Origin of the sequence: Escherichia sp. AM3, assembly GCF_032029835.1 — a bacterium.
GTDB lineage: Bacteria > Pseudomonadota > Gammaproteobacteria > Enterobacterales > Enterobacteriaceae > Escherichia > Escherichia coli.
In genome coordinates, this window is record NZ_JAVUPQ010000002.1 from 1 (window position 1) to 115,343 (window position 115,343).

Annotated in this window: 91 protein-coding genes and 5 pseudogenes (1 of these 96 running past the window's edge); 37 read left to right on the forward strand and 59 right to left on the reverse strand. The window is 51.6% G+C overall.

Annotation, left to right across the window (positions count from 1 at the left end; translation table 11 throughout):
• Positions 1–212 precede the first annotated feature (212 nt).
• The 6 genes from mqo to ompC all read right to left on the reverse strand — a co-directional run bounded on the left by mqo (position 213) and on the right by ompC (position 7,857).
• The gene (gene mqo / locus RTW80_RS01195) at positions 213–1,859 is read right to left on the reverse strand and encodes a malate dehydrogenase (quinone) (protein WP_000758070.1); all 1,647 of its coding nucleotides are present in this window, start codon (positions 1,857–1,859) and stop codon (positions 213–215) included.
• Between the two features lie 217 nt (positions 1,860–2,076).
• The gene (gene yojI, locus RTW80_RS01200; protein WP_063119384.1) at positions 2,077–3,720 is read right to left on the reverse strand and encodes a microcin J25 efflux ABC transporter YojI; all 1,644 of its coding nucleotides are present in this window, start codon (positions 3,718–3,720) and stop codon (positions 2,077–2,079) included.
• A 75-nt stretch (positions 3,721–3,795) separates the two neighbouring features.
• Entirely contained in the window at positions 3,796–4,446 is a 651-nt protein-coding gene (gene alkB, locus RTW80_RS01205) for a DNA oxidative demethylase AlkB (protein WP_000884918.1), read from the reverse strand.
• A complete protein-coding gene (ada, locus tag RTW80_RS01210; protein ID WP_000786377.1) occupies positions 4,446–5,510 on the reverse strand; it encodes a bifunctional DNA-binding transcriptional regulator/O6-methylguanine-DNA methyltransferase Ada in 1,065 nt (354 codons plus the stop codon). The genes alkB and ada overlap by 1 nt, the downstream gene beginning before the upstream one ends.
• A 73-nt stretch (positions 5,511–5,583) precedes the next feature.
• Positions 5,584–6,639, reverse strand: a complete 1,056-nt coding sequence (gene apbE / locus RTW80_RS01215) for an FAD:protein FMN transferase ApbE (RefSeq protein ID WP_000406070.1) — start codon at positions 6,637–6,639, stop codon at positions 5,584–5,586.
• Between the two features lie 111 nt (positions 6,640–6,750).
• Complete coding sequence (gene ompC, locus RTW80_RS01220) at positions 6,751–7,857, reverse strand: porin OmpC (RefSeq protein ID WP_000865597.1); 1,107 nt, start codon at positions 7,855–7,857, stop codon at positions 6,751–6,753.
• Between the two features lie 736 nt (positions 7,858–8,593).
• On the opposite strand from ompC, the gene rcsD reads away from it, so the two are divergent.
• Positions 8,594–11,266 carry a phosphotransferase RcsD gene (gene rcsD, locus RTW80_RS01225; RefSeq protein WP_032247335.1) on the forward strand — a complete coding sequence of 891 codons (2,673 nt, stop codon included), beginning with the start codon at positions 8,594–8,596 and terminating at the stop codon, positions 11,264–11,266.
• Between the two features lie 16 nt (positions 11,267–11,282).
• On the forward strand, positions 11,283–11,933 hold the full coding sequence (gene rcsB, locus RTW80_RS01230; protein ID WP_001061917.1) for a response regulator transcription factor RcsB: 651 nt from the start codon (positions 11,283–11,285) through the stop codon (positions 11,931–11,933).
• 199 nt (positions 11,934–12,132) lie between these two features.
• Here the strand turns inward: rcsB and rcsC are convergent, their stop codons facing one another.
• Positions 12,133–14,982: a two-component system sensor histidine kinase RcsC gene (rcsC, locus tag RTW80_RS01235; RefSeq protein ID WP_085448414.1), complete on the reverse strand. Its 2,850-nt coding sequence runs from the start codon at positions 14,980–14,982 to the stop codon at positions 12,133–12,135.
• 166 nt (positions 14,983–15,148) lie between these two features.
• On the opposite strand from rcsC, the gene atoS reads away from it, so the two are divergent.
• The 6 genes from atoS to atoB all read left to right on the forward strand — a co-directional run bounded on the left by atoS (position 15,149) and on the right by atoB (position 22,399).
• Positions 15,149–16,975: a two-component system sensor histidine kinase AtoS gene (atoS, locus tag RTW80_RS01240; RefSeq protein WP_000559125.1), complete on the forward strand. Its 1,827-nt coding sequence runs from the start codon at positions 15,149–15,151 to the stop codon at positions 16,973–16,975.
• Positions 16,972–18,357, forward strand: a complete 1,386-nt coding sequence (atoC, locus tag RTW80_RS01245) for an acetoacetate metabolism transcriptional regulator AtoC (RefSeq protein ID WP_000125282.1) — start codon at positions 16,972–16,974, stop codon at positions 18,355–18,357. The genes atoS and atoC overlap by 4 nt, the downstream gene beginning before the upstream one ends.
• Positions 18,358–18,552: 195 nt before the next feature.
• The gene (gene atoD / locus RTW80_RS01250) at positions 18,553–19,215 is read left to right on the forward strand and encodes an acetate CoA-transferase subunit alpha (protein WP_000850540.1); all 663 of its coding nucleotides are present in this window, start codon (positions 18,553–18,555) and stop codon (positions 19,213–19,215) included.
• Positions 19,215–19,865 (forward strand): acetate CoA-transferase subunit beta, encoded by a 651-nt coding sequence (gene atoA, locus RTW80_RS01255; RefSeq protein WP_000339065.1) that lies wholly within the window; start codon positions 19,215–19,217, stop codon positions 19,863–19,865. The genes atoD and atoA overlap by 1 nt, the downstream gene beginning before the upstream one ends.
• Positions 19,862–21,184, forward strand: coding sequence for a TIGR00366 family protein (locus tag RTW80_RS01260; protein WP_000580275.1), 1,323 nt, complete (start codon positions 19,862–19,864; stop codon positions 21,182–21,184). Before atoA ends, RTW80_RS01260 begins: the two co-directional genes overlap by 4 nt.
• A gap of 30 nt (positions 21,185–21,214) precedes the next feature.
• Complete coding sequence (gene atoB, locus RTW80_RS01265) at positions 21,215–22,399, forward strand: acetyl-CoA acetyltransferase (protein ID WP_000786549.1); 1,185 nt, start codon at positions 21,215–21,217, stop codon at positions 22,397–22,399.
• A gap of 73 nt (positions 22,400–22,472) precedes the next feature.
• On the opposite strand, the gene RTW80_RS01270 is transcribed toward atoB, so the two are convergent.
• The 6 genes from RTW80_RS01270 to gyrA all read right to left on the reverse strand — a co-directional run bounded on the left by RTW80_RS01270 (position 22,473) and on the right by gyrA (position 34,526).
• Positions 22,473–23,249 carry a YfaP family protein gene (locus RTW80_RS01270; protein WP_001225852.1) on the reverse strand — a complete coding sequence of 259 codons (777 nt, stop codon included), beginning with the start codon at positions 23,247–23,249 and terminating at the stop codon, positions 22,473–22,475.
• A 4-nt stretch (positions 23,250–23,253) separates the two neighbouring features.
• The gene (locus RTW80_RS01275) at positions 23,254–24,903 is read right to left on the reverse strand and encodes a YfaQ family protein (RefSeq protein WP_001104498.1); all 1,650 of its coding nucleotides are present in this window, start codon (positions 24,901–24,903) and stop codon (positions 23,254–23,256) included.
• Positions 24,904–29,418, reverse strand: a complete 4,515-nt coding sequence (locus tag RTW80_RS01280) for an alpha-2-macroglobulin family protein (RefSeq protein ID WP_000536523.1) — start codon at positions 29,416–29,418, stop codon at positions 24,904–24,906. It lies immediately after the preceding gene.
• A gap of 26 nt (positions 29,419–29,444) precedes the next feature.
• On the reverse strand, positions 29,445–30,065 hold the full coding sequence (locus tag RTW80_RS01285; protein WP_032247332.1) for a DUF1175 domain-containing protein: 621 nt from the start codon (positions 30,063–30,065) through the stop codon (positions 29,445–29,447).
• The gene (locus tag RTW80_RS01290; protein WP_000012280.1) at positions 30,062–31,750 is read right to left on the reverse strand and encodes a DUF2138 domain-containing protein; all 1,689 of its coding nucleotides are present in this window, start codon (positions 31,748–31,750) and stop codon (positions 30,062–30,064) included. The genes RTW80_RS01285 and RTW80_RS01290 overlap by 4 nt, the downstream gene beginning before the upstream one ends.
• A 148-nt stretch (positions 31,751–31,898) precedes the next feature.
• Positions 31,899–34,526: a DNA topoisomerase (ATP-hydrolyzing) subunit A gene (gene gyrA / locus RTW80_RS01295; protein WP_001281237.1), complete on the reverse strand. Its 2,628-nt coding sequence runs from the start codon at positions 34,524–34,526 to the stop codon at positions 31,899–31,901.
• 146 nt (positions 34,527–34,672) lie between these two features.
• Between gyrA and ubiG the strand changes: the two genes are divergently transcribed.
• Positions 34,673–35,395, forward strand: coding sequence for a bifunctional 2-polyprenyl-6-hydroxyphenol methylase/3-demethylubiquinol 3-O-methyltransferase UbiG (gene ubiG / locus RTW80_RS01300; protein WP_000990763.1), 723 nt, complete (start codon positions 34,673–34,675; stop codon positions 35,393–35,395).
• Positions 35,396–35,522: 127 nt separating this feature from the next.
• On the opposite strand, the gene yfaL is transcribed toward ubiG, so the two are convergent.
• Both yfaL and ypaB read right to left on the reverse strand, forming a co-directional pair.
• A complete protein-coding gene (gene yfaL, locus RTW80_RS01305) occupies positions 35,523–39,275 on the reverse strand; it encodes an AIDA-I family autotransporter adhesin YfaL/EhaC (protein WP_001220073.1) in 3,753 nt (1,250 codons plus the stop codon).
• Between the two features lie 424 nt (positions 39,276–39,699).
• Positions 39,700–39,843, reverse strand: coding sequence for a protein YpaB (gene ypaB, locus RTW80_RS01310; protein ID WP_001753443.1), 144 nt, complete (start codon positions 39,841–39,843; stop codon positions 39,700–39,702).
• Positions 39,844–39,970: 127 nt separating this feature from the next.
• Between ypaB and nrdA the strand changes: the two genes are divergently transcribed.
• The 3 genes from nrdA to yfaE all read left to right on the forward strand — a co-directional run bounded on the left by nrdA (position 39,971) and on the right by yfaE (position 43,874).
• Entirely contained in the window at positions 39,971–42,256 is a 2,286-nt protein-coding gene (nrdA, locus tag RTW80_RS01315; protein WP_032247328.1) for a class 1a ribonucleoside-diphosphate reductase subunit alpha, read from the forward strand.
• A 233-nt stretch (positions 42,257–42,489) separates the two neighbouring features.
• The gene (gene nrdB, locus RTW80_RS01325) at positions 42,490–43,620 is read left to right on the forward strand and encodes a class Ia ribonucleoside-diphosphate reductase subunit beta (protein WP_000332037.1); all 1,131 of its coding nucleotides are present in this window, start codon (positions 42,490–42,492) and stop codon (positions 43,618–43,620) included.
• Positions 43,620–43,874, forward strand: coding sequence for a ferredoxin-like diferric-tyrosyl radical cofactor maintenance protein YfaE (gene yfaE, locus RTW80_RS01330; protein WP_000135040.1), 255 nt, complete (start codon positions 43,620–43,622; stop codon positions 43,872–43,874). Before nrdB ends, yfaE begins: the two co-directional genes overlap by 1 nt.
• 53 nt (positions 43,875–43,927) lie before the next feature.
• Here the strand turns inward: yfaE and inaA are convergent, their stop codons facing one another.
• Entirely contained in the window at positions 43,928–44,578 is a 651-nt protein-coding gene (inaA, locus tag RTW80_RS01335; protein WP_000301050.1) for a lipopolysaccharide kinase InaA, read from the reverse strand.
• A 79-nt stretch (positions 44,579–44,657) separates the two neighbouring features.
• Positions 44,658–44,762 (reverse strand): annotated as a pseudogene (locus tag RTW80_RS01340) (hypothetical protein); the annotation flags it as partial.
• Here RTW80_RS01340 and RTW80_RS01345 point away from each other — a divergent pair.
• Positions 44,757–44,999: pseudogene (locus RTW80_RS01345) on the forward strand (LysR family transcriptional regulator); the annotation flags it as partial. The pseudogenes RTW80_RS01340 and RTW80_RS01345 sit on opposite strands and share 6 nt — an antisense overlap.
• A gap of 41 nt (positions 45,000–45,040) precedes the next feature.
• Here RTW80_RS01345 and glpQ read toward each other — a convergent pair.
• Positions 45,041–46,117: a glycerophosphodiester phosphodiesterase gene (gene glpQ / locus RTW80_RS01350; protein WP_000779105.1), complete on the reverse strand. Its 1,077-nt coding sequence runs from the start codon at positions 46,115–46,117 to the stop codon at positions 45,041–45,043.
• A gap of 4 nt (positions 46,118–46,121) precedes the next feature.
• Entirely contained in the window at positions 46,122–47,480 is a 1,359-nt protein-coding gene (glpT, locus tag RTW80_RS01355) for a glycerol-3-phosphate transporter (protein WP_000948732.1), read from the reverse strand.
• Between the two features lie 272 nt (positions 47,481–47,752).
• Here glpT and glpA point away from each other — a divergent pair, with 272 nt between their 5' ends.
• The 4 genes from glpA to RTW80_RS01375 all read left to right on the forward strand — a co-directional run bounded on the left by glpA (position 47,753) and on the right by RTW80_RS01375 (position 52,912).
• A complete protein-coding gene (gene glpA / locus RTW80_RS01360; protein ID WP_000857257.1) occupies positions 47,753–49,381 on the forward strand; it encodes an anaerobic glycerol-3-phosphate dehydrogenase subunit A in 1,629 nt (542 codons plus the stop codon).
• Positions 49,371–50,630, forward strand: coding sequence for a glycerol-3-phosphate dehydrogenase subunit GlpB (gene glpB, locus RTW80_RS01365; RefSeq protein ID WP_001209902.1), 1,260 nt, complete (start codon positions 49,371–49,373; stop codon positions 50,628–50,630). Before glpA ends, glpB begins: the two co-directional genes overlap by 11 nt.
• Positions 50,627–51,817, forward strand: coding sequence for an anaerobic glycerol-3-phosphate dehydrogenase subunit GlpC (gene glpC, locus RTW80_RS01370; protein WP_001000359.1), 1,191 nt, complete (start codon positions 50,627–50,629; stop codon positions 51,815–51,817). Before glpB ends, glpC begins: the two co-directional genes overlap by 4 nt.
• A 192-nt stretch (positions 51,818–52,009) precedes the next feature.
• Positions 52,010–52,912 (forward strand): ISNCY family transposase, encoded by a 903-nt coding sequence (locus RTW80_RS01375; protein WP_000140568.1) that lies wholly within the window; start codon positions 52,010–52,012, stop codon positions 52,910–52,912.
• 40 nt (positions 52,913–52,952) lie between these two features.
• Here RTW80_RS01375 and yfaU read toward each other — a convergent pair whose 3' ends face one another.
• From yfaU to RTW80_RS01405, 6 genes and pseudogenes are all read right to left on the reverse strand, one after another.
• Positions 52,953–53,756: a 2-keto-3-deoxy-L-rhamnonate aldolase gene (gene yfaU, locus RTW80_RS01380; RefSeq protein ID WP_000992954.1), complete on the reverse strand. Its 804-nt coding sequence runs from the start codon at positions 53,754–53,756 to the stop codon at positions 52,953–52,955.
• Between the two features lie 17 nt (positions 53,757–53,773).
• Positions 53,774–55,063, reverse strand: coding sequence for an MFS transporter (locus tag RTW80_RS01385; RefSeq protein WP_001295288.1), 1,290 nt, complete (start codon positions 55,061–55,063; stop codon positions 53,774–53,776).
• A 56-nt stretch (positions 55,064–55,119) separates the two neighbouring features.
• A pseudogene (gene rhmD, locus RTW80_RS01390) lies at positions 55,120–56,325 on the reverse strand (L-rhamnonate dehydratase).
• Between the two features lie 14 nt (positions 56,326–56,339).
• Positions 56,340–57,122: an IclR family transcriptional regulator gene (locus RTW80_RS01395; protein ID WP_000894185.1), complete on the reverse strand. Its 783-nt coding sequence runs from the start codon at positions 57,120–57,122 to the stop codon at positions 56,340–56,342.
• Positions 57,123–57,341: 219 nt separating this feature from the next.
• A complete protein-coding gene (locus tag RTW80_RS01400; RefSeq protein ID WP_000921621.1) occupies positions 57,342–58,544 on the reverse strand; it encodes a nicotinamide mononucleotide deamidase-related protein YfaY in 1,203 nt (400 codons plus the stop codon).
• Positions 58,545–58,643: 99 nt separating this feature from the next.
• Positions 58,644–59,186, reverse strand: a pseudogene (locus RTW80_RS01405) (YfaZ family outer membrane protein).
• A 278-nt stretch (positions 59,187–59,464) separates the two neighbouring features.
• On the opposite strand from RTW80_RS01405, the gene nudI reads away from it, so the two are divergent.
• Positions 59,465–59,890, forward strand: a complete 426-nt coding sequence (nudI, locus tag RTW80_RS01410) for a nucleoside triphosphatase NudI (RefSeq protein ID WP_001249884.1) — start codon at positions 59,465–59,467, stop codon at positions 59,888–59,890.
• A gap of 38 nt (positions 59,891–59,928) precedes the next feature.
• On the opposite strand, the gene ais is transcribed toward nudI, so the two are convergent.
• Positions 59,929–60,531 carry a lipopolysaccharide core heptose(II)-phosphate phosphatase Ais gene (gene ais, locus RTW80_RS01415; protein WP_312718202.1) on the reverse strand — a complete coding sequence of 201 codons (603 nt, stop codon included), beginning with the start codon at positions 60,529–60,531 and terminating at the stop codon, positions 59,929–59,931.
• A gap of 307 nt (positions 60,532–60,838) precedes the next feature.
• On the opposite strand from ais, the gene arnB reads away from it, so the two are divergent.
• The 7 genes from arnB to arnF are packed head-to-tail and all read left to right on the forward strand — an operon-like array spanning position 60,839 to position 68,189.
• Complete coding sequence (arnB, locus tag RTW80_RS01420; RefSeq protein WP_001342601.1) at positions 60,839–61,978, forward strand: UDP-4-amino-4-deoxy-L-arabinose aminotransferase; 1,140 nt, start codon at positions 60,839–60,841, stop codon at positions 61,976–61,978.
• A 3-nt stretch (positions 61,979–61,981) separates the two neighbouring features.
• Positions 61,982–62,950, forward strand: coding sequence for an undecaprenyl-phosphate 4-deoxy-4-formamido-L-arabinose transferase (gene arnC / locus RTW80_RS01425; RefSeq protein WP_000461661.1), 969 nt, complete (start codon positions 61,982–61,984; stop codon positions 62,948–62,950).
• Positions 62,950–64,932: a bifunctional UDP-4-amino-4-deoxy-L-arabinose formyltransferase/UDP-glucuronic acid oxidase ArnA gene (gene arnA / locus RTW80_RS01430; RefSeq protein WP_000860259.1), complete on the forward strand. Its 1,983-nt coding sequence runs from the start codon at positions 62,950–62,952 to the stop codon at positions 64,930–64,932. The genes arnC and arnA overlap by 1 nt, the downstream gene beginning before the upstream one ends.
• Positions 64,929–65,819, forward strand: a complete 891-nt coding sequence (arnD, locus tag RTW80_RS01435) for a 4-deoxy-4-formamido-L-arabinose-phosphoundecaprenol deformylase (RefSeq protein ID WP_000169738.1) — start codon at positions 64,929–64,931, stop codon at positions 65,817–65,819. Before arnA ends, arnD begins: the two co-directional genes overlap by 4 nt.
• Positions 65,819–67,471 (forward strand): lipid IV(A) 4-amino-4-deoxy-L-arabinosyltransferase, encoded by a 1,653-nt coding sequence (gene arnT / locus RTW80_RS01440; RefSeq protein ID WP_000844046.1) that lies wholly within the window; start codon positions 65,819–65,821, stop codon positions 67,469–67,471. Before arnD ends, arnT begins: the two co-directional genes overlap by 1 nt.
• Entirely contained in the window at positions 67,468–67,803 is a 336-nt protein-coding gene (gene arnE, locus RTW80_RS01445) for a 4-amino-4-deoxy-L-arabinose-phosphoundecaprenol flippase subunit ArnE (protein WP_000638031.1), read from the forward strand. Before arnT ends, arnE begins: the two co-directional genes overlap by 4 nt.
• Complete coding sequence (gene arnF, locus RTW80_RS01450; RefSeq protein WP_000523005.1) at positions 67,803–68,189, forward strand: 4-amino-4-deoxy-L-arabinose-phosphoundecaprenol flippase subunit ArnF; 387 nt, start codon at positions 67,803–67,805, stop codon at positions 68,187–68,189. The genes arnE and arnF overlap by 1 nt, the downstream gene beginning before the upstream one ends.
• Here arnF and pmrD read toward each other — a convergent pair.
• The 9 genes from pmrD to RTW80_RS01495 all read right to left on the reverse strand — a co-directional run bounded on the left by pmrD (position 68,183) and on the right by RTW80_RS01495 (position 76,454).
• Positions 68,183–68,449, reverse strand: coding sequence for a signal transduction protein PmrD (gene pmrD / locus RTW80_RS01455; RefSeq protein ID WP_001297080.1), 267 nt, complete (start codon positions 68,447–68,449; stop codon positions 68,183–68,185). The two genes, arnF and pmrD, sit on opposite strands and share 7 nt — an antisense overlap.
• A gap of 109 nt (positions 68,450–68,558) precedes the next feature.
• Positions 68,559–69,914 carry an o-succinylbenzoate--CoA ligase gene (gene menE, locus RTW80_RS01460; RefSeq protein WP_000577556.1) on the reverse strand — a complete coding sequence of 452 codons (1,356 nt, stop codon included), beginning with the start codon at positions 69,912–69,914 and terminating at the stop codon, positions 68,559–68,561.
• On the reverse strand, positions 69,911–70,873 hold the full coding sequence (gene menC / locus RTW80_RS01465) for an o-succinylbenzoate synthase (protein WP_001255609.1): 963 nt from the start codon (positions 70,871–70,873) through the stop codon (positions 69,911–69,913). Before menC ends, menE begins: the two co-directional genes overlap by 4 nt.
• A complete protein-coding gene (gene menB, locus RTW80_RS01470) occupies positions 70,873–71,730 on the reverse strand; it encodes a 1,4-dihydroxy-2-naphthoyl-CoA synthase (RefSeq protein ID WP_000639996.1) in 858 nt (285 codons plus the stop codon). The genes menC and menB overlap by 1 nt, the downstream gene beginning before the upstream one ends.
• A gap of 14 nt (positions 71,731–71,744) precedes the next feature.
• On the reverse strand, positions 71,745–72,503 hold the full coding sequence (gene menH, locus RTW80_RS01475; RefSeq protein WP_000600496.1) for a 2-succinyl-6-hydroxy-2,4-cyclohexadiene-1-carboxylate synthase: 759 nt from the start codon (positions 72,501–72,503) through the stop codon (positions 71,745–71,747).
• Entirely contained in the window at positions 72,500–74,170 is a 1,671-nt protein-coding gene (gene menD / locus RTW80_RS01480) for a 2-succinyl-5-enolpyruvyl-6-hydroxy-3-cyclohexene-1-carboxylic-acid synthase (RefSeq protein WP_001297082.1), read from the reverse strand. Before menD ends, menH begins: the two co-directional genes overlap by 4 nt.
• An 88-nt stretch (positions 74,171–74,258) precedes the next feature.
• Positions 74,259–75,554 carry an isochorismate synthase MenF gene (gene menF, locus RTW80_RS01485; protein WP_001191399.1) on the reverse strand — a complete coding sequence of 432 codons (1,296 nt, stop codon included), beginning with the start codon at positions 75,552–75,554 and terminating at the stop codon, positions 74,259–74,261.
• A 78-nt stretch (positions 75,555–75,632) separates the two neighbouring features.
• Positions 75,633–75,938, reverse strand: coding sequence for a stress response protein ElaB (gene elaB / locus RTW80_RS01490; RefSeq protein ID WP_000070621.1), 306 nt, complete (start codon positions 75,936–75,938; stop codon positions 75,633–75,635).
• A gap of 54 nt (positions 75,939–75,992) precedes the next feature.
• On the reverse strand, positions 75,993–76,454 hold the full coding sequence (locus tag RTW80_RS01495; RefSeq protein ID WP_000574091.1) for a GNAT family N-acetyltransferase: 462 nt from the start codon (positions 76,452–76,454) through the stop codon (positions 75,993–75,995).
• A 64-nt stretch (positions 76,455–76,518) separates the two neighbouring features.
• Between RTW80_RS01495 and rbn the strand changes: the two genes are divergently transcribed.
• The 4 genes and pseudogenes from rbn to RTW80_RS01515 all read left to right on the forward strand — a co-directional run bounded on the left by rbn (position 76,519) and on the right by RTW80_RS01515 (position 80,467).
• Positions 76,519–77,436: a ribonuclease BN gene (gene rbn, locus RTW80_RS01500; RefSeq protein WP_001300687.1), complete on the forward strand. Its 918-nt coding sequence runs from the start codon at positions 76,519–76,521 to the stop codon at positions 77,434–77,436.
• A gap of 187 nt (positions 77,437–77,623) precedes the next feature.
• Positions 77,624–78,844 carry a deubiquitinase ElaD gene (elaD, locus tag RTW80_RS01505; RefSeq protein ID WP_096925951.1) on the forward strand — a complete coding sequence of 407 codons (1,221 nt, stop codon included), beginning with the start codon at positions 77,624–77,626 and terminating at the stop codon, positions 78,842–78,844.
• A 384-nt stretch (positions 78,845–79,228) separates the two neighbouring features.
• Positions 79,229–79,861 (forward strand): annotated as a pseudogene (locus RTW80_RS01510) (hypothetical protein).
• Between the two features lie 102 nt (positions 79,862–79,963).
• Positions 79,964–80,467 carry a YfbM family protein gene (locus tag RTW80_RS01515; RefSeq protein ID WP_000525365.1) on the forward strand — a complete coding sequence of 168 codons (504 nt, stop codon included), beginning with the start codon at positions 79,964–79,966 and terminating at the stop codon, positions 80,465–80,467.
• A 66-nt stretch (positions 80,468–80,533) separates the two neighbouring features.
• Here RTW80_RS01515 and nuoN read toward each other — a convergent pair whose 3' ends face one another.
• The 14 genes from nuoN to lrhA form a co-directional block, all read right to left on the reverse strand.
• Positions 80,534–81,991: an NADH-quinone oxidoreductase subunit NuoN gene (nuoN, locus tag RTW80_RS01520; RefSeq protein ID WP_000156701.1), complete on the reverse strand. Its 1,458-nt coding sequence runs from the start codon at positions 81,989–81,991 to the stop codon at positions 80,534–80,536.
• A 6-nt stretch (positions 81,992–81,997) separates the two neighbouring features.
• On the reverse strand, positions 81,998–83,527 hold the full coding sequence (gene nuoM, locus RTW80_RS01525) for an NADH-quinone oxidoreductase subunit M (RefSeq protein ID WP_000926441.1): 1,530 nt from the start codon (positions 83,525–83,527) through the stop codon (positions 81,998–82,000).
• 163 nt (positions 83,528–83,690) lie between these two features.
• Positions 83,691–85,532 carry an NADH-quinone oxidoreductase subunit L gene (nuoL, locus tag RTW80_RS01530; RefSeq protein WP_001056636.1) on the reverse strand — a complete coding sequence of 614 codons (1,842 nt, stop codon included), beginning with the start codon at positions 85,530–85,532 and terminating at the stop codon, positions 83,691–83,693.
• Complete coding sequence (nuoK, locus tag RTW80_RS01535; protein WP_000612644.1) at positions 85,529–85,831, reverse strand: NADH-quinone oxidoreductase subunit NuoK; 303 nt, start codon at positions 85,829–85,831, stop codon at positions 85,529–85,531. Before nuoK ends, nuoL begins: the two co-directional genes overlap by 4 nt.
• Positions 85,828–86,382, reverse strand: a complete 555-nt coding sequence (gene nuoJ, locus RTW80_RS01540) for an NADH-quinone oxidoreductase subunit J (protein WP_000393511.1) — start codon at positions 86,380–86,382, stop codon at positions 85,828–85,830. Before nuoJ ends, nuoK begins: the two co-directional genes overlap by 4 nt.
• 11 nt (positions 86,383–86,393) lie before the next feature.
• On the reverse strand, positions 86,394–86,936 hold the full coding sequence (gene nuoI / locus RTW80_RS01545) for an NADH-quinone oxidoreductase subunit NuoI (protein ID WP_000172749.1): 543 nt from the start codon (positions 86,934–86,936) through the stop codon (positions 86,394–86,396).
• A gap of 14 nt (positions 86,937–86,950) precedes the next feature.
• Complete coding sequence (gene nuoH / locus RTW80_RS01550) at positions 86,951–87,928, reverse strand: NADH-quinone oxidoreductase subunit NuoH (RefSeq protein WP_000118507.1); 978 nt, start codon at positions 87,926–87,928, stop codon at positions 86,951–86,953.
• Positions 87,925–90,651 (reverse strand): NADH-quinone oxidoreductase subunit NuoG, encoded by a 2,727-nt coding sequence (gene nuoG / locus RTW80_RS01555; RefSeq protein ID WP_001299497.1) that lies wholly within the window; start codon positions 90,649–90,651, stop codon positions 87,925–87,927. The genes nuoH and nuoG overlap by 4 nt, the downstream gene beginning before the upstream one ends.
• 52 nt (positions 90,652–90,703) lie before the next feature.
• Positions 90,704–92,041, reverse strand: coding sequence for an NADH-quinone oxidoreductase subunit NuoF (nuoF, locus tag RTW80_RS01560; protein WP_000789502.1), 1,338 nt, complete (start codon positions 92,039–92,041; stop codon positions 90,704–90,706).
• Positions 92,038–92,538, reverse strand: a complete 501-nt coding sequence (gene nuoE / locus RTW80_RS01565; RefSeq protein ID WP_000545042.1) for an NADH-quinone oxidoreductase subunit NuoE — start codon at positions 92,536–92,538, stop codon at positions 92,038–92,040. Before nuoE ends, nuoF begins: the two co-directional genes overlap by 4 nt.
• A gap of 2 nt (positions 92,539–92,540) precedes the next feature.
• Positions 92,541–94,343 carry an NADH-quinone oxidoreductase subunit C/D gene (gene nuoC / locus RTW80_RS01570; RefSeq protein ID WP_000247878.1) on the reverse strand — a complete coding sequence of 601 codons (1,803 nt, stop codon included), beginning with the start codon at positions 94,341–94,343 and terminating at the stop codon, positions 92,541–92,543.
• Positions 94,344–94,436: 93 nt separating this feature from the next.
• Positions 94,437–95,099 (reverse strand): NADH-quinone oxidoreductase subunit NuoB, encoded by a 663-nt coding sequence (gene nuoB, locus RTW80_RS01575; protein WP_000386733.1) that lies wholly within the window; start codon positions 95,097–95,099, stop codon positions 94,437–94,439.
• 15 nt (positions 95,100–95,114) lie between these two features.
• Positions 95,115–95,558 carry an NADH-quinone oxidoreductase subunit NuoA gene (nuoA, locus tag RTW80_RS01580; RefSeq protein ID WP_000062997.1) on the reverse strand — a complete coding sequence of 148 codons (444 nt, stop codon included), beginning with the start codon at positions 95,556–95,558 and terminating at the stop codon, positions 95,115–95,117.
• A gap of 630 nt (positions 95,559–96,188) precedes the next feature.
• Complete coding sequence (gene lrhA, locus RTW80_RS01585) at positions 96,189–97,127, reverse strand: transcriptional regulator LrhA (protein WP_000622286.1); 939 nt, start codon at positions 97,125–97,127, stop codon at positions 96,189–96,191.
• 919 nt (positions 97,128–98,046) lie between these two features.
• On the opposite strand from lrhA, the gene alaA reads away from it, so the two are divergent.
• Positions 98,047–99,264, forward strand: a complete 1,218-nt coding sequence (gene alaA, locus RTW80_RS01590; RefSeq protein ID WP_000074527.1) for an alanine transaminase AlaA — start codon at positions 98,047–98,049, stop codon at positions 99,262–99,264.
• A gap of 83 nt (positions 99,265–99,347) precedes the next feature.
• Entirely contained in the window at positions 99,348–99,947 is a 600-nt protein-coding gene (gene yfbR / locus RTW80_RS01595; protein ID WP_000813848.1) for a 5'-deoxynucleotidase, read from the forward strand.
• A gap of 58 nt (positions 99,948–100,005) precedes the next feature.
• Here yfbR and RTW80_RS01600 read toward each other — a convergent pair whose 3' ends face one another.
• From RTW80_RS01600 to yfbV, 4 genes are all read right to left on the reverse strand, one after another.
• Positions 100,006–101,838 (reverse strand): SLC13 family permease, encoded by a 1,833-nt coding sequence (locus RTW80_RS01600; protein WP_001012899.1) that lies wholly within the window; start codon positions 101,836–101,838, stop codon positions 100,006–100,008.
• 86 nt (positions 101,839–101,924) lie between these two features.
• Positions 101,925–102,575, reverse strand: a complete 651-nt coding sequence (gene hxpA / locus RTW80_RS01605) for a hexitol phosphatase HxpA (RefSeq protein ID WP_001203410.1) — start codon at positions 102,573–102,575, stop codon at positions 101,925–101,927.
• Positions 102,576–102,585: 10 nt separating this feature from the next.
• Positions 102,586–103,080 carry a YfbU family protein gene (locus tag RTW80_RS01610; RefSeq protein ID WP_000426124.1) on the reverse strand — a complete coding sequence of 165 codons (495 nt, stop codon included), beginning with the start codon at positions 103,078–103,080 and terminating at the stop codon, positions 102,586–102,588.
• An 82-nt stretch (positions 103,081–103,162) separates the two neighbouring features.
• A complete protein-coding gene (yfbV, locus tag RTW80_RS01615) occupies positions 103,163–103,618 on the reverse strand; it encodes a terminus macrodomain insulation protein YfbV (RefSeq protein ID WP_000106627.1) in 456 nt (151 codons plus the stop codon).
• 337 nt (positions 103,619–103,955) lie between these two features.
• Between yfbV and ackA the strand changes: the two genes are divergently transcribed.
• From ackA to yfcC, 3 genes are all read left to right on the forward strand, one after another.
• Positions 103,956–105,158, forward strand: coding sequence for an acetate kinase (ackA, locus tag RTW80_RS01620; RefSeq protein WP_000095707.1), 1,203 nt, complete (start codon positions 103,956–103,958; stop codon positions 105,156–105,158).
• 74 nt (positions 105,159–105,232) lie between these two features.
• Positions 105,233–107,377 carry a phosphate acetyltransferase gene (gene pta / locus RTW80_RS01625; protein ID WP_000086722.1) on the forward strand — a complete coding sequence of 715 codons (2,145 nt, stop codon included), beginning with the start codon at positions 105,233–105,235 and terminating at the stop codon, positions 107,375–107,377.
• 189 nt (positions 107,378–107,566) lie between these two features.
• Positions 107,567–109,087, forward strand: coding sequence for a putative basic amino acid antiporter YfcC (gene yfcC / locus RTW80_RS01630; protein ID WP_001274481.1), 1,521 nt, complete (start codon positions 107,567–107,569; stop codon positions 109,085–109,087).
• Positions 109,088–109,119: 32 nt separating this feature from the next.
• Here the strand turns inward: yfcC and yfcD are convergent, their stop codons facing one another.
• From yfcD to yfcF, 3 genes are read right to left on the reverse strand one after another with little or no spacing between them, the layout of a single operon-like run.
• Positions 109,120–109,662 (reverse strand): NUDIX hydrolase YfcD, encoded by a 543-nt coding sequence (gene yfcD / locus RTW80_RS01635; RefSeq protein WP_000437935.1) that lies wholly within the window; start codon positions 109,660–109,662, stop codon positions 109,120–109,122.
• 57 nt (positions 109,663–109,719) lie between these two features.
• Complete coding sequence (gene yfcE, locus RTW80_RS01640; protein WP_000772452.1) at positions 109,720–110,271, reverse strand: phosphodiesterase; 552 nt, start codon at positions 110,269–110,271, stop codon at positions 109,720–109,722.
• A gap of 55 nt (positions 110,272–110,326) precedes the next feature.
• Positions 110,327–110,971, reverse strand: a complete 645-nt coding sequence (yfcF, locus tag RTW80_RS01645; protein WP_000042440.1) for a glutathione transferase — start codon at positions 110,969–110,971, stop codon at positions 110,327–110,329.
• 135 nt (positions 110,972–111,106) lie between these two features.
• Between yfcF and yfcG the strand changes: the two genes are divergently transcribed.
• Genes yfcG through RTW80_RS01660 form a run of 3 tightly spaced genes read left to right on the forward strand, consistent with a single transcriptional unit; the run spans position 111,107 to position 113,087 of the window.
• Positions 111,107–111,754 carry a GSH-dependent disulfide bond oxidoreductase gene (yfcG, locus tag RTW80_RS01650; RefSeq protein ID WP_000566471.1) on the forward strand — a complete coding sequence of 216 codons (648 nt, stop codon included), beginning with the start codon at positions 111,107–111,109 and terminating at the stop codon, positions 111,752–111,754.
• 56 nt (positions 111,755–111,810) lie between these two features.
• On the forward strand, positions 111,811–112,173 hold the full coding sequence (gene folX / locus RTW80_RS01655) for a dihydroneopterin triphosphate 2'-epimerase (protein ID WP_000068457.1): 363 nt from the start codon (positions 111,811–111,813) through the stop codon (positions 112,171–112,173).
• Between the two features lie 20 nt (positions 112,174–112,193).
• Positions 112,194–113,087: a TIGR01777 family oxidoreductase gene (locus RTW80_RS01660; RefSeq protein WP_001028343.1), complete on the forward strand. Its 894-nt coding sequence runs from the start codon at positions 112,194–112,196 to the stop codon at positions 113,085–113,087.
• 47 nt (positions 113,088–113,134) lie between these two features.
• Here the strand turns inward: RTW80_RS01660 and rpnB are convergent, their stop codons facing one another.
• The 3 genes from rpnB to RTW80_RS01675 form a co-directional block, all read right to left on the reverse strand.
• Positions 113,135–114,037, reverse strand: coding sequence for a recombination-promoting nuclease RpnB (gene rpnB, locus RTW80_RS01665; protein WP_000156113.1), 903 nt, complete (start codon positions 114,035–114,037; stop codon positions 113,135–113,137).
• Between the two features lie 196 nt (positions 114,038–114,233).
• A complete protein-coding gene (hisP, locus tag RTW80_RS01670) occupies positions 114,234–115,007 on the reverse strand; it encodes a histidine ABC transporter ATP-binding protein HisP (protein ID WP_001293612.1) in 774 nt (257 codons plus the stop codon).
• 7 nt (positions 115,008–115,014) lie between these two features.
• Positions 115,015–115,343, reverse strand: partial view of an ABC transporter permease gene (locus RTW80_RS01675; protein WP_000569958.1) — the 3' end only. 388 nt of this gene lie beyond the right edge of the window; only the last 329 of its 717 coding nucleotides appear in the window; the start codon falls outside the window, past its right edge; the stop codon is at positions 115,015–115,017.

Genomic DNA, 115,343 nt, shown 5'->3' on the forward strand with positions numbered 1-115,343 from the left:
CCGACATCTAACGCCCAAGCCGGTTGCCTGATGCGACGCTGGCGCGTCTTATCAGGCCTACACCGCTGTGAAGTGCTGCACCCCGTAGGTTGGATAAGGCGGTTACGCCGCATCCGACATCTAACGCCCGAGCCGGTTGCCTGATAAGACGCTGGCGCGTCTTATCAGCATACGCCACATCCCCGGCATACCATGCCGGATGTGGCACATCATTACAACGCAATATCCGCCACTTCTTTTTGAACGGGTTTCGGTTTCAACTGCGGTTTCGGCGTACTATCTGCTGCCTGCGGCTTGTCGTATTTCAGCCCCAGCACTTCGCTGGTGTACTGCAACTCGCGTTCTGTTGCCGCTACATCACCGTTCAGCTTGCGTCCATAAGACGGAACGATCGCTTTCAACATAGCCTGCCATTGCGGGCTGGAAACGCGATCGCCAAATACTTTTTCCAGCAGATCCAACATAATCGGCGCGGCGGTTGACGCCCCTGGCGATGCCCCCAGGAGCGCGGCAATGGTCCCTTGCTGGTCACTGACGACTTCAGTACCCAGACGCAGTACGCCACCTTTCTCGGCATCACGCTTGATAATCTGCACGCGCTGCCCCGCTTGCCACAAACGCCAGTCCTCTTTTTTCGCCTGCGGATAGTACTCTTTCAACGCTTCAAAACGATCCTCTTCACTCAACATCACCTGACTCACCAGATATTTCACCAGATCGAAATTATCCAGCCCGACGTGCATCATCGGCATCACGTTAGAGGTGGTGGTGGAACTCATCAGATCCCACAATGAACCGTTTTTGAGGAATTTGGTTGAGAAGGTGGCAAATGGCCCAAACAGCACTACGCGTTTACCGTCCAGAACGCGGGTATCGATATGCGGAACCGACATCGGTGGTGCGCCAACGGATGCTTTACCGTAAACCTTCGCCAGATGGTGATTAACCACGTCCGGGTTTTCCGAAACAAGGAACTGTCCGCCCACCGGGAAACCGGCGTAGTCTTTCGCTTCCGGAATCCCCGATTCCTGTAACAGCTTCAGCGCCGCACCGCCCGCGCCGATAAAGACAAATTTGGCACGAATGTTCTGTGCAGTGCCATTTTTCAGATCGGCAACGGTAACGGTCCAGGTGTTATCGTCATTACGCTTTAGGGCGCGGACTTCGCTGCTGAGTTGCAGCGAGAAGTTAGATTTCTTCTGCAAGGAAGCAATTAACTGGCGGGTGATCTCGCCGTAGTTCACATCGGTACCAATTTCCGTACGCGTGGCTGCCACTTTCTGTTGCGGATCGCGCCCTTCCATCACTAACGGTGCCCACTCTTTGATCTGCGCGTGATCTTCAGAGTAACGCATACCGCGAAACAGCGAGCTTTGTTGCAACGCGGCGTAACGGGCGCGCAGGAAATTAACGTTATCCTCGCCCCAGACAAAGCTCATATGCGGAACGGTATTGATAAATGAACGCGGAGTACGCAGCACGCCGCGCTCAACCTGGTGCGCCCAGAACTGGCGGGAAATCTGAAATGCTTCGTTAATGGCGACTGCTTTTTCAATACTGATGCTGCCATCGGCGTTTTGCGGGGTGTAGTTCAGTTCCATCAGTGCAGAATGCCCGGTTCCGGCGTTATTCCAGCCGTTCGAACTCTCCTGCGCGACACCCTCCAGGCGCTCCACCATGGTCATCGACCATTCAGGCTCCAGCTCGCGTAAATAGGTCCCCAACGTGGCGCTCATAATGCCGCCGCCAATCAACAGTACATCAGTTTCCTGCTCCTCGGACGCTTTCGCTTTTGCCGCCATCGAAACGGCATTAAGCCCCACGGCCATCGAGAAGAGCATGGCAGTCACTTTTTTCATCTTGTTAATGCCTTACTTTTAGTCGCTTTATTGCAGGTGAGATTTGCGCGGCATCAACGGTAACACTTAAGTAACAACATTTAAATAATGTTTATAAATTATATTCTAATTTTAGAAACATTATAATTTCGTTGATTAATTATAGGGTTATTAGAAATGAAGGGATTTTTAGCATATTGACCTGACGGCAGCAGTCCGCCAGGTCAGCGTCGTAATATTATGCCGTCCGGGCAACGGCATCACGCGAAGCAGCATCGCGCTCTTCGCCCGTCAGCTCGCTAAGTTGCCCGTTGCGCATTTCCAGCAGGCGGTCGGCGTGGATAAAGTAATGATCATCATGACTGATGGCGAAAATAGTTTTACCCATCTCCTGCATCAGCGGCAGCAACACCTGATAAAACTCACGACGGAAGTGTGGATCCTGATCCGCCGCCCATTCATCCAGCAGGATAATATCGCGTTCTTCTGCCAGCGCCAGCAACAGCGCCACGCGTTTTTTCTGCCCTTTTGATAACTTCAGGTTAACAATACGCCCGTTGCTTAACTCAAGCTTATGAGCCATTTTCAGCTGCGCCAGCCACTTCTCAACCAGTTGCGGGTTAGCGGGTTTACCCTCCGGCCCCAGCAGTTGATCAAACAGCCAGACATCGGTAAACACTGCCGAAAACAGTTTGCGATAATCTTCCGGTTGTTCGCCGCTGACAGGTTTGCCATCCAGCAAGATTTCGCCGCTTTGTAGCTGATACAAGCCCGTCAACAACATCGCCAGCGTCGATTTTCCGCTACCGTTGCCGCCAATCAGAAACAGCAGCTCGCCACGTTTGATGGTGAGATTAATCGGACCAACGGAAAACGCGTTATCCTGATAAGCAAACGTCACGTTACGCAGCTCCAGCGTTTGCCAGTTGGGAAACGCCTGCGGGCGCGGAAACTCTGCTTTGAAAGGCGCGAGCGCGAATTTGTTCAGCTTGTTAAAAGCCACCTGCGCCGTCAGCAGCGTCGGCAATGCGCCAACCGCCGAAAGCAGCGGCGTACGCAGGAATAAAAGCGTCAACGAATAGGTCGCGGCAACGTTGGTATCAGCCCAACCGAGGCTGTTCGCCATCCAGAACACCAGGCCGATTGCGCCCAGCATCATGATGTTTGACCAGTTCACGGCACTAAGATGGAAGGTGTCTGCGCGAATAATATGATGGCGATACTCTTGCGCATCAGGAATGTAGAGGTTGTTAAACACATACTCGGCGCGTTCCCGGTTCAGAGTCAGCTCTTTGCGCCCTTCAAGTACAGTTTGAAAATCCGTGTACAGCTTGTCTTCGGTTTCACGCAGGGTCGCCATATGTTTGTACACCCGCGCCACCAGCACAAAACCGCCCCAGATGGTGATCGCCATCCAGATAGCCGTTACCAGCAACATTTTGCCCGACAGCATCCACAGATACGCCGCTGAACCGATAGTGAGAATGATCCCCTGCACCAGTTCCGGCAGACGCACAAAAGCAATGGTGATATTGCGCACATCGCTGGTTAACCCCGCCAGCAACGAGGCGCTACCGAGTTGTTCAATGCGCTCGACGTGAGTATCCAGAATCCGCTTGATAAATTCACTACGCAGTCGGTAAACGAAGTGATGCCCCAAAGTGGTGAGCGCCAGTTGCGATCCGAGAGTGACTGCCATCAACAGCAGCAATAATCCCAGAAACTCCGGCAACACCAGCAGACTGGTATCCGCCGTTTCGATAAGGCGCTGATTGATAAAAGCAATTAAGCCAATGCCTAATGCCGCACTGGCGAGGCTTAGCGCCATCACACTGATAAATGGCCAGCGATACTGCCGCCAGACAAGTACAAGAAGTTCCATGCAGAAAACCCGGACAATGAATTACAGCCCGCAGTTTAAACATCTTCGCGCGCACAGCAATAATAATTCTTATTTTTATTCTTTTTTACCTGCCTGACGGAATGTCAGGTTGTAGCGGCAGTCGATGGTGAGTGGATGAAACCCCGCTTTCAACGGTTGAATACCGTGATAAAACAGCCGCGATTCACCGCCCCATACCACCACATCGCCATGTTCCAACAACAAACGTTTGAGCGGATCATTTCGTTTCAGGCCGCCAAATTGAAAAATCGCGGGTAAGCCCAGAGAAACAGAAACAATTGGCGCGCGCAGATCCGGTTCGTCTTTATCCTGATGCAGCGACAGTTTCGCGCCAGGAGCGTAGCGGTTGATAAGACAAGCATCTGGCTGGAAATCTGGATAGCCCGCCGCCGTAGCCGCACGTTGACATAAATTATGAAAACTCTGTGGCATGGCGGGCCACGGTTTATTTGTTTGCGGATCAATGGGCGAATAGAGATAACCTTGCCGATGGCTCGTCCAGCCCAGATGCCCACAGTTGGTCATCGCCACCGACATGGTATATCCCCCGGGGGTGACCATCTGGCGAAACGGCGACTGGCTGGCAACGTCATTAATATCGCGGATTAGTTGCTCCGCAGCGTTAAAAGCAAAACGGTGCAAAATTACCGCTCCAGCCGCCAGTGGCTCTTGCCACGGTTCAGCATCGGCAAACAGATCCAACATTACCTCTCCTCATTTTCAGCTTCCCGGCGCAGCAGTTGCGCTTTACGCGACACGCCCCAGCGGTAACCGGAAAGTGTGCCATCACCACGGACCACTCGATGACAGGGTATTACGATAGCCAGCTTGTTGGCGGCACAGGCGCTGGCAACGGCCCGTACCGCTTTCGGTTTGCCGATGGCGTTAGCCAGTTGCTGATAACTGACGGTTTCACCGCAAGGTATCGTGCGCAGTGCCTGCCAGACTTGTTGCTGAAAAGCAGTGCCGCGAATGTCCAGCGGTAACGTCAGCGGCGTATCGCGTTGATTGAGGCTGGCGATCACTTCACGCACATGTTGCTGAAACATCAGATCGGCAGGCGCGTTGTCGGCAGCGGGAAACATCTGCTGCAACTCGCTGATTAGTGTCGCGTCATCATCGCCCAGCAATATCGCGCAAATCCCCCGCTCGCTTTCTGCCACCAGGCAACGACCCAGCTCACAATCAGCCAGCGCGTAACGCACCGCCAGATTTTCGCCACCGTGACGGAATTGTTTAGCCGTCATGCCCAGCGTTTCGTCAGCTTTGCGATAGTAACTGCTGCTGTCGGGGAATCCGGCGTTAAGAATAGACGTCGTCACGCTCTCCCCTTTCGCCAGCGATTCGCGCAAACGGCGAGCGCGCCAGGCCTGTTGCCAGGCTTTAGGCGTCATTCCGGTAGTAGCTTTAAACAACCGATGCAGATGGAACGGACTCATCGCCACATGGTCGGCTAAGGCTTCCAGCGTTACAGGCGTTTCCTGTTCCAGCAGTCGACACACGTGGGTGATTTTATCCAACCGATGTTGCCGGGGATTGGCTTTGTCTGGCTGACAACGTTTGCAGGGGCGAAATCCGGCGGCGAGTGCCTCGCTGGCATTTGCGTAGAAGGAGACATTTTCCCGCAAGGCATGTCTGGCGCGGCAAGACGGACGGCAAAAGATACCCGTGGTGCGCACGGCGAAAACGAATTCGCCGTCGGCATTCGGGTCGCGGGCTAAGACAGATTGCCAGCGTTGATCGTCAGTTAAGCATGTGGCGTTTTTCATAATCAGCTCCCTGGTTAAGGATAGCCTTTAGTCTGCCCGGTCACCATCACGCAAAAACCAACAATCTTGCGCTTTAATTTTTTTCGCTGACAAGGAAGCTTTTAAACTGTGGTGACATCCAGGTTTTAAAGCTATCGCCTTCTTTGGTGATCATATAAACCGCCAGCCCTTCCCGGCGAACAACCTCTTTGGCTTTCTCCGGCCCGAGTACCATTAAGCCAGTATCCCAGGCATCGGCTTCCAGCGCCGTCGGAGCAATCACCGTCACGGATACCAGATTGTGTTCGATGGGACGCCCGGTTTGCGGATCGATAACATGGGAAAGACGTTTGCCGTCCAGTTCGTAATAGTTACGGTAGCTGCCAGAGGTGCTAATCCCATGACCGTTGATATCCACCACAGCTTGAACCGCGTTTTCTTTATCGGTTGGTTTTTGAATCGCTACCCGCCACGGCTGGCCTTCACCGTTCATACCACGGCTGTTCAGCGCGCCGCCCACCGACACCAGATAGCGGGAAATCCCTTCCTGCTCCATCAAGCGTGCCAGGTGATCCGCCGCATAACCTTCACCGACGGTGGAGAGATCGACATATAAATCCGGCAGGTCTTTTTGCAGATATTGCTGATGCGACTGATTGATGACCGTCAGGTGCTGTAAGCCGGTTTTGGCTTTCATCGCATCGATCTGTTCCTGGCTCGGAATTTGAACCGGCTGTTGTTCCGGGCCAAAGCCCCACAGATTCACCAGCGGCCCGACGGTTATATCCATCGCGCCATCGGTCTTCGCGCCAATGCGCAGCGAGGTGGTGACGATATCGGCCATCGCTTCACTTACCGGCCACGGCGATAAACTTTGCGAATCGTTAAAGCGCATCAGCGCGGAATCTTTTTTATAGGTCGAAAGCAGCTGATCGTCGGCGTCCAGCTGGGTCTGAATCTTTTCTTTAAGTTCGGCACTGCGTTTGGCATCAATGCCCGGGATGCTGGCACGCCAGAAGGTACCCATGGTTTTGCCTTCAAGAACGGTAACTTCAGTAGCGTGGGTTTTGGCGGGTTGTGGTTTTTGATCGCAACCAACAAAAAAGAGCGCGGCAGCCAGCAGTGCCACGCGGGTAAAGCTTATTTCCATACGTGATTATCCTCATGCGAACGGTCGCAAGAGTACACCAAAAAACTGTGTTTGTACGCTGAAAACAATGAAAAAAGGGCCCGCAGGCCCTTTGTTCGATATCCATCGAGATTAGAACTGGTAAACCAGACCCAGAGCTACGATGTTATCAGTGTTGATGCCAGCGTCACGAGTGAACTGGTTGTCGTCCAGCAGGTTGATTTTGTAGTCAACGTAGGTGGACATGTTTTTGTTGAAGTAGTAGGTCGCACCAACATCAACATATTTCAGGATATCTTCGTCGTCGTAGTTACGACCAGCAACGACACCCAGGTTTTTACCTTTAGACTGCAGGTATGCTACAGACGGACGCAGACCGAAGTCGAACTGGTACTGAGCAACAGCTTCGAAGTTCTGTGCTTTGTTCGCCCAACCCAGGGAACCTACGCGAGTTGCGTTGTAGGTCTGGGTGTACTGAGCAGCCAGGTAGATGTTGTTAGCGTCGTATTTCAGACCACCAGTGTAGGTTTCAGCACGGTCGCCGTTACCGATGTAAGCAGCGGTGTTCTGAGCATCAGTACGTTTGGAGCTGGAAACTGCAGCACCGATACCGAAGCCTTCGTAATCATAAGTGATAGAACCGCCGACACCGTCGCCGTTCTGACGCAGAGCGCCACGACCGTTGTTGGTCATGCCTTCGCCGCTTACGCTGCCGTTTTTGCCCTGGTACTGAACAGCAAAGTTCAGACCGTCAACCAGACCGAAGAAGTCGGTGTTACGGTAGGTCGCGAAGCCGTTACCACGCTGCTGCATGAAGTTGTCAGAACCGTAGGTGTCGCCACCGAATTCTGGCAGTACGTCGGTCCAGGAAGTTACGTCGTAAACAACGCCGTAGTTACGACCGTAGTCGAAAGAACCTACATCCTGGAATTTCAGACCTGCGAATGCCACACGGGTCCAGGAGTTTTCTTTGTTGTCTTCAGAGGTATTGCCCTGGATCTGATATTCCCACTGGCCGTAACCGGTCAGCTGGTCAGTAACCTGAGTTTCGCCTTTGAAACCAAGACGTACATAGGTCTGGTCGCCGTCTTCTGACTTGTTGTCAGAGAAATAGTGCAGGCCGTCTACTTTACCGTACAGATCTAATTTGTTGCCGTCTTTGTTGTAAACTTCAGCAGCGTTTGCTGCGCCTGCTACCAGCAGAGCTGGGACCAGGAGGGACAGTACTTTAACTTTCATGTTATTAACCCTCTGTTATATGCCTTTATTTGCTTTTTTATGCCACTGCATACTGATTAACCCTCATTAATCAGTCGGCAAGTCCATTCTCCCCAAAAATGCAGAATAATCCAACACGAATATGATACTAAAACTTTTAAGATGTTTCATTTATCGCTATAGATGTTTCAAAATGTAAATGCAAGGGAACTTTTTAAGATTATTGCGGAATGGCTAAATAAGCACCTAACATCAAGCAATAATAATTCAAGGTTAAAATCAATAACTTATTCTTAAGTATTTGACAGCACTGAATGTCAAAACAAAACCTTCACTCGCAACTAGAATATCTCCCGCTATCGTCATTAACTTTATTTATTACCGTCATTCATTTCTGAATGTCTGTTTACCCCTATTTCAACCGGATGCCTCGCATCCGGTTTTTTTTACCCTTCTTTACACACTTTCATTATTCTGTGCTACCACAGAAAAACTATAACTCTTGTTAACTATTTCACAAATAATTAACATCAGCATAATTTCCAGCAATCTTCGTTTATTTGCAATTAATTTCGTTGGGCTTTTTGTAGGTTATTTGTACAGCAAAATGGCGCTTGTACATCTATTTCCCCAATGCAGGATGATAAATATCACGGGAGAATAGAGAATCATCAATCAGGTAAGAGTCTGGAATTTCACACTGTACCCTTTATACTGCCCTATCACTTCGCGAAGTTTTAACAGGTCATAAACACGAATGCGTCAGAAAGAGACAACGGCCACGACCCGCTTTTCACTCCTACCGGGGAGCATTACCCGCTTCTTTTTACTGTTGATCATTGTGTTACTGGTGACGATGGGGGTAATGGTACAAAGCGCCGTTAACGCCTGGCTGAAAGATAAAAGTTACCAGATTGTCGACATTACCCACGCAATCCAAAAGCGCGTCGATACCTGGCGTTACGTGACCTGGCAGATCTACGACAACATTGCCGCGACGACCTCCCCCTCCTCCGGCGAAGGTTTACAAGAGACGCGCCTGAAACAGGATGTCTACTATCTGGAGAAACCACGCCGCAAAACGGAAGCGTTAATCTTTGGCTCTCACGACAACTCAACGCTTGAGATGACTCAGCGGATGTCCACTTATCTGGATACATTGTGGGGTGCAGAAAATGTACCGTGGTCGATGTATTACCTGAATGGTCAGGATAACAGTCTGGTACTGATCTCAACCCTGCCCCTCAAAGATCTCACCTCCGGATTTAAAGAATCGACCGTCAGTGACATTGTTGATTCACGTCGTGCAGAAATGTTGCAACAGGCCAACGCCCTCGATGAACGCGAAAGTTTTTCTAACATGCGCCGCCTGGCCTGGCAGAACGGTCATTACTTTACCTTGCGTACCACGTTCAACCAGCCGGGACATCTGGCAACGGTCGTGGCTTTTGATCTGCCGATTAATGATTTGATCCCACCGGGTATGCCGCTGGACAGTTTCCGCCTTGAGCCAGACGCGACGGCAACGGGAGACAATGATAATGAGAAAGAAGGGACGGATAGCGTCAGTATCCACTTTAACAGTACGAAGATTGAAATCTCCTCGGCACTCAACTCTACCGATATGCGCCTGGTCTGGCAGGTTCCTTATGGCACCTTATTGCTGGATACGTTGCAAAACATTCTGCTGCCACTGCTGCTGAACATCGGTTTGCTGGCGCTGGCGTTATTTGGCTATACCACATTCCGCCATTTCTCCAGTCGCAGTACAGAAAGTCTACCCAACACGGCGGTCAATAACGAATTGCGCATTTTACGGGCAATCAATGAAGAGATAGTCTCACTGCTGCCGCTCGGCCTGCTGGTTCACGATCAGGAATCGAACCGCACTGTCATAAGTAACAAAATTGCCGATCATTTGCTGCCGCATTTGAATCTGCAAAACATCACCACCATGGCGGAACAGCATCAGGGGATTATTCAGGCGACGATCAATAACGAGCTGTATGAGATCCGCATGTTCCGCAGCCAGGTCGCGCCGCGCACACAAATTTTCATTATTCGCGATCAGGATCGCGAAGTGCTGGTAAACAAGAAACTCAAGCAGGCGCAGCGTCTGTATGAGAAAAACCAGCAGGGGCGGATGACCTTTATGAAAAACATTGGCGATGCGCTGAAAGAACCCGCACAGTCCCTGGCGGAGAGCGCGGCTAAACTCAATGCCCCGGAAAGCAAACAACTGGCGAATCAGGCAGATGTGCTGGTGCGGCTGGTCGATGAAATACAGTTAGCGAACATGCTTGCGGACGATAGCTGGAAAAGTGAGACGGTGCTGTTCTCCGTGCAGGATTTAATTGATGAAGTTGTGCCTTCAGTGTTGCCTGCCATCAAGCGTAAAGGTCTGCAACTGCTGATTAACAATCATCTGAAAGCACACGATATGCGCCGCGGCGATCGCGATGCCTTACGACGTATTTTGCTGCTACTGATGCAATATGCCGTGACCTCAACGCAATTGGGAAAAATCACCCTTGAGGTTGATCAGGATGAGTCCTCCGAAGACCGCCTGACGTTCCGCATTCTGGACACCGGAGAAGGCGTAAGCATTCATGAAATGGATAATTTGCACTTCCCGTTTATCAACCAGACCCAAAACGATCGCTATGGCAAGGCGGACCCGCTGGCATTCTGGCTGAGCGATCAACTGGCACGTAAACTGGGCGGTCATTTAAACATCAAAACGCGGGATGGGCTTGGTACACGCTACTCTGTGCATATCAAAATGCTCGCAGCTGACCCGGAAGTTGAAGAGGAAGAAGAGCGTTTACTGGATGATGTCTGCGTAATGGTGGATGTTACTTCGGCAGAAATTCGGAATATTGTCACTCGCCAGTTAGAAAATTGGGGTGCAACCTGTATCACACCCGATGAAAGATTAATTAGTCAAGATTATGATATCTTTTTAACGGATAATCCGTCTAATCTTACTGCCTCTGGCTTGCTTTTAAGCGATGATGAGTCTGGCGTACGGGAAATTGGGCCTGGTCAATTGTGCGTCAACTTCAATATGAGCAACGCTATGCAGGAAGCGGTCTTACAATTAATTGAAGTGCAACTGGCGCAGGAAGAGGTGACAGAATCGCCTCTGGGCGGAGATGAAAATGCGCAACTCCATGCCAGCGGCTATTATGCGCTCTTTGTAGACACAGTACCGGATGATGTTAAGAGGCTGTATACTGAAGCAGCAACCAGTAACTTTGCTGCGTTAGCCCAAACGGCTCATCGTCTTAAAGGCGTATTTGCCATGCTAAATCTGGTACCCGGCAAGCAGTTATGTGAAACGCTGGAACATCTGATTCGTGAGAAGGATGTTCCAGGAATAGAAAAATACATCAGCGACATTGACAGTTATGTCAAGAGCTTGCTGTAGCAAGGTAGCCTATTACATGAACAATATGAACGTAATTATTGCCGATGACCATCCGATAGTCTTGTTCGGTATTCGCAAATCACTTGAGCAAATTGAGTGGGTGAATGTTGTCGGCGAATTTGAAGACTCTACAGCACTGATCAACAACCTGCCGAAACTGGATGCGCATGTGTTGATTACCGATCTCTCCATGCCTGGCGATAAGTACGGCGATGGCATTACCTTAATCAAGTACATCAAGCGCCATTTCCCAAGCCTGTCGATTATTGTTCTGACCATGAACAACAACCCGGCGATTCTTAGTGCGGTATTGGATCTGGATATCGAAGGGATCGTGCTGAAACAAGGTGCACCGACAGATCTGCCGAAAGCTCTCGCCGCGCTGCAGAAAGGGAAGAAATTTACCCCGGAAAGCGTTTCTCGCCTGTTGGAAAAAATCAGTGCTGGTGGTTACGGTGACAAGCGTCTCTCGCCAAAAGAGAGTGAAGTTCTGCGCCTGTTTGCGGAAGGCTTCCTGGTGACCGAGATCGCTAAAAAGCTGAACCGCAGTATTAAAACCATCAGTAGCCAGAAGAAATCTGCGATGATGAAGCTGGGTGTCGAGAACGATATCGCCCTGCTGAATTATCTCTCTTCTGTGACCTTAAGTCCGGCAGATAAAGACTAATCATCTGTAGGCCAGATAAGACGCGTTAGTGTCTTATCTGGCATTTGCACCGATTGCCGGATGCAGCGTAAACGCCTTATCCGGCCTACGATTCCCATTATTTCAACAGATTACATTAAAGTAGGCCAGATAAGACGCGTCAGCGTCGCATCTGGCATTTGCACTGAATGCCAGATGCGGCATAAACACCTTATCCGTCCTACGATTCCCGCGATTTCCTGACCCTCTCGGCATATACCGTCAGCGTCTGTTTTATCACATCCAGCGTTACCGGCTTCGACAGGCAGCTGTCCATACCGGACTCCAGACACCGCTGCTTCTCTTCAGCCAACGCATTAGCAGTTACTCCGATTACCGGCAACGTCAGTCCCAACTGACGAATGCGTTGCGTCAAGCGGTAACCATCCATATTTGGCATGTTGACGTCGCTAAGCACGATATCAATATGATTCTTGCTAAGTACATTAAGCGCATCGACACCATCATTCGCGGTTTTACATTGATAGCCCAACGATCCCAACTGATCTGCCAGCAGACGTCGGTTAATCGGATGATCATCCACGACCAGAATCATCATATCGTCATTATCGCTGACCGCTTTGTCCGTCGACGGCAGAGCGTTAGCAGGATCGTCGCTCTCCATCTCGATCAAATAAATACGCGCCAACAATGCCGGTAGCTCATGCGGGGCAGCCACACTGTGTACCCACTCCCCTGGCGCTTTCTCCAGCGGAATACCAATATGGCGACGACAGAAGGTCACTACCGCTCTACCCTGCCATTTTTTACTCACTACCTCGTCAGTAATTAACACATCTTCGGGAGTCGGTTCCTGCCCTTCGTATGTTGTAACGACGATGCCGCTGCGCTGCAAACTGGTTTCCAGGAACTGACAGAGCGACGCATTGCGGACCGACAGCCAGCAGCGTTTACCACTCAACCCTTCCACGCCTTTTTTCTGCGGGTACTGAGCGCCGTACAACGGAATACGCACGGTAAACTGGCTGCCCATTCCCGGTTCTGAATCTACCGAGATATCGCCGTCCATCATGCTGATCAGTTTTTCACAAATCGCCAGACCCAGACCGGTCCCCTGGAAGTTTCGCTGTACGCCCGTTCCGACCTGGAAGAAGGGATCAAACAAGCGCACCACTTCTTTCGCCGGAATCCCCACGCCGGTATCGCGAACACGGATAGAGAGATAATCGCCATCAGCGCGGACATGCAAAACTATACAGCCGGTATCGGTGAATTTTATGGCGTTACTCAACAGGTTGGAGATGACCTGCTGTAAACGCATCGGGTCGCCATTTAAGGCCACTGGCACATCCGGTTCAATAAAGCAGTACAAGCCTAACTGCTTGCGTACCACCAGCGGTAAATAGTTGGCGGTGATGTGGTTCATCACTTCACGCGGTGAAAACTCACGCGGTTCGATCTTCAACTGTTCCGATTCAATCTTCGAGAAATCGAGAATATCGCTGATAATTTTCAACAACAGGCTGGAAGAGTTGTTCATTGCCGTCACCAGACGATCGACGCCTTTCGGTAACTCTTTGGTTTGCAACAGATCCAGGTTACCGATAATGCCATACAGCGGCGTTCGCAGCTCATGACTGACGGTGGCAAGGAACATCGATTTTGACTGGCTCGCCTGTTCCGCTGCTTGTGCCATCTCCTGCAACGACTCTTCCATCTTCACGCGCGAAGAAACATCCACCAGCACACAAATGGCCACGTTTTCATTACGATAGCGCGAATGGACGAAGCTGATTTGCAGATTGGTATTGTTGCTGGTCAGGACATCAACAAAATTGACCTGCTGCCCACAGATAATTTGCGTCAGTCGTTGGCGGTCCTCATGCGTAAGCATATTGAGATAGGTATGCGCCAGTTCGTTACTTAAAATATTGACGCCATCAGCGGTACGCAAAATGCAGATACCCACTGGCGCGGAGGCGACAATCTTGCGATTGAACTGCTCATGTTCTTCCAGTCGCAGGGCGTCGCTTTCCGCCGGAATGAAAATACGTCGCTCGTACATCCGTGCGAGAGTAAACAATGCAGCTCCGGCAAGCACATTCAGCAAAATTGCGTTAAGGATCAACATGCGAATGCGTTCCAGCACCTTATCAACCGGCACCGAATACACGATGCTTAGCGATGAGGGTGGCAGATTTTTCTTCAGCACCAGCTCCCGGAACCCTTCCGTATAGCCAAACCAGGAGCGTTCCTGCATCCAGCGAGGATCGCCCTTAATTTTGCTTTCAGGTCCGGTAAGCGAAATCAGGGTATGACCATTTTCATCAAGAATGGTAACCCCCATCGGCAACGTGCCCGGTAAGAAAAAGTTCTCCATCCGGATGGTCTGCTCGACACCCAAAAGCGCCTGCAACCGGTTCGCCAGATAAACTGGCGTCAACGCGTAAAAATACCCGACGCCAGGGCGCGGACCTTCGCTGATCCAGTAGAGGTTACTGCCGCTATCATCTTGTGGTGCATTTCGATATTTATTGATGCGTTCATGCAACGCTTTCAACGCGGTATCGCGTTCCACTGGCATATCACGCAGACCGAAATTGGCCATGCAGAGGTTATCGCTGACGATTAAAAATACCCGGTTGAGATCGTAAGCCGCAGAAAAATTATCGCGCCAGTAGCGCATAAACCACGCCAATGACTCCAGAGAACCTCGCCAGGTGTTACTCATTGCGGAACAATCAGAGTCGGCAAACAGCGGTTCAAACGCAGGCACATCCGCCTGCGTTTCTCGTCCACGCGGGGAAAGCACACCGTTTTCTGCCGATAAGCGATTTTCAGCGATGTACTTCAGCTCTTTCATCACATCAGAGGTGCGTTGAATAAAGCGCTGAGCCTGATCGGAACTCAGATTAAATTCCTGACGAATTTCCGATTCTCGCTGATGTAACGCATTAACGATGTAAAAAACGGATGAAAAAGCAATCAACAGCCAGAGCACTAACGCCAATGCTCTGAACATGTAGCGCGAGGCTTTCAGGGTTGTACGAAAAGAAGCAAGGTATTTCAAAGGGGCGAAGCTCCGCCTCAGGTGACCGATGGAGTGTGGTTAAGGTAGCGGTAAAAGCGTGTTACCGCAATGTTCTCTCTTCTCTGGAATATGATACACCGCCGAGAAATCATCACCTTAACCTCTGATAATCGTCATATACCGGACAAGACTAGTGGATTTCAGCATGCATTATATGAAGTGGATTTATCCACGCCGCTTACGCAATCAAATGATCCTGATGGCAATCCTGATGGTCATTGTCCCAACGCTTACTATTGGTTATATCGTAGAAACGGAAGGACGTTCAGCAGTCTTATCTGAAAAAGAGAAAAAACTTTCTGCCGTGGTCAACCTGCTTAATCAGGCACTAGGCGATCGCTATGATCTCTACATCGACTTACCACGTGAGGAGCGTATCCGCGCATTAAATGCAGAACTTGCCCCCATTACCGAAAATATCACTCACGCCTTCCCTGGCATCGGTGCTGGTTATTACAACAAAATGCTGGATGCGATAATCACCTACGCGCCTTCAGCGCTATATCAGAATAATGTCGGCGTTACCATTGCCGCAGATCACCCTGGTCGCGAAGTCATGCGTACAAATACCCCTTTGGTTTATTCAGGCAGGCAGGTGCGCGGCGATATTTTGAATTCAATGCTCCCCATTGAGCGTAATGGTGAAATCCTCGGCTATATCTGGGCCAATGAATTAACCGAAGATATTCGCCGCCAGGCCTGGAAAATGGATGTGAGGATTATCATTGTGCTCACCGCCGGTTTGCTGATAAGCCTGCTATTGATTGTCCTTTTCTCCCGTCGCCTGAGCGCCAATATTGATATCATCACCGATGGCCTCTCGACTCTGGCACAAAATATTCCCACTCGATTACCACAATTGCCCGGTGAAATGGGGCAAATCAGTCAGAGTGTTAATAACCTCGCCCAGGCACTGCGTGAAACGCGGACACTTAACGATCTGATTATTGAAAACGCTGCCGATGGCGTCATTGCCATTGACCGCCAGGGTGATGTAACCACCATGAACCCAGCAGCAGAAGTTATCACTGGCTATCAACGCCATGAACTGGTAGGGCAGCCTTACTCCATGTTGTTCGACAATACTCAGTTCTACAGTCCAGTACTGGATACGCTGGAACATGGCACCGAACATGTGGCGCTGGAGATCAGTTTTCCAGGTCGTGACCGCACCATTGAACTCAGTGTCACTACCAGTCGTATTCATAACACGCACGGTGAAATGATAGGTGCTTTGGTGATTTTCTCTGATTTAACTGCCCGCAAAGAAACCCAGCGCCGCATGGCGCAAGCAGAACGCCTCGCCACACTGGGTGAGCTGATGGCTGGCGTCGCGCATGAAGTACGTAATCCGTTAACGGCTATTCGTGGTTATGTACAGATCTTGCGCCAACAAACCAGTGACCCAATACATCAGGAATATCTGTCCGTAGTACTCAAAGAAATCGATTCAATTAACAAAGTTATTCAGCAATTGCTCGAATTTTCACGTCCACGCCACAGTCAATGGCAACAAGTCAGCCTCAATGCATTGGTTGAAGAAACTCTGGTACTGGTACAAACCGCCGGCGTACAAGCGCGGGTCGACTTCATAAGCGAACTGGATAATGAATTAAGCCCGATTAACGCCGATCGTGAACTGCTCAAACAGGTACTACTGAATATCCTGATCAATGCCGTCCAGGCTATCAGCGCACGAGGGAAAATTCGCATTCAAACCTGGCAATACAGCGACTCACAACAGGCCATTTCGATAGAGGACAACGGCTGTGGCATTGATCTCTCGCTGCAAAAAAAGATCTTCGATCCCTTTTTCACCACCAAAGCCTCAGGAACCGGGCTTGGTCTGGCGTTAAGTCAACGCATCATTAATGCCCATCAGGGTGATATTCGCGTCGCCAGTTTGCCGGGCTACGGCGCAACCTTCACGCTTATTTTACCGATCAACCCGCAGGGAAATCAGACTGTATGACTGCTATTAATCGCATCCTTATTGTGGATGATGAAGATAATGTTCGCCGTATGCTAAGCACCGCTTTTGCACTACAAGGATTCGAAACACATTGTGCGAACAACGGACGCACAGCATTACACCTGTTTGCCGATATTCACCCTGATGTGGTGTTGATGGATATCCGCATGCCAGAGATGGACGGCATCAAGGCACTAAAGGAGATGCGCAGCCATGAGACCCGGACACCCGTTATTCTGATGACGGCCTATGCGGAAGTGGAAACCGCCGTCGAAGCGCTACGCTGCGGAGCCTTCGACTATGTTATTAAACCGTTTGATCTCGATGAGTTGAATTTAATCGTTCAGCGCGCTTTACAACTCCAGTCAATGAAAAAAGAGATCCGTCATCTGCACCAGGCACTGAGCACCAGCTGGCAATGGGGGCACATTCTCACCAACAGCCCGGCGATGATGGACATCTGCAAAGACACCGCCAAAATTGCCCTTTCTCAGGCCAGCGTCTTGATTAGCGGTGAAAGCGGCACCGGGAAAGAGTTGATTGCCAGAGCGATTCACTACAATTCGCGGCGGGCAAAGGGGCCGTTCATTAAAGTCAACTGCGCGGCGCTGCCGGAATCGTTGCTCGAAAGTGAACTGTTTGGTCATGAAAAAGGTGCATTTACTGGTGCACAAACCTTGCGTCAGGGATTATTTGAACGAGCCAACGAAGGTACTCTGCTCCTCGACGAAATTGGCGAAATGCCGCTGGTACTACAAGCCAAATTACTACGCATTCTACAGGAACGGGAATTTGAACGGATTGGCGGCCATCAGACCATAAAAGTTGATATCCGCATCATTGCTGCCACCAACCGTGACTTGCAGGCAATGGTAAAAGAAGGCACCTTCCGTGAAGATCTCTTTTATCGCCTTAACGTTATTCATTTAATACTGCCGCCTCTGCGCGATCGCCGGGAAGATATTTCCCTGTTAGCTAATCACTTTTTGCAAAAATTCAGTAGTGAGAATCAGCGCGATATTATCGACATCGATCCGATGGCAATGTCACTGCTTACCGCCTGGTCATGGCCGGGAAATATTCGAGAGCTTTCCAACGTTATTGAACGCGCCGTCGTGATGAATTCAGGCCCGATCATTTTTTCTGAGGATCTTCCGCCACAGATTCGTCAGCCAGTCTGTAATGCTGGCGAGGTAAAAACAGCCCCTGTCGGTGAGCGTAATTTAAAAGAGGAAATTAAACGCGTCGAAAAACGCATCATTATGGAAGTGCTGGAACAACAAGAAGGAAACCGAACCCGCACTGCTTTAATGCTGGGCATCAGTCGCCGTGCATTGATGTATAAACTCCAGGAATACGGTATCGATCCGGCGGATGTATAACACCAAAACTTGCTATGCAGAAATTTGCACAGTGCGCAATTTTCTGCATAGCCGCTCATTCTCCTTATAAATCTCCATCCAATTTATCCCTTCATATTCAATTAGTTAAATAACTAAATCCAATAATCTCATTCTGGCACTCCCCTTGCTATTGCCTGACTGTACCCACAACGGTGTATGCAAGAGGGATAAAAAATGAAAACAAAATTGATGACATTACAAGACGCCACCGGCTTCTTTCGTGACGGCATGACCATCATGGTGGGCGGATTTATGGGGATTGGCACTCCATCCCGCCTGGTTGAAGCATTACTGGAATCTGGTGTTCGCGACCTGACATTGATAGCCAATGATACCGCGTTTGTTGATACCGGCATCGGTCCGCTCATCGTCAATGGTCGAGTCCGCAAAGTGATTGCTTCACATATCGGCACCAACCCGGAAACAGGTCGGCGCATGATATCTGGTGAGATGGACGTCGTTCTGGTGCCGCAAGGTACGCTAATCGAGCAAATTCGCTGTGGTGGAGCTGGACTTGGTGGTTTTCTCACCCCAACGGGTGTCGGCACCGTCGTAGAGGAAGGCAAACAGACACTGACACTCGACGGTAAAACCTGGCTGCTCGAACGCCCACTGCGCGCCGACCTGGCGCTAATTCGCGCTCATCGTTGCGACACACTTGGCAACCTGACCTATCAACTTAGCGCCCGCAACTTTAACCCCCTGATAGCCCTTGCGGCTGATATCACGCTGGTAGAGCCAGATGAACTGGTCGAAACCGGCGAGCTGCAACCTGACCATATTGTCACCCCTGGTGCCGTTATCGACCACATCATCGTTTCACAGGAGAGCAAATAATGGATGCGAAACAACGTATTGCGCGCCGTGTGGCGCAAGAGCTTCGTGATGGTGACATCGTTAACTTAGGGATCGGTTTACCCACAATGGTCGCCAATTATTTACCGGAGGGTATTCATATCACTCTGCAATCGGAAAACGGCTTCCTCGGTTTAGGCCCGGTCACGACAGCGCATCCAGATCTGGTGAACGCTGGCGGGCAACCGTGCGGTGTTTTACCCGGTGCAGCCATGTTTGATAGCGCCATGTCATTTGCGCTAATCCGTGGCGGTCATATTGATGCCTGCGTGCTCGGCGGTTTGCAAGTAGACGAAGAAGCAAACCTCGCGAACTGGGTAGTGCCTGGGAAAATGGTGCCCGGTATGGGTGGCGCGATGGATCTGGTGACCGGGTCGCGCAAAGTGATCATCGCCATGGAACATTGCGCCAAAGATGGTTCAGCAAAAATTTTGCGCCGCTGCACCATGCCACTCACTGCGCAACATGCGGTGCATATGCTGGTTACTGAACTGGCTGTCTTTCGTTTTATTGACGGCAAAATGTGGCTCACCGAAATTGCCGACGGGTGTGATTTAGCCACCGTGCGTGCCAAAACAGAAGCTCGGTTTGAAGTCGCCGCCGATCTGAATACGCAACGGGGTGATTTATGATTGGTCGCATATCGCGTTTTATGACGCGTTTTGTCAGCCGGTGGCTTCCCGATCCACTGATCTTTGCCATGTTGCTGACATTGCTAACATTCGTGATCGCGCTTTGGTTAACACCACAAACGCCGATCAGCATGGTGAAAATGTGGGGTGACGGTTTCTGGAACTTGCTGGCGTTTGGTATGCAGATGGCGCTTATCATCGTTACCGGTCATGCCCTTGCCAGCTCTGCTCCGGTGAAAAGTTTGCTGCGTACTGCCGCCTCCGCCGCAAAGACGCCCGTACAGGGCGTCATGCTGGTCACTTTCTTCGGTTCAGTCGCTTGTGTCATCAACTGGGGATTTGGTTTGGTTGTCGGCGCAATGTTTGCCCGTGAAGTCGCCCGGCGAGTCCCCGGTTCTGATTATCCGTTGCTCATTGCCTGCGCCTACATTGGTTTTCTCACCTGGGGTGGCGGCTTCTCTGGATCAATGCCTCTGTTGGCTGCAACACCGGGCAACCCGGTTGAGCATATCGCCGGGCTGATCCCGGTGGGCGATACTCTGTTCAGTGGTTTTAACATTTTCATCACTGTGGCGTTGATTGTGGTGATGCCATTTATCACCCGCATGATGATGCCAAAACCGTCTGACGTGGTGAGTATCGATCCAAAACTACTCATGGAAGAGGCTGATTTTCAAAAGCAGCTACCGAAAGATGCCCCACCATCCGAGCGACTGGAAGAAAGCCGCATTCTGACGTTGATCATCGGCGCACTCGGTATCGCTTACCTTGCGATGTACTTCAGCGAACATGGCTTCAACATCACCATCAATACCGTCAACCTGATGTTTATGATTGCGGGTCTGCTGCTACATAAAACGCCAATGGCTTATATGCGTGCTATCAGCGCGGCAGCACGCAGTACTGCCGGTATTCTGGTGCAATTCCCCTTCTACGCTGGGATCCAACTGATGATGGAGCATTCCGGTCTGGGCGGACTCATTACCGAATTCTTCATCAATGTTGCGAACAAAGACACCTTCCCGGTAATGACCTTTTTTAGTTCTGCACTGATTAACTTCGCCGTTCCGTCTGGCGGCGGTCACTGGGTTATTCAGGGACCTTTCGTGATACCCGCAGCCCAGGCGCTGGGCGCTGATCTCGGTAAATCGGTAATGGCGATCGCCTACGGCGAGCAATGGATGAACATGGCACAACCATTCTGGGCGCTGCCAGCACTGGCAATCGCCGGACTCGGTGTCCGCGACATCATGGGCTACTGCATCACTGCCCTGCTCTTCTCCGGTGTCATTTTCGTCATTGGTTTAACGCTGTTCTGACGGCACCCCTACAAACAGAAGGAATATAAAATGAAAAATTGTGTCATCGTCAGTGCGGTACGTACTGCTATCGGTAGTTTTAACGGTTCACTCGCTTCCACCAGCGCCATCGACCTGGGGGCGACAGTAATTAAAGCCGCCATTGAACGTGCAAAAATCGATTCACAACACGTTGATGAAGTGATTATGGGTAACGTGTTACAAGCCGGGCTGGGGCAAAATCCGGCGCGTCAGGCACTGTTAAAAAGCGGGCTGGCAGAAACGGTGTGCGGATTCACGGTCAATAAAGTATGTGGTTCGGGTCTTAAAAGTGTGGCGCTTGCCGCCCAGGCCATTCAGGCAGGTCAGGCGCAGAGCATTGTGGCGGGGGGTATGGAAAATATGAGTTTAGCCCCCTACTTACTCGATGCAAAAGCACGCTCTGGTTATCGTCTTGGAGACGGACAGGTTTATGACGTAATCCTGCGCGATGGCCTGATGTGCGCCACCCATGGTTATCATATGGGGATTACCGCCGAAAACGTGGCTAAAGAGTACGGAATTACCCGTGAAATGCAGGATGAACTGGCGCTACATTCACAGCGTAAAGCGGCAGCCGCAATTGAGTCCGGTGCTTTTACAGCCGAAATCGTCCCGGTAAATGTTGTCACTCGGAAGAAAACCTTCGTCTTCAGTCAAGACGAATTCCCGAAAGCGAATTCAACGGCTGAAGCGTTAGGTGCATTGCGCCCGGCCTTCGATAAAGCAGGAACAGTCACCGCTGGGAACGCGTCTGGTATTAACGACGGTGCTGCCGCTCTGGTGATTATGGAAGAATCTGCGGCGCTGGCAGCAGGCCTTACCCCCCTGGCTCGCATTAAAAGTTATGCCAGCGGTGGCGTGCCCCCCGCATTGATGGGTATGGGGCCAGTACCTGCCACGCAAAAAGCGTTACAACTGGCGGGGCTGCAACTGGCGGATATTGATCTCATTGAGGCTAATGAAGCATTTGCTGCACAGTTCCTTGCCGTTGGGAAAACCCTGGGCTTTGATTCTGAGAAAGTGAATGTCAACGGCGGGGCCATCGCGCTCGGGCATCCTATCGGTGCCAGTGGTGCTCGTATTCTGGTCACACTATTACATGCCATGCAGGCACGCGATAAAACGCTGGGGCTGGCAACACTGTGCATTGGCGGCGGCCAGGGAATTGCGATGGTGATTGAACGGTTGAATTAATCAATAAAAACACCCGATAGCGAAAGTTATCGGGTGTTTTCTTGAACATCGACGGCGAAGGTAACCCCATTAATCACCAGTCAAAACTTTTCACCAGCGTCAGCTCGCCAGCATTACGCATCGGTACAATAAATGTTTCCTGTTTCTCATTGACCGATCCTTCATCGGTGATCAGCGTCAGTTGGGCGGTGGTTAATTCCGTTTCGCTGCGCCCACCATAGTAGTTGATATACACCTGATAGCGCCCGTGAATTGGCGCGGGCATGGCGAAAATCTCGGGTCCGTACCCCGTCGTGACATCCATATCCAGTGCACCACTGTTTTTCAGCACGGTGTTACCGTACCAGGCGTGTTCGCCATCGGGCGTGACAACATGGAGATCGAGATCGGTATTGTCCGTATCCCACGAGAGAACCAGCCGTAAACGTGCACGAATCGTTCCTGTACCCGGCGTTGAGTAAAACTGCATTTTTTGTCGGCTTTGCCCATCCGGGCTGATGACCTGCACGCTGTTGCTGCCTTCAGTGAAAATATAAGGGCGTGCAAATGAACCATCGGATTCAATTCTCTGCGGCATACTGGCACCGTTGACCACCAGCCGGCCCTGCTGAACTTTACCCGCCGCAGCATAATTCTTTATTTTGCCGCGGATCTGCGCTGAGATATTTTGATCATCTGCCATGTTGACGGACGACGCCGGGTAATTGATCGATTGTGAAAAACTGGCATCTTCGCCCTCTGCCGGATGCCAGCCTGAGAGCGGTGCATCAATCTCGACTTCCTGCACACCTTCACTGTGAGCGACAGGCGAAAGCGCCACCAGTAACAACGGAAGAAAAATCTTTCGCATAGCATTAGTCCATTAATAATTGTCGGGTCAGCGTTTCGATATAGTTCTCATCAAGCCCGGTGGGATAACCATCAAAGGCCAGGTGCAGATACTCATGGGTTAAATCCAGCCGATCCTGAAGCGTAAAGAAGTTACGAATAAACAGCCGTTTCTGCTGCCGATCGGTATAGGGGAAACCTGAGACTAAACGACAGACCGCAAACACGTCTGGTTCGTTGTACCCTGTCTCGCCTTGTAATATACGCCGCCACTGCGGCATTTTATTCGCCAGCCAGGCTTTCGCTTTGGGTAATAACTGGCAGGTTGAGCGTGGCGCTCCCCAGCGGCTAAGACTGTTGTCGGGATAAGCAAACGCGAGTATCTGGTCGTAACGCTCTCCCTGCCCCGCCTGGGCCGTGGCTTGCCGCCAGGAAAGTGTCCCTTCGGTAGCGCGACTGCCATGATAATGAACCGGATCGCCTGCATAGATGAGATCCTGCGTCCAGGCGGTCATCGTTCGCGCCCCCGTGGTCGCTGGCGAAGCAGAAACACGCTGCGTGGCGCTGCTGTCGGGGATGGTCAGGCAATCGCCTTCCCGATTGGCGTTTTGCTGTAAAAAAGTGCGAATCGCCACGGTCATGGCTTTCGCTGCCTCAGGGGGCGTACTTTTCGCCTCGCGATCCAGAACTCTGGCAACGTACTCTTCACGATCGAGATGCGACTGCAATTTCAGTTTGCCCTTTTCGCTCAGTAAGGTCGTCTCACCGTGGCTGACAAACGTAATGTGGTTACCATTAGTAAACGTCACACGATAGCGCCCATTAAGTACGCCGGGATTTACTGCCGTCGTACTCTTTTCCGCTGTGATTTTCTTCAGCGGATAGCGGGCAAACAGCTCCACCTCTACACATTGCCCACTGGCAACCTGCGTCGGCACTGGCAAAACCCGATTAAGCACCGTCGCATAACGGGTTAGTACCGTTTTGCTGGTGCCACTGCCAGTAACCCACAGCGGTGTACCATCGGTTAACCAGCCAGCAAAACCACCCTGACGGATTTCCTGTTTATCATCGGCAAACCAGCTCCAGGTTTTCACACGTACCCGACTACCGAGCATGGATGCGACACCGATTTTCGCCTCGTCCAGCACCACATCCAGTAAGACTTCCTGAGCTTTGTTTTGCGCGGGTAACGTCGCTAATGAATCAAGCAGCGATTTAACCGTTACCGAGGTTTCTGGCTTCAGCGTAGTCAGAGACGCTAACCACGCAGGTGCCTGACGCTGTTGCCAGTATTGCCCCCACACATCTGCGCCAATATGCAACCGCTGCGGCGCAAAATAGAGTCCACAGGAACGTACCAGCGCGGTATCGCGCGTTATGCTCTCCCCAGCCTGACAACAATAAACATCTTCCGGGGAGTTTCCACGACACTGGTAGGGCTGCTCCGGTTGATGGGTATCCTCCAGCCAGGCGTAAACATACAGTTTCCACAAACTCCCTAACGGCGTGGTGAGCGTGTCAGGTAATGCCGAGACTTTGGTCACGCCTGATGACGACAACTGATACAGTTGATCGTGCTGCGCGCCCCGCAGCGCCAGTTGTAACGGCGTCTCCTCCGCAAGCGTTGGCAGAGTAACCAACGCCAATAGCCAGACGATTCTGCGCCAGTTCACTTATTTCACCTGCATCCCGGTCCATTCACTCCCTGCCGCAACACTTTGCTGTGCAGGTGCATAGGAACGCACATAACGAGCAGGAGGCAGAACGAATTGCCCTTTTTGCGAGAAGCGCAGCAAATGGCGGAAAGTGACCGTTCCCGTCAGTTCTTTCACCGGCACCATATAGGCCAGTTCGCCCATTTCATTTCGCGCTTTTTCCAGCAATTGCCCCTGCTGTTTCGCGGCGTTGGGTTTATTGACCGAAATGCCCCATGTTGTGCGCTCAACGTCGGCTCCCGGTGGGAGCGGTACTTCCACCTGACCATAGCGCAGAACTGCATCCTGCTCGCTGGTAAGCGTGATTTCATCGAGATACAGCGCATCGCTGTCAATCTCATTGCTGGTCACCGGTTGCAGAGTAAAGCTCATCTCTTCTTCACCAGGGATAAGCCGATACAACTGGCGTTCAACGGTCACCGGAATGTTACTTTGTTGAGCCGTTTTTGCCGGTTCACGCCAGCGGACCTGCACATTTTGCGGGGATAATTCGTCACCAAAAGAGAGAATGTCCGGCACACCCTGACCAACCCAACGCCAGTCTTCGCCCCCTCCAGTTAACTTATGTTTAGCCCATGCGCCCGCAGGCGCAGGCAACACAACCGGAGGCATTGTCGCCATATATTTCGCCAGCCAGTTCATGGCCAGTGCGCGCTCAATAGTGGATTGCTCAGCGGTCAAACCACTTAAAATAGCGGCCGCCTGGGTAGCGTCGCCCCCGCTATTGAGCAGCACAACCGTGTGCGCCAGCGGCTGATTGCTGTTTGCCGCTTTATCCCACGCATATTGCTGAACCTGTGGCATCACCGTGGACTTCAACTGCGCTTTTTTCAGCAACGTCATGGTTAAGACGTTTGCCACCGCATCTGCCAGTGGAGATTCCGGTGTATCGAGGATCAGGCTGTCATTGATATCGCGGATGTCTTCCTCAGAGAAATCTTCATCTTTAGTTCCGCGCCGGGCGATAGCTTCATCCAACCCTTTCAACAACGTTTTGCACGGCAGATTCATCTCCTGTGCCCACGCCAGCACCAGCGCCCGATGCAATAACGGCATGTTATCCGCCTGCTCGGCATAACTGTCGAGCATATGCTGCCAGTATTCCGGTTGTTGCGTTACGCCGAGCGCCTGGCTGGCCTGCCAGTCGGCGTACCATGCCCATGCCGTAAGGAAGGCGTCACCATTGCCATCTTCACCCCACCAGGTAAAGCGCGCTCCGGGCCCCGCCAGTTGCATCAGCCGCAGACGGTTATCCTGAATCATCTGACGAATGTCGTTAGCGGCGGCACTTTGATGATCGGCAAGCGAACGCCAGGCGAGACTGAGCGGGATCAGACGGCTACCGGTGTTGATCACCCCACCCCACGGTTCATCGACTAACGCATCAAGATTGTTGCGGAAAATCTCCTGCGGCGTTTCACTACTTTGTAGCCGGATATTACTCGCCTGCTCGGGCAACATCAGCGCGTTCTCGCCACCGCCGAGCATGACATTTTTCTGCTGTTCAACGGGCCAGCTGTTGTCCACAAAAGACAGTTTTGTGCTAATGCTGTCCTGCACTTGCCCATTTTGTTGCAGTTCTGCACTTAACAAGCCAGATTGCTGAATATTCTGCGTCAGCGAAATATAATTCGCCCCTTTGTGCAGCGTCAGCGTCTGGCGCATCTCAGCGCCTGCAAATTTAGTCACCAGCGCCACCGGTTCGTTATCCTGCTGACTGAAGATAAACAGTCCTGCCGCCGGTTTGTCGCCCACGCGATACACCGTTGGCATACTCCACTTCATGTAGAGATTTTTTTCCGAACGCAGATAAGCACGCCCCTGCCCGACCAGCCCGTCGCCGTTCATCCCACGCGCGGTGATACGCCAGCGGGTTAACGAATCAGGCATCAGGAACGTGAAATACGCTTTGCCTTGTTTATCGGTTGTGAGTGACGGCATCCATGCCGCGGTATCCACCTCTTCACGCCGTGGACGTTCAAGCATTTTTACTCGCCGCTCGCTGCGGTTAGTCGCGCCAGGCGCAACCGGCTCGCTGGAGAGCGCCTGGTCGTAGCTGATAAACGACAGACTGGAGCTGGTACGCACATTGTTACGCCCCAGCGGATAGAAAAATTTGCCGATATTCGGCGCGATTTCTGGTTGCAGCGCGTAGATCATTTCATCGACCACGCCTACCGTTAGCTGCGCAGAAACAGGTTTACCTTTCAGCGACGAGGTTAATTCGACATTGACCAGTTCACCAGGCTGGTAATGGGTTTTGTCCGTTTTCACCCGGATATCAAGCTGAGGAACGGCAACTTTGATCCCGGCGTTCTGAAAACTGTACTGACCATTACGGGTATACAGCACCGAAAAAGTGATGTTAGGCGCAAAGGAATTGCTCACTGGAACCCGGGCTTCATACTGGGTATCGTTTAAACGTTGTAGCGTTAGCCAGTTTGCCGGATGCGAAAGCAGCGACTGCTGTTCCACGCGATCGCGTTCCAGCGTCAATAATGCTTCATCAATTGGCTCCGGAAAGGTAATCAGCATCTTCGCGGTTTCGCCTGGCTGGTACAGCGTTTTATCCGCCACGATATCTACCGTACCAGTATGCGCCGTGCTGCCCTTACCGCTGACGGCATGACTTAACCCAGCGAGAATTAAGCCGTCTTTATCGCGTAATGTCAGATTGTAGTTGCCAGGTTTAGCGAAATTGACGGTAAAGGATTTGCCGCCTGACGGTAGCTCTCCGCTATGGCTCGTGCGGTCTTCGAGACGCAACCATTCATACGTAACAGGAACCTGTTTTGAAGATTCCAGCGCGGCATAACGGAACACAACCGACTCGCCGCTATTACTGTATTGTGCGGCAGTACTTAATGAGTAATGCGCCAGACCGCGTTCAATGAGGATCTCTTTGGTGGTGGTGACGCGATACGCCGCGCCGTCACTGGCGGAGACGGTTAACAAATAGCGGCTCGGTTTATCGGCGGCGGGGAGATTTAACGCCACATGACCGCTGGCGTCGGACACCGTTTCGCTGCCTTCCAGCGACACGGGGAAACGTCCGGCATAACGCAAATCGTTACCGACCATTGATAATTGCTGAGCGCGCAAACTTAACTGCACGCGGGCATTTTTTACCGGCTCGCCATCCGGGTAGAGAAGTTGCAGTTTGCCGCTGACCGCTTCGCCAGTTTTGAACTCTTTTTTGTCGAGAGCTAAACCAATCTCGAAATGTGGCTTGATGTAGTTTGCCACGCGAAAACTGCTGCTATAGACCTGATTGCGGTAAGCAAGACGTAACTCATAACCTCCGGCTACGGCATTTTCTGGCAGGCGGAAACTTCCCTGCCCGCCATTGCGCGCATCCAGCGTGACATCGACGGTTTGCAACAGACTGCCGTTAGCGTCCAGCACCGAAAGCTTCGCCGGGGCGCTGACGATGGGGGATGAATGCAACGGATCGTGGAACTCGCGGCCCATCACTTTAACATCGACACGATCGCCTGCGCGATATAGCGGGCGATCGGTAAAAATATACAAGCGGGTGTTGTAGATTTCGCTTTCGTAGAAGAAGTTCTCGGAGACAAAAACGCCGCCTTCAGCATCCTTACCCAGAATGTATGAACGTTCTGGCGATATATGTTGTAACTGCAAGGTACCGCTGTCATCGGTCACACCGCGGGTCATCACGCCAAGACCGTCAGTCCACAAGATCTCTGAGCCGGGCTTCGCTTCACCCTGTTTTTTACCCGCGGTCCATACCAGAAGCTCGTTACCTGACACTTTGCTAAGCGCCACGGTATCGGAAACAAACACCACCGTCGTCGCCCGATACCCACCAACCATCGCCTCGACGAGGTACAGTCCCGGCTCTTGTTGGCCGAGAGGAATATAAATGTTACCCGGCTGCGGCGAGATGAAATTGCTGGATGCGCCTTCCAGTTTTACCCCTTGCTGCGGCTCGACCGGTTTAGCCTGCCATAGTGGATAACGGAACTGTTCCACCAAGGGATATTTTTTCAGCGGGGAAAACTGGTTGTTCTGTACATAACGGGAAGGTTTAATAATGGCATTGCCGAGATGTAATTCGGGTAATGCCTGAGTCACATTCTGCCGTGACTGAGAAGAGAAAGTACGCTGCATCACGCGGCGAGATTTGCCGTACCAGTTATCCCACAGCCAGGTCAGCGTATTGTTCAGCCCGTCGCCCAGATATTGCGGTTGCACCACAATGCGATGCAGGTTTTTCTGCTGGCGCAAAAATGCCATCGGGTCAGGAATACGATACAGGCGAACGTCCACGCCGCCGTACTCTTCCATCTGATAGCGCCGATAATCACGCCCCGGCGCTTCCAGTCGCACTTTCGCCTCTTCACTGCTGCTAAAACTGCTGTCAGCAAGCAAAAAGAATGTTCCCCCGGCGGGCGGCGCATAGTTACTGGAAGGAAGCGAATCATCAGCATTAGCAAGCCCTGTTCCCACAAGAGACAGGGACAAGCACGCTGCTATCACGCCAGAAAATTTAAACGATAAATGCCAATGAAATTGGGATTGGAATCGTTGGGTATCCATCGGGTGTCCTTCCATGTCATAAGTTGTTGCAGACTGACTGCGCGCATTCCGTTGTCAGTTTTCGTGGCGCTTCCGGTGTGGTAGATGACGTAACGCCCCATCCAGACCATTAAGTGCTGGGCATCGCCCTGATCGAAAAAAATCATATCGCCAGGCAGCGCCTGGTTTATGTCCTGGCCAATAAACTGGCTGTTGTACTGAATCAAATTAATCGCGGTCACGTAGGGGCCGGTTTTCCCGTTCCCCTGATTCCAGTTTTGCGCCAGTTGACGCTGTCCAGGTGTTAGCGTCATCTCTGGCGGCAAATACTGGCTAGAGAAACCGTTACTTTTTAGCCATTTACTATCGTGAACTTTCAGCGTCTCGTTCGCCGCAAATCGCACCAGGCCCGCACAATCCTGCTGATACCAGCGTGGACTTGGCCCCTGGCGGAGCTGTTCTTGTGCAATGCGTACAAACCAGGCGCGAAACAGCCCGGATTGTTCGACATTCAGCATTTCGCTATGGGCAACAACACAACACAGCCAGCAAATCAGCGCCAGCAGCCCGTGCCTCATAGCGGCTGCCAGGTTATGGGTAGCCACTGCCAGGCGGCACCGGGTTCCATCTGGGCCAGCTTCATGACATAACGCGGTTGTTGAGATAAAGCGTCCAGCTTCGGCATTAATAAAGTTTGTGCGGCGTTATAAAAAACCGGTTCGAGATTCTTCGGCAGACTGGTCAACGTTTCGTTACGCAGCAGTTTCGCCACGCCTTGTGGATTGATATAGAGCGGAACGATGCCATCAGTGGGTATTACATCCACCATTGCCGGGCGGTTTTTATTCAGTGTTTGCAGGGCGTTATTAACCAGCGTGTCATCGAGGGAGAAAAGCAGCGTTTTGTTTTGCATCGCCAGCGACACGCGGAAAAAATAATCCGACATTAATTGATCGGGTTGCGCCGCCTGCGCTTTCGGATACTGACCGTATCGGGAACTCACTTCGCGACGCCAGATTTGCGCTTCGCCCTGCTGAGTCTGGCTTATCGGCAAAACACCTTCTGGCGCTTTGCTTTCGTGCGCACCAATATTTTGCGTAAACAGTTTCCCTGGCAATTGCGCCTGTTCGGCAGTGCCATCAAACTGACCGACAAACAGCGGGGTTTGCAATTTTGAGTCTTCATACCAGCACAGCCCCGCGGCACCGTCTAACGCCCCATTCAGCTTGTCGTTTTCCTGGCTGATGTGCGAAAGCATCTCTTCGGCAATACCGTGTGAATACGGCACCGCCACACAGAAGCTGGCCCCGGCAGGCATACTGTTCCAGACCGGCGTAAAATCGAAACTGGTATCTACGCTGGCGGATTCATCATTTAACGCCACAAAACTGTGCCAGCCGTCGTTACCCATTTCGAAGCGTACGCCAGCAAAAGAAGGCATTAACCGCTGGTAGCCAAAACCCAGCAACCTGGCGCTGCCCACGATGCGCTGGCGTACTGGCGTTTTTTCAGCAGCACGCTCTTCCAGGCCAAAGCTTGCTTGCCAGCGTTTTTTGCCGCTCAACAAATCACCTGCGATCGCCGTGGCTTCGGTATCCTGCTGATCATCTTTAAACAACATATCCGTGCTGGAAAACACCAGCATCTTGTCCTGATAAGTCGCGAACATCAGGGCGTTATTGCCGTTATAGCGCAACTGATAAACAGGAATAGTTTCACTATTTATCTTGATGCTACTGATTTCCGTTTTGCTTAACTGGCTGTCGCTGGTAGCGGCAAACAACAATGGCTCCAGCAGTTTGCTTAAACCACTGCGCTGGATCAGCACCATATAATGTGAAAGATGGCCTTGTTTATCGTGCCACAGCGCTGCCTGCGCGGGCTGATCTAAGAGTGACGAAAAGAGCTTATCTTTCAGCGTGAGATCGTGTTCATAGACAATACGACGAATGCTGCCTTCAATGCCCAGACGATCGGCATGATTCTGATAATAGAAAACGAAATCTTCGCTCAGAACATCGTGGAGAAACGGAATGGTGAGGAGATCTTTGGGAAGCTGGCTCAGAGAGTCGCTGTCGAGAAAGAGGTCCGGCTCATTGAGATCGATTTGCAGATTGTTGTGCACCACCAGCGGCGACAACGTTTTTTCTGGCCCACTGCCAGCATATTGCAACGCCCAGACGCCAGCGGAAAGCAGTGCTATTGCGCCAAAACCTACAAGACCATAGAACCGCCAGCCTTTCGCCTTTTTTTCACCACTCATTGCCACATTCCTTGTGTATAGCCAGCCATTTTTTACGGGCACAGCCAAACTTTACCGTGCCCTAATACGACAAAAGCCCAGACTTTGCAGCCTGGACTTTTCAATTCAAACAAGGGAGATAGCTCCCTTTTGGCATGAAGAAGTAAAATTATTCTTCTTCTGGCTCGTCGTCAACGTCCACTTCCGGAGCGATTTCATCGTCCCCTTCCGCGGCACTGCCATCGATGGTATCCAGATCTTCCTCGTCAACCGGTTCAGCAACACGTTGCAGACCCACTACGTTTTCATCTTCCGCAGTACGGATGAGGATCACGCCCTGGGTGTTACGGCCTACGATGCTGATTTCCGAAACGCGAGTACGTACCAGCGTACCGGCATCGGTGATCATCATGATCTGGTCGCAGTCATCTACCTGTACCGCGCCAACCACTAAACCATTACGTTCAGTAACCTTAATGGAGATAACCCCTTTCGTCGCACGCGACTTGGTTGGGTATTCCGCCACTGCGGTACGTTTACCGTAACCGTTTTGCGTTGCGGTGAGGATTGCGCCATCGCCACGAGGCACGATCAGAGAGACGACTTTATCGCCTTCACCTAAGCGAATACCGCGAACACCGGTGGTGTTGCAGCCCATCGCACGGACAGAAGACTCTTTAAAGCGCACCACTTTACCTTCAGCGGAGAACAGCATTACTTCATCTTCGCCACTGGTCAGGTCAACGCCGATCAGCTCATCGCCTTCAACCAGTTTGATCGCCACTTTACCGGCGGTACGCAGACGGTTGAATTCGGTGAGGACGGTTTTCTTCACAGTACCGTTAGCGGTCGCCATGAAGACTTTCACGCCTTCTTCAAACTCGGTCACCGGCAGGATCGCGGTGATACGTTCGTCCTGCTCCAGCGGCAGCAGGTTGACGATCGGACGACCGCGCGCGCCACGAGAGGCTTCCGGCAACTGATAGACTTTCATCGAATAGACGCGACCACGGCTGGAGAAGCACAGGATATGGTCGTGGGTATTCGCCACCAGCAGTCGGTCGATAAAGTCTTCTTCTTTAATACGTGCGGCAGATTTACCTTTCCCGCCACGACGCTGCGCTTCGTATTCAGAAAGCGGCTGATACTTAACGTAGCCCTGGTGAGATAGTGTCACTACCACATCTTCCTGGGTGATCAGATCTTCCAGGTTGATGTCTGCGCTGTTGGCGGTGATTTCGGTACGACGTTTGTCACCGAACTGTTCACGAACCAGCTCCAGCTCTTCACGGATCACTTCCATCAGACGATCGGCGCTACCAAGAATACGCAGCAGTTCTGCGATCTGATCCAGCAGCTCTTTGTATTCGTCGAGCAGTTTTTCGTGCTCAAGGCCGGTCAGTTTCTGCAAACGCAGATCCAGAATCGCCTGAGCTTGCTGTTCGGTCAGGTAGTACAGACCATCACGCACGCCGAACTCTGGCTCCAGCCATTCCGGACGCGCAGCATCGTCGCCAGCACGTTCGAGCATCGCGGCAACGTTGCCCAGCTGCCACGGATTAGCAACCAGCGCAGTTTTCGCTTCTGCAGGCGTCGGCGCATGACGGATCAGTTCGATGATCGGGTCGATGTTCGCCAGCGCCACGGCTAATGCTTCAAGGATATGAGCACGATCGCGAGCTTTACGCAGTTCGAAAATAGTACGACGGGTCACCACTTCACGGCGGTGACGAACAAACGCCGCGATGATGTCTTTCAGGTTCATGATCTTCGGCTGACCATGGTGCAATGCCACCATGTTGATACCGAAAGAAACCTGCAACTGGGTCTGGGAGTAGAGGTTGTTAAGCACAACTTCACCGACCGCATCGCGTTTCACTTCAATCACGATGCGCATACCGTCTTTGTCAGACTCGTCACGCAGCGCGCTGATGCCTTCCACGCGTTTTTCTTTTACCAGTTCCGCAATCTTCTCGATCAGGCGCGCTTTGTTTACCTGATACGGAATTTCGTGGACGATAATGGTTTCACGTCCGGTTTTGGCGTCAACTTCCACTTCAGCACGGGCGCGGATATATACCTTGCCGCGACCGGTACGGTAAGCTTCTTCAATACCGCGACGACCGTTAATGATTGCCGCCGTCGGGAAGTCCGGCCCCGGGATGTGTTCCATCAGCCCTTCAATGCTGATGTCTTCATCATCGATATACGCCAGACAACCGTTGATGACTTCCGTCAGGTTGTGCGGCGGGATGTTGGTTGCCATACCTACGGCGATACCGGAAGAACCGTTCACCAGCAGGTTAGGAATTTTGGTTGGCATGACGTCCGGAATTTTTTCCGTGCCGTCATAGTTATCAACGAAATCGACCGTCTCTTTTTCGAGATCGGCCATCAGTTCATGGGCAATTTTCGCCAGACGGATTTCCGTATAACGCATTGCCGCCGCAGAGTCGCCGTCGATGGAACCGAAGTTACCCTGACCGTCTACCAGCATGTAACGCAGCGAGAATGGCTGCGCCATACGGACGATCGTGTCATAAACCGCCGAGTCACCATGGGGATGGTATTTACCGATTACGTCACCAACGACACGGGCAGATTTTTTATAGGCTTTGTTCCAGTCATTGCCTAGTACGTTCATGGCGTAAAGTACGCGACGGTGTACCGGCTTCAGACCATCTCGGACATCTGGCAGCGCACGGCCAACAATGACCGACATCGCATAATCCAGATAGGAGCTCTTCAGCTCTTCCTCAATGTTGACCGGTGTAATTTCTCTCGCAAGGTCGCTCATCTAACCGCTATCCCTCTACTGTATCCCGGATTCAAAGGTCGCAAATTATAACACAGCCGCGCAGTTTGAGGTAAACCTATACGCTTTATTCACATCCAATGCCTGATATACTCGTTTGTCTTGCCAATTACGGAGTAGAAGTGCCAATGAATGCCGAAAAATCGCCGGTAAACCATAACGTAGACCACGAAGAGATCGCTAAATTTGAAGCCGTCGCCTCCCGCTGGTGGGATCTTGAAGGTGAGTTCAAACCGCTGCACCGCATTAACCCGCTGCGTCTGGGCTATATTGCCGAGCGTGCTGGCGGTTTATTTGGCAAAAAGGTGCTCGATGTCGGTTGTGGCGGCGGCATTCTGGCCGAGAGTATGGCGCGCGAAGGCGCGACGGTGACCGGTCTGGATATGGGCTTTGAGCCATTGCAGGTGGCAAAGCTGCACGCACTGGAAAGCGGCATTCAAGTGGATTACGTGCAGGAAACCGTGGAAGAGCACGCGGCAAAACATGCCGGGCAGTATGATGTGGTGACCTGCATGGAGATGCTGGAGCACGTCCCCGATCCGCAGTCAGTGGTCAGAGCCTGTGCGCAACTGGTGAAACCGGGCGGCGATGTCTTTTTCTCGACGCTTAACCGCAACGGCAAGTCATGGCTGATGGCGGTGGTTGGCGCGGAACATATTTTGCGCATGGTGCCCAAAGGCACGCATGATGTGAAGAAGTTTATTAAACCGGCAGAGCTGCTTGGCTGGGTAGATCAGACAAGCCTTAAAGAGCGACATATAACCGGGCTACATTACAACCCGATCACTAATACTTTTAAACTCGGCCCCGGCGTGGATGTGAACTATATGCTGCACACGCAGAATAAGTGAGGTTGATGTTTGGCCGCGCCAATGCCTGATGCGACGCTTGCCGCGTCTTATCAGGCCTACAAATGCTCCCCGTAGGCCGGATAAGGCGTTTACGCCGCATCCGGCAACCGTGCCGACTAGACAGTGATTACCATTTCACCGTCATCGACAAAAACCCTGCCGTCTGGGCAAAATCATCACTCCCTTTCTGCCACGCCACGCTGCCGCGCAGGGACACTCGCTGACTGATATTGCCCGTGACTCCCACTTTTATTTCACCCCGTTGCTTCACCGCATCGTCACTGATAGTGCTGCCATCCTCTTCAATTTCCGTCGAATGGGGATCGTGATAATAATTCAGATCTAATGTTGGTATGACATGAACAGCGGTACGCCATTCGCTGTGTAAACCCAGCCGCGTCTGAATATCATCACCCTGCGATTGTGACACGCGCGCACGGTTAGCGGCGGTAAAATCATCCTGCTGCACGCCCTGATAAATCACCTGCGCCTGCGGTTCAATCACCACACCACGCCCCGGTAACCACTGATACCCCGCCTCCAGCGAGGCGATAATCCCCGACGAGTGGTAATGATCTGTGCCATCTTCTTGTTCGGAAACATCATTGCTAAACCACGCGTATTGCAGCCAGCTATCCAGCCAGGCCCCTTGCTTCTGATTACCGTGCTGAAACCAGCTTGATGTCAGCCCAACGGCATAACCGTGGTTCTGGTTATCGGCGCGAGTTCCGGTCATATTCGAGCGGCTGTCGCCCTGGTTATCGCTGTAGCCACCAACAATCCCAAGCATCCACTCGCCATCCGTGCCCCAGCGCCCGCTAAACAGATCGCCGCTAAGTTGCACCGTAGAAGTGTCTTCATGTTGAGCCAGTTGCCCCGCTGCTGTGTAATGATAATCTCCGCCGATAACACGTAAATTCAGCGTCTGACCATCGCCACCTGCGTGATCGCGTCGCTCCATCATAAACGCCTGATTTGCCGCCCGCAGGTTATTGAGATAACCGCCAACTTTGGCATTCAACACCGGCTGGTAAGCAGGCGTAGGTTCCGGGTCGGGTGTTGGATCAGGATCCGGCGTGGGATCAGGATCGGGAGTCGGGTCTGGATCAGGTGGCGATGGCGGCGTTACTTCTTGCGATCGCAGATACCAGTCGTTGTTATCTTCCACCAGCGTGTAGTCATACGCTCCCATATTGACGTAGCCGCTGCCTGCCAGACTGAACTGCGCATTGTTTTGAAACTGCGTGGGATCAGCTGCGAAATCAACCACTTTAATGCCTGTCGATGTCGGCTCACCAATCCCTGTAATGGAGTTAACCACCACAGTTGTGTTGCCAGCAGTATTACCGTTCATCACCAATTGATCGCTTACCGAGTCATCGCCGTTTAATTCGCTATCGAGCAGTAGCGTACCGCCGCCGGTATAATCACCGTTTACCGTCAGCGTATCGCCAGCGACGCCATTTTGCAGGCTAACCGCACCGGACGTATTGGTCAGATTGCCATTAACCGTCACGTTGGAAAGATAAGTCAGGCTGTCAGTTTCAAGGTTGGTATTAAGCTCACCTGTCAACATCACACCATCGGTGGCATTCACCAGCGTCCCATCGCCGTTAAATAGTGAGGCATTAAGGGCGACGGAAGTATCCTGCCCGGTCAGGCGCAAAACCGTACCATCGCTGATGTCGATAGTGCCGCTGGAAATAGCATCAATTGACTGAATATCCTGATCCGCGCCAGTAACGAACGTTGCCCCATCACCAACCCACAGTGACGAAGCATAAGGAAGGATATCAGCAACATCACCTTTCAGGGTGCCTTCTTCGACACGTACCGCCGACTGCGTTGTACCGCTGGCGGTCAGCTCCAGTGTACCAGCCCCCGTTTTAGTCAATGTGCTACCCTCATCCTGATGCTGCCCGCTGCTGTCAGCCATCAGTGCGCCCCACTGCGTGTCTACCCCCGCATCAACTGCCACTTCACCGTCGGCGCGCATTTCAATATCACGTCCGTGGCCTGCCGCATCTGAACGCGTGTCAACGTCGGAGGTAATCTCCATCACGCTTTCTTGTTGCTTATCGGTAAAGATAACCTGGCGGTTATAGTGGGTATCTCCAAGCTGCGAGTTGTCGCTCACCATCAGCGTACCGGAGGCGATTTGTGTTGTGCCCAAATAACTATTATTGTTTGCCAGACTTACCTGCCCGTCGCTCGCATCGACCACCACGTAGACGCCATCTTTCCCGTCGCCGCCGATATGCAAATTGTCGCCACCTGCAAGATCTACCACATCCTGACTGCCGATAACCGTTCCGCTGCTGCCACTGACTTCAAGGCCATCGTTGTATGATGTGCCGCTCTGCCAGGTGGAGAAATCAGAGAGATCGAGCACACCGCCGTTTAACACGATCGACTGCGGATCGTCCTGGAGAGCGGTAAGATCTGCCGCGTCGCCTTCCAGCGAAAGCACCGCACCATCATCAACGACTATATCGCCGGTTAGCGCCATCGACTGCGCCCCTGCCAGCACGTAGCTGCCGTTTTGCGCAATGGTGAGCTGACCAGCACCTTCGATGATGCCAGCAAAACTGCCCTGATTAACAGTAACGTTGCCACCAGCATCGATATTTAAAGTGCCATTCTGAAAGCCCGTCAATGCGTGCACAAAAGTTTGTTGGGTCGAGCCAACGTTTAGCTCAGCCTGATTCTGATACTGATCAATACTCCCTATCGTCAGACCGTAGCAGTCTTGCGGATCGTCCTGGCAATGCGTATCGCCGACATTCATCAGGGAGTTGCTGCGGCCCAGGGTAACTTCACCGTTTTCAATCTGCATCTCACCAGTAAAGTCATTGTTATCTGCATTAAGTACCAGATCGCCGGAACCTGTTTTGGTGATTAACCCGGTACCAGCAATAGAGTCAACAGCTCCGTCATTCTCTGTATTGCCAATAACCAGCGTTTTTCCGTCGGCAATATCAAAGGTAACTTCACTTAAGCCGAGATACATAAAGCCACCCGCCGCAGAGGAAGGACCATCTCCATAGCCTGCTGCGCTATTGTTCTCATCGACTAACACGCCTCCGTTCTGGCTGTAGCTGTCATCAACAGAAATATCAATAAGATAGGGAGCCGTCACGCTATTGGTATATATCGCCCCGCCATAACCTTCGGCAGTGTTATTTGTAAAGGCAGTGTTATTTACTATCGTATAACCTGAAGGATGCTTGCTGTCGCTATTATTATCGGTAACATCGATTGCCCCGCCATCGCCATCACTGTAACTTGTTGATGTATATGCCTGGTTGTTATCAAAAATAACATCACTTAAATAAACGTCATTATTAATGGTATAAATTGCGCCACCTTTGCCATCATTAGCGATGTTATTGCGAAACATGGCGTTAGTGACACGTAAATCGACGGCACCAGTATCGTTAGTACCAGAAGAATAGATTGCGCCACCATAGCCGCCTGCGACGTTACCGGAAAAAATAACATCAGTAAGATTCAGCGTTGAGTTTTCTTTAGCAAATATGGCCCCGCCGTTATTATATTCTCCTGTAACGGTGTTATTGGCAAACAGAGTCATTCCAGTTTCATTTTCTGGTAATAGTGAAAATTCCGCTCCTTGTTGCAAAAATACGGCCCCACCGCTGGCGTTATTGGTCATATCCGAAAAAACCAGCCATTGCCCATCAGCGATACTCCAGTCCTGCGTAATGCCTGAAAGGCTTTGCCTGCTGGCCTGACAACTCGCTTTGACATCATATCCCTGGCATGAATCAGTGACCGCCGCGACACCGTTAGCAGAGAAAAGAGATGCAATCATTGACGGGAGTAAAGATAAATACTCCTTGCGTAGAAAGATAATCCGCATATTAATCTAACCATCATTTTCTATAAGACGGCGTATTTAATCGCATTATACGATATGGAATATCTTTCTTTTGTAAATTGTTCAACCCGGTGCAATGGCTATTTTGTTATTATTTGATGAATAATATCAGTGCGTCATAATTCAAGTTAATAACCTTCAGGGATATCAGTTATATTTAAACTAAATTAAAGTCATGAATAATTTTCTTATAATATAAGGTAAATTAACAAAATGGCTTAGCATTTAACAATAACCGAATAGAAAACAACCATTTCGCCATCAACAATCTCTTACATTCGCTTATATATTGACCACAACTGATACATCAGATTATGTGATGACTCGTGCTTAGATCAATTTTTGCAATCATTAGCAAAAAGATTAATAAACCATCTATATCAATTTATCTAACCTATTATGCCGTTCAAGAAATCGCCGAACAGTTATTTTTAACAAATTTTTCTCTTCCCATTGACTTTCCCGGACACCTTGTCTGACCTAAGGTGCGCGAAAGCCACTTTTTCCTTCCTGAGTTATCCACAAAGTTATGCACTTGCAAGAGGGTCATTTTCACACTATCTTGCAGTGAATCCCAAACATACCCCCTATATATAGTGTTCTAAGCAGCTTCCCGTACTACAGGTAGTCTGCATGAAACTATTGCGGAAAGAATTCCAAAAACAGGTACGACATACATGAATCAGAATCTGCTGGTGACAAAGCGCGACGGTAGCACAGAGCGCATCAATCTCGACAAAATCCATCGCGTTCTGGATTGGGCGGCAGAAGGACTGCATAACGTTTCGATTTCCCAGGTCGAGCTGCGCTCCCACATTCAGTTTTATGACGGTATCAAGACCTCTGACATCCACGAAACCATTATCAAGGCTGCCGCAGACCTGATCTCCCGTGATGCGCCGGATTATCAGTATCTCGCCGCGCGCCTGGCGATCTTCCACCTGCGTAAAAAAGCCTACGGCCAGTTTGAGCCGCCTGCGCTGTACGACCACGTGGTGAAAATGGTCGAGATGGGCAAATACGATAATCATCTGCTGGAAGACTACACGGAAGAAGAGTTCAAGCAGATGGACACCTTTATCGATCACGACCGTGATATGACCTTCTCTTATGCTGCCGTTAAGCAGCTGGAAGGCAAATATCTGGTACAGAACCGCGTGACCGGCGAAATCTATGAGAGCGCCCAGTTCCTTTATATTCTAGTTGCCGCGTGCTTGTTCTCGAACTACCCGCGTGAAACGCGCCTGCAATATGTGAAGCGTTTTTACGACGCGGTTTCCACATTTAAAATTTCGCTGCCGACGCCAATCATGTCCGGCGTGCGTACCCCGACTCGTCAGTTCAGCTCCTGCGTACTGATCGAGTGCGGTGACAGCCTGGATTCCATCAACGCCACCTCCAGCGCGATTGTTAAATACGTTTCCCAGCGTGCCGGGATCGGCATCAACGCCGGGCGTATTCGTGCGCTGGGTAGCCCGATTCGCGGTGGTGAAGCGTTCCATACCGGCTGCATTCCGTTCTACAAACATTTCCAGACAGCGGTGAAATCCTGCTCTCAGGGCGGTGTGCGCGGCGGTGCGGCAACGCTGTTCTACCCGATGTGGCATCTGGAAGTGGAAAGCCTGCTGGTGTTGAAAAACAACCGTGGTGTGGAAGGCAACCGCGTGCGTCATATGGACTACGGGGTACAAATCAACAAACTGATGTATACCCGTCTGCTGAAAGGTGAAGATATCACCCTGTTCAGCCCGTCCGACGTACCGGGGCTGTACGACGCGTTCTTCGCCGATCAGGAAGAGTTTGAACGTCTGTATACCAAATATGAGAAAGACGACAGCATCCGCAAGCAGCGTGTGAAAGCCGTTGAGCTGTTCTCGCTGATGATGCAGGAACGTGCGTCTACCGGTCGTATCTATATTCAGAACGTTGACCACTGCAATACCCATAGCCCGTTTGATCCGGCCATCGCGCCAGTGCGTCAGTCTAACCTGTGCCTGGAGATAGCCCTGCCGACCAAACCGCTGAACGACGTCAACGACGAGAACGGTGAAATCGCGCTGTGTACGCTGTCTGCTTTCAACCTGGGCGCAATTAATAACCTGGATGAACTGGAAGAGCTGGCAATTCTGGCGGTTCGTGCACTTGACGCGCTGCTGGATTATCAGGATTACCCGATCCCGGCCGCCAAACGTGGAGCGATGGGTCGTCGTACGCTGGGTATTGGTGTGATCAACTTCGCTTACTACCTGGCGAAGCACGGTAAACGCTACTCCGACGGCAGCGCCAACAACCTGACGCATAAAACCTTCGAAGCCATTCAGTATTACCTGCTGAAAGCCTCTAATGAGCTGGCGAAAGAGCAAGGCGCGTGCCCGTGGTTTAACGAAACCACTTACGCGAAAGGGATCCTGCCGATCGATACCTATAAGAAAGATCTGGATACCATCGCTAATGAGCCGCTGCATTACGACTGGGAAGCTCTGCGTGAGTCAATCAAAACGCACGGTCTGCGTAACTCCACGCTTTCTGCTCTGATGCCGTCCGAGACTTCTTCGCAGATCTCTAACGCCACTAACGGTATTGAACCGCCGCGCGGTTACGTCAGCATCAAAGCGTCGAAAGACGGTATTTTGCGCCAGGTGGTGCCGGACTACGAGCACCTGCGCGACGCCTATGAGCTGCTGTGGGAAATGCCGGGTAACGATGGTTATCTGCAACTGGTGGGTATCATGCAGAAATTTATCGATCAGTCGATCTCTGCCAACACCAACTACGATCCGTCACGCTTCCCGTCAGGAAAAGTGCCGATGCAGCAGTTGCTGAAAGACCTGCTCACCGCCTACAAATTCGGGGTCAAAACACTGTATTATCAGAACACCCGTGACGGCGCTGAAGACGCACAAGACGATCTGGTGCCGTCAATCCAGGACGATGGCTGCGAAAGCGGCGCATGTAAGATCTGATATTGAGATGCCGGATGCGGCGTAAACGCCTTATCCGGCCTACGGCTCGGTTTGTAGGCCTGATAAGACGCGCCAGCGTCGCATCAGGCTCCGGGTGCCGGATGCAGCGTGAACGCCTTATCCGGCCTACGGCTCGGATTTGTAGGCCTGATAAGACGCGCCAGCGTCGCATCAGGCACAGGATGCGGCGTAAAATGCCTTATCCGGCATTAAACTCCCAACAGGACACACTCATGGCATATACCACCTTTTCACAGACGAAAAATGATCAGCTCAAAGAACCGATGTTCTTTGGTCAGCCGGTCAACGTGGCTCGCTACGATCAGCAAAAATATGACATCTTCGAAAAGCTGATCGAAAAGCAGCTCTCTTTCTTCTGGCGTCCGGAAGAAGTTGACGTCTCCCGCGACCGTATAGATTACCAGGCGCTGCCGGAGCACGAAAAACACATCTTTATCAGCAACCTGAAATATCAGACGCTGCTGGATTCCATTCAGGGTCGTAGCCCGAACGTGGCGCTATTGCCGCTTATTTCTATTCCGGAACTGGAAACCTGGGTCGAAACCTGGGCGTTCTCAGAAACGATTCATTCCCGTTCCTATACTCATATCATTCGTAATATCGTTAACGATCCGTCTGTTGTGTTTGACGATATCGTCACCAACGAGCAGATCCAGAAACGTGCGGAAGGGATCTCCAGCTATTACGATGAGCTGATCGAAATGACCAGCTACTGGCATCTGCTGGGCGAAGGTACCCACACCGTTAACGGTAAAACTGTGACCGTTAGCCTGCGCGAGCTGAAGAAAAAACTGTATCTCTGCCTGATGAGCGTTAACGCGCTGGAAGCGATTCGTTTCTACGTCAGCTTTGCTTGTTCCTTCGCATTTGCAGAACGCGAATTGATGGAAGGCAACGCCAAAATTATTCGCCTGATTGCCCGCGACGAAGCCCTGCACCTGACCGGCACCCAGCATATGCTGAATCTGCTGCGCAGCGGCGCGGACGATCCTGAGATGGCGGAAATTGCCGAAGAGTGTAAGCAGGAGTGCTATGACCTGTTTGTTCAGGCAGCTCAACAGGAGAAAGACTGGGCGGATTATCTGTTCCGCGACGGTTCGATGATTGGTCTGAATAAAGACATTCTCTGCCAGTACGTTGAATACATCACCAATATCCGTATGCAGGCAGTCGGTTTGGATCTGCCGTTCCAGACGCGCTCCAACCCGATCCCGTGGATCAACACTTGGCTGGTGTCTGATAACGTGCAGGTTGCTCCGCAGGAAGTGGAAGTCAGTTCTTATCTGGTCGGGCAGATTGACTCAGAAGTGGACACCGACGATTTGAGTAACTTCCAGCTCTGATGGCCCGCGTTACCCTGCGCATCACTGGCACACAACTGCTGTGCCAGGATGAACACCCTTCCCTTCTGGCGGCGCTGGAATCCCACAATGTGGCGGTTGAGTACCAGTGTCGCGAAGGTTACTGCGGCTCCTGTCGCACACGCCTGGTTGCAGGTCAAGTTGACTGGATTGCCGAACCGTTAGCCTTTATTCAGCCGGGGGAAATTTTGCCCTGTTGTTGCCGGGCAAAAGGCGATATTGAAATCGAGATGTGAATTGGTTGTAGTGCCAGATACAACGCTTATGCGTCTTATCTGGCCTACAACGATTACATGGCGTAGTAATACGCTTTCACCTGCTCCCAGTCCGCTTTGGGGATTGGCTCCAGATATTTTTCCAGCTGGCGGAAGTCATGATTAATCGCTTTATCGCGACGCAAGCGGCGACGACTTTTCTCCAGGTCAAGAAAACCAGCTTCTGCATTACCTTCTGTTTTCACATAGATATGGCGAACATAACAACAGCCATGCTGACGATTAATGCTATGCATTTTCTTAAACGCCAGCGCCACTGCTTTCAACATGGCTTGCCGTACTTCGTCAGAATAAGGCGATACTGCATGCTGGGCATACCAGTCAGCAATGCTGATGAACCCCGCCATATCTTCAGTCACCAGCAACGCTCGCCATTCACCCTCAATTTTCACCGCTTCACCAAAAACGATCTTCGGCACGATGACACCGGCCCGTTCCAGTTCTTTAATTACCGCAACCTCACGGACAATCGTTGGTCGGCCGAACGGATAACGTACGGAATGAAACAGATGATGCGTCATGCGCTTTACATACAGCTTTTTGCCGTTGCGCTCGACGCATTGCACCCCGCTCATACCATTACGGCGATAGTTAGGCTCTTCAACCCAGTCGCCCTCTGTTGCCCACCAGTGATTAAATTCGTCGTACTTTGCTGAAACTGCCATACCCTATCGCCTGTCATTTTTATTAACGACAATGACTATAGGTGGTTACCTGAGGAAAATCTTAATGAAACGTGTCGTATTAATGAATTTCTTTTGCCACTACTAGCTTGACACCGCTTTTACCCTTCATTTGCAGCGCATAGATTCCACCAGCCACTACCACTAATAGTGCGCCCAGCAGATAAAATGTGAATTTAATCAGGCGGATACAGCGATGAATTTTATTCGACAGGGATTAGGCATCGCCTTACAACCAGAGTTAACGCTGAAAAGCATTGCAGGTGAATTGTGTTCCGTTCCTCTCGAACCAACTTTCTATCGACAGATTTCGTTGCTGGCTAAAGAAAAGCCGGTAGAAGGCAGTCCACTGTTTTTACTACAAATGTGCATGGAACAATTAGTGGCGATTGGAAAAATTTGATATGAGACAGGATGGCGCATGAACGCCATCCTGCAGTAACATTACTCTTTATTAAGAAATTTTACTGCCTTATCAGGGAAATCAGTAAACAGCCCATTTACACCCGCTTTGTTATACAGAGCATCATATAACTGATTCACATCAGGAGTGTATTCAGGCAGTTTATCTGACCGCACGGTATAAGGATGCACTACCAGTTTATTCTGCTGAGCATCTTGCACCATGCCAGTGAGTTTGATATTACCCGGCTGCGATGTCTCCTCAATCAACATATGGTAATCCGGACCAATACCATCTGCATATTCCGCCACCTGTTTCATGGCACCCGGCTTAAACATCCAGTCGTAGTTGTAATTAACCCAGCTTCCATCCGGCTGTTTCTGCTGCGTTTCATTCCAGTCGGTATAGGCAATCAGCTGTACCAGATTGAGCTCCATGCCCATTTTGGGTTCCAGCTCATTCTTAATACGCTTCAGCTCATCAGCATCAAAACATTGCAAATAAACTTTATCGTCTTTACCGGTGTAACCATATTTCTTCAGCACTTCCAGCGTTTTTGCCGCAATATCCTTCCCTTCCTGATGATGGAACCACGGCGCTTTGATTTCTGGATAAATACCGATATTTTTCCCGGTAGAGTGATTTAACCCCTGAACAAATTCAATCTCTTCTTCAAAGGTGTGCACCCGGAAGTCGGACTTACCCATTGGGAAACGCCCCGGATAAGTCTGCACTTTTTTACCGTTTTCAATATCGAAACCTTCGGTAAATTTCAACGACTTAATTTCATCCAGCGTGAAATCTATCGCGTAGTAACGACCGTCTTTGCGCGCCCGATCCGGGAAACGATCGGCAACATCAGTAACACGATCGAGGTAATGGTCATGCAGAACAACCAGATTGTCGTCTTTGGTCATCACCAAATCCTGTTCCAGATAATCCGCTCCCTGCGCATACGCCATCGCTTTTGCTGGCAGCGTATGCTCCGGCAAATATCCACTGGCACCGCGATGGGCGATGACTATTTTTTCGTTGCTGTCCGCCGCCATTGCACTGCTTCCCATGACTATAGTGCTCATCATGATCGCCATGCTAAGGTTTTTCAGCGTCAATTTCATGCCATTAGCCTCCGTTGCGTTTTTGCAGTAATTGTTCATGGCGACGTTTTTCGCCAATCATCACAACAATCAACAAGATAACCGCCAGAATGCTGCCGCCAATCATTACCATAAAGCCGCCATCCCAGCCGAAGAAGTCCACGGTGTAGCCAACAATCGCGCTCGCCGCCACCGAACCGCCCAGGTAACCAAACAGCCCGGTAAAGCCCGCTGCCGTACCTGCCGCTTTTTTCGGTGCCAGTTCCAGCGCATGCAGACCGATCAGCATCACAGGACCGTAGATCAGGAAGCCGATAACAATCATACAAATCATATCGACGGTTGGGTTACCTGCCGGGTTCATCCAGTAAACGATAGTCGCGATGGTCACCAGTGTCATAAAGAAAACGCCGGTTGCCCCACGGTTGCCACGGAAGACTTTATCCGACATCCAGCCGCACAGCAGAGTGCCCGGAATACCTGCATATTCATAAAGGAAGTAGGCCCAGGAGGATTTATCCAGCGCGAAATGCTTAACCTCTTTCAGATAAGTCGGTGACCAGTCGAGGATGCCGTAACGCAGCAGATAAACGAACACGTTGGCGATGGCGATATACCACAGCAGTTTGTTCGGCAGTACGTACTGCATGAAGATTTGCTTCGCCGTCAGCTCCTGTTCCGCTTTTTCGTTATAGTCGTCCGGATAATCATTTTTGTACTCTTCGATCGGCGGCAAGCCACAGGATTGCGGGGTATCGCGCATCATCGCAAAGGCGAATAATGCCACCAGAATGGCGCAGAAAGCAGGCATATAGAGCGCCGCATGCCAGTCATTGAACCAGGCCATCCCCAGCAGGAACAGCAGCGGCGGAATACCACCACCGACGTTGTGCGCACAGTTCCACACTGACACAATGCCGCCACGTTCTTTCTGCGACCACCAGTGCACCATAGTACGACCACACGGCGGCCACCCCATCCCCTGGAACCAACCGCAGAGGAACAACAGTACAAACATCACCGCAATGCTCGACGTCGCCCATGGCACAAAGCCCATAAACAACATCACTGCCGCCGCCAGAATCAAACCTGCGGGCAGGAAAACGCGCGGATTCGAGCGATCCGATACCGAACCCATGATGAATTTCGAAAATCCATAAGCAATCGAGATCCCCGAAAGGGCAAAACCTAAATCACCGCGTGAGAATCCCTGCTCAACCAGATAAGGCATAGCAAGCGCAAAGTTCTTACGAACCAAATAGTAAGCCGCATAGCCAAAGAATATCCCCAGGAAAATTTGCCAGCGCAATCGACGATAAGTCGGATCGATCTCCGCGGCAGGTAAGCGCGCTTTGTGTGGCGCTGGTTTAAAAATACTCAACATTGATAGCCTCCGTGGCCCGTGGTCTTATTTATGATTAACAGCCTGATTCAGTGAGAGAACCTGCCGTTTCTTGAGTTGCCGCGATGTTAAGAAAACATTCATAAATTAAATGTGAATTGCCGCACACATTATTAAATAAGATTTACAAAATGTTCAAAATGACGCATGAAATCACGCTTCACTTTCGAATTATGAGCGAATATGCGCGAAATCAAACAATTCATGTTTTTACTATGGCTAAATGGTAAAAAACGAACTTCAGAGGGATAACAATGAAAACTCGCGACTCGCAATCAAGTGACGTGATTATCATTGGCGGCGGCGCAACGGGAGCCGGGATTGCCCGCGACTGTGCCCTGCGCGGGCTGCGCGTGATTTTGGTTGAGCGCCACGACATCGCAACCGGTGCCACCGGGCGTAACCACGGCCTGCTGCACAGCGGTGCGCGCTATGCGGTAACCGATGCGGAATCGGCCCGCGAATGCATTAGTGAAAACCAGATCCTGAAACGCATTGCACGTCACTGCGTTGAACCAACCAACGGCCTGTTTATCACCCTGCCGGAAGATGACCTCTCCTTCCAGGCCACTTTTATTCGCGCCTGCGAAGAAGCAGGGATCAGCGCAGAAGCTATAGACCCGCAGCAAGCGCGCATTATCGAACCTGCCGTTAACCCGGCACTGATTGGCGCGGTGAAAGTTCCGGATGGCACCGTTGATCCATTTCGTCTGACCGCAGCAAACATGCTGGATGCCAAAGAACACGGTGCCGTTATCCTTACCGCTCATGAAGTCACGGGGCTGATTCGTGAAGGCGCGACGGTGTGCGGTGTTCGTGTACGTAACCATCTCACCGGCGAAACTCAGGCCCTTCATGCACCTGTCGTGGTTAATGCCGCTGGGATCTGGGGGCAACACATTGCCGAATATGCCGATCTGCGCATTCGCATGTTCCCGGCGAAAGGATCGCTGCTGATCATGGATCACCGCATTAACCAGCATGTGATCAACCGCTGCCGTAAACCTTCCGACGCCGATATTCTGGTGCCTGGCGATACCATTTCGCTGATTGGTACCACCTCTTTACGTATTGATTACAACGAGATTGACGATAATCGAGTGACGGCAGAAGAGGTTGATATTCTGCTGCGTGAAGGGGAAAAACTGGCCCCCGTGATGGCGAAAACGCGCATTTTGCGGGCCTATTCTGGCGTGCGCCCGCTGGTTGCCAGCGATGACGACCCGAGCGGACGTAACGTCAGCCGTGGCATCGTGCTGCTCGACCATGCTGAACGCGATGGTCTGGACGGATTTATCACCATCACCGGTGGCAAACTGATGACCTATCGGCTGATGGCTGAATGGGCTACCGACGCGGTATGCCGCAAACTGGGCAACACGCGCCCCTGTACGACTGCCGATCTGGCACTGCCTGGTTCACAAGAACCCGCTGAAGTTACCTTGCGTAAAGTCATCTCCCTGCCTGCCCCGCTGCGCGGTTCTGCGGTTTATCGTCATGGCGATCGCACGCCTGCCTGGCTGAGCGAAGGCCGTCTGCACCGTAGCCTGGTATGTGAGTGCGAAGCGGTAACTGCGGGTGAAGTGCAGTACGCGGTAGAAAATTTAAACGTTAATAGCCTGCTGGATTTACGCCGTCGTACCCGTGTGGGGATGGGCACCTGCCAGGGCGAACTCTGCGCCTGCCGCGCTGCCGGACTGCTGCAACGTTTTAACGTCACGACGTCCGCGCAATCTATCGAGCAACTTTCCACCTTCCTTAACGAACGCTGGAAAGGCGTGCAACCCATCGCCTGGGGAGATGCACTGCGCGAAAGCGAATTTACCCGCTGGGTTTATCAGGGATTGTGTGGTCTGGAGAAGGAGCAGAAAGATGCGCTTTGATACTGTCATTATGGGCGGCGGCCTCGCCGGATTACTCTGTGGCCTGCAACTGCAAAAACACGGCCTGCGCTGTGCCATTGTCACGCGTGGTCAAAGCGCGTTGCATTTCTCATCCGGTTCGCTGGATTTGCTGAGCCATCTGCCAGATGGTCAACCCGTGGCAGACATTCACAGTGGACTGGAATCTTTGCGTCAGCAGGCACCTGCACATCCTTACTCCCTTCTCGGGCCACAACGCGTGCTCGATCTCGCTTGCCAGGCGCAGGCATTAATCGCTGAAAGCGGTGCGCAATTGCAGGGCAGCGTAGAACTGGCTCACCAGCGGATTACGCCGCTCGGCACTCTGCGCTCTACCTGGCTAAGTTCGCCAGAAGTCCCCGTCTGGCCGTTGCCCGCGAAGAAAATATGTGTGGTCGGGATAAGCGGCCTGATGGATTTTCAGGCGCATCTTGCGGCGGCTTCGTTGCGCGAACTGGATCTTTCGGTTGAAACCGCAGAAATAGAGCTGCCGGAACTGGATGTCCTGCGCAATAACGCCACCGAATTTCGCGCTGTGAATATCGCCCGTTTCCTTGATAATGAAGAAAACTGGCCGCTGTTACTTGATGCGCTTATTCCTGTCGCCAATACCTGCGAAATGATCCTGATGCCCGCCTGCTTCGGCCTGGCCGATGACAAACTGTGGCGTTGGTTGAATGAAAAACTACCTTGTTCACTGATGCTTTTGCCAACGCTGCCGCCTTCCGTGCTGGGCATTCGTCTGCAAAACCAGTTACAGCGCCAGTTTGTGCACCAGGGTGGCGTGTGGATGCCGGGCGATGAAGTGAAAAAAGTGACCTGTAAAAATGGCGTAGTGAATGAAATCTGGACCCGCAATCACGCCGATATTCCGCTACGTCCACGTTTCGCGGTTCTCGCCAGCGGCAGTTTCTTTAGTGGCGGACTGGTAGCGGAACGTAACGGCATTCGCGAGCCGATTCTCGGCCTTGATGTGCTACAAACCGCCACGCGGGGTGAATGGTATAAGGGCGATTTTTTTGCGCCGCAACCGTGGCAGCAGTTCGGTGTAACCACTGATGAGACGCTACGCCCGTCGCAGGCAGGGCAAACCATTGAGAACCTGTTTGCCATCGGTTCGGTGCTGGGCGGATTTGATCCCATCGCCCAGGGATGCGGCGGCGGTGTTTGTGCCGTCAGTGCTTTACATGCCGCTCAACAGATTGCCCAACGCGCAGGAGGCCAACAATGAACGACACCAGCTTCGAAAACTGCATTAAGTGCACCGTCTGCACCACCGCCTGCCCGGTGAGCCGGGTGAATCCCGGTTATCCAGGGCCAAAACAAGCCGGGCCGGATGGCGAGCGTCTGCGTTTGAAAGATGGCGCACTGTATGACGAGGCGCTGAAATATTGCATCAACTGCAAACGTTGTGAAGTCGCCTGCCCGTCCGATGTGAAGATTGGCGATATTATCCAGCGCGCGCGGGCAAAATATGACACCACGCGCCCGTCGCTGCGTAATTTTGTGTTGAGTCATACCGACCTGATGGGTAGCGTTTCCACGCCGTTCGCACCAATCGTCAACACCGCTACCTCGCTGAAACCGGTGCGGCAGCTGCTTGATGCGGCGTTAAAAATCGATCATCGTCGCACGCTACCGAAATACTCCTTCGGCACGTTCCGTCGCTGGTATCGCAGCATAGCGGCTCAGCAAGCACAATATAAAGACCAGGTCGCTTTCTTTCACGGATGCTTCGTTAACTACAACCATCCGCAGTTAGGTAAAGATTTAATTAAAGTGCTCAACGCAATGGGTACCGGTGTACAACTGCTCAGCAAAGAAAAATGCTGCGGCGTACCGCTAATCGCCAACGGCTTTACCGATAAAGCACGCAAACAGGCAATTACGAATGTAGAGTCGATCCGCGAAGCTGTGGGAGTAAAAGGCATTCCGGTGATTGCCACCTCCTCAACCTGTACATTTGCCCTGCGCGACGAATACCCGGAAGTGCTGAATGTCGACAACAAAGGCTTGCGCGATCATATCGAACTGGCAACCCGCTGGCTGTGGCGCAAGCTGGACGAAGGCAAAACGTTACCGCTGAAACCGCTGCCGCTGAAAGTGGTTTATCACACTCCGTGCCATATGGAAAAAATGGGCTGGACGCTCTACACCCTGGAGCTGTTGCGTAAAATCCCGGGGCTTGAGTTAACGGTGCTGGATTCCCAGTGCTGCGGTATTGCGGGTACTTACGGTTTCAAAAAAGAGAACTACCCCACCTCACAAGCCATCGGCGCACCACTGTTCCGCCAGATAGAAGAAAGCGGCGCAGATCTGGTGGTCACCGACTGCGAAACCTGTAAATGGCAGATTGAGATGTCCACAAGTCTTCGCTGCGAACATCCGATTACGCTACTGGCCCAGGCGCTGGCTTAAACTCCTTTCTGATGCCCGGTAAGCATGTGGTTACCGGGCATTTTTGCGTACACGATTCCGTGCCCAATGTATGCGTTGCAACGCAGTGAAAATTCCTCTGAAAACGTCTCGCAAAGGCTGAAACTGGCAGATGTCAAAGGCCTGGGATAACCGTAATGTCGCGTCATCATAAATATCAGGTGACGGACAACCATGACCGAATCAACAACCTCCTCCCCGCATGATGCGGTATTTAAAACCTTTATGTTCACACCCGAAACCGCACGGGATTTTCTCGAAATACATTTACCAGAACCACTGCGCAAGCTTTGCAACCTGCAAACCTTACGCCTGGAACCCACTAGTTTTATTGAAAAAAGTTTACGCGCTTACTACTCGGATGTTTTGTGGTCCGTGGAAACCAGCGACGGTGACGGCTATATCTACTGCGTGATTGAACATCAAAGCTCTGCAGAAAAGAATATGGCTTTTCGGCTAATGCGCTATGCCACTGCCGCCATGCAGCGTCACCTGGATAAAGGCTATGACAGAGTTCCGCTGGTGGTGCCATTGCTGTTTTATCATGGCGAAACATCGCCCTACCCGTACTCACTTAACTGGCTGGATGAGTTTGACGATCCGCAACTTGCCCGGCAGTTGTACACCGAAGCTTTTCCGTTGGTGGATATCACCATCGTACCTGACGATGAGATCATGCAACATCGGCGTATAGCTCTGCTGGAACTGATTCAAAAGCATATTCGCGACCGCGATTTAATCGGCATGGTCGACAGGATCACCACGCTTTTGGTTAGAGGCTTCACTAATGACAGCCAGCTACAAACACTGTTTAATTATCTGCTGCAATGCGGCGATACCTCCCGTTTCACCCGTTTTATTGAGGAGATTGCCGAACGTTCACCACTACAAAAGGAGAGATTAATGACTATTGCTGAACGGCTACGGCAGGAAGGGCATCAAATTGGCTGGCAGGAAGGTATGCATGAACAAGCCATTAAAATTGCTTTGCGCATGCTGGAACAGGGCTTTGATCGTGACCAGGTGCTCGCGGCCACCCAGCTAAGCGAAGCCGATCTGGCAGCGAATAACCACTAATTAACACAGGCCCACAGCCGATCCCCATGGGCCTTTGATATCAATAACTACCTTTTATGCGTGGCCCATTTTTGCCTGATTTAAACATCGCCAGTCGTTGATCCAGGGCATCGCTGTAGAGCATCGTGTCAACGCCAACAGCGACAAAGTTCGCTCCCCACGCCAGGCATTGCTGCGCCATATCAGGAGCCACAGCCAGAAAACCAGCCGCTTTACCCGCAGCACGGATCCGCCGAATACTGGTTTCAATAATTCGCTGCACTTCCGGGTGCCCGGCGTTATCCGGGTAGCCCAACGACGCAGAAAGATCCGCAGGTCCAATAAACACGCCATCAATCCCTTCGACGTCGAGGATTTCGTCCAGGTTATCCAGTGCCGTTTTACTTTCCACCTGCACCAACAGACAAAGCGAATCGTTAACTTGCGCCATGTAATTCTCAATGCGTCCCCAGCGCGCAGCCCGTGCCACACTGGCCCCGACACCACGCTCACCGTAGGGAGGATAGCGCGTGGCAGACACCACCTGACGTGCCTGTTCGGCAGTATCGACCATCGGGATCAGTAGAGTTTGCGCGCCAATATCCAGGACTTGTTTAATCAGCGGTTTACTGCCTTCCACCGGACGGATCACGGGTTGGCTGGCATAGGGCGCTACCGCCTGTAGCTGATGATAAAGATCCTGAATGGTATTTGGCGCGTGCTCCCCGTCAATCAGCAACCAGTCATAACCAGAAGTGGCGGCAATTTCTGCCATATAGGCAGTCGTTGAGCTTAACCACAGACCAATTTGCACTTCGCCCTTGCGTAAACGTTCTTTAAAGGGATTGCTTAATAATGCGTTCATCGTGTTCCTTAACCTATTTAATGATGTGCCACGTCGGTCTGCGCAACAGTGCGATTTACACGCAGAGTGAAAATAATCAGCGAACCGATGACCGCCACCGCTGCCAGCGTCAGTAATCCCGCCGCATCGCTGGCAAATAACGTTTCTGCTTTCACGCGCAGGATCGGGGCAATAAACCCGCCCACTGCACCAAACAGGTTTACAAAACCAATTCCCGCAGCCAGCGCCGTACCGGAAAGCAGTTGTGTCGGCATCGTCCAGAACACTGGCTGCACGGCAATAAACCCGATAGCTGCAACACACAGCGCTACGATCGCCATTACTGGAGAAAGCAGCCCGGACAGACCAATACCAATGCCCGCCGCCAGTAATGTCAGCGCTGCGACATTACGCCGTTCACCGGTTTTATCGGAATAGCGCGGAATAAGCCAGGTCCCAAACAAGGCCGCAACCCACGGAATGGCGGTGACCACCGACGCTGTAAAGCCCACTTTTGTTCCCAGCAATGCCGCAACCTGGGTCGGCAGGAAGAAAATTAATCCGTAAACCGCCACCTGAATGGTCAGGTAGATAATCGCTAGTTGCCAGACTCGGCCATTACGCAGCGCATCGCTCAGCCGAGAAGTCACTTTCTGTTGTTCTTCACTTGCCAGTTGATTGATAAGCAACGTTTTTTCTTGTTTACTCAGAAAACGTGCCTGCTCCGGTGTGTCATCAAGCCAAAAGAATGTGAATACCCCAGCACCGACTGCCAACAATCCTTCAATCACAAACATCCAGAACCAGCCGGGATGCCCCATAAATCCATGCATCTCCAACAGCGCGCCGGAAAGCGGTGATCCCAGTGTTAACGCCAGCGGTGCGCCCATATAGAACAGCCCCATAATGCTGGCGCGATTACGCTGCGGAAACCATTGCGAGGTGAGATAAATCATACCAGGGAAAAATCCGGCCTCCGCAGCACCAAGCAGAGTGCGAACTATCAGAAATTTCGCTTCAGTATCGGCCCATGCCATGGCTGCCGAAAGAAATCCCCACAGCAGTGTTGTCGTACCAATCCAGGTTCTGGCCCCCAGTTTGCGCATCAAAAGATTCGCCGGAACACCCAGAAACGCATATACCACAAAGAAAATGCCTGCTCCCAGCGCATAAGCTTCATTACTCAACCCGGTATCAATCTGGTAGGTCTGTTTGGCAAAACCGATATTCGAACGGTCGAGAAACGCCAGCACATACAGCGCCAACATAAACGGAATTAAACGCACACGGTTTTTCTTCACCACGGCGTCAAGCAAAGCGGTGCTCATAAAAAGCTCCTTAGAATATGTGGGCGTTACCGTTGTCACAGCAACGCCCGGAGTGATTAGTGGCTGTAGGGGCGTTTCAAATTGCAGTCACGATTGAGTTCGACGCCAAAACCGGGTTTATCAAGCACTGATTTATGAATACGACCATTCACCGGAACCGGCTCATTGAGCAGAATCGGGTCAAACTGCGGACGCATCGTTGAACAATCCGGGCTGGTCATCAGGAATTCGCTGAATGGCGTATTGGTGAAGGTGATCACCGCATGGTGAGAGTAAACAGACGAACCGTGCGGCACCACCAGTTGCCCCCTGGATTTGGCGATTGCGGCAATTTCCACCAGCGTGGTTAAACCACCGCACCAGCCAACATCCGGCTGCATAATGTCGATACCGGTTTCTGAAAGCGTACGAAAAGATTGCAGTGTGCCGTGGTGCTCACCGCTGGTGACCATCATTCCGACTGGCGCGTTGCGTTTCAGTTCGCGATAACCTTCATACTGCTGTGGCGGCAGGCACTCTTCGATCCATTTCAGGTTATAGGGCGCGCAAGCGTGGGCCAGTTTGGTCGCATAGTTCACGTCCTGACTCATCCAGCAGTCGAGCATTAACCAGAAATCCTCACCGCATTTTTCACGCATATCCGCGACCATAGCGGCATCTTTGCGGATCCCCGCATCGCCATCATGTGGCCCCCAGTGCGTCGGCATTTTGCCACCGATAAAGCCCATCTCTTTTGCCAGATCCGGACGCGCACCTGTGGCGTAGAACTGAATCTCATCACGAACAGCGCCGCCTAAAAGTTTATAAACCGGAAGCCCGACCACTTTGCCGAACAGATCCCACAGAGCCAGATCGACACAGGAAATCGTATTCATCACCAGGCCACCAGAGCCGGAGTAATACAGGGTGGCACTGAGCATTTGATCGTGGATCAGTTTGATATCACTGACACATTTACCCTCAATGAAACGGTTAAGATGTTTTTCGACAATAAAACAGCCCATTTCACCGGCTGTCGAAACGGCGAATCCGGTCTGGCCGTTTTCTGCTTCGACTTCAACAACCAACGTGCCAAGAACGTTAATGCCAAATGACTGGCGTGACTGCTCGTAATCGCGGTATTTACTCATCGGGGTGGCAATATGATCGTCTATCCAGTGATTCGCCCCCTAGTCGTGATAATCACCGCCGCCAGCGCCTTTTTCTGCTGTCGCACCGCCAGTAAACCAGGCGCGAACCTGTTTAATTTTTGGTAGGGTCATGATGTTCTCCATTGTTATGAGGCTTGTAAGTCAAAGGGACTTTTCCATCCCAACAGACGTGAAATATCCCTGGCGCAGGCAATGGCCTTGCCCGCCAGATAATCACGGTATTCTTCATTGATTTGTAAGCGGGTACCGACCACCGAGATCGCAGCGGTAAGCTCGTTATTGGCGTTAAACACCGGCGCAGCGACACAACGGACATCGGCGTAATCTTCGCCGTTGTCATAGCTCCAGCCCTGACGGCGAATACGCGCCAGTTCTTCGTGAAGTTGCTGTGGATGAGTAATCGTTGTGGGTGTCGCCTGCTCCCAGACCAGCCCTTCGATAATACTTTGCTGTACCGCTGCAGGTTGCCAGGCAAGCAGGCATTTACCTATTCCGGAGCGATAAAGCGAAAGGCTTTTTCCTTCATGGGAACGCACGCTGATAGTGGCTGATGACTCCACTTTCAAAATGTAATAAGCGCTGCCGTTATCAATAATCCCCAGGTGACATAACAGCCCGGTGGTATCCATCAGTTGCGTCAAACGCGGTCGAGCCAGTTCCCGGAGATCCATCTTGCTTAACGCATGACCGGAAAGCTCCACCAGCCTGGTCCACAAACAAAAATTTTCCTGGTGATCAAGGCTAAGAAAACGCTGACGCCTGAGTTCATTAAGCAGCAAATAGGCCGTGCTTTTAGGGATTCCCAATGTGTCAATGATCGTCGCAGCACTACAGGGGCCAATGCGGGCAATCAAATTGAGAATATCAATAGCCCGTGTCAGGGCGGGAACTTTGCTTGATTCCAACATACTGGACTCCAGTCTTAGATACTGGAATCAGTCTCGTTGCTCAGGGGGAGTAAAATTGTGAAGCGCATCAAATCCCGCTCCTCGTCCAGCAGACTGGAGAAATTGCGCACAAATTTGTGAATCAGCGCACGGATTTTTTCTTATTGAGTACAACAGGTTGGACAAATTTTGCCGGAGGGGGAATGTGCCGGTGCAGTAAACCGGCACAGAGTGGCGGAATCAGACAGATAAGGTCATGGACTCAACAACCTCAATCCAGCCATGCTCACTGGCGATATCCTGGCCGTTTAACCAACGGCGCAGCATATTCAGTGCCATCATTGCGCACACTTCCTGACGGATAGCCAGGCTGTAGCGCGTAGTGCTGAAACGCACACGCAGAGCGAAAGTGCCGTCTGGCGTGGCTAGCGCAAAGTTGAGATGCTCGTTCTCGAAACCCGAAACAGCCAGTGCCAGCCCGGCAAAATGGTTGGCCCGCCGTTCTGTAATCCAGTGCGCAGTTTGCGCCAGGGTTTCCTCCTGTGAAGGAACCACTTCACACGCCAGCAATGGAGCACCTGCGCGAGAAAGTTGCAAAGCCAATAAACCACCGGTGAATTGCTCGCTCAACGTCAGGCTGAACTGGCGGTTTTGCAATTCGCGACTGATCTGCGCGGGCAGTCCTTCAGTGCCTTCGAAAATCACGCTCTGTCCGGCAACACGTTTAACATCCAGCCACAGTTTTTCCATCGCCTGTTGCTCGCTTGCCGGTCCGGTGAGTTTCAGTTCGATGATAGGCATTGAGGAGCGATAGCCCATTGTTACGCCCGGCGGCAGTTGTAGAGTGTCCAGGCTTTGTGCCAGATCGCTTTCCGAACGACCAAAAGTAGTCAAACGCAGACAAACCGGCGGCTGCGGTAAAGAAAAACGCTCGCGCAGGCGCGGCAGGATTTCGTGCTCGACCATCACCTTAAATTCTGACGGTACGCCGGGAGTAAAGAACATCAGGCAACGATTAAGCTGCACGGCAAAACCACAGGCGGTGCCTACCGGGTTATTGATAAATTCAGCACTGGCAGGCAGCTCCGCTTGTTTACGGTTGCTCGGTGCCATTACTCGTCCACGTTCGTGGAAATAGCGTTCCATCTCTTTGAGCCAGGCTTCATGCAGCACCAGGCCTTCACCTTTTGCTGTCGCAGCGGCGAGTGCGCTTAAATCATCGCTGGTCGGTCCCAGCCCGCCGTTAACGATCAGCACATCGGCGTGCTGACTACGTTCGCGAAGAATGGTGACTAAGTCATCAAGGTTATCCCCCACCGTATTGCGGCGAGATAATGGCAACCCCTGATGAAAGAAAAAATCGGCCAGCCAGGCAGCGTTAGTGTCAACGATTTGCCCGTGTAACACTTCATCCCCGGTGGATAACATTTCCACTTTTAACATGGTTATCTCCTGCTTTTGTTATCGAATCACTATAACGCAAAGGGAGATAAGGCGTAGTAAGAAACTGAATGGCGCGACAGAATGCCGCGCCGGAAGGGATCAGAAACTGGCGTTAACCCCAACATACGGGCCGTCAGCCACGGCGTTGTCGCGGTTACCGTCTTTACCCGACAGATTCAGGTAGCGATAACCCGCCTCAATACTGACTGGACGCATAATGGTGTAACGCGCGCCAGCATTCGCTTCTTCATAACTTTGAATACCGCTGGAGAGCGAATCCGGAGAGTAGTAATACTCGCCAAACAAACGGAAGCTGTTGCCAATTTTCCACTACAAACCACCTCCTACCGCTGCGGCATAACCTTCATCGCCGTAATTCGGGTTGGTGTAAACGCCTTTTCCGCCAACGGTCGCCATTAACGGCCCGAGAGGCAGATTCAACCCCAGCCCCACGCCCGCGACGTCACCGTCGTCGTCGTTATGTGTCCAGTTACCGCTTAAAGCCAGGCCCGTCGATTCAGTTCCAAAACCGACACCAATATTGGTGTATTCTTTACCCGCCTGGCCGCTGATGCTCATTGCATTGACCGATGCAGAAACCAACAGCATTCCGGCCAGACCTGCTAGCGCAATTTTTTTCATTATCCCCTTTCCCACAAGCAATTAATCAAAATTCCCAAAGCTGCGGGATTGTACTGCCTGGCACAGAGGATTCAATGAGCGAAAAAAGGGATCTAGTCACTTATTGTAACTAAATACTTCTTAAATAATTAAACGCCGAAAAAATAAACACACTTTACCGATACACACAAAAATAATAATAAGTACAGTTATCATCGCAAAAGAGATTACTGTCACTTTCACATATTTGTGAGTTACCGTATTCTCATGGTTTCTTTTTATTTATAAGGAATATCCCTGTGCGACAACGGACTATTGTATGCCCTTTGATTCAAAATGATGGTGCTTATTTGCTGTGTAAAATGGCCGACGATCGCGGCGTTTTCCCCGGTCAATGGGCGCTTTCGGGTGGCGGCGTAGAGCCTGGCGAACGAATTGAAGAGGCACTACGCCGCGAAATTCGCGAAGAACTGGGAGAACAGCTGCTTTTGACAGAAATCACGCCGTGGACCTTCAGCGATGATATTCGCACCAAGACGTATGCAGATGGTCGCAAGGAAGAGATTTATATGATTTACCTGATTTTTGACTGCGTTTCTGCCAACCGAGAAGTGAAAATAAACGAAGAGTTTCAGGACTACGCGTGGGTAAAACCTGAAGATCTGGTGCACTATGATTTGAACGTTGCCACCCGAAAAACGTTACGTTTGAAAGGTCTTCTGTAACAATGATGACAGCCATTACTGGCTGTCAGATTGAAAATTTAGTGGTTAACGAATTCCCCATCCAGATAAACTTTGCCTTTTTCCACATGCATGACTAAACCATTCAGATAATCAGGTTTAAATGTCGCATCACGCTTATCTTTAGCAATATATGTCAGGCAATGATTATGGGTAAAAATAACGATATTTTTATCAGGTGCTTTGCTTTGTAAGTCTTTAATTGCACTATAAATATCATTACCGCACTGAAGAAATCGTTTATCTACCGTCAGCTTTTTACCCGCTGAAAACCAGGTCGCCGACTGAATGGTCCGGACGGTATTACTGGAATAAAGATCGAAATCAGGGATATCAGCACTAAAAGCGTTGCCCAGTTCACGGGCATCCTGGGTACCTTTAACCGTAATACCTGTTTTATCTGACAAGCATTGATTGGTTGAACGATCGCAACGTTCAGCATGGCGAAACAAAACGACAACCGGGTGCTGCTGTGCCAGTCTGGCCAATGTTTTATTGTCGATACGTGGCAAACCATTGCTACTCCAGGCGGCATGAGTACCCAGTCCGGCAATTGCAGCGAGCGCCAGTAAAATGATGAAATATTTTTTTGACTTCAATGATGAGCGGCAAAAAGCTAACACGTAAACTCCACCTATAGACAAGCGCAACCAGACAATTACCGTAAAATTGAGCGACATTTCTGGCGATAATTAGCAGTTGGTGTAATATTAAAAATCCTACGATGTCGGCAAAATGCCTCAAAATTTTGCCAAATGCAAAGCCTAAATAAGAAAAAATATAAAAATTTCAATATTTACGTCTAATATTAGTTTCTTAAGGTTAAGTTAATATTCTATCCTTAAAATTTCGCTCCAAATGGCAAAATATACACAACACTCTTTATAGCAAATATAAGTGGACAGGTATTCAATGGCGGAAGGAAAAGCAATGTCAGAATTTTTGCCTTTTTCGCGACCAGCAATGGGCGTGGAGGAACTCGCTGCAGTTAAAGAGGTTCTCGAATCCGGTTGGCTCACAACCGGTCCGAAGAATCAGGCGCTTGAGCAAGCCTTTTGCCAGTTGACGGGAAATCAGCATGCCATCGCGGTCAGTTCAGCCACCGCCGGAATGCATATCACGCTAATGGCGTTGGAAATTGGCAAGGGCGATGAAGTGATTACGCCTTCCCTGACCTGGGTTTCAACCCTCAATATGATTTCCTTGTTGGGTGCAACGCCGGTAATGGTGGATGTCGACCGCGATACGCTGATGGTCACGCCTGAAGCGATCGAGTCAGCCATAACGCCACGCACTAAAGCCATCATTCCGGTGCATTATGCCGGTGCGCCAGCAGATATTGACGCCATTCGCGCCATTGGCGAACGTTACGGCATCGCAGTTATCGAAGATGCTGCCCATGCCGTCGGTACGTATTACAAAGGGCGACATATTGGCGCAAAAGGTACCGCTATTTTTTCATTTCATGCCATTAAAAATATTACCTGTGCGGAAGGTGGCCTGATTGTAACTGATAATGAAAACCTTGCCCGCCAGCTACGGATGCTGAAATTTCACGGTCTGGGTGTCGATGCCTATGACAGACAAACCTGGGGCCGTGCACCGCAGGCTGAAGTCTTAACACCGGGCTATAAGTACAATCTGACCGATATTAACGCCGCAATTGCCCTGACACAGTTAGCAAAATTAGAGCACCTCAACACCCGTCGGCGCGAAATTGCCCAGCAATATCAGCAAGCACTGGCAGCTCTCCCCTTTCAGCCATTAAGCCTTCCCGCCTGGCCGCACGTTCACGCCTGGCATCTGTTTATTATTCGTGTCGATGAACAACGTTGTGGTATCAGTCGCGATGCGTTGATGGAAGCGTTAAAAGAACGAGGCATTGGTACCGGGTTACATTTCCGCGCCGCTCACACACAAAAATATTATCGCGAGCGTTTTCCCACGCTGTCGTTACCGAATACCGAATGGAATAGCGAACGCATCTGTTCTTTGCCGCTGTTCCCGGATATGACTACCGCCGATGCCGACCGTGTCATCACAGCCCTTCAGCAACTCGCAGGACAATAAGCCATGTTTGAAATCCACCCTGTTAAGAAAGTCTCGGTGGTTATTCCCGTTTATAACGAGCAGGAAAGCTTACCGGAATTAATCAGGCGCACCACCACAGCCTGTGAATCGTTGGGGAAAGAGTATGAGATCCTGCTGATTGATGACGGCAGTAGCGATAATTCCGCGCATATGCTGGTCGAAGCCTCACAAGCGGAGAACAGCCATATTGTGTCTATTTTGCTTAACCGCAATTACGGGCAACATTCAGCGATTATGGCGGGATTCAGTCACGTTACCGGCGACTTAATTATTACCCTTGATGCCGATCTCCAGAATCCGCCAGAAGAAATCCCCCGCCTGGTGGCAAAAGCCGATGAAGGTTACGACGTGGTAGGGACTGTACGCCAGAACCGCCAGGACAGCTGGTTTCGTAAAACAGCTTCGAAGATGATTAACCGGCTTATTCAGCGCACCACCGGCAAAGCGATGGGTGACTACGGTTGTATGCTGCGCGCCTATCGCCGTCATATTGTCGATGCGATGTTGCACTGCCATGAACGTAGCACCTTTATCCCGATTCTGGCGAATATCTTCGCCCGCCGTGCCATTGAAATTCCAGTACATCATTCCGAGCGTGAGTTTGGTGAATCCAAATACAGTTTTATGCGCCTGATTAATTTGATGTACGACCTGGTGACCTGCCTTACCACAACGCCGCTACGTATGCTGAGTCTGCTCGGCAGCATTATTGCGATTGGAGGTTTTAGCATTGCGGTGCTGCTGGTGATTTTACGCCTGACCTTCGGACCACAATGGGCGGCAGAAGGCGTCTTTATGCTATTTGCCGTGCTGTTTACTTTTATTGGCGCTCAGTTTATCGGCATGGGATTACTCGGTGAATATATCGGCAGGATCTACACCGATGTCCGCGCCCGCCCCCGCTATTTTGTTCAGCAAGTTATCCGTCCATCCAGCAAGGAAAATGAATAATGAAAACCGTCGTTTTTGCCTACCACGATATGGGATGCCTCGGTATTGAAGCTCTGCTGGCTGCCGGTTACGAAATTAGCGCCATTTTTACCCATACCGATAATCCCGGTGAAAAAGCCTTTTATGGTTCGGTGGCTCGTCTGGCAGCGGAAAGAGGCATTCCGGTTTATGCGCCGGATGACGTTAATCATCCGCTGTGGGTGGAACGCATTGCCCAACTGTCGCCAGATGTGATTTTCTCTTTTTATTATCGCCATCTTATTTGCGACGAAATTTTGCAGCTCGCTCCCGCAGGTGCATTTAATCTGCATGGTTCGCTGTTACCAAAATATCGTGGTCGCGCGCCGCTGAACTGGGTGCTGGTCAACGGTGAAACGGAAACTGGCGTTACATTGCACCGAATGGTGAAACGTGCCGATGCCGGGGCCATTGTGGCGCAACTGCGCATTGCCATTGCGCCAGACGATATCGCTATTACGCTGCATCATAAATTGTGCCATGCCGCGCGCCAGCTACTGGAACAGACATTACCCGCCATTAAACACGGTAATATTCTGGAAATCGCCCAGCGCGAAAACGAAGCCACCTGTTTTGGTCGCAGAACGCCGGATGACAGTTTCCTTGAATGGCATAAACCGGCATCCGTACTGCACAACATGGTACGTGCCGTTGCCGATCCGTGGCCGGGTGCCTTCAGCTATGTTGGCAATCAGAAATTCACCGTCTGGTCGTCGCGTGTTCATCCTCATGCCAGCAAAGCACAGCCGGGGAGCGTGATTTCTGTTGCGCCACTGCTGATTGCCTGTGGCGATGGCGCGCTGGAAATCGTCACCGGACAGGCGGGCGACGGCATTACTATGCAGGGCTCGCAATTAGCGCAGACGCTGGGCCTGGTGCAAGGTTCACGCTTGAATAGCCAGCCTGCCTGCACCGCCCGACGCCGTACCCGGGTACTCATCCTCGGGGTGAATGGCTTTATTGGCAACCATCTGACAGAACGCCTGCTGCGCGAAGATCATTATGAAGTTTACGGTCTGGATATTGGCAGCGATGCGATAAGCCGTTTTCTGAATCATCCGCATTTTCACTTTGTTGAAGGCGATATCAGTATTCATTCCGAATGGATTGAGTATCATGTCAAAAAATGTGATGTCGTCTTGCCGCTGGTGGCGATAGCCACGCCGATTGAATATACCCGCAACCCGCTGCGCGTATTTGAACTCGATTTTGAAGAGAATCTGCGCATTATCCGCTACTGCGTGAAGTACCGTAAGCGAATCATCTTCCCGTCAACTTCAGAAGTTTATGGGATGTGTAGCGATAAATACTTCGATGAGGACCATTCTAATTTAATCGTCGGCCCGGTGAATAAACCACGCTGGATTTATTCGGTATCAAAACAATTACTTGATCGGGTGATCTGGGCCTATGGCGAAAAAGAGGGTTTACAGTTCACCCTCTTCCGCCCGTTTAACTGGATGGGACCGCGACTGGATAACCTTAATGCGGCACGAATCGGCAGCTCCCGCGCTATTACGCAACTCATTCTCAATCTGGTAGAAGGTTCACCGATTAAGCTGATTGATGGCGGAAAACAAAAACGCTGCTTTACTGATATTCGCGATGGTATCGAGGCGTTATACCGCATTATCGAAAATGCGGGAAATCGCTGCGACGGTGAAATTATCAACATTGGCAATCCTGAGAACGAAGCGAGCATTGAGGAACTGGGCGAGATGCTGCTGGCGAGCTTCGAAAAACATCCGCTGCGCCATCATTTCCCACCGTTTGCGGGCTTTCGCGTTGTCGAAAGTAGCAGCTACTACGGCAAAGGATATCAGGACGTAGAGCATCGTAAACCGAGCATCCGCAATGCCCACCGCTGCCTGGACTGGGAGCCGAAAATTGATATGCAGGAAACCATCGACGAAACGCTGGATTTCTTCCTGCGCACCGTTGATCTTACGGATAAACCATCATGACCAAAGTAGGCTTACGCATTGATGTCGATACCTTTCGTGGCACCCGTGAAGGCGTGCCGCGTCTGCTGGAAATCTTGAGTAAGCATAATATTCAGGCCAGCATTTTTTTCAGCGTCGGCCCGGACAATATGGGCCGCCATCTCTGGCGACTGGTGAAGCCACAGTTTTTGTGGAAGATGCTGCGCTCAAATGCGGCATCGCTTTATGGCTGGGATATTTTACTGGCAGGTACGGCCTGGCCAGGTAAAGAGATTGGTCATGCCAATGCCGATATCATTCGTGAAGCGGCTAAACATCACGAAGTCGGCCTGCACGCCTGGGATCACCATGCCTGGCAAGCCCGTAGCAGTAACTGGGATCGGCAAACAATGATCGACGATATTGCACGCGGTCTTCGCACTCTGGAAGAGATTATCGGTCAACCGGTAACCTGTTCTGCCGCTGCGGGCTGGCGTGCCGACCAGAAGGTGATCGAAGCAAAAGAAGCGTTCCATTTGCGCTACAACAGCGATTGTCGTGGGGCCATGCCGTTCCGTCCATTGCTCGAATCAGGAAACCCTGGCACTGCGCAAATTCCGGTGACCTTACCCACCTGGGATGAAGTGATTGGTCGGGATGTGAAAGCAGAAGATTTTAACGGTTGGTTACTCAACCGCATCCTGCGAGATAAAGGCACGCCGGTTTATACCATTCATGCAGAAGTTGAAGGCTGCGCTTATCAGCATAATTTTGTGGATCTCCTCAAACGCGCAGCTCAGGAAGGCGTGACATTTTGCCCTTTAAGCGAACTGTTATCAGAGACGTTGCCGCTCGGACAAGTTGTTCGCGGAAATATTGCCGGACGTGAAGGCTGGCTGGGTTGCCAACAAATTGCGGGTAGTCGCTGATGAAATCGGTACGTTACCTTATCGGCCTCTTCGCGTTTATTGCCTGCTATTACCTGTTACCGATCAGCACGCGTCTGCTCTGGCAACCCGATGAAACGCGTTATGCGGAAATCAGTCGAGAAATGCTGGCATCCGGCGACTGGATTGTGCCCCATCTGTTAGGGCTACGTTATTTCGAAAAACCCATTGCCGGATACTGGATTAACAGCATTGGGCAATGGCTATTTGGCGCGAATAACTTTGGTGTGCGGGCAGGCGTTATCTTTGCGACCCTGTTAACTGCCGCGCTGGTGACCTGGTTTACTCTGCGCTTATGGCGCGATAAACGTCTGGCTCTACTCGCCACAGTAATTTATCTCTCATTGTTTATTGTCTATGCCATCGGCACTTATGCCGTGCTCGATCCGTTTATTGCATTCTGGCTGGTGGCGGGAATGTGCAGCTTCTGGCTGGCAATGCAGGCACAGACGTGGAAAGGCAAAAGCGCAGGATTTTTACTGCTGGGAATCACCTGCGGCATGGGGGTGATGACCAAAGGTTTTCTCGCCCTTGCCGTGCCGGTATTAAGCGTGCTGCCATGGGTAGCGACGCAAAAACGCTGGAAAGATCTCTTTATTTACGGCTGGCTGGCGGTTATCAGTTGCGTACTGACGGTTCTCCCTTGGGGACTGGCGATAGCGCAGCGGGAGCCTGACTTCTGGCACTATTTTTTCTGGGTTGAGCATATTCAACGCTTTGCACTGGATGATGCCCAACATAGAGCTCCGTTCTGGTACTACGTGCCGGTCATCATTGCCGGTAGCCTGCCGTGGCTGGGATTACTCCCCGGTGCACTGTACACAGGCTGGAAAAACCGCAAGCATTCCGCAACCGTCTATTTGTTGAGCTGGACGATAATGCCGCTGCTGTTTTTCTCCGTCGCTAAAGGTAAATTGCCCACCTATATTCTTTCCTGCTTTGCATCTCTGGCAATGCTGATGGCGCATTACGCTTTGCTGGCAGCAAAAAATAATCCTCTGGCGCTGCGGATTAATGGCTGGATTAACATCGCTTTTGGCGTCACTGGCATTATTGCCACATTTGTGGTCTCCCCGTGGGGACCAATGAACACGCCGGTGTGGCAAACCTTCGAGAGCTATAAAGTCTTTTGTGCCTGGTCGATTTTTTCGCTATGGGCATTTTTCGGCTGGTACACCTTAACAAACGTCGAAAAGACCTGGCCTTTTGCCGCGCTTTGCCCGCTGGGGCTGGCGTTGCTGGTAGGATTTTCAATTCCTGACAGAGTTATGGAAGGAAAACATCCGCAATTTTTTGTCGAGATGACACAAGAATCACTTCAGCCAAGCCGCTATATTCTTACTGATAGCGTCGGTGTTGCCGCAGGTCTGGCATGGAGCCTGCAACGCGATGACATCATCATGTATCGCCAGACAGGTGAGTTGAAATACGGCCTTAATTATCCGGATGCGAAAGGGAGATTTGTCAGCGGTGATGAGTTCGCAAACTGGCTTAATCAACATCGTCAGGAGGGGATTATTACTCTCGTGCTTTCGGTTGACCGCGATGAAGATATCAACAGTCTCGCCATTCCGCCCGCAGATGCCATCGATCGTCAGGAGCGTCTGGTGCTGATTCAGTATCGTCCCAAATGATCTGGCTAACATTAGTCTTTGCCAGCTTGCTTAGCGTTGCCGGGCAGTTGTGTCAGAAACAGGCAACCTGCTTTGTGGCGATAAACAAACGGCGCAAACATATCGTGCTGTGGCTGGGACTGGCGCTGGCTTGTCTTGGTCTTGCCATGGTGCTCTGGCTGCTGGTCTTGCAGAACGTACCGGTAGGCATTGCCTACCCGATGTTAAGTCTGAATTTTGTCTGGGTGACGCTGGCTGCAGTAAAACTGTGGCACGAACCGGTATCGCCGCGTCACTGGTGTGGGGTGGCGTTCATTATTGGTGGCATTGTGATCCTCGGGAGTACGGTGTAATGGGCCTGATATGGGGATTATTCAGCGTCATTATTGCCTCAGTTGCGCAATTAAGCCTGGGTTTTGCGGCAAGTCATCTGCCGCCGATGACGCACTTATGGGATTTTATCGCGGCTCTGTTAGCTTTTGGCCTGGATGCCCGGATACTGTTACTCGGGCTGCTGGGTTATCTGCTTTCCGTTTTTTGTTGGTATAAAACGCTACATAAACTTGCGCTAAGCAAAGCCTATGCCTTGCTCAGTATGAGTTATGTGCTGGTATGGATTGCTTCAATGGTACTTCCCGGCTGGGAAGGGACTTTTTCGCTGAAAGCACTACTGGGAGTAGCCTGTATTATGAGCGGGTTGATGCTGATTTTCCTGCCCACGACAAAACAACGTTACTGAGTTTTCCCTGCCGCTGTACACTGCCGTTCCCACTCATCGGGGCTATAACTGCTTGCCGAGAGGACTTTCACCGTATGCAGCTTTTCACGATTAATACAATAAAGCGCATTCTGCAAAGGCGAGAGTAAATCCCCCACTTTCACGGCGAAGTCACTCTTCACTTCGGCGATCATTTTTATCGCGCCGCCAGCATCGCAGAGCATAAGTACATGTCTGTTATCTTGTTTATTGCAGCACGATTTTTTGACCAGCCATTCCATTGCATTATCCTGTTTGCTAAGAGTTTTCACATCAATTTACAGATTAACAGATAAACTCTTTATCAACGGCAATGGAATGGCAGAAATGAGAAGTGAAACGGAGGGTTAATTATTGCTGACGTTGCACCCACTCTTTTAGCGCCTGACGTGAAATTTTAATACCGCCGTTTTTCAGCTCCGGCGGTAAAGTCAGCCAGCGCACCGGTTGTTGAAAACGAGCCAGCTTATCTTTCACCCATTCGCCAAGATCAACGGTTTGCTGGTCATACTCCACCACCGCTACCGGCCGATGACCAAACTCCTTGTCGGCAACGGGAACGATAAACACCTGCAAAACCGCAGGATGTGCAGCAATAACACGCTCGACTTCTTCCGGCTGAATACCCTCACCGCCACTGAAGAACAGATTGTCTAAACGTCCGACAATGGTCAGCTTGCCATTATGCATCTCACCGCGATCGCGCGTAGCGTACCAGCCTTCGTCATTAACCAGTGAAACCAGTTGCCCGTTACGCCAGTAACCTTCTGCCATACTGGCAGCCCGCAGCCACACTTCATTATTAACGATTTTCACTTCCCGACCCGGCAGCGGCGAACCAACGTCTGCCAGGCCGTCGGCTTCTTTCGCACACACCGTGGAGGCAAACTCGGTCAGACCATAGCCGCAAAAGCAACGAATCCCCTGCTCGCGCGCCTGTTCCGTCAACTCGACCGGGATAGCCGCGCCGCCAAGTAACACCGCTTTCAGGGAAACGGAACTGCGGTTAACCAGCAAACGCCAGAGTTGTGTTGGCACCAGTGAAGCGTGAGTACAGCCTGCCAGCATTTGCTCCAATGGCTGTTTATCACGCACCGTCATCCGCGCACCAGCGTATAACCAGCGCCACATAATTCCCTGACCGGAGACGTGAAACAGCGGTAAAGAGAGCAACCAGTCATCGTGATCGCCAAACGGAATCAACGATAACACCCCTTCGGCACTGGCAAGATGGGCCTGATAAGTATGGACAGCGGCTTTCGGCAACCCGGTAGAACCCGAGGTCAACGTCATTGAGCACAGACGCGTCGGCTGCCACGTAGCGGCATGTGCGCCTTCAACCCGCTGAATGTGCAGCGACGTTAACGCCGGAAACGTGTTTTCCCCATCCGGCACCAGCGCAAATTGCAGCGTCAGATTGGGCAGCAATTCTTCAAGCAACGGTTGCGGCAGCTGAGGGTTCACGGGCAACACCCGCGCCCCGCATTGCAGTAACGCCAGCCAGGCGAGCAGCGTTTGCGGCGTATTCCACGCCCGCAACATCACGCCGCTGCCCTCAACAACGCCCTGCGCCGCAAAGCCTGAGGCTAATTCATCGACGCGAGCACAAAGCTCGCGCCAGTTAAGTTGCTCGTCATTAAGACGTAAGGCGATGGCTTCTCCCCGCACTTGCCGCCAGTGACGCCACGGCCAGTCAGAGAAGATCATAACAACCGCTCCAGTGCATCAACTTCCACGACAGGCAGCGTGCTACCCGGCCAGCGACGTACCTGCTGCGCCTGCATCAGATCCAGCGTGTCCAGCCCTGGAATGGTGTCCGGCGTTAACCAGGCGGCAATCCGCGCCAGTTGCGTTAAGCCTAAGCTCGATTCAATGGAAGAACTGATCACCGCCGTCAGCCCCAGCGCGTGCGCCGCCTGTACCTGCTCGCGTACTTTCTCCAGACTGCCCGTGAGCGTGGGTTTGATAACTACCGCGCGCACGCCCTCTTCAGCCACAAAGGCAAAATCCGGCTCGCGCAGGCTTTCATCCCAGGCAATGGCAATGCCGGTTTCACGGGCAAACGCTCGCGAATCATCGCGGGTTTTGCACGGCTCTTCGAGAAACGCGATGCGGTGGCGATAATCCGGGTTAACATATTTGGCAAACTGCTGGCCTTTCAGCGGTGTCCAGGCGCGATTTGCGTCAAGACGCAAATGCAGATCCGGAATTGCCTCCAGCAACAGATTAACCACCATGCCGTCGCGCACGGCTTCGTACAATCCCACTTTGACCTTCGCCACTTTCTCGCCTGGCATATCAGCAAGTTTGAGGATCAGATCGTCAGGATCGCCATTACACAGTGGTGCCGCACGGTAATTGGCCGCCTGCGGGAGCGTATCTGCCAGCTCCGCCAATGCACAGCTTACGCCAAAGGCAACGGAAGGCATCTGCGGTAGCTCGCAATCGCCTGCCAGCCAGTTATTTACCCAGGCAAGCAGCACGCTTTGCGCCTCTTCCCAGGTTTCCTGGCTGAAGCCCGGCAGTGGGGAGATCTCCCCCCACCCTTCGCGCTCGCCCTCACGCAGGCAAACGTACAGCCCGTCGCGGGTTTTTAACCGCCTGTCGCGCAGAACCACCCCCGCGTCCATGGGGATCTGCCAGCGGTATACCTGCGCGCTACGCATTACGGATTCCGTTTAAATTTGCTGAAATCAGGCTGACGTTTCTGGTTGAAAGCGTTGCGACCTTCCTGACCTTCTTCCGTCATGTAGAACAGCATGGTGGCGTTGCCCGCCAGCTCCTGCAGCCCCGCCTGCCCGTCACAGTCGGCGTTCAGCGCAGCTTTCAGGCAGCGCAGCGCCATCGGGCTGTTTTGCAGCATTTCGCGGCACCAACGGACGGTTTCTTTTTCCAGATCCGCCAGCGGTACCACGGTGTTGACAAGGCCCATATCCAGCGCCTGTTTTGCGTCGTACTGACGGCACAGGAACCAGATTTCTCGCGCTTTTTTCTGCCCGACGATACGAGCCATGTAGGAAGCGCCCCAGCCGCCGTCGAAGGAACCGACTTTCGGGCCAGTCTGACCGAAGATGGCATTATCTGCTGCGATAGTCAGGTCGCACATCATGTGCAGAACGTGACCACCGCCGATGGAGTAGCCAGCCACCATCGCGACAACCGGTTTCGGACAGGTACGGATCTGACGCTGGAAGTCCAGCACGTTCAAGTGATGTACGCCGGAATCATCTTTATAGCCGCCGTAATCACCACGCACTTTCTGGTCACCACCGGAGCAGAACGCTTTATCGCCTGCGCCAGTCAGAATGATCACGCCGATATTGTCGTCATAACGCGCATCTGCCAGTGCCTGGATCATCTCTTTTACCGTCAGAGGACGGAAGGCATTGCGCACCTGCGGACGATTAATGGTGATTTTTGCGATACCGTCGGTGGATTTTTCATAACGAATGTCCTCGAAACCTTCGGAGCAGTCGTGCCATTCAACCGGTGCGTAAAGCATTGCTTCATCAGGATAAATCATATTGTGTCCTTTAGTCAGAAACGCAAGATCTGCGCCAGACTTGCGATAACGCCAGCGGGATTTTCCCGATGCGCGTTATGTCCGGCGCGAGGAATGACATGGCAGTCGGCAGCCAGTTCCGCCGCCAGGGCGCGGAATTTGCTGTCACGTTCACCACATAAATAATAAAACGCAAATGTGCGGGCGCTAAGGTTAGCACGTAAATCAGGCTGGACGGCGAGAGAAGTCGCCTCCAGCATGGCGGCAAGGGTTGCGCCATTATTGTTGCTGCGCAGCGCCACCAGCTCCCGGCGTTGATCGTCATTGAGCGAGGCAAAAACAGGCTGTTGATACCAGTCGGCAAATACCGCCGTTAACGGTTCTGTGCGAAAACGCTGCGCCCATTGGCGATCGGAACGCTGACGTTCCGCACGTTGTTCAGCATTTTGCAGCCCCGGATGCCCGCCTTCGACAATAACCCCACAAAGCCCCGCCAGCCCCTGGCAAGCCGCCATCATCGCCACCCGTCCGCCAAGCGAGTACCCCACCAGCCAAAAGTCAAGGATGTTGTAACTAACCAAGGTTTTACGCAGTAAGTCGGTGACATCATCAAATCCATCGACGCTAATCGCCGCCGAACCACCATGACCTGGGAGATCAACATACAACCGTGAGTAGTCGGCAAACGCCTCGCCCACTTCTTGCCATTCGTGGCAATCGCCGGAAAAACCGTGCAAAAACACCAGCCAGGGTAAACCTGGTTTTCCGTGTTTTGCCTGCGCGTGCAGGATCATAAATGGCTTACCTGCGCCAGAAGTTGCTGGAGCGTTTGCGCACCATCGGTGTCGTTAACCACCATTTCAATCACCGTGGTGGTTGGCGTGCGCCAGGCGTCGGCAAATGCCGTTTCAAGTTCCTGCCAGTTTTGCGGACGATGATATTTCAGCTCGAACATCGCGGCGGCGTGCTCAAAATGGACGTTTTGCGGCATCAGATAGAAACGCTCACGCTCGCTTTGCGGCGTTGGCAACAGCGAGAAAATTTGCCCGCCGTTGTTGTTCACCACAATTAATACCAGCGGCGCAGAAACCTGACGCAATAACGCCAGCGCGTTGAGATCGTAAAGTGCGGAGAGATCGCCCACAATCGCCAGCGTCGGTTTGCCGCTTGCCCGCTGAACGCCTGCGGCGGTCGAAAGCAGTCCGTCGATACCGCTGGCCCCTCGGTTGCTGTACACCGGGTAACCTGCCGGAAGTTGCGAAAGCGCATCAATCAGACGTACCACCAGGCTGTTACCAACAAACAATTGCCCCTGTTCAGGCAGATAGTCGCAGATGCGATGCGCCAGTTGCGCTTCGCCAAACGCATCACGGCGGGCAATAACCGCCTGCATTGCCTGTTCCGCCAGGCGCGGGATTTCAACGCACCAGGGCTGGCGTTTTTCTGCCGGATGCAGCTCCAGCCAGTCGGCAATATTGGCAATTAAGCGACGTCCGCGATGGTGTGCCGGATCAAGTCGCCCTTCAATGTCATCAACAATCCAGTACTCTTCTGGTTCACAGCTTGCCTGCCATTGCAGGAGCCGTTTGCCCGTCAGGCTGCTTCCCAGTTGCACCACAATTTGCGCCTGCTGCAGCTCGCTGGTCGCTTTGGCATTGCCTAACCAAAGATCGGCACACGGCAGCGGCTGCCCGGTTTGTGACAGCACATCGCCAATCAGCGGCCAGCCAAGAGTTTGCGCCCACAGGGCAACTTTTTTGCCCTCTTCCGCACTCATGCGCCCGGCAACCACCACGCCGCGCTTTTGTCGCCAGAAGAACCAGTCGCGCTGTTTTTCACTTTCCAGACGAGGCGCTTCACGCAGCCACGGTTTGTCGTCCTGCCACCAGTCACCCAGACGCTGTTGCCAGCTAAGCCCGGTATCGTCCATTTCGCCATACAGCGGTTCAGCAAACGGGCAGTTGATATGGACTCCCCCCGCATGAAGCGTACCGAGAGCGTGGTCGATGGTAGAAACCAGCCAACGTGCGGGGATATCCCGGGTCGGGCGCGGCAATGAAATACTGTGCGTGGGGTGAGAGGCGAACATTCCCGGCTGGCGAATTGCCTGATTCGCGCCGCAGTCAATTAGCTCCGGCGGGCGATCGGCGGTTAACAGGATCAGTTTTTCTCCGGTTAACCCAGCTTCAATCAGTGCCGGATAGAGATTTGCTACCGCCGTGCCGGAGGTCACAATCACCGCCACCGGCTGCTTGCTGACTTTCGCCAGCCCCAGCGCCAGATGTCCCAGTCCACGCTCATCGAAATGGGTGTGGTGAATGAATGTGGAATTCTCCGCCGCCGCTAACGTTAACGGTGTAGAACGCGAGCCAGGGGCGATACAGATGTGTCTGACGCCGTGACGCGTTAATGCTTCCAGAATGACCGCCGCCCAGCGTCGGTTAAATGCGCTTACTGACATGAGTTTGTCCGGTATCAATATTGCGGCTAAGTATAAGGAGCTACAAAAATAGATTATTGATATGAATCGGTAATGATGCGACTCATTACTATTCCATCTGTAATAAAGTACGCAGCCCTGCCGCTTTGTTGTCGATTTCCTGCCACTCTTGCTCGGGGTCGGAACCACGGACAATGCCCGCGCCAGCATATAATCGCACGACATTGCCGCTAATTTTTGCTGAGCGCAGGGAAACGCAGAATTCGCTTTGTTGTAATGAGAGATAGCCCGCAGAACCGGCGTACCATTCTCGGGTGAACGGTTCGTGACGGGCGATAAACTGTCGCGCCAGATCGCGCGGTAAGCCAGCAACTGCTGCCGTTGGCTGCAACTGATGTAAACAGATCACATCATCCGCTTTGTTGAGTGAAGTCCAGATACAGCGGCGAAGATGCTGCACTTTACGCAGACGCAGTACCTGCGGCGGTAAAACATCCAGCGTCTGGGTATCGGCCTGTAATCGTTGGCAGATATCTTCCACCACCAGCATGTTCTCGCGCTGGTTTTTATCATCCGCCATCAGCCACTCTCCTAACTGCTGCGCCTGCTTATCATCAGGATTATTTGCTACTGTTCCCGCCAGCGCTTCAGTACGCAGCGCTTTGTCACGCCGCCGCCATAACCGTTCCGGTGAAGAGCCAAGAAAAGCATTTTCGCCATCAAAGGCCATGTAAAAATGGTAGCAATTCAGATTCAGTCGACGACTGGCAGCCATCATCGCCGCCGCGTTGACCGGACTTGCGAAATGCAGGTCAGTTGCCCGAGCGAGCACCACTTTGTCGAGCTCACCTTCGGCGATGGTTTTCGTTGCCAGTTCGATTAATTGCGTCCAGCCCGTTTTGTCCGGCCAGTGTTGTTCTCGCGTGGTGGTTAAATGTAACCCAGGCAAGGGCTTGATACTCACCAGTGTGGCGATAAATTCTTTTGCCTGAATCGCATCGTGCTGAAGGGAGCTTTCGCTGAATAGCGTCAGCCGCAGCGTGGCTTTACCGCCACAGCGTCGCCATTCCAGGCGGGGTAAAAGTAAATTGCCCTGCGACGGGTCAAAAGCATTCAGCCCCCAAATGCGTAAGTCGGCGTGTTCCGGGTGCTGGCGAAGAAAACGTTGTGCCTGGTCCAACGACGTAAAACGGGTAATCGCGCCCAGGACGGCAGCTTCTTCATCACCATTACGTTGTTGCCAGTAGAATTGCGGGTACGTTTGCTGACTGGCCAGCCAGCTCAAGGCATCAAAAGCGTCTTTGAGAGGGAAAGGAATATCGATAACCCGAATGCCGGGTGTCGCCGGAATCTCTTGCGACAAATGGCGCAGTAGATTTTCCAGCGCCGTAGTAAGTGATTGCACGCGGACCTCTCCCTGTTAAAAGCCTCACATTATACGGGGTACTACAAAAAAAATGCAGTACCCCGGTGTAGGGAGGTTTTAACGGCGTGCCAGCAACAGTCCTAGTACCAGCCCAACGGCCGCGCCCACACCAATTCCTTGCCAGGGTTTTTCGTGGACGTAGTCATCAGCACGATAAACTGCCTGCTTCGCCCGATAGTAATAACTGTCTGAAGCCTGGCTAACCCGTTTTTTCACATCATCCAGCGCTTTTTCTGCACGCGCTTTCAGCTCAACATATTTCTGATCGGCGGGATCGCCAGAGGAGCGGAGCACCTCTTCCAGTGTTTCACTAAGCAGCGTCAGGTCGTCATCGATACGTGTATCACCAAACTGATTAGACATTCTCGTTCTCCATTTGCGTAAAACCTGTCACTAACTATAGACAAGGGTTGTTGATTACGCCTGAATTACCTCGCGTGCCATCCCAATGTGTGGGATACCATCTTCTTCATAGACCTCCGTCACAGGGATAAAACCGAAACTCTGGTAGAAGTTTTGCAGATGCGCCTGCGCCCCGAGGTAAACAGGCTTATCAGGCCAGTGATGCGTACATGTTTCGAGTGTTTTACTCATCAGCTGCTGCCCCACTTTTTCGCCACGCAACGCTTCACTGACAATCACCCGACCTATAACGACCGGCTCAAGATCATCATCACTTTTCAGAATCCTCGCATACGCCACCAGTTCATCATTTTTCCAACCGAGAATATGGCGATTATCCCCCGTCAAATCATCACCATCGATATCCTGATAAGGGCAATTCTGCTCGACAACAAACACCGCGCAACGCAGTTGTAATAAGGCATAAAGCTGGGAAACCGATAATTCAGAGTGATGCAGATCTTGCCATTCAATCATAATGCTCTCCTTTTAGATGTATGCCTTATACTAGCCGGAATATTTTTTGAAACGTGATGAACTCATGGAATTAATTTTTTTAGGTACTTCAGCCGGTGTGCCAACCCGCACGCGCAATGTCACGGCAATATTGCTTAACCTGCAACATCCGACCCAGAGCGGACTTTGGTTGTTTGACTGCGGTGAAGGCACCCAGCATCAGCTACTGCATACCGCCTTTAACCCTGGAAAACTGGACAAGATTTTTATCAGTCACCTTCATGGCGATCATCTTTTTGGTTTACCCGGCTTGCTGTGCAGTCGTTCTATGTCAGGCATTATCCAACCCTTAACGATTTATGGTCCGCAAGGTATCCGTGAATTTGTGGAAACCGCGCTGCGGATTAGCGGCTCATGGACCGATTATCCGCTGGAAATTGTCGAAATTGGCGCTGGCGAAATTCTCGATGATGGCCTGCGCAAAGTAACCGCTTATCCGCTGGAACACCCACTGGAATGTTATGGCTATCGTATTGAAGAACATGATAAACCGGGTGCATTAAATGCCCAGGCATTAAAAGCTGCTGGCGTGCCGCCTGGCCCACTGTTTCAGGAATTAAAAGCGGGCAAAACAATCACGCTGGAAGATGGAAGGCAGATTAACGGCGCAGATTACTTAGCTGCTCCAGTGCCAGGTAAAGCGCTCGCTATTTTCGGCGATACCGGCCCCTGCGATGCCGCACTTGACCTGGCTAAAGGTGTCGATGTCATGGTGCACGAAGCGACGCTGGATATAACCATGGAAGCCAAAGCCAATAGTCGCGGCCATAGCTCTACACGCCAGGCTGCGACACTAGCCCGTGAGGCTGGAGTCGGTAAGCTAATCATTACCCACGTCAGCTCGCGCTATGATGACAAAGGTTGTCAGCACCTGTTACGTGAATGCAGGTCAATTTTCCCGGCGACTGAACTAGCGAATGATTTCACCGTGTTTAACGTTTAACTCTGCTTATTATTAAAAACAGGGCGAAACTTGCCCTGTTATCGCAACCCGCGCTACATATATCCACCCACACGGGCATATTGAGCGATTTTTGATATTTATTCATCTCCTCACGCACTATATTCAGAGCAATAAGTTGCCTCTATTTATCTTGATTCAGCACAACCTTTGCAACTAAAAGGAGCCCATGATGGTTACAGTTGTCAGCAATTATTGTCAATTATCTCAAACGCAACTCAGTCAGACATTTGCAGAAAAATTTACTGTGACCGAGGAATTACTGCAGTCTTTAAAAAAAACAGCGTTATCCGGAGATGAAGAAAGCATTGAGTTACTGCATAATATTGCGTTAGGCTATGATGAATTTGGAAAAAAAGCTGAAGATATTCTTTACCATATTGTTAGAAACCCAACAAATGAGCCCCTATCGATTATCCGACTTATCAAAAATGCTTGTTTAAAATTATATAATTTGGCACATGCCGCAACCAACTCCCCCCTTAAACCAGCTGGTCCGGATAATTCAGAGGATCTCCTGTTCAAAAAGCTATTCTCCCCTTCGAAATTAATGACAATTATCGGTGATGAAATTCCTCTTATATCTGAAAAACAGTCGCTTTCGAAGGTGCTTTTAAATGATGAGAATAATGAACTGAGTGATGGTACAAACTTCTGGGATAAAAATCGTCAATTAACCACAGATGAAATAGATTGCTATCTTCAGAAGATCGCCGCTAATGCAAAAAATACTGAAGTCAATTATCCTACTGGTCTCTACGTCCCCTACTCCACCAGAACTCACCTGGAAGACGCTCTCAATGAAAATATTAAGAGCGATCCATCATGGCCGAAAGCAGTCCAGTTATTCCCCATAAATACTGGCGGACACTGGATATTAGTTTCGCTACAGAAAATAGTAAATGAAAAAAATAATACACAACAAATAAAATGCGTCATATTCAACTCATTGCGCGCACTAGGCCATGATAAAGAAAATTCACTTAAGCGTGTCATTAATAGTTTTAATTCTGAATTCATGGGAGAAATGTCGAATAATAATATAAAAGTTCATTTAACTGAACCCGAGATAATATTTTTACATGCCGATCTTCAGCAATATTTAAGCCAAAGTTGCGGTGCATTTGTGTGCATGGCAGCCCAGGAAGTGATTGAACAAAGGGAAAGCAATTCTGACAGCGCCCCCTATACGTTATTAAAAAACTATGCTGACAGATTTAAAAAATATTCAGCAGAAGAGCAGTACGAAATTGATTTTCAACATAGACTGGTAAACAGAAATTGTTATTTAGATAAATATGGCGATGCACGAATCAATGCTTCTTATACACAATTAGAAATAAAACACTCACAACCCCAAAATAGAGCATCCGGCAAAAGAGTGAGTTAACATCATTGTTAATTAATTCGACCAGTCAGCAAATATGCTGACTGGTCGAACATAGTTTGCTAAACAGTCATCACTGACTGATGTCAGTCACACCATCCGCCAGTTCAATCTTCGGGTATTTCCAGCGTATCTCGGCACGCGATTGCTGGTCTGTTGATGTAGTGGATTGTTGTTGCTGACTTTTCTTACCCTCAGAGTTCTGCCCCCTGTCAACTCAATCTGCCAATAAATAACATAATTATATTTTTCCTTATATGAATTCCTTTTTAAAATAGCGAAGCCACTGTAAAAGATACTTTTTGTATAGATCTAACAACCGTAATAAAACAAACACTCATAACTCATTATAAATAATGATAAAATAACGTCTTTTATTGATAATTTATATATGAAAAAAATCCTTTTGTTATATTATTTCTGATTTCACTCCCTCTGATTATTTTTACCAACCCTGGGTCACTGCATTATCGCCAACGCCCCGACACGTCAGTCCTGAGCAATTAGAAAAAACAGTTCGTTATCTTACACAAACTGTGCATCCACGTAATGCCGACAATATTGATAATCTGAATAGGTCCGTAGAGTATATAAAAGAGTTCTTTGTCAGTAGCGGTGCCAGAGTTACCGCGCAGGGCGTCCCCGATTGGCTATTACGACTCTGCGCCTGGTAGCCAGGATTACCCTTACCCGCAATGTCCTGGCTTTATCCCGATCGGGGGGACTTTATTGCCTGGTCGGCAGAATACAGGATATCAACGCCGTTCGTCAGGTAAAAACGGCATTGTTATCATCCCGGGATTTATCTGTTTATTCTATGAATGCCCCATGGTTTATTCCCGGTATTGATTTCTCTGACCACCTGAATTATTGGCAACACGATATTCCCGCCGTAATGATTACTGACACCGCTTTTTATCGTAATAAACAATACCACTTGCCCGGTGATACAGCAGACAGATTGAATTATCAGAAAATGGCTCAGATGGCGTTATAACCTTGTTACACAACAGTAAATAATAAAAATTTCTCGAGGCGGGTCCAGAAACAGCGACATGTACATTTTATTTTCCCTCGTCTGTTTTAAGATGCGAAACATAAAATTCAATGGAGGAAAAATAAATGGGAATGATTGGTTATTTTGCAGAAATTGACTCAGAAAAGATTAACCAACTGCTTGAGTCTACTGAAAAACCTTTGATGGATAATATACATGACACGCTTTCAGGATTACGCCGACTGGATATTGATAAACGCTGGGATTTTTTACACTTTGGGCTGACAGGCACCTCTGCTTTTGATCCCGCGAAGAATGATCCGCTGAGTCGTGCCGTGCTTGGTGAACACAGCCTCGAAGATGGCATAGATGGCTTCCTGGGATTGACCTGGAATCAGGAGTTAGCCGCGACAATCGACCGACTGGAATCACTGGATCGAAGTGAGCTGCGTAAACAGTTTTCCATTAAGCGACTCAATGAAATGGAGATTTATCCGGGAGTGACCTTTTCAGAAGAGTTAGAGGGGCAACTCTTTGCTTCGATCATGCTTGATATGGAAAAGCTGATTAGCGCGTATCGACGTATGCTGCGACAAGGGAATCATGCGCTGACGGTTATTGTTGGGTGATGGTGTCAGGGCACCAAAAAAAACCGCCGAACATGTCGGCGGCTTTCTGACTTACAAACTGATAGCTTACATCAGCGGCATTGCTAACCGCACAATGCTAATCAGCGGTTGTGGCCATACACCCAGCACCAGTACCAACAGTGCAGAGATCAGCACCACGATACCGCCTGCGCTGTACTGCCAGTTTGACGGTGCATCGCGACCCGGTTGTTCCGGGGCGTGCAGGTACAGGCTCACCGCCACGCGCAGGTAGTAGTAAAGGCCGATTGCCGAACCGACAACCACGGCGCCCACCAGCCACCACAAGTGTGCCTGGACACCGACCGCCAGCACGTAGAACTTACCAATAAAGCCCAGCGTCATCGGAATACCGGCCAGAGACAGCATCATCACCGTCATCACCGCCGCGAGGATCGGGCGATGCCAGAACAGACCGCGGTAAGAGAACAGGGAATCAGCATCCGGGCCACGGTACGGGCTGGACATCAGGCTGACCACGCCGAACGCGCCGAGGCTGCTGAACAGATAACCGGCCAGGTAAACTCCTACCGCTTCCATCGACATCTCGCCCGTTTGCAGCGCAATCAGCGCCACCAGCAGATAGCCGAGGTGAGAGATAGATGAGTAACCGAGCAGACGTTTGATATTGGTCTGGCTCAGCGCCATCAGGTTACCGAAGATGATAGAGGCAAAGGCGATAATCGCCAGCACTACCCGAATCGCTTCGCTGTCACCCACCGGTGCGTAGAGGAACAGACGCATCACCACACCGAAGATAGCGATTTTGCTCGCCGTCGCCAGGAAAGTGGAAACCGGCGCAGGCGCGCCCTGGTATACGTCTGGCGTCCACAGGTGGAACGGCACCAGAGAGAGTTTGAAGCCGAGGCCAACAATCATCAGTCCGAAACCTGCCAGCAACAGCGGCTCGTTGAGCATACCGTCGCCGAGGTTTTTACCCAGCGCGACAAACGACAGGTCGCCAGACTGTGCATACACCAGCGCCATACCAAACAGCAGGAAAGAAGACGCTGCGGCAGAAAGGATGGTGTATTTGATACTGGCTTCCAGCGAACGTTTCTGGCGGAAAGCGTAACCGACCAGGCCAAACAGCGGCAAAGAGATCAGTTCAATACCGAGGAACAAAGACGCCAGATGGTTGGCATTCGCCAGCAGGATCCCGCCCAGCGCGGCAATTAACACCAACAGGTAGAACTCATCCTTGTTGTCGTTATAGCCTTCAAGCCACGGGTAGGCGAAAGTACAGGTGGCGAGGCTCGCCAACAATACCAGCCCGGTGTAAAGCATGGCGAAACCATCAACGCGCATCAGCGGCGTAACGTCCATAGCGCCCGCCTGGCCGACAAACCAGAGCGAAACCAGCGCCGCGTTAAGCCCAATAACCGAGAGCGTAGCGTTGAGGAAATGATTGCGTCGCCACGCAATGGAGAGCATCACAACCACCACCGTCAAGCCGACGATCAGCAACGGTAGCAGTGCGATCAGGTTTTGTGGAGTTATTGTCATGGCGATTTACGGCCTTGTAGTAGTAACGGAATTAACAAACCACTGCTGGATATTGCCAATCGCGGAGTGCGAGGTATCCAGAATCGGCTGCGGATAGAAGCCCAGCAGTACCAGCAGCACCACCAGCAACAGGATCATAAACAGCTCACGCAGCGACATCCCTGGCAGTTCCTGGCTGGCAATCTGGCTTTTCGCTTTACCGAAGTAAGCGCGATGCAACATCGCCAGCGAATAAACAGATGCAAAGACCAGCCCAAAGGTAGAGATAACGGTAATCACCGGGACAACCTGGAAGCTGCCGAACAGAATCATAAATTCGCCGACGAAGTTACCGGTGCCAGGCATCCCAAGCGTTGCCACCGCAAAGAACAGCGACAGTGCTGGCAGCCATTTCATCTTGCTCCACAGACCGCCCATCATGCGCATGTCGCGGGTATGGATACGTTCATAAAGCTGACCACAAAGAATAAACAGACCCGCCGCCGACAAGCCGTGCGCAATCATCTGGATTACCGCGCCCTGGTAGGCCAACTGGCTGCCGGTGTAGATAGCAATCAGCACGAAGCCCATGTGGGAAACCGAGGTGTAGGCGATCAGACGTTTGATATCGGTCTGGGCGAAAGCCATCCACGCACCGTAGAAGATGCCGATAACCCCCAGCCACATAGCGATTGGCGCAAACTCTGCCGATGCGTTCGGGAACAGCGGCAGGGAGAAACGCAGCAAACCGTAAGCGGCAGTTTTCAGCAAGATCCCCGCGAGGTCAACGGAACCGGCGGTCGGAGCCTGAGAGTGCGCATCCGGTAGCCAGCCATGCAGCGGAACCACCGGCATTTTGACTGCGAAGGCGATGAAGAAGCCCAGCATTAACAGGTATTCCACACCACTGGACATTGGCGTATTCAGCAGCTCTTCATAGTTGAAGGTCCAGACGCCGGTCGCATTGTAGTGAACAAAAACCAGCGCCAGGATGGCAATCAACATCACCAGGCCACTCGCCTGGGTGTAAATGAAGAACTTGGTTGCCGCCGTGATACGCGTTTTACCGTCAGAGGCTTTATGCCCCCACAGTGCGATCAGGAAGTACATCGGCACCAGCATCATTTCCCAGAAGAAGAAGAACAGGAACATGTCGATGGCAAGGAACACGCCGATAACGCCGCCCAGGATCCACATCAGGTTGAGGTGGAAGAAGCCCTGATATTTTTCGATCTCTTTCCACGAACATAGTACCGCCAGCACACCGAGCAGACCGGTCAGCACGACCATCAGCAGCGACAGCCCGTCAATGGCGAGATGAATAGAGATACCAAAACGCGGGATCCACGGCATGTCGAATTCAGACTGCCACTGCGGAATTCCGGCGGATTGCGTCAGTGAATAACCGCCCTGCAACCACAGTTGCAGCGACAGCGCCAGCGTCAATCCCATGGTGATCAGCGCGATCCAGCGTGGCACCTTGACGCCAAAGCGTTCGGTCTGCCAGCACAGGAAGCCGCCAATAAAGGGAATTAATATTAGCCAGGGTAGTAACATGGCGATCTTTATTCCTTGTAAAAGTCCCGTCAGGACCGGATTTTCAACGAATTCTCACGACAGAAAATTCTCTTCGGACTGGGGGTAGTGTCGGATGCACCGCGAAGGCGGCTTATCCGACCTACGTTCTTATATGCCCAGGGGCAATCCCACAATCCTTAACTCAACGCAGTACCATCAACAGTGCCAGCACCACGACCGCACCGATGCTCATGGATGCCACATACCAGCGCAGATAGCCGTTCTCACTTAACAGCAGACCTTTACCTGCAAAGCGGGAAAGAACCGCCGGGATGTTCATCATTGAGTTCAGCGGATCGCGTTTCAGCAACCAGGCAATACCCAGGAACGGCTTGACGAACACTTTGTCGTACAGCCAGTCAAAGCCCCAGGCGTTGTACCACCAGGTACTCAGCAGGCGGCCCGGCGCACTGTTGGCGATGGAGGTCACCAGAGTACGTTTACCCAGCCACAGCCAGGCTGCCAGCAGAATGCCGACCACCGCGACCACGCCAGAGGTAATTTCCAGGGTCAACATGCTGCCGTGCGCCAGTTCCGTCGTTTGCGGAAGCACGCCCTGCAGCGGCGGTACAATCAGTGCGCCAACGAAGGTGGAAAGGATCAGCAGCACAATCAGCGGCAGGCTGTGAGTTACCCCTTTCACGGCGTGAGCGTGAATTTGTTCTTTTCCGTGGAAGACGATGAAAATCATACGGAAGGTGTAGAGCGAGGTCATAAACGCACCGACCAGACCTGCCACCATCAGATTGATATGACCATTCGCCATCGCACCCGCGAGGATCTCATCCTTACTGAAGAAGCCCGCAGTGACCAGCGGCAGTGCCGACAGTGCTGCGCCGCCCACCAGGAAGCAGAGATAAACCAGCGGAATAGATTTACGCAGACCGCCCATCTTGAAGATGTTCTGTTCGTGATGGCAGGCCAGAATGACGGAACCGGATGCCAGGAACAGCAGCGCTTTAAAGAACGCGTGAGTCATCAAGTGGAAAATCGCCGCATCCCATGCCTGCACGCCAAGCGCGAGGAACATGTAGCCAATCTGGCTCATGGTAGAGTAAGCGAGAACACGTTTGATGTCGGTCTGTACCAGCGCGGCAAAACCGGCCAGCAGCAGCGTAACCGCCCCGACAATACCCACCAGATGCAGAACTTCCGGCGTCATCAGGAACAGGCCGTGGGTACGGGCGATCAGGTAGACACCCGCGGTTACCATCGTTGCGGCGTGGATCAGCGCGGAGACAGGCGTCGGGCCAGCCATCGCATCGGCAAGCCATGTCTGCAACGGCAACTGCGCAGATTTACCGACCGCACCGCCCAGCAGCATCAGCGTCGCCCACATCAGCATGTTATTGCCGTCAGCAAAGTGCGCTGGTGCCAGTTCCACCATTTCGCGGAAGTTCAGGGTGCCCAGTTCGTTGTAAAGAATGAACAGTGCGAAAGCGAGGAACACGTCACCCACACGGGTCACGACGAACGCTTTCATTGCCGCTGCGCCATTCTTCGGATCGGTGTAATAGAAACCGATCAGCAGATAGGAGCACAGGCCCACGCCTTCCCAGCCGAGGTACATCAGCAGCAGGTTGTCGGCAAGCACCAGAACTACCATGCTGGCGATGAACAGGTTGGTGTAGGCGAAGAAGCGAGAGTAGCCCTCTTCACCGCGCATGTACCAGGAGGCGTACATGTGAATAAGGAAACCCACACCAGTGACCACCGAGAGCATGGTCAGCGACAGGCCGTCCAGCACCAGATTGAAACCGATGTTAAAGTCGCCTACCGACATCCACGTCCACAGCGGCTGGCTGTATGACTGCTCGCCGTTAGCGAAGAAATCAACGCCGATAAAGGCGGTTACCAGCGCCGCCAGGCCCACAGAGCCAACGCCGACGATCGCCGAAACGTTTTCAGACCAGCGCCCACGGGAGAACGCCAGCAGGACGAAGCCAATCAATGGCAAAATAATGGTTAAGGCAAGCATGTTCATCCGCGCATCTCACTTACTGAATCGATGTTCAGGTTCTGGCGACGACGGTGAAGTTGCAGCAGCAGCGCAAGGCCGATACTCGCTTCTGCCGCCGCGAGGCTGATGGCGAGAATGTACATCACCTGACCGTCGGTCTGACCCCAGTAGCTTCCGGCGACCACAAAGGCCAGCGCGGAGGCGTTAATCATGATTTCCAGACCAATCAGCATAAACAGCAGATTGCGACGGATAACCAGACCGGTTAAGCCAAGAACGAATAAGATTGCCGCGAGGATCAGTCCATGTTGTAAGGGGATCATGCGTGCTCCTCCGTTTTTCTTTTCGCGCTGTCGTCTTTACGATTGCTCAGCACTTCACCCGCACGCTCTTCACGACCGACGTGGAAGGCCACAACCAGACCCGCGAGCAGCAGCATAGAAGCCAGTTCCACCGCCAGTACGTAAGGCCCGAACAGCGTAATACCCACTGCTTTAGCACTGATTGGCGTACCGTCGATACCCTGATCATTAACACCAAGGATGGCGTAAACAATCACCACCAGCATGATGGCCGACAAAATTGCCGGACCAATCCACACCTGCGGTTTCAGCCACTGGCGTTCCTGTTCGATTTCTGAACCGCCCAGGTTGAGCATCATCACCACGAACACGAACAGCACCATAATGGCACCCGCGTAGACGATAATTTCCAGCGCACCGGCGAAGTAAGCGCCCAGTGAGAAGAACACCCCGGAAATCGCCAGCAGCGAAATAATCAGGTACAGCAGTGCGTGTACCGGATTGGTATGGGTGATCACTCGCAAGGTCGCAAGTATGGCTATCAGGCCACAGATATAAAAAGCGAACTCCATTGCCCCTCTCCTTACGGTAACAGGCTCTTGACGTCGATAGGCTTGGCTTCGTTCTCTGCTTCGCCCTTATCTTTGCCGTCGATTGCCATACCTGCCATCCGGTAGAAGTTATATTCCGGGTATTTGCCCGGACCGGAGATCAGCAGATCCTCTTTTTCGTAAACCAGATCCTGGCGCTTGTATTCCCCCATTTCGAAATCCGGGGTTAACTGAATCGCCGTGGTCGGACAGGCTTCTTCGCACAGACCACAGAAAATGCAGCGTGAGAAGTTGATGCGGAAAAATTCCGGGTACCAGCGACCGTCTTTGGTTTCTGCTTTTTGCAGCGAGATACAGCCGACCGGGCAGGCTACCGCGCAGAGGTTACAGGCTACGCAACGCTCTTCGCCGTCCGGGTCGCGGGTCAGAACGATACGACCACGATAACGGGGCGGCAGATAGACCGGCTCTTCCGGGTACATTCGCGTTTCGCGTTTGGCGAACGCGTGCAGGCCGATCATCCAGATACTACGAACCTGGGTGCCGAAACCTACTAACAATTCTTTTAAGGTCATGGTCTTATTGCCCCTTATTGCGCCTGCCAGAGAATGACAGCCGCCGTTACCAGCAAGTTGATCAGCGTCAGCGGCAGGCAGATTTTCCAGCCGAAGGACATTACCTGGTCATAACGCGGACGCGGTAACGACGCACGAATCAAAATGAACATCATCATAAAGAACGCGGTTTTCAGCGCGAACCAGATGAATGGCGGTAACAACGGGCCTTGCCAGCCACCGAAGAACAGCGTCACCATCAATGCAGAGATGGTCACAATCCCGATGTACTCACCCACGAAGAACAGACCGAACTTCATACCGGAATATTCAATGTGGTAACCATCCGCCAGTTCCTGCTCGGCTTCCGGCTGGTCAAACGGGTGACGGTGACATACCGCCACGCCCGCGATGGCAAAGGTAATAAAACCAAAGAATTGCGGGATAACGTTCCACACATGCGCCTGGCTGTTGACGATGTCGGTCATGTTGAATGAACCGGCCTGCGCCACCACGCCCATCAGGGAAAGCCCGAGGAACACTTCGTAGCTCAGGGTCTGCGCAGAAGCACGCATCGCACCCAGCAACGAGTATTTGTTGTTACTTGACCAGCCCGCAAACAGCACCGCGTAAACCGCCAGACCTGCCATCATCAGGAAGAACAAAATCCCGATGTTCAGGTCGGCAACCACCCAACCCGGACTGACTGGCACAATCGCAAAGGCCAGCAGCAGCGAGGTAAAGGCAATCATCGGTGCCAGGGTAAAGATGACGCGATCCGAGAATTTCGGGATCCAGTCTTCTTTAAAGAACATTTTGATCATGTCCGCAACCAGCTGGAGCGAACCGCCCCAGCCAACACGGTTAGGTCCGTAACGGTTCTGGAACAGACCCAGCAGGCGACGTTCGCCAAAGCTCATGAATGCCCCGCAGGTGACAACCACCAGCAGGATCACCACCGCTTTGAGGATGGTCAGCAGGATCTCAATCAGTTCCGGTGATATCCAACTCATTGTTGTGCCTCCTTGAGATCCTCAAGATGCGCGCCAGCCAGCACCGGAGCAATGCCGGACATACCCATCGGCAAACCCACCTGCCCTGCCGTCAGCCCTTCAGCGATTTCAACCGGCAGCGTGACCGTGTTGCCATCGTAACTAAAGGAGACGCGAGCGCCTGCGTTCACGCCCAACTTCGCGGCATCCGCTGGGTTGAGTTTGATGTACGGCTGCGGCATACGGCTCTGGAAGACCGGAGCACGCTGTGACAATTCATCGCTGCCAAACAGGTGGTAATACGGCGCGATACGCCATTTCCCGTCCTGCGGCTGGAAGCGTGCCGGTACGCTGGTGAAGTAATCCAGACCATTTTCGCTGGTTTCAAACAGACGCACGCCCGGATCGCCAAAGCGCAGTTTGCCGCCCACTTCGTCCTGGAATTTGTTCCACGCCTGCGGGGAGTTCCAGCCCGGCGCCCAGGCAAACGGCACTTGCGAACGGTGCGCAGTCGGCTGGTTGTTACCTTCCATCGAGAAGGTGAACATGGTGTCAATATCCTGCGGCTGACGCGGCTCATGAACGCTGATATTGGCGCGCATGGCGGTACGACCGCTGTAACGGTGCGGTTCACGGGCCAGTTTCTGCCCACGAATACGGAATGTCGCATCCGGCGCAGCATCTTTGATACCTGCCAGTTCCGGGATTTTCGCCACAACAGCGTCAATCACATGGTCGAGCTGCGTCCAGTCCACTTCACGGCTCAGCAGGGTGCTGTGCAGCGAGTGTAACCAGCGCCAGCTTTCCAGCATGACAGTTTTGCTGTCGTAATAAGCAGGATCGTAAACCTGGAAGAAACGTTGGGCGCGGCCTTCGTTGTTGATCACCGTACCGTCGCTTTCAGCAAAGCTGGCAGCAGAAAGTACCAGATGGGCGTTTTCCATAATCGCTGTGCGTTGATGATCAACCACCATCACCAGCGGCGCTTTAGCCAGCGCAGCATTCACGCGGGTAGCGGAAGCGTGACGATGCAGATCGTTTTCCAGCACCACCACCGCGTCGGCGCGTCCGGTTTCCAGTTCGGTCAACGCTTCTTCAAGCGAACCGCCACCCATAATGCCCAGCCCCATGCTGTTGACGGAACGGGCAATCATGGTGATACCAACGTCAGCGCCGCGACCTTTCAGGGCTTTCGCGACGTTAGCCGCAGCCTGAATCACCTCTATGCTACCGGCGTTCGTCCCGGAGATAATCAACGGTTTCTTCGCACCTGCCAGTGCCTGCACGATGACGTCGATTTTGCTTTGCAGCTCAGGTTCGATACCGTCAACCGCTGGCGCAGAGTTATCCAGCGCATGGGCGATGGCAAAACCTAAACGCGCCTGATCTTCAACCGGTGCGCGGTAAGTCCACGCCGCGATATCATCCAGACGGGTGTCATCAACGTTGGTAACAAACAGCGGATGCTTCGCACGTTGACCGATGTTGAGGATTGCCGCAATCTGCCAGTCAGCCACTTTCTGTGCTGCCGCCATTTCGCGCGCTTTACCTTTCACAGCCTGACGCACTGCCAGCGCGACGCGCGCGCCGGTCTGGGTAACGTCTTCGCCCAGCACCAGTACCGCATCGTAAGATTCGATTTCGCGCAGAGCCGGAGTATAAATGCCGCCTTCACGCAGCACTTTCAGCGCCAGTTGCAGACGTTCCTGCTCACCGTGAGCGATACCGGTGTAGAAGTTTTCTTCGCCCACCAGTTCACGCAGCGCAAAGTTGCTTTCCACGCTGGCACGCGGAGAACCAATACCGATCACTTTCTTCGACTGACGCAGAATATCTGCCGCGCCCTGCATTGCCTGTTCGGCGTTGAGGGTAATGAAATCATCGCCACGACGCTGTACTGGCTGACGCGGACGATCCTTCAGGTTGACGTAACCGTAACCGAAACGACCACGGTCGCAGAGGAAGTAGTGGTTTACCGTACCGTTGTAACGGTTTTCGATACGACGCAGTTCGCCGTAACGTTCACCGGGGCTGATGTTACAGCCGATGGAACATTGCTGGCAGATGCTCGGCGCAAACTGCATATCCCATTTACGGTTGTAACGCTCGGAGTGCGTTTTGTCGGTAAATACGCCGGTCGGGCAAATTTCGACCAGGTTACCGGAAAATTCGCTTTCCAGCGTGCCGTCTTCCGGGCGACCGAAGTAGACGTTGTCGTGCGCACCGTAAACGCCCAGATCTGTACCGTCAGCGTAATCTTTGTAGTAACGCACACAGCGGTAGCAGGCGATGCAGCGGTTCATTTCGTGAGAGATGAATGGCCCCAAATCCTGATTACGGTGGGTACGTTTGGTGAAACGGTAGCGACGGAAGCTGTGTCCGGTCATCACGGTCATATCCTGAAGATGGCAGTTACCGCCTTCTTCACATACCGGACAGTCGTGCGGGTGGTTGGTCATTAACCACTCGACCACACTTTCACGGAACTGTTTCGCTTCTTCGTCGTCAATGGAAATAAAGGTGCCATCGGAAGCCGGTGTCATACAGGACATCACCAGGCGACCACGCGTGTCTTCCGCGTTTTGGTATTGCTTCACCGCACACTGGCGGCAAGCACCGACGCTTCCCAGCGCCGGATGCCAGCAAAAGTAAGGAATATCAAGGCCCAGAGACAGACAAGCTTCCAGCAGGTTGTCCGCTCCGTTGACCTCGTATTCTTTGCCGTCTACATGAATTGTAGCCATTAGCATGCTTCCAGTTTTCTCGGTCAGGGACCGAGCGTTAATCGAAATTCGGTTACCAGCGCTCTTTCAGCAGGTTCGGCTGAATCCCATTAATCAAATGGGTATTGCTGAACGGCTGTTTGATTCCCGCCTCAAATTCTTCGCGGAAATATTTGATGGCGCTCTGTAACGGCTCCACTGCACCAGGTGCGTGGGCACAGAAAGTTTTACCCGGGCCTAAGAATCGACACAGTTGCTCAAGTGTTTCGATATCGCCCGGCTGACCTTCACCACGCTCCAGCGCACGCAGAATTTTCACGCTCCACGGCAGACCGTCGCGGCACGGCGTACACCAGCCGCAGGATTCACGGGCGAAAAACTCTTCCAGGTTACGCACCAGCGACACCATGTTGATCTCATGGTCAACCGCCATCGCCAGCGCCGTACCCAGACGGCTTCCCGCTTTACCGATACTTTCGAATTCCATCGGCAGATCAAGGTGCGCTTCGGTCAGGAAGTCAGTCCCCGCGCCGCCTGGCTGCCAGGCTTTAAATTTCAGACCATCACGCATACCACCGGCGTAATCTTCGAGGATCTCGCGTGCGGTGGTGCCGAACGGCAGTTCCCACAGTCCCGGATTTTTCACCCGACCGGAGAAGCCCATCAGCTTGGTGCCAGCATCTTTACTTTTCGAGATGTTCTGATACCACTCCACGCCGTTAGCGAGGATCGCCGGAACGTTACACAGGGTTTCGACGTTGTTGACACAGGTCGGTTTGCCCCATACGCCGGAGGTTGCCGGGAAGGGGGGTTTCGAGCGTGGGTTAGCACGACGCCCTTCCAGGGAGTTGATTAACGCTGTTTCTTCCCCGCAGATGTAGCGCCCTGCCCCGGTATGGACGAACAGTTCGAAGTCGAAACCTGTTCCCATAATGTTTTTGCCAAGCAAGCCCGCTTCAGTGGCTTCGGCAATGGCGCGGCGCAGATTTACTGCCGCTTCGATATATTCGCCACGCAGGAAGATGTAGCCACGGTAAGCTTTCAGCGCAAACGCGGAGATGAGCATACCTTCCACCAGCAGGTGCGGCAGTTGCTCCATCAGCAGGCGGTCTTTATAGGTGCCTGGCTCCATTTCATCGGCGTTACACAGCAGGTAACGGATGTTCATGGATTCGTCTTTCGGCATCAGGCTCCATTTCAGGCCGGTAGAAAAGCCCGCGCCACCGCGCCCTTTCAGACCAGCGTCTTTTACCTGATTAACGATTTCGTCCGGAGACAGCCCGGTCAGCGCCTTACGCGCGCCTTCGTAACCGTTTTTGCTGCGATATTCGTCCAGCCACACTGGCTGTTTGTCATCGCGCAGACGCCAGGTCAGCGGATGCGTTTCGGGAGTACGGATAATGTTTTTCATTTATACCGCTCCAGCAGTTCAGGGATCGCTTCCGGGGTCAGATGCGCGTGAGTATCCTCATCGATCATCATGTTTGGCCCTTTATCACAGTTCCCCAGGCAGCAAGTTGGCAGCAGCGTAAAGCGACCGTCAAATGTCGTTTGCCCTGGTTTGATGTTTAGCTTTTTCTCGAGCGCCGCCTGAATACCCTGGTAACCGTTGATATGACAGACCACGCTGTCGCAATAACGGATCACATGGCGGCCAACCGGCTGGCGGAAGATCTGGCTGTAGAACGTTGCCACACCTTCGACGTCGCTTGCCGGAATACCCAGCACATCGGCGATCGCGTGGATCGCACCATCCGGCACCCAGCCACGCTGCTTCTGAACGATTTTCAGCGCTTCAATGGACGCCGCACGCGGGTCTTCGTAGTGGTGCATCTCGTGCTCAATCGCTTCACGCTCTGCCGCACTCAGCTCAAAAGCCTCGGTTTGTGGTTGTTGATTCTCGTGCATAATTAGCGGTCCACATCTGACATAACAAAATCGATACTGCCCAGATAAACAATCAGGTCAGACACCAGGCTGCCGCGGATCGCCGCCGGAATTTGCTGCAAATGCGCATAACTCGGCGTGCGGATACGAGTGCGATAACTCATGGTGCTACCGTCGCTGGTCAGGTAGTAACTGTTGATCCCCTTGGTCGCCTCAATCATCTGGAAAGATTCATTGGCAGGCATCACCGGCCCCCACGACACTTGCAGGAAGTGGGTGATCAGGGTTTCGATATGTTGCAGCGTGCGCTCTTTCGGCGGCGGCGTGGTCAGCGGGTGATCCGCTTTGAACGGGCCTTCCGGCATGTTGTTGAGGCACTGCTCAAGAATGCGCAGACTCTGGCGCAGCTCTTCCACTTTCAGCATTACGCGGGTGTAGCAGTCAGAAACACCACCACCAACCGGGATTTCAAAGTCGAAGTTTTCATAGCCAGAATAAGGACGCGCCTTACGCACGTCGAAGTCGATCCCGGTAGCACGCAGGCCCGCGCCAGTGGTGCCCCACTCCAGCGCCTCTTTCGCGCCATAGGCGGCAACGCCCTGGGAACGACCTTTCAGAATGGTATTTTGCAGCGCCGCTTTCTCGTAAGACGCCAGACGTTTCGGCATCCAGTCGAGGAACTCACGCAGCAGGCGATCCCAGCCGCGCGGCAGGTCGTGCGCTACGCCGCCAATACGGAACCACGCCGGGTGCATACGGAAACCCGTGATCGCTTCCACCAGATCGTAAATTTTCTGACGATCGGTAAAGGCGAAGAACACGGGCGTCATTGCGCCGACGTCCTGAATAAAGGTCGAGATGTACAGCAGGTGGCTGTTGATACGGAACAGTTCGGAGAGCATAACGCGAATGACGTTAACGCGATCCGGCACGGTGATCCCGGCCAGTTTCTCTACCGCCAGCACGTAAGGCATTTCGTTAACGCAGCCGCCGAGGTATTCAATACGGTCGGTATACGGAATGTAGCTGTGCCAGGACTGGCGCTCGCCCATTTTCTCCGCACCACGGTGGTGGTAGCCGATGTCTGGTACGCAGTCGACAATCTCTTCGCCGTCGAGTTGTAAAACGATACGGAAAGCCCCGTGCGCCGACGGGTGGTTCGGACCGAGGTTGAGGAACATGAAGTCCTCGTTTTCGGTGCCGCGCTTCATCCCCCACTCTTCCGGTTTGAAGGTCAGGGCTTCCATCTCCAGATCCTGTTTGGCTTTGGTCAGCTCAAACGGCGAGAATTCGGTAGCGCGCGCCGGGTAATCTTTACGCAGCGGGTGACCTTTCCAGGTTTGCGGCATCATGATGCGGCGCAGGTTCGGGTGACCGTCGAAAGTAATGCCAAACAGATCCCAGGTTTCACGCTCATACCAGTTAGCGTTCGGGAACAGTTTGGTGAAGGTCGGTACGTGCAGGTCGTTTTCTGCCAGCGCCACCTTCAGCATGATGTCGCGGTTACGATCGATAGAAATCAGATGGTAGAAAACGGAAAAATCCGCGGCAGGTAACCCTTCGCGGTGTGTGCGCAGACGTTCGTCCATGCCGTGTAAGTCAAACAGCATGACGTAAGGTTTCGGCAGTTTCTTTAAGAAATCGCCAACTTCCAGTAATTGTTCACGCTTGATCCACACAACGGGAACCCCGGTGCGAGTCGCCTGAACAGTAAAGGCATCCGGCCCAAAACGGTTGCGCAGTTCGCCAATCACCGGATCATCAAGATGATCGCGGGTCTGCCAGGCGGGTTCTTGCGCGGTTAAGTCGGTCATATTGTTCACCATTGCAAATGGTCCGTGGTGACTGTCGGCGCAGTAAGCTTCGCGAAATAGATTTAGGAATAAGCGAAGAAAAATCCCTTTGCCGACAGGCGCAAATTAAATCTCGTCAGGTGTACGCAGGTTGGTTACGGCAATGCGTTCACCGCGCTTGCGTTCGCGCTCTGATTGCATATTGGCGCGATAAACGCCCTGATCGCCAACCACCCAGGAGAGCGGACGACGTTCTTTGCCGATAGATTCCTGCAACAGCATCAGTGCCTGCATGTACGCTTCAGGACGCGGCGGGCAGCCCGGGATATACACATCAACCGGGATGAATTTATCGACGCCCTGCACAACGGAATAAATATCGTACATACCGCCGGAGTTGGCACAGGCACCCATTGAGATAACCCATTTTGGTTCCAGCATCTGGTCATACAGACGCTGAATAACCGGTGCCATTTTGGTAAAGCAGGTTCCTGCAACCACCATCAGGTCAGCCTGACGCGGCGAAGCACGCAATACTTCTGCGCCAAAACGCGCCACGTCATGCACCGCGGTAAACGAAGTCACCATCTCAACGTAACAGCAGGAAAGACCGAAGTTATACGGCCAAATTGAGTTTTTACGACCCCAGTTAACCATGTCATTGAGCTTGCCCATAAACACGTTTTTGTTAACTTCTTGCTCCAGAGGGTCGGTTACGATCTCCTGCTTTTGCAGGGGGTAACGGTCGTTCTCACCGTTGGGATCTATGCGGGTGAGCGTATAATCCATCTTAATGCCTCGCGGTTAGCGTTGACGATTAGCGATACTGTTCGTTTCCGGGTTCATACGCTCGCGGCGTGAACGCGCGGGCGTCCAGTCCAGCGCGCCAATACGCACCAGATAAACCAGACCTGCCAGTAACACAAAAATAAAAATTGCAGCTTCCACAAAGCCTACCCAGCCGCTTTCGCGGATAGAGGTTGACCATGCGAACAGATACAGCGCTTCAACGTCGAAGATAACGAAGAACATGGCCACCAGATAAAACTTGGCGGACAGGCGTAAGCGGGCGGAGCCGACCGAGTCGATACCGGATTCAAACGGCACGTTTTTCGACCTCGCGCGTGCGCGACCGCCTAAAAACCAACCGCCTACCAGCATCAGGCAACACAGGCCAATGGCAACGATAAGAAAGATAGCGAATGCCCAGTGATGAGCGATGACTTCAGTGGATGTTGACATACTCATTGCTTACTCATCAAAAGTAGCGCCAGATTCACTGCTCTTCACGGCAGATGGACGCCACATCGATTCATGGGGAGGAATAAAAAAAACCTTACAATCACTGTAGAAATTCTTTTATACAGCTAATTGATGTGGTCTTTTACTCCTTTCTATAACCTTTTGTCAACTTTAACAAAAGTTTCTTCACATTAGTTTACATAATATCAACACCATTAGCATTTAATGCCCTTTCACCCCAGATCCTTGACGACTCCAGGATAATTAGATGTTGTTGAATCGTGTCCGTTGTGAAGCAATGGAAAAAATACGGGTCTATTTTGACAGGAATTTGTGTCGATTCCTCCCCCCAAAAGAGAGTATTTTCTTGATCTGTGACACGCTTTTGTCATTCCATAACAAAAACGCAGCAACAAATTTACGTATTTTTTAACATCATTGTAGCAGGTGATTTTTTTCAGGCGATTATTTGTGCGTTCGGGACGTGAATCTCTGGTGATTGAAAAATGAACAGTTTTGTACGTTCTGCACTATGCGAGGAAGGATTTTTACTAAAAAAAAGCCGCTGGGGTTTAAAACACCCCCAGCGGCTCGTTTTTTACACTATTGTCTCAGGAATTATCTATCGTCCGTCGATTACTCGATATCCCTTTCAATCAACAATGAATCATCCCCTTCCGGAGCAGACATTGGGCTGTATTGCCACGGATTATGGTAGCTCTCCATCGCCTGATAGATCACCTGGGCCAGCTCATTATTACTGGACGGGTCATAGCACAGCAAATATTCGGTATCAGGTAGCGGCGGTAAGCCATCTACTCCACTCAGCACACGCAGGTCCGGGCTCATCATCTCAACCGGCCTTGCCGTCACGCCAAGACCGGCTTTCACTGCCGCACGAACGGCCGGAAGCGTCGAGGCGACATAAGCCAGTCGCCATGGAATATCTGCTTTATTAAGCGTCGCCAGCACCATATCGCGAAACGGACTTGGATCATCCAGCAATACAAGAGGGATCGGCTCGCCTTTTTGCAATACGTATTCCGCTGCGCAGTACCAGTGTGTTGGCGAGGTACGCAGGTTCAATGCCTTAAACGCTGAAGGACGATGGGTGGTTACCATCAAATCCACTTCCTGGGATTCCAGCATTTCTGCCATATAGGCATTACGTTTAACGCGGACATCCAGCGCTAATTTCGGATAAACCGAACTCACGCGATTTAACAGGAAAGGTAAGATCGTATCGGCAGATTCATCTGAAGCACCGATAGTTAACACGCCCTGAAGATTACTGAACATTAATGATGAGCAGGCCTCATCATTAAAACGCAGGATTTTCCTGGCGTAACCAAGAAGTTGAATGCCATGTTCAGTTAACAGTTTGTTGCGACCGTGACGAGCGAACAGTTCTTTCCCAACGAGTTGTTCCAGACGCTGCATTTGCTGACTTACGGCGGACTGAGTACGACACACAGCGGCAGCTGCGGCAGCAAAAGTGTTCAGATCGGCAACAGCAACAAATGTTCTCAGCAGATCGAGGTCGAGGTTAATTATCGGACGATTTGCACTTATCATATATTATCACTTACTGGCGGCTCATACTGAGCTGGTTAATGCTGTGCACACACAAACAAGCAATTCCATTTGTAATGTGCCTCCCTGGCAGTTTCATCCGGAACCCGGACGAAAGTAAAAATGCATATGAGTTGCACTAAAAAAGCGACTCACATTGTTCCGTTATAATGCCTGAAGTAGATCACAGAATATATCTTCAGGGATCGCATATCTATTAAGTTACTCACTCTTTTCTATTTATGACATGCGCGTGTTTGTATAAATGTAAATGTGAGTCCTTGTTCCACTCTCGTGCAGCATCGCTGGTCATACGCGAACACGTACAAACAGCAATGGTGAGGCGGCATCAAGAGCAGGGATCCGTCATTTATGCGAGCATTTTACCCCAAAAACCTTTTATTTATAAGGGTCATTGCGAATTATCTGATGCAAAGTTATGTTATGTTAGGCAAAGTAATCTTCTATTATTAATAAGCACATCAAAACCTTTTTGAATATTAAATAATAATTAATTAGCATCATCCTCATTCATTAATTCCGCTTAACAATAGTTTCACACCTTGCCCCCATTACGACACCTCGGAAATCATCACGCTGTTAAACTCTCCGTAATGCGGAAATATCATCATCGCGTTTCATTAGTGAATTCTTAAATGAGGCATTTTCACACAATTATCTTACAGATAAAAAAACCATACTTACAATTAAGAATCAGAACAATTCACTATATAACATTGCATGTAAAGCATATACACCTCATTATTTTGTCATTATTAAGTTATTAACAGCACAATCGAGCCTTCCCCTCTGGCAAAATCTTATTCTGCAGACCTTCAAAACACCGTCCTGGGGGAGTACATTGTTCTAAGCTGACTTCCACGGCAGGGAGTGGCGATAACAGCAAAAAAGGTCAAGATTCATGTCCCCCATTGAAAAATCCAGCAAATTAGAGAATGTCTGTTATGACATCCGTGGTCCGGTGCTGAAAGAAGCAAAACGCCTGGAAGAAGAAGGTAACAAGGTACTGAAACTGAACATCGGCAACCCAGCCCCGTTCGGTTTTGACGCGCCAGATGAAATCCTCGTTGACGTGATACGCAACCTGCCTACCGCTCAAGGGTATTGCGATTCCAAAGGTCTTTACTCCGCGCGTAAAGCCATCATGCAGCACTACCAGGCTCGTGGCATGCGTGATGTTACCGTGGAAGATATTTACATCGGCAATGGTGTATCGGAGCTTATCGTTCAGGCAATGCAGGCATTGCTGAACAGCGGGGACGAAATGTTGGTTCCTGCACCAGATTACCCACTATGGACCGCGGCGGTTTCGCTTTCCAGCGGTAAAGCGGTGCATTATCTTTGCGATGAATCCTCTGACTGGTTCCCGGACCTCGATGATATTCGCGCTAAAATTACGCCTCGTACGCGTGGGATCGTTATTATCAACCCAAATAACCCAACCGGCGCGGTATATTCCAAAGAGCTTTTAATGGAGATTGTGGAGATTGCACGTCAGCATAATCTCATTATCTTCGCCGATGAAATTTATGACAAAATTCTTTACGACGACGCTGAGCATCACTCAATTGCGCCGCTGGCACCTGACCTGCTGACCATTACCTTTAACGGACTGTCGAAAACGTACCGCGTTGCAGGCTTCCGTCAGGGGTGGATGGTGTTGAACGGGCCGAAAAAACACGCCAAAGGCTACATCGAAGGTCTGGAAATGCTGGCTTCAATGCGCCTGTGTGCTAACGTTCCTGCGCAACACGCCATTCAGACCGCGCTGGGTGGTTATCAGAGCATCAGTGAATTTATTACCCCTGGCGGTCGTCTTTATGAGCAGCGTAACCGCGCGTGGGAACTGATCAACGATATTCCGGGCGTTTCCTGCGTGAAACCTCGTGGTGCGCTGTATATGTTCCCGAAAATCGACGCCAAACGCTTTAACATTCACGACGATCAGAAAATGGTGCTGGATTTCCTGTTGCAGGAAAAAGTTCTGTTGGTGCAAGGGACGGCATTCAACTGGCCGTGGCCGGATCACTTCCGCATTGTCACGCTACCGCGTGTCGATGATATCGAGCTGTCTTTGAGCAAGTTCGCGCGTTTCCTTTCTGGTTATCATCAGCTGTAATCTTAATTTCACTGCCGGAGATTGCATCCGGCAGCGTTATCCCGCCACAATGACCTGATGATGTCATCATACGTAAGGTCACTATGAAACAGAGCCATTTTTTTGCCCATCTCTCCCGCCTGAAACTCATTAACCGCTGGCCGCTAATGCGCAACGTGCTGACGGAAAATGTGTCCGAACACAGTTTGCAGGTAGCGATGGTCGCCCATGCGCTGGCAGCTATCAAAAATCGAAAATTTGGCGGTAATGTCAACGCCGAACGTATCGCTTTACTGGCGATGTACCACGATGCCTCAGAAGTGCTCACCGGCGATCTCCCTACTCCGGTGAAATACTTCAATTCGCAAATCGCTCAGGAGTACAAGGCTATTGAAAAAATCGCTCAGCAAAAACTGGTCGATATGGTTCCGGAAGAGCTGCGGGATATCTTTGCGCCGTTAATTGACGAGCATGCATATAGCGATGAAGAAAAATCGCTGGTGAAACAGGCAGATGCACTGTGTGCATATCTGAAATGTCTGGAAGAACTCGCGGCCGGAAATAATGAATTCTTGCTGGCAAAAACGCGACTGGAAGCGACGCTTGAATCGCGTCGCAGCCAGGAGATGGACTACTTCATGGAAGTATTTGTTCCCAGCTTCCATCTTTCGCTCGATGAGATTAGCCAGGATTCACCGCTGTAAGCAGCCGGAGTCTGCGTCGCATCAGGCAATAAGCGCCGGATGCGACATCAGGCTCTTGTCAAAACGGAAACAGCATCGGGATCATCACCACACAAACCGCCATCACAATAATGGTGAACGGTACCCCCAACTTCACAAAGTCACTGAAGCTGTAATTTCCCGGACCTAAAACCAGTGTGTTAACAGGTGAAGAAACCGGTGTCATAAAGGCGGCGGATGCTGCCATCGCCACGACCATCGCGAATGGATAAGGCGACACCCCCATCGTTTTGGCAGCAGCCAGCGCAATCGGAGCCATCAACACCGCCGTCGCGGTATTAGAGATAAATAGCCCAATAACCGCCGACAAGACAAACAAACAACCCAGCATCATATGTGGCCCGTAACCACCGCCAATGTCCATCAGCCCTTTCACCGCCAGCGCGACACCTCCCGTTTTCTGTAATGCCACAGCAAACGGCATCATCCCAACGATCAAAATAATGCTCGGCCAGTGAATGGATTTATAGGCGCTTTCAGCATCTATACAGCGGAATTTCCCCATCAGCAGGCAGGCGATGATAGCGGCAACAGGATTAGGAATTTCATCTGTCAGCATTAACGCCACCATTAGCACCAGACAGAAAATGGCATGGGGTGCCTGGCTGTGCGCGGGCGATGCTTCACTCACCTCTTCCGGTAAGTTCAGCGCTACGAAGTCGCGGCCCTGTTTGGCCAGCATACCGATCAGTTTCCAGTTACCCACAACCAGGATGATATCGCCCAGCAGCAGAGGCTCATCCGCCAGCGAACCTTCCAGCGCCACGCCATTGCGCTTTAGCCCCACCACATTCAGTCCGTAGCGGGTACGAAAACCAATTTCGCGCACCGATTTACCAATCAGTTCTGACTCAGGAATTAATGAAATCTCTGCCATGCCCACATCAAGGGCCTGGTCAGAAAAATACTCGCCGCGCAGTACCATCGGCTCCAGCAATTGCTCACTACAAAATTGCCGGAGATCGACATCAGCCGCAGACATATCAATAAGCAAAACGTCACGCGCGCGAAATTCAGAAACCCCATTAACGTTCACGATAACGCGACGAAAACGCCGCCAGCGTTCAACACCGATGACGTTAGCGCCATAACGCTCACGTAATTTGAGATCATCCAGCCGTTGACCAATCATTGGCGATCCGGGGCGAATAGCCAGACGTCGCGCACGCCCGGTCAGTCGATATTCACGGATAAGATCGCGAAAGGTTCGACGCGTCCAGCCTTCGCGCTGCGGGGTCTGGGTATCCCCTTTCAGCATGAAACGCATCACTAACATATACAAAATACCCAGCACCAGCACGACCAGGCCAATAGGTGTTACGCTAAAGAAACTGAAGCCGTGATAGCCTTCACGCAGCAATTCACTGTTGACTACCAGGTTCGGCGGCGTCGCCACCAGCGTCATCATGCCGCTTATCAGCCCGGCAAAACTCAACGGCATCATCAGACGTGACGGCGAAGTTTGCATACGCATGGCAACGCTTAACACCACGGGAATAAAGATAGCGACAACGCCGGTTGAACTCATAAACGCGCCAAGCCCCGCGACGGTCAGCATCAACAAAACCAACATTTTGATTTCACTGTTGCCCGCAACTTTGACCAGCCATGTTCCCATTACGGTGGCAACACCGGTACGGACCAAACCATCGCCAATAATAAACAAGGCGGCAATCAGGACAACGTTAGGATCAGAAAAGCCGGAAAATACTTCGGGGACTGTCAGCGTTCCGCTTAATGCAAACGCGACAATAACAAACAAAGCGACCGCATCCATACGCACTCTGCCCGTCGCAAACAAGACAATGGCAACGGCCAGTAATGAAAGAACCCAAATCAATTCACCGTTCACAACTTATCCTTGTTAATTGAGGGAGATGTCTTGATTCTGCCATAAAAAAGCCCCGACGAGACGGGGCTAAATCATGATCAGGTGTTTCACTGAATAATAACATCGCCATTTGGCTGTTTGGTCACAGTAATTTGCTCCAGACTGTGGAGGACCAAATCGACCTCATTCAGGCGCGGGGTATCTGCCGGAGCGTTAACCGCAATGACATGGCAACCCGCCGCCAGGCCAGAAAGCACGCCAGCGGGAGCATCTTCCACCACCACACACTCCTGCGGCGCAAGCCCCAGCAGCTGCGCGCCTAACAGATACGCATCAGGTTCTGGTTTTCCGCGCTTCACTCGCTCAGCGGTTACAAACACCTCTGGTGCGGGAAGCCCAGCTATTTTATGGCGCGCTCGCGCTACCGGCATGGAGCCAGAAGTCACAATGGCCCACGGAATACCTGCTTTATTCAAATGATTGAGTAAGGCGATTGCCCCCGGAAGCGCGGTAATACCTTCGGTTTCCGTGGCCTCGATGTACTCCAGACGCGTAAATTCGGCGGCAATATCAGCCTCGGATTTGCCCGCCATAAAATGGCGCAAAGAGGTGATCGCCTGTTTACCGTGAATGAAAGCCAGCACCTCTTCCGGCGCTAACCCATGACGTCTGGCCCAGTTGCTCCACGCCCGTTCTACCGCAGGCAGGGAATCCACCAGCGTTCCATCAAGATCAAACAGAAAACCTTTGCACCGCACGCGGGCCTCCTCAGGCGTTGATAATTTGATTAATTTCGTTGGCGCTCAAATGGTACTGACGCGGGCAGGCATGCCACACATTAAGCATGCGCTGATATTTTTCCCACATTGGCGTCTGGGCGTTAAAACCGTGAGTTCCGGCGTCAAAATGGGTATAGCGCCCTTCCACATTAACCATAAAGCGGACATAACCGAGGTAACGTGCTTCAGTGGCGGCGTCAAAGCCGAGGAAGGTGACACGACGTTCATCGATGGATTGCTGGTCCTGCAAATTAGACCAGGAAACATGCAACGCATGATACATCTCCATAATGTCGATGATAGTGCGGCAGGTTTCTTCTTTCAGCTCGCCAAACTCGCGATCCAATTCACGCATCTGTAATCCGTAACCACGCTCAATAATTGTTTGCAGGCGACGGTAACGTTCAGCATTTGCCGGATCGAGCATAGTCATCATCTTGTACTGATTAGACAAAATAAGACGTTGCGCGTTGGTCATTTCCATTGTTGACTCCTGTATCACTCTACTACGGTGAAAAAAAAGAAGGCTGAGTATGCCTTCTTTTATATGCGTAATCAGGGGTCAATTACAAATCATCAAGGAAAGTTTTATCCAGTTGTTTGAAGGCGCGCTTAAGCGTGTCAGCTAATGCCTGGTAATCAGGCTTGCCTTCAACGGGTGCCAACACCTGTCCAGACTCCTGCAATTTACCGCGAACTTCATAAAACCAGTTGAGGATAGCAGGGGGTAATGGCGTTACAGAACGCTTGCCCAGCCACCATAATCCCTGCATGGGTAAACTTAAGGCGAACAGCGCAGTGGCAACTGCCGGCCCAAGCTGACCGCCCAGGGCAATCTGCCAGCAGAGAGTAAATACGGCGATCGGCGGCATAAAACGGATCGCATAACGCGTCATCTTGATAACGCGATTTTCGACAAAGACCGGGGCAAGGCGTTTTTCCAGCGGCCACGTCTTTGAGTAATGCTGTCCCCGGCGAAACAAGCTAAAAAAATTAACAGAACGATTATCCGGCGTTGACATGCTTCACCTCAACTTCACATATAAAGATTCAAAAATTTGTGCAAATTCACAACTCAGCGGGACAACGTTCAAAACATTTTGTCTTCCATACCCACTATCAGGTATCCTTTAGCAGCCTGAAGGCCTAAGTAGTACATATTCATTGAGTCGTCAAATTCATATACATTATGCCATTGGCTGAAAATTACGCAAAATGGCATAGACTCAAGATATTTCTTCCATCATGCAAAAAAAATTTGCAGTGCATGATGTTAATCATAAATGTCGGTGTCATCATGCGCTACGCTCTATGGCTCCCTGACGTTTTTTTAGCCACGTATCAATTATAGGTACTTCCATGTCGAGTAAGTTAGTACTGGTTCTGAACTGCGGTAGTTCTTCACTGAAATTTGCCATCATCGATGCAGTAAATGGTGAAGAGTACCTTTCTGGTTTAGCCGAATGTTTCCACCTGCCCGAAGCACGTATCAAATGGAAAATGGACGGCAATAAACAGGAAGCGGCTTTAGGTGCAGGCGCCGCTCACAGCGAAGCGCTCAACTTTATCGTTAATACTATTCTGGCACAAAAACCAGAACTGTCTGCGCAGCTGACTGCTATCGGTCACCGTATCGTACACGGCGGCGAAAAGTATACCAGCTCCGTAGTGATCGATGAGTCTGTTATTCAGGGTATCAAAGATGCAGCTTCTTTTGCACCGCTGCACAACCCGGCTCACCTGATCGGTATCGAAGAAGCTCTGAAATCTTTCCCACAGCTGAAAGACAAAAACGTTGCTGTATTTGACACCGCGTTCCACCAGACTATGCCGGAAGAGTCTTACCTCTACGCCCTGCCTTACAACCTGTACAAAGAGCACGGCATCCGTCGTTACGGCGCGCACGGCACCAGCCACTTCTATGTAACCCAGGAAGCGGCAAAAATGCTGAACAAACCGGTAGAAGAACTGAACATCATCACCTGCCACCTGGGCAACGGTGGTTCCGTTTCTGCTATCCGCAACGGTAAATGCGTTGACACCTCTATGGGCCTGACCCCGCTGGAAGGTCTGGTCATGGGTACCCGTTCTGGTGATATCGATCCGGCGATCATCTTCCACCTGCACGACACCCTGGGCATGAGCGTTGACGCAATCAACAAACTGCTGACCAAAGAGTCTGGCCTGCTGGGTCTGACCGAAGTGACCAGCGACTGCCGCTATGTTGAAGACAACTACGCGACGAAAGAAGACGCGAAGCGCGCAATGGACGTTTACTGCCACCGCCTGGCGAAATACATCGGTGCCTACACTGCGCTGATGGATGGTCGTCTGGACGCTGTTGTATTCACTGGTGGTATCGGTGAAAATGCCGCGATGGTTCGTGAACTGTCTCTGGGCAAACTGGGCGTGCTGGGCTTTGAAGTTGATCATGAACGCAACCTGGCTGCACGTTTCGGCAAATCTGGTTTCATCAACAAAGAAGGTACCCGTCCTGCGGTGGTTATCCCAACCAACGAAGAACTGGTTATCGCGCAAGACGCGAGCCGCCTGACTGCCTGATTTCACACCGCCAGCTCAGCTGGCGGTGCTGTTTTGTAACCCGCCAAATCGGCGGTAACGAAAGAGGATAAACCGTGTCCCGTATTATTATGCTGATCCCTACCGGAACCAGCGTCGGTCTGACCAGCGTCAGCCTTGGCGTGATCCGTGCAATGGAACGCAAAGGCGTTCGTCTGAGCGTTTTCAAACCTATCGCTCAGCCGCGTACCGGTGGCGATGCGCCCGATCAGACTACGACTATCGTGCGTGCGAACTCTTCCACCACGACGGCCGCTGAACCGCTGAAAATGAGCTACGTTGAAGGTCTGCTTTCCAGCAATCAGAAAGATGTGCTGATGGAAGAGATCGTCGCAAACTACCACGCTAACACCAAAGACGCTGAAGTCGTTCTGGTTGAAGGTCTGGTCCCGACACGTAAGCACCAGTTTGCCCAGTCTCTGAACTACGAAATCGCTAAAACGCTGAATGCGGAAATCGTCTTCGTTATGTCTCAGGGCACTGACACCCCGGAACAGCTGAAAGAGCGTATCGAACTGACCCGCAACAGCTTCGGCGGTGCCAAAAACACCAACATCACCGGCGTTATCGTTAACAAACTGAACGCACCGGTTGATGAACAGGGTCGTACTCGCCCGGATCTGTCCGAGATTTTCGACGACTCTTCCAAAGCTAAAGTAAACAATGTTGATCCGGCGAAGCTGCAAGAATCCAGCCCGCTGCCGGTTCTCGGCGCTGTGCCGTGGAGCTTTGACCTGATCGCGACTCGTGCGATCGATATGGCTCGCCACCTGAATGCGACCATCATCAACGAAGGCGACATCAATACTCGCCGCGTTAAATCCGTCACTTTCTGCGCACGCAGCATTCCGCACATGCTGGAGCACTTCCGTGCCGGTTCTCTGCTGGTGACTTCCGCAGACCGTCCTGACGTGCTGGTGGCCGCTTGCCTGGCAGCCATGAACGGCGTAGAAATCGGTGCCCTGCTGCTGACTGGCGGCTACGAAATGGACGCGCGCATTTCTAAACTGTGCGAACGTGCTTTCGCTACCGGCCTGCCGGTATTTATGGTGAACACCAACACCTGGCAGACCTCTCTGAGCCTGCAGAGCTTCAACCTGGAAGTTCCGGTTGACGATCACGAACGTATCGAGAAAGTTCAGGAATACGTTGCTAACTACATCAACGCTGACTGGATCGAATCTCTGACTGCCACTTCTGAGCGCAGCCGTCGTCTGTCTCCGCCTGCGTTCCGTTATCAGCTGACTGAACTTGCGCGCAAAGCGGGCAAACGTATCGTACTGCCGGAAGGTGACGAACCGCGTACCGTTAAAGCAGCCGCTATCTGTGCTGAACGTGGTATCGCAACTTGCGTACTGCTGGGTAATCCGGCAGAGATCAACCGTGTTGCAGCGTCTCAGGGTGTAGAACTGGGTGCAGGGATTGAAATCGTTGATCCAGAAGTGGTTCGCGAAAGCTATGTTGGTCGTCTGGTCGAACTGCGTAAGAACAAAGGCATGACCGAAACCGTTGCCCGCGAACAGCTGGAAGACAACGTGGTGCTCGGTACGCTGATGCTGGAACAGGATGAAGTTGATGGTCTGGTTTCCGGTGCTGTTCACACTACCGCAAACACCATCCGTCCGCCGCTGCAGCTGATCAAAACTGCACCGGGCAGCTCCCTGGTATCTTCCGTGTTCTTCATGCTGCTGCCGGAACAGGTTTACGTTTACGGTGACTGTGCGATCAACCCGGATCCGACCGCTGAACAGCTGGCAGAAATCGCGATTCAGTCCGCTGATTCCGCTGCGGCCTTCGGTATCGAACCGCGCGTTGCTATGCTCTCCTACTCCACCGGTACTTCTGGTGCAGGTAGCGACGTAGAAAAAGTTCGCGAAGCAACTCGTCTGGCGCAGGAAAAACGTCCTGACCTGATGATCGACGGTCCGCTGCAGTACGACGCTGCGGTAATGGCTGACGTTGCGAAATCCAAAGCGCCGAACTCTCCGGTTGCAGGTCGCGCTACCGTGTTCATCTTCCCGGATCTGAACACCGGTAACACCACCTACAAAGCGGTACAGCGTTCTGCCGACCTGATCTCCATCGGGCCGATGCTGCAGGGTATGCGCAAGCCGGTTAACGACCTGTCCCGTGGCGCACTGGTTGACGATATCGTCTACACCATCGCGCTGACTGCGATTCAGTCTGCACAGCAGCAGTAATCTCGTCATCATCCGCAGCTTTGCGCTGCGGATATCTGAACCGGAAATAATCACTATTTCCGGTTTTTTATTCTCTTAATCTGCATTAATCCTTTCTGATTATCTTGCTTAACTGCGCTGCATCAATGAATTGCGCCATTTCACTTTGCATACTTACCACTTTGTTTTGTGCAAGGGAATATTTGCGCTATGTCCGCAATCACTGAATCCAAACCAACAAGAAGATGGGCAATGCCCGATACGTTGGTGATTATCTTTTTTGTTGCTATTTTAACCAGCCTTGCCACCTGGGTAGTTCCGGTGGGGTTGTTTGACAGTCAGGAAGTGCAGTATCAGGTTGATGGTCAAACAAAAACACGCAAAGTCGTAGATCCACACTCATTTCGCATTCTGACTAACGAAGCAGGCGAACCTGAGTATCACCGCGTACAGCTGTTCACGACGGGCGATGAACGCCCGGGCCTGATGAACTTCCCGTTTGAAGGATTAACCTCAGGATCGAAATACGGGACAGCTGTTGGCATCATCATGTTTATGCTGGTGATTGGCGGCGCGTTTGGCATTGTGATGCGTACAGGAACCATTGATAACGGTATCCTGGCGCTTATTCGCCATACCCGCGGGAATGAAATTCTCTTTATTCCTGCGCTGTTTATTCTGTTTTCACTTGGCGGCGCGGTATTTGGTATGGGAGAAGAGGCCGTCGCCTTTGCCATTATCATCGCACCGCTAATGGTCCGGCTGGGCTATGACAGTATTACCACCGTCCTGGTGACCTATATTGCCACGCAAATCGGTTTTGCCAGTTCGTGGATGAACCCGTTTTGTGTGGTCGTTGCTCAGGGGATTGCCGGCGTTCCGGTGCTTTCTGGCTCCGGGTTGCGCATCGTGGTGTGGGTTATCGCCACTCTGATTGGCCTGATCTTTACCATGGTGTACGCCTCACGAGTGAAAAAGAATCCTCTTCTGTCACGCGTGCATGAGTCCGACCGCTTCTTTCGTGAAAAGCAGGCTGATGTTGAACAACGTCCGTTTACCTTTGGTGACTGGCTGGTATTGATTGTCCTGACCGCCGTAATGGTCTGGGTGATTTGGGGCGTGATCGTTAATGCCTGGTTTATTCCAGAAATTGCCAGCCAGTTCTTCACCATGGGTCTGGTGATTGGCATCATCGGCGTTGTTTTCCGCCTTAACGGCATGACGGTTAATACCATGGCTTCATCCTTTACCGAAGGGGCGCGAATGATGATCGCCCCTGCCCTGCTGGTGGGTTTCGCCAAAGGGATTTTGCTGCTGGTCGGTAATGGTGAAGCAGGTGATGCCAGCGTGTTAAATACCATCCTCAACAGCATTGCCAATGCCATTAGCGGTCTGGACAACGCTGTCGCGGCCTGGTTTATGTTGCTCTTCCAGGCGGTATTTAATTTCTTTGTGACATCCGGTTCTGGTCAGGCGGCGTTAACCATGCCGTTACTGGCACCGCTTGGCGATCTGGTCGGTGTTAACCGTCAGGTTACCGTGCTGGCATTCCAGTTTGGTGATGGCTTCAGCCACATCATTTACCCAACCTCAGCTTCGTTAATGGCGACGCTCGGTGTTTGCCGGGTGGACTTCCGTAACTGGCTGAAGGTGGGCGCGACACTGCTTGGACTGCTGTTTATTATGTCCAGCGTCGTGGTGATCGGCGCTCAGTTGATGGGCTACCACTAAAAATGTTAAGAGCCGCAATTGCGGCTCTTTTTTCATTCTGCCGTTTCAGTCTCTACGGCTTCATTTTTGGCATTACGCTTCATCCACAACGCCAGCGCTTTCAGCGAGTCTGGAGTGAACTCATCGCAGCGTGCGGTGATTTCTTCCGGCGTCAGCCAGCAAACTTCACTGACTTCATCTTCCTGTAGGGCGAAGGGACCGTGAGAGACGCAGCTGAACAATGCGCCCCAGACACGGCAATTTTTATCTTCGAAATAGAACTGCCCGTGCTCAGCAAAGGGGACACCGGCAATGCCCAACTCTTCTTCCGCTTCGCGACGCGCGGATTCCAGCAGTTGCTCATCGGCCTGGACCACACCGCCTGCGGTCGCATCTAACATGCCGGGTAAAAAGTCTTTTGTCTCGGTACGACGCTGGACCAGAATTTTGCCCATGCCATCATGCACGACGATGTAAGTTGCACGATGACGCAGACACTGTGCCCGCATTTGTTCCCGGCTGGCTTGTGCAATGACTTCGTTCTCTTCATTGACAATATCCACCCATTCAGTACTTGCCAAACGACGCTGTTCCATTATCAGGAAACCTTCTTTTTCTGGCGCTCTTACGGCGCATTTTGAGTTGTGGGTAAATTACGGATTAATCGCGACCTGCGCAATGATACTTTGATCATTGAGTGCGATTACACTAAGTACGTCATTATCCAGCATGCCATAACTCGCCGGATTACCGCCTTTCGGAATACTCACCGAGCCGGGGTTGAAGTGGAAAATCTCCCCCCGCTGTTCTGCCACTGGCAGATGGGTATGACCGTACACCAGCACATCGTTCTGGTTTAAAGCAGGTAGATTTTCCGGGCCAAAAAGATGACCATGCGTCAAAAACAGACGTTGTTTTTCCAGTAATACCTGTTGCCACGGCGCGGTTATCGGGAAATGCAGCAGCATTTGATCCACTTCGCTGTCGCAGTTGCCGCGCACAGCGATAACCTTATGTGCCACTTCATTAAGCCGTTCAGCGACTTTGGCTGGCGCGTAACCCTCCGGTAAAGCATTACGCGGGCCGTGATTCAACACGTCGCCAAGGATCACCAGCCACTGGGCACCGCTTTGGGCAAACAACTCCAGAACACGTTCCGTCGCCGGTAACGACCCATGAATGTCCGATGCAAACATCAGTTTCATCACTCACTCCTCGTCGAAAAAACGTAAGCTATGATACTGGATTCTGTCGTTGCTATCAGCCAGATTGCTTCGCCGAAAGTGCAATAAAACGCTGGACAGACGCTCGCTGCCACTGGAATGTCGCATAATCCACCAGGCGTTCTGGCACCTCATCGCCATGTAGTACCAGGCGGTTAATCATTAGCGCCAGATCAGTATCAGCAATGCACCATTCACCAAATAAATTCGGCTGACCCAGTGCTAACAAATGTTCTGCCATCGCGAACAGTTTCTCTGCACTGGCTTTTCCCTCGGCCGTTAGTGGCGCTTTTTTCGCCCCCGCAAAGACAACATCCGTCGGACGCTCTTCGCGGATGGGCATCAGATCGCTGCGCAGCCAGGCCTGAATCTGTCGTGCACGCGCACGATTTTCTAAATCAAGCGGATAAATACGTTCCCAGGTCGGTGGCGCAAATCGATCTTCCAGATACTCCGCAATGGCAGAAGATTCACTCAACTCAAAATCATCGATTTGTAATAACGGCACACGGCGTGTCTGACCGTAACCTTGCCACGTCGGCTGCAAATGTTCACCGCTGTCGAGGTCGATGGTCTTGATATGAAACGACAGGCCTTTTTCCTGCAACGCCACCCAGGCGGATAACACATAAGGGGAGAAAAAGTGGGCATCTGACCAAAGCGTGATAGCGGGTTTACTCATTATGTCCTCGGCAATAAAGGGGGCTGGCTATCAAACTATAGAGCCTTTTTGTCACTGTCACGTGACGAATACTCACGTAAGTCGCCGCGCTTTCTATACTTGTGGTGTTCAGATGATTAAACAACCGGAGCTGCAATGATCGATCTCTATTTCGCCCCGACACCCAATGGTCACAAAATTACGCTGTTTCTCGAAGAAGCAGAGCTTGATTATCGCTTGATTAAGGTAGACCTGGGGAAAGGCGGTCAGTTTCGTCCGGAATTTTTGCGCATTTCGCCCAACAACAAAATTCCGGCAATTGTTGATCATTCTCCTGCCGATGGCGGCGAACCGTTAAGCCTCTTTGAGTCTGGTGCCATTTTGTTGTATCTGGCTGAGAAAACAGGACTCTTTTTGAGTCATGAAACGCGTGAGCGCGCCGCCACATTACAGTGGTTATTCTGGCAGGTAGGCGGACTGGGGCCGATGCTTGGGCAAAATCATCATTTTAATCACGCAGCCCCCCAAACCATTCCTTACGCTATTGAACGTTATCAGGTTGAAACTCAGCGTCTTTACCATGTACTGAACAAGCGGCTGGAAAACTCGCCCTGGCTGGGAGGCGAGAACTACAGCATTGCGGATATTGCCTGCTGGCCGTGGGTTAATGCCTGGACTCGCCAGCGAATTGACCTCGCAATGTATCCGGCAGTCAAGAACTGGCATGAGCGGATCCGTTCGCGCCCTGCCACCGGGCAGGCACTGCTAAAAGCACAACTCGGTGATGAGCGTTCGGATAGTTAACAGAAACAGGTTCTCGTGTATTATTTCATCCTAAGTAAAACAACGGAGAACCTGCAATGGCACAACCTGCCGCTATTATTCGTATAAAGAACCTTCGTTTACGTACGTTTATCGGAATTAAGGAAGAAGAAATTAACAACCGTCAGGATATTGTTATCAATGTGACGATCCACTACCCCGCCGATAAAGCGCGTACCAGTGAAGATATTAATGACGCGCTGAACTATCGCACCGTCACCAAAAACATCATTCAACATGTAGAGAATAACCGTTTCTCTTTGCTGGAAAAATTAACTCAGGATGTGCTCGATATCGCACGTGAACATCACTGGGTGACGTATGCTGAAGTGGAGATCGATAAACTACACGCGCTGCGCTACGCCGATTCGGTATCCATGACCTTGAGCTGGCAGCGTTAACCGCCATATCGGGAGGCTGCATGAACATAGTGATCACCGGAGGGACGGGATTAATTGGTCGCCATTTGATTCCGCGTTTGCTGGAGTTGGGCCATCAAATCACGGTAGTGACGCGTAACCCGCAGAAAGCCAGTTCCGTTCTCGGCCCTCGGGTGACACTATGGCAAGGGCTAGCCGATCAAAGCAACCTCAACGGCGTTGATGCGGTAATCAACCTGGCCGGAGAACCGATTGCTGATAAACGCTGGACTCACGAGCAAAAAGAGCGTCTCTGCCAAAGCCGCTGGAATATCACGCAAAAACTGGTCGATTTGATTAATGCCAGCGACACGCCGCCGTCGGTACTCATTTCCGGCTCGGCAACGGGCTATTATGGCGACTTAGGTGAAGTGGTGGTTACCGAAGAGGAACCGCCGCATAACGAATTTACTCATAAACTCTGCGCCCGCTGGGAAGAGATTGCCTGCCGGGCGCAAAGTGACAAAACGCGAGTGTGCCTGCTGCGAACCGGCGTGGTACTGGCACCGGACGGCGGTATTCTCGGTAAAATGCTGCCACCGTTTCGTCTTGGCCTGGGCGGGCCGATTGGTTCCGGTCGGCAGTATCTTGCCTGGATTCAAATCGATGATATGGTCAACGGCATTCTCTGGCTGCTGGATAACGAGCTGCGCGGGCCATTTAATATGGTTTCGCCCTACCCGATACGCAATGAACAATTTGCCCATGCGCTCGGTCATGCGCTGCATCGCCCGGCTATTTTGCGCGTCCCCGCAACCGCCATTCGGTTGTTAATGGGCGAATCTTCAGTACTGGTATTAGGTGGACAACGCGCGCTGCCTAAACGGCTGGAAGAAGCGGGTTTTGCGTTTCGTTGGTACGATTTAGAAGAGGCGCTGGCGGATGTCGTTCGCTGATGTGGTTTACTGCAAACATCCGCCAGTTAACTCCCGGTGTTACAGGGTTAGTGGCTTTGCGCTATAAGATCGTCTGGCGATAGTCGGGTCACCATCATAACTAACTCTCTGTCTAAACCTCTATCCAGCATCTCCTGAGCAATACGCAGGGCTTCTTCGCGTTTGCCCAGAATTAATCCATCATTCCGCCCTTCTTCACGTAATCTGTCAGCAATGGTCATCAGTTTCTCCTTTTCTTGTGGTGCGCGTTCTGCTATCTCACCAATAAATGCACGGAAACGCTGGGCATCTCCCGTTTGTAATACATAATTAAACAGGGCTTTTAGCTGTCTGTCATTAGTGTTCCCTGTAACTAGCAGCGAAACAATTTGGTCGACTAATCCCAACAGATCGCGCTGACGAATATGTTTCTGAATTAACTCCAACAGCGCCATTTTGCGGTGTTGCATAATCTCGTCATCCGGCACCACGGTAATATCCACCAACGGAAAAGCCGATGAATATATTTTACGGGCAATCGCAGGCTCAGCAAATTCATCAAGCCAGCAGAGTGAATAAGGATAAGGACTTCTGCAACCATGATAAAACAGCATCGGGATCACCAATGGAAGCTCTTTATAGCCCGCATCAAGATGGTTTTGCATTGCCGCAATGGAATAACGCATCATGCGAAAAGCCATTAATTCTTCCGGCTTACTTTGGTGCTCTATCACTACATAAATATAACCCACTCCCTCCTGCGTTTTCACAGACCACAAGAGGTCGGAATAATATTGCCGCAGGTCGTCATCAATAAAACTGTTTGGTTCCAGTTTAAGCGTCGTTAAATCACACAGTTTGCGCAGCGGCGCGGGAAGATGAATATCAATAAAATCCCGCGCGGTGTCTGGATGGCGTAAAAAAGATTTAAATACCGCATCATGCGGCGTGGAAGTTGTCGATATTGTCATGGCGTTCCGTCACCCATCAAATTTAAGATGACGCGACAATAACCACGATTAACACCCAATGCAGCAGGCAGTTTTTATCTTTGGACAGCGAATTCAGAAGTATTTTTAGCGGACTGCAACTTTTACATTTCAGCGGAAGCTGACTCGCAAATTCCCCATGAAAATACTCCGGCAGCGTTAGCCACCGGAGAGGAAATTATTTCAGCGATCCCTTAAGGAACTGTTGCAGACGAGGGCTTTGCGGGTTGCCAAATAACTGCTCCGGCGCGCCCTCTTCTTCTATTTTCCCCTGATGGAGGAAAATGACGTGAGTAGAAACATGGCGAGCAAAGCCCATTTCGTGAGTCACTACCACCATGGTTTTCCCCTCTTCTGCCAGTTGCTGCATAATACGTAACACTTCGCCTACCAGTTCAGGATCGAGCGCCGAGGTAGGTTCATCAAACAGTAAAACTTCCGGTTCCATCGCCAGCGCCCGCGCGATAGAAACACGCTGTTGCTGACCGCCGGAAAGATGCACCGGATATTTCCCCTGCGCACGTTCGTCTATCCCGACTTTTGCCAGATACTTCACCGCCCGCTCGCGCGCTTCCTGCTTGCTCAGGCCCAACACCTGAATCGGCGCTTCCATGACGTTTTCCAGCACCGTCATATGGCTCCAGAGATTGAAGTGCTGGAATACCATCGTCAGGCGTGTGCGAAGTAAGCGCAGTTGATTTTTATCGGCGACTTTGAGTTGACCGTCTTTGTCGCGCACCAGATTGATCGTCTGGCCATTGACCACGATCGACCCTTCACTCGGTTTTTCGAGGAAGTTAATGCAGCGCAGAAAGGTACTTTTCCCCGATCCCGACGATCCGATGATGCTTATTACATCTCCGGCATTCGCTTGCAGTGAGACCCCTTTCAGCACTTCATGTTCGCCGTAGCGTTTGTGCAAATCGATAACGTTTAATTTATTCTCGGACATCGTATTCTCAGTGCGTTGAAGAAGGTTTCACATGCTGCAACCAGCGTTTTTCCGCTCTGCGAAAGAGGCTGATCAGGACATAAGAGATGATTAAATAGAGCACCGCGGCAATGCCGAAGGCGGTAAAAGGTTGATACGTGGCGGCGTTAATATCGCGGGCTATTTTCAGCAGATCCGGCACAGTGGCCGTAAACGCCAGCGCAGTAGAGTGCAGCATCAGGATCACTTCGTTGCTGTATGCCGGTAACGCAATACGCAGCGCAGAAGGCAAAATAATGCAACGATACATTTTAAAAGTCGAGAAGCCATAGGCTCTGGCGGCTTCAATTTCCCCAT

Excerpts from the sequence above, each read along its gene's own strand:
- mqo (WP_000758070.1), bottom strand. The coding sequence starts at position 1,859 with ATGAAAAAAGTGACTGCCATGCTCTTCTCGATGGCCGTGGGGCTTAAT.
- yojI (WP_063119384.1), bottom strand. The coding sequence starts at position 3,720 with ATGGAACTTCTTGTACTTGTCTGGCGGCAGTATCGCTGGCCATTTATC.
- alkB (WP_000884918.1), bottom strand. The coding sequence starts at position 4,446 with ATGTTGGATCTGTTTGCCGATGCTGAACCGTGGCAAGAGCCACTGGCG.
- ada (WP_000786377.1), bottom strand. The coding sequence starts at position 5,510 with ATGAAAAACGCCACATGCTTAACTGACGATCAACGCTGGCAATCTGTC.
- apbE (WP_000406070.1), bottom strand. The coding sequence starts at position 6,639 with ATGGAAATAAGCTTTACCCGCGTGGCACTGCTGGCTGCCGCGCTCTTT.
- ompC (WP_000865597.1), bottom strand. The coding sequence starts at position 7,857 with ATGAAAGTTAAAGTACTGTCCCTCCTGGTCCCAGCTCTGCTGGTAGCA.
- rcsD (WP_032247335.1), top strand. The coding sequence starts at position 8,594 with ATGCGTCAGAAAGAGACAACGGCCACGACCCGCTTTTCACTCCTACCG.
- rcsB (WP_001061917.1), top strand. The coding sequence starts at position 11,283 with ATGAACAATATGAACGTAATTATTGCCGATGACCATCCGATAGTCTTG.
- atoS (WP_000559125.1), top strand. The coding sequence starts at position 15,149 with ATGCATTATATGAAGTGGATTTATCCACGCCGCTTACGCAATCAAATG.
- atoC (WP_000125282.1), top strand. The coding sequence starts at position 16,972 with ATGACTGCTATTAATCGCATCCTTATTGTGGATGATGAAGATAATGTT.
- atoD (WP_000850540.1), top strand. The coding sequence starts at position 18,553 with ATGAAAACAAAATTGATGACATTACAAGACGCCACCGGCTTCTTTCGT.
- atoA (WP_000339065.1), top strand. The coding sequence starts at position 19,215 with ATGGATGCGAAACAACGTATTGCGCGCCGTGTGGCGCAAGAGCTTCGT.
- RTW80_RS01260 (WP_000580275.1), top strand. The coding sequence starts at position 19,862 with ATGATTGGTCGCATATCGCGTTTTATGACGCGTTTTGTCAGCCGGTGG.
- atoB (WP_000786549.1), top strand. The coding sequence starts at position 21,215 with ATGAAAAATTGTGTCATCGTCAGTGCGGTACGTACTGCTATCGGTAGT.
- RTW80_RS01270 (WP_001225852.1), bottom strand. The coding sequence starts at position 23,249 with ATGCGAAAGATTTTTCTTCCGTTGTTACTGGTGGCGCTTTCGCCTGTC.
- RTW80_RS01285 (WP_032247332.1), bottom strand. The coding sequence starts at position 30,065 with ATGAGGCACGGGCTGCTGGCGCTGATTTGCTGGCTGTGTTGTGTTGTT.
- RTW80_RS01290 (WP_000012280.1), bottom strand. The coding sequence starts at position 31,750 with ATGAGTGGTGAAAAAAAGGCGAAAGGCTGGCGGTTCTATGGTCTTGTA.
- gyrA (WP_001281237.1), bottom strand. The coding sequence starts at position 34,526 with ATGAGCGACCTTGCGAGAGAAATTACACCGGTCAACATTGAGGAAGAG.
- ubiG (WP_000990763.1), top strand. The coding sequence starts at position 34,673 with ATGAATGCCGAAAAATCGCCGGTAAACCATAACGTAGACCACGAAGAG.
- yfaL (WP_001220073.1), bottom strand. The coding sequence starts at position 39,275 with ATGCGGATTATCTTTCTACGCAAGGAGTATTTATCTTTACTCCCGTCA.
- ypaB (WP_001753443.1), bottom strand. The coding sequence starts at position 39,843 with ATGACCCTCTTGCAAGTGCATAACTTTGTGGATAACTCAGGAAGGAAA.
- nrdA (WP_032247328.1), top strand. The coding sequence starts at position 39,971 with ATGAATCAGAATCTGCTGGTGACAAAGCGCGACGGTAGCACAGAGCGC.
- nrdB (WP_000332037.1), top strand. The coding sequence starts at position 42,490 with ATGGCATATACCACCTTTTCACAGACGAAAAATGATCAGCTCAAAGAA.
- yfaE (WP_000135040.1), top strand. The coding sequence starts at position 43,620 with ATGGCCCGCGTTACCCTGCGCATCACTGGCACACAACTGCTGTGCCAG.
- inaA (WP_000301050.1), bottom strand. The coding sequence starts at position 44,578 with ATGGCAGTTTCAGCAAAGTACGACGAATTTAATCACTGGTGGGCAACA.
- glpQ (WP_000779105.1), bottom strand. The coding sequence starts at position 46,117 with ATGAAATTGACGCTGAAAAACCTTAGCATGGCGATCATGATGAGCACT.
- glpT (WP_000948732.1), bottom strand. The coding sequence starts at position 47,480 with ATGTTGAGTATTTTTAAACCAGCGCCACACAAAGCGCGCTTACCTGCC.
- glpA (WP_000857257.1), top strand. The coding sequence starts at position 47,753 with ATGAAAACTCGCGACTCGCAATCAAGTGACGTGATTATCATTGGCGGC.
- glpB (WP_001209902.1), top strand. The coding sequence starts at position 49,371 with ATGCGCTTTGATACTGTCATTATGGGCGGCGGCCTCGCCGGATTACTC.
- glpC (WP_001000359.1), top strand. The coding sequence starts at position 50,627 with ATGAACGACACCAGCTTCGAAAACTGCATTAAGTGCACCGTCTGCACC.
- RTW80_RS01375 (WP_000140568.1), top strand. The coding sequence starts at position 52,010 with ATGACCGAATCAACAACCTCCTCCCCGCATGATGCGGTATTTAAAACC.
- yfaU (WP_000992954.1), bottom strand. The coding sequence starts at position 53,756 with ATGAACGCATTATTAAGCAATCCCTTTAAAGAACGTTTACGCAAGGGC.
- RTW80_RS01385 (WP_001295288.1), bottom strand. The coding sequence starts at position 55,063 with ATGAGCACCGCTTTGCTTGACGCCGTGGTGAAGAAAAACCGTGTGCGT.
- RTW80_RS01395 (WP_000894185.1), bottom strand. The coding sequence starts at position 57,122 with ATGTTGGAATCAAGCAAAGTTCCCGCCCTGACACGGGCTATTGATATT.
- RTW80_RS01400 (WP_000921621.1), bottom strand. The coding sequence starts at position 58,544 with ATGTTAAAAGTGGAAATGTTATCCACCGGGGATGAAGTGTTACACGGG.
- arnB (WP_001342601.1), top strand. The coding sequence starts at position 60,839 with ATGTCAGAATTTTTGCCTTTTTCGCGACCAGCAATGGGCGTGGAGGAA.
- arnC (WP_000461661.1), top strand. The coding sequence starts at position 61,982 with ATGTTTGAAATCCACCCTGTTAAGAAAGTCTCGGTGGTTATTCCCGTT.
- arnA (WP_000860259.1), top strand. The coding sequence starts at position 62,950 with ATGAAAACCGTCGTTTTTGCCTACCACGATATGGGATGCCTCGGTATT.
- arnD (WP_000169738.1), top strand. The coding sequence starts at position 64,929 with ATGACCAAAGTAGGCTTACGCATTGATGTCGATACCTTTCGTGGCACC.
- arnT (WP_000844046.1), top strand. The coding sequence starts at position 65,819 with ATGAAATCGGTACGTTACCTTATCGGCCTCTTCGCGTTTATTGCCTGC.
- arnE (WP_000638031.1), top strand. The coding sequence starts at position 67,468 with ATGATCTGGCTAACATTAGTCTTTGCCAGCTTGCTTAGCGTTGCCGGG.
- arnF (WP_000523005.1), top strand. The coding sequence starts at position 67,803 with ATGGGCCTGATATGGGGATTATTCAGCGTCATTATTGCCTCAGTTGCG.
- pmrD (WP_001297080.1), bottom strand. The coding sequence starts at position 68,449 with ATGGAATGGCTGGTCAAAAAATCGTGCTGCAATAAACAAGATAACAGA.
- menE (WP_000577556.1), bottom strand. The coding sequence starts at position 69,914 with ATGATCTTCTCTGACTGGCCGTGGCGTCACTGGCGGCAAGTGCGGGGA.
- menC (WP_001255609.1), bottom strand. The coding sequence starts at position 70,873 with ATGCGTAGCGCGCAGGTATACCGCTGGCAGATCCCCATGGACGCGGGG.
- menB (WP_000639996.1), bottom strand. The coding sequence starts at position 71,730 with ATGATTTATCCTGATGAAGCAATGCTTTACGCACCGGTTGAATGGCAC.
- menH (WP_000600496.1), bottom strand. The coding sequence starts at position 72,503 with ATGATCCTGCACGCGCAGGCAAAACACGGAAAACCAGGTTTACCCTGG.
- menD (WP_001297082.1), bottom strand. The coding sequence starts at position 74,170 with ATGTCAGTAAGCGCATTTAACCGACGCTGGGCGGCGGTCATTCTGGAA.
- elaB (WP_000070621.1), bottom strand. The coding sequence starts at position 75,938 with ATGTCTAATCAGTTTGGTGATACACGTATCGATGACGACCTGACGCTG.
- RTW80_RS01495 (WP_000574091.1), bottom strand. The coding sequence starts at position 76,454 with ATGATTGAATGGCAAGATCTGCATCACTCTGAATTATCGGTTTCCCAG.
- rbn (WP_001300687.1), top strand. The coding sequence starts at position 76,519 with ATGGAATTAATTTTTTTAGGTACTTCAGCCGGTGTGCCAACCCGCACG.
- elaD (WP_096925951.1), top strand. The coding sequence starts at position 77,624 with ATGATGGTTACAGTTGTCAGCAATTATTGTCAATTATCTCAAACGCAA.
- RTW80_RS01515 (WP_000525365.1), top strand. The coding sequence starts at position 79,964 with ATGGGAATGATTGGTTATTTTGCAGAAATTGACTCAGAAAAGATTAAC.
- nuoN (WP_000156701.1), bottom strand. The coding sequence starts at position 81,991 with ATGACAATAACTCCACAAAACCTGATCGCACTGCTACCGTTGCTGATC.
- nuoM (WP_000926441.1), bottom strand. The coding sequence starts at position 83,527 with ATGTTACTACCCTGGCTAATATTAATTCCCTTTATTGGCGGCTTCCTG.
- nuoL (WP_001056636.1), bottom strand. The coding sequence starts at position 85,532 with ATGAACATGCTTGCCTTAACCATTATTTTGCCATTGATTGGCTTCGTC.
- nuoK (WP_000612644.1), bottom strand. The coding sequence starts at position 85,831 with ATGATCCCCTTACAACATGGACTGATCCTCGCGGCAATCTTATTCGTT.
- nuoJ (WP_000393511.1), bottom strand. The coding sequence starts at position 86,382 with ATGGAGTTCGCTTTTTATATCTGTGGCCTGATAGCCATACTTGCGACC.
- nuoI (WP_000172749.1), bottom strand. The coding sequence starts at position 86,936 with ATGACCTTAAAAGAATTGTTAGTAGGTTTCGGCACCCAGGTTCGTAGT.
- nuoH (WP_000118507.1), bottom strand. The coding sequence starts at position 87,928 with ATGAGTTGGATATCACCGGAACTGATTGAGATCCTGCTGACCATCCTC.
- nuoG (WP_001299497.1), bottom strand. The coding sequence starts at position 90,651 with ATGGCTACAATTCATGTAGACGGCAAAGAATACGAGGTCAACGGAGCG.
- nuoF (WP_000789502.1), bottom strand. The coding sequence starts at position 92,041 with ATGAAAAACATTATCCGTACTCCCGAAACGCATCCGCTGACCTGGCGT.
- nuoE (WP_000545042.1), bottom strand. The coding sequence starts at position 92,538 with ATGCACGAGAATCAACAACCACAAACCGAGGCTTTTGAGCTGAGTGCG.
- nuoC (WP_000247878.1), bottom strand. The coding sequence starts at position 94,343 with ATGGTGAACAATATGACCGACTTAACCGCGCAAGAACCCGCCTGGCAG.
- nuoB (WP_000386733.1), bottom strand. The coding sequence starts at position 95,099 with ATGGATTATACGCTCACCCGCATAGATCCCAACGGTGAGAACGACCGT.
- nuoA (WP_000062997.1), bottom strand. The coding sequence starts at position 95,558 with ATGAGTATGTCAACATCCACTGAAGTCATCGCTCATCACTGGGCATTC.
- lrhA (WP_000622286.1), bottom strand. The coding sequence starts at position 97,127 with ATGATAAGTGCAAATCGTCCGATAATTAACCTCGACCTCGATCTGCTG.
- alaA (WP_000074527.1), top strand. The coding sequence starts at position 98,047 with ATGTCCCCCATTGAAAAATCCAGCAAATTAGAGAATGTCTGTTATGAC.
- yfbR (WP_000813848.1), top strand. The coding sequence starts at position 99,348 with ATGAAACAGAGCCATTTTTTTGCCCATCTCTCCCGCCTGAAACTCATT.
- RTW80_RS01610 (WP_000426124.1), bottom strand. The coding sequence starts at position 103,080 with ATGGAAATGACCAACGCGCAACGTCTTATTTTGTCTAATCAGTACAAG.
- yfbV (WP_000106627.1), bottom strand. The coding sequence starts at position 103,618 with ATGTCAACGCCGGATAATCGTTCTGTTAATTTTTTTAGCTTGTTTCGC.
- ackA (WP_000095707.1), top strand. The coding sequence starts at position 103,956 with ATGTCGAGTAAGTTAGTACTGGTTCTGAACTGCGGTAGTTCTTCACTG.
- yfcC (WP_001274481.1), top strand. The coding sequence starts at position 107,567 with ATGTCCGCAATCACTGAATCCAAACCAACAAGAAGATGGGCAATGCCC.
- yfcD (WP_000437935.1), bottom strand. The coding sequence starts at position 109,662 with ATGGAACAGCGTCGTTTGGCAAGTACTGAATGGGTGGATATTGTCAAT.
- yfcE (WP_000772452.1), bottom strand. The coding sequence starts at position 110,271 with ATGAAACTGATGTTTGCATCGGACATTCATGGGTCGTTACCGGCGACG.
- yfcF (WP_000042440.1), bottom strand. The coding sequence starts at position 110,971 with ATGAGTAAACCCGCTATCACGCTTTGGTCAGATGCCCACTTTTTCTCC.
- yfcG (WP_000566471.1), top strand. The coding sequence starts at position 111,107 with ATGATCGATCTCTATTTCGCCCCGACACCCAATGGTCACAAAATTACG.
- folX (WP_000068457.1), top strand. The coding sequence starts at position 111,811 with ATGGCACAACCTGCCGCTATTATTCGTATAAAGAACCTTCGTTTACGT.
- RTW80_RS01660 (WP_001028343.1), top strand. The coding sequence starts at position 112,194 with ATGAACATAGTGATCACCGGAGGGACGGGATTAATTGGTCGCCATTTG.
- rpnB (WP_000156113.1), bottom strand. The coding sequence starts at position 114,037 with ATGACAATATCGACAACTTCCACGCCGCATGATGCGGTATTTAAATCT.
- hisP (WP_001293612.1), bottom strand. The coding sequence starts at position 115,007 with ATGTCCGAGAATAAATTAAACGTTATCGATTTGCACAAACGCTACGGC.